Origin of the sequence: Aquimarina megaterium XH134 (genome assembly GCF_000520975.1) — a bacterium.
GTDB classification, from domain to species: Bacteria; Bacteroidota; Bacteroidia; order Flavobacteriales; family Flavobacteriaceae; genus Aquimarina; species Aquimarina megaterium.
Map to the genome: position 1 here is coordinate 230,687 of NZ_JACB01000001.1, position 115,343 is coordinate 346,029.

At 34.1% G+C, this 115,343-nt stretch carries 132 protein-coding genes and 1 pseudogene (2 of these 133 running past the window's edge); 83 read left to right on the top strand and 50 right to left on the bottom strand.

The genetic code is table 11. The features are described from left to right. Both Z053_RS0100930 and Z053_RS0100935 read left to right on the top strand, forming a co-directional pair. Positions 1-649 carry the 3' portion of a hypothetical protein gene (locus Z053_RS0100930; RefSeq protein WP_025663154.1) on the top strand. The gene continues 170 nt to the left of window position 1, outside the view, so the window shows 649 of its 819 coding nt (coding positions 171-819); the start codon falls outside the window, past its left edge; the stop codon is at positions 647-649. An 88-nt stretch (positions 650-737) separates the two neighbouring features. Further along, the gene (locus Z053_RS0100935) at positions 738-1,820 is read left to right on the top strand and encodes a glycosyltransferase family 61 protein (RefSeq protein WP_025663155.1); all 1,083 of its coding nucleotides are present in this window, start codon (positions 738-740) and stop codon (positions 1,818-1,820) included. Between the two features lie 308 nt (positions 1,821-2,128). Here Z053_RS0100935 and Z053_RS31250 read toward each other — a convergent pair whose 3' ends face one another. Both Z053_RS31250 and Z053_RS0100945 read right to left on the bottom strand, forming a co-directional pair. After that, entirely contained in the window at positions 2,129-2,287 is a 159-nt protein-coding gene (locus Z053_RS31250; RefSeq protein WP_160170033.1) for a hypothetical protein, read from the bottom strand. Positions 2,288-2,309: 22 nt separating this feature from the next. Next, entirely contained in the window at positions 2,310-2,534 is a 225-nt protein-coding gene (locus Z053_RS0100945; RefSeq protein WP_025663156.1) for a hypothetical protein, read from the bottom strand. 280 nt (positions 2,535-2,814) lie between these two features. On the opposite strand from Z053_RS0100945, the gene Z053_RS0100950 reads away from it, so the two are divergent. Together Z053_RS0100950 and Z053_RS0100955 are read left to right on the top strand one after the other, a co-directional pair. Then, positions 2,815-3,444: an RNA polymerase sigma factor gene (locus Z053_RS0100950; RefSeq protein ID WP_152538233.1), complete on the top strand. Its 630-nt coding sequence runs from the start codon at positions 2,815-2,817 to the stop codon at positions 3,442-3,444. Position 3,445: 1 nt separating this feature from the next. Beyond that, a complete protein-coding gene (locus Z053_RS0100955) occupies positions 3,446-4,186 on the top strand; it encodes a tetratricopeptide repeat protein (protein WP_025663158.1) in 741 nt (246 codons plus the stop codon). Here the strand turns inward: Z053_RS0100955 and Z053_RS0100960 are convergent. After that, positions 4,163-7,324, bottom strand: coding sequence for a CHAT domain-containing protein (locus tag Z053_RS0100960; RefSeq protein WP_025663159.1), 3,162 nt, complete (start codon positions 7,322-7,324; stop codon positions 4,163-4,165). The genes Z053_RS0100955 and Z053_RS0100960 overlap by 24 nt on opposite strands. Positions 7,325-7,450: 126 nt before the next feature. Here Z053_RS0100960 and Z053_RS32235 point away from each other — a divergent pair. Continuing rightward, positions 7,451-7,564, top strand: a pseudogene (locus Z053_RS32235) (IS982 family transposase); the annotation flags it as partial. Between the two features lie 24 nt (positions 7,565-7,588). Here the strand turns inward: Z053_RS32235 and Z053_RS0100965 are convergent. From Z053_RS0100965 to Z053_RS0100975, 3 genes are read right to left on the bottom strand one after another with little or no spacing between them, the layout of a single operon-like run. Further along, a complete protein-coding gene (locus Z053_RS0100965) occupies positions 7,589-8,032 on the bottom strand; it encodes a hypothetical protein (protein ID WP_025663160.1) in 444 nt (147 codons plus the stop codon). Beyond that, complete coding sequence (locus tag Z053_RS0100970; RefSeq protein WP_152538234.1) at positions 8,025-9,170, bottom strand: ABC transporter permease; 1,146 nt, start codon at positions 9,168-9,170, stop codon at positions 8,025-8,027. Before Z053_RS0100970 ends, Z053_RS0100965 begins: the two co-directional genes overlap by 8 nt. Before the next feature lie 53 nt (positions 9,171-9,223). Beyond that, a complete protein-coding gene (locus Z053_RS0100975) occupies positions 9,224-9,856 on the bottom strand; it encodes an ATP-binding cassette domain-containing protein (protein ID WP_025663162.1) in 633 nt (210 codons plus the stop codon). Between the two features lie 100 nt (positions 9,857-9,956). Here Z053_RS0100975 and Z053_RS30630 point away from each other — a divergent pair, with 100 nt between their 5' ends. Both Z053_RS30630 and folE read left to right on the top strand, forming a co-directional pair. Continuing rightward, positions 9,957-10,361 (top strand): MerC domain-containing protein, encoded by a 405-nt coding sequence (locus Z053_RS30630; RefSeq protein WP_241459798.1) that lies wholly within the window; start codon positions 9,957-9,959, stop codon positions 10,359-10,361. 10 nt (positions 10,362-10,371) lie between these two features. Continuing rightward, complete coding sequence (folE, locus tag Z053_RS0100985) at positions 10,372-11,034, top strand: GTP cyclohydrolase I FolE (protein ID WP_025663164.1); 663 nt, start codon at positions 10,372-10,374, stop codon at positions 11,032-11,034. A gap of 122 nt (positions 11,035-11,156) precedes the next feature. Here folE and Z053_RS0100990 read toward each other — a convergent pair whose 3' ends face one another. The 9 genes from Z053_RS0100990 to Z053_RS0101030 all read right to left on the bottom strand — a co-directional run bounded on the left by Z053_RS0100990 (position 11,157) and on the right by Z053_RS0101030 (position 25,333). Beyond that, entirely contained in the window at positions 11,157-12,419 is a 1,263-nt protein-coding gene (locus tag Z053_RS0100990; protein WP_025663165.1) for a M14 family metallopeptidase, read from the bottom strand. Between the two features lie 16 nt (positions 12,420-12,435). Next, positions 12,436-13,758 (bottom strand): fibronectin type III domain-containing protein, encoded by a 1,323-nt coding sequence (locus Z053_RS0100995; protein WP_025663166.1) that lies wholly within the window; start codon positions 13,756-13,758, stop codon positions 12,436-12,438. 8 nt (positions 13,759-13,766) lie between these two features. Continuing rightward, positions 13,767-15,311, bottom strand: a complete 1,545-nt coding sequence (locus Z053_RS0101000) for a glutamate racemase (RefSeq protein ID WP_025663167.1) — start codon at positions 15,309-15,311, stop codon at positions 13,767-13,769. Beyond that, positions 15,308-16,882, bottom strand: coding sequence for an N-acyl-D-amino-acid deacylase family protein (locus tag Z053_RS0101005; RefSeq protein ID WP_025663168.1), 1,575 nt, complete (start codon positions 16,880-16,882; stop codon positions 15,308-15,310). The genes Z053_RS0101000 and Z053_RS0101005 overlap by 4 nt, the downstream gene beginning before the upstream one ends. Beyond that, positions 16,863-18,050: a M14 family metallopeptidase gene (locus Z053_RS0101010; RefSeq protein WP_035094578.1), complete on the bottom strand. Its 1,188-nt coding sequence runs from the start codon at positions 18,048-18,050 to the stop codon at positions 16,863-16,865. The genes Z053_RS0101005 and Z053_RS0101010 overlap by 20 nt, the downstream gene beginning before the upstream one ends. Positions 18,051-18,304: 254 nt before the next feature. Then, entirely contained in the window at positions 18,305-19,708 is a 1,404-nt protein-coding gene (locus tag Z053_RS0101015; protein ID WP_025663170.1) for a SusD/RagB family nutrient-binding outer membrane lipoprotein, read from the bottom strand. Positions 19,709-19,719: 11 nt separating this feature from the next. Beyond that, on the bottom strand, positions 19,720-23,310 hold the full coding sequence (locus tag Z053_RS0101020; protein WP_025663171.1) for a SusC/RagA family TonB-linked outer membrane protein: 3,591 nt from the start codon (positions 23,308-23,310) through the stop codon (positions 19,720-19,722). 90 nt (positions 23,311-23,400) lie between these two features. Next, a complete protein-coding gene (locus Z053_RS0101025) occupies positions 23,401-24,624 on the bottom strand; it encodes a FecR family protein (RefSeq protein WP_025663172.1) in 1,224 nt (407 codons plus the stop codon). A gap of 127 nt (positions 24,625-24,751) precedes the next feature. Further along, positions 24,752-25,333: an RNA polymerase sigma factor gene (locus Z053_RS0101030; RefSeq protein WP_025663173.1), complete on the bottom strand. Its 582-nt coding sequence runs from the start codon at positions 25,331-25,333 to the stop codon at positions 24,752-24,754. A 1,051-nt stretch (positions 25,334-26,384) separates the two neighbouring features. On the opposite strand from Z053_RS0101030, the gene Z053_RS30635 reads away from it, so the two are divergent. The 9 genes from Z053_RS30635 (at position 26,385) to Z053_RS0101075 (ending at position 35,734) form a co-directional block, all read left to right on the top strand. Continuing rightward, positions 26,385-26,693, top strand: coding sequence for a type IV toxin-antitoxin system AbiEi family antitoxin (locus Z053_RS30635; protein WP_081748192.1), 309 nt, complete (start codon positions 26,385-26,387; stop codon positions 26,691-26,693). Continuing rightward, the gene (locus Z053_RS0101040) at positions 26,668-26,940 is read left to right on the top strand and encodes a hypothetical protein (protein WP_025663174.1); all 273 of its coding nucleotides are present in this window, start codon (positions 26,668-26,670) and stop codon (positions 26,938-26,940) included. The genes Z053_RS30635 and Z053_RS0101040 overlap by 26 nt, the downstream gene beginning before the upstream one ends. Positions 26,941-27,039: 99 nt before the next feature. Beyond that, entirely contained in the window at positions 27,040-27,513 is a 474-nt protein-coding gene (locus Z053_RS0101045; protein ID WP_025663175.1) for a hypothetical protein, read from the top strand. 104 nt (positions 27,514-27,617) lie between these two features. Further along, a complete protein-coding gene (locus tag Z053_RS0101050) occupies positions 27,618-28,862 on the top strand; it encodes a glycosyltransferase (protein WP_025663176.1) in 1,245 nt (414 codons plus the stop codon). A gap of 2 nt (positions 28,863-28,864) precedes the next feature. Continuing rightward, a complete protein-coding gene (locus Z053_RS0101055) occupies positions 28,865-30,619 on the top strand; it encodes a helix-turn-helix domain-containing protein (RefSeq protein WP_025663177.1) in 1,755 nt (584 codons plus the stop codon). Positions 30,620-30,847: 228 nt separating this feature from the next. After that, positions 30,848-31,936 carry a hypothetical protein gene (locus Z053_RS0101060; protein ID WP_025663178.1) on the top strand — a complete coding sequence of 363 codons (1,089 nt, stop codon included), beginning with the start codon at positions 30,848-30,850 and terminating at the stop codon, positions 31,934-31,936. Further along, the gene (locus tag Z053_RS0101065; RefSeq protein ID WP_025663179.1) at positions 31,933-34,092 is read left to right on the top strand and encodes a hypothetical protein; all 2,160 of its coding nucleotides are present in this window, start codon (positions 31,933-31,935) and stop codon (positions 34,090-34,092) included. The genes Z053_RS0101060 and Z053_RS0101065 overlap by 4 nt, the downstream gene beginning before the upstream one ends. An 11-nt stretch (positions 34,093-34,103) precedes the next feature. After that, the gene (locus Z053_RS0101070) at positions 34,104-34,433 is read left to right on the top strand and encodes a CU044_2847 family protein (RefSeq protein ID WP_035094582.1); all 330 of its coding nucleotides are present in this window, start codon (positions 34,104-34,106) and stop codon (positions 34,431-34,433) included. Between the two features lie 47 nt (positions 34,434-34,480). Further along, positions 34,481-35,734: an Mbeg1-like protein gene (locus Z053_RS0101075; protein WP_025663181.1), complete on the top strand. Its 1,254-nt coding sequence runs from the start codon at positions 34,481-34,483 to the stop codon at positions 35,732-35,734. A gap of 176 nt (positions 35,735-35,910) precedes the next feature. On the opposite strand, the gene Z053_RS31255 is transcribed toward Z053_RS0101075, so the two are convergent. Together Z053_RS31255 and Z053_RS32170 are read right to left on the bottom strand one after the other, a co-directional pair. After that, positions 35,911-36,057: a hypothetical protein gene (locus tag Z053_RS31255; RefSeq protein ID WP_160170034.1), complete on the bottom strand. Its 147-nt coding sequence runs from the start codon at positions 36,055-36,057 to the stop codon at positions 35,911-35,913. Positions 36,058-36,098: 41 nt separating this feature from the next. Then, on the bottom strand, positions 36,099-36,425 hold the full coding sequence (locus tag Z053_RS32170; protein WP_035094584.1) for a tyrosine-type recombinase/integrase: 327 nt from the start codon (positions 36,423-36,425) through the stop codon (positions 36,099-36,101). 465 nt (positions 36,426-36,890) lie between these two features. Between Z053_RS32170 and Z053_RS0101090 the strand changes: the two genes are divergently transcribed. The 9 genes from Z053_RS0101090 (at position 36,891) to Z053_RS31260 (ending at position 44,771) form a co-directional block, all read left to right on the top strand. Then, positions 36,891-37,430: a hypothetical protein gene (locus Z053_RS0101090; RefSeq protein ID WP_025663183.1), complete on the top strand. Its 540-nt coding sequence runs from the start codon at positions 36,891-36,893 to the stop codon at positions 37,428-37,430. Between the two features lie 33 nt (positions 37,431-37,463). Then, on the top strand, positions 37,464-39,269 hold the full coding sequence (locus Z053_RS0101095; RefSeq protein WP_152538236.1) for a sensor histidine kinase: 1,806 nt from the start codon (positions 37,464-37,466) through the stop codon (positions 39,267-39,269). Continuing rightward, complete coding sequence (locus Z053_RS0101100) at positions 39,266-39,898, top strand: response regulator (protein WP_025663185.1); 633 nt, start codon at positions 39,266-39,268, stop codon at positions 39,896-39,898. Before Z053_RS0101095 ends, Z053_RS0101100 begins: the two co-directional genes overlap by 4 nt. Before the next feature lie 94 nt (positions 39,899-39,992). Continuing rightward, complete coding sequence (locus Z053_RS0101105; RefSeq protein WP_025663186.1) at positions 39,993-41,096, top strand: trypsin-like serine peptidase; 1,104 nt, start codon at positions 39,993-39,995, stop codon at positions 41,094-41,096. A 26-nt stretch (positions 41,097-41,122) separates the two neighbouring features. Then, a complete protein-coding gene (locus tag Z053_RS0101110) occupies positions 41,123-41,971 on the top strand; it encodes a hypothetical protein (protein WP_025663187.1) in 849 nt (282 codons plus the stop codon). A 170-nt stretch (positions 41,972-42,141) separates the two neighbouring features. After that, positions 42,142-43,107 (top strand): CBASS oligonucleotide cyclase, encoded by a 966-nt coding sequence (locus Z053_RS0101115; RefSeq protein ID WP_025663188.1) that lies wholly within the window; start codon positions 42,142-42,144, stop codon positions 43,105-43,107. A gap of 10 nt (positions 43,108-43,117) precedes the next feature. Continuing rightward, entirely contained in the window at positions 43,118-43,627 is a 510-nt protein-coding gene (locus Z053_RS0101120; protein ID WP_025663189.1) for an HORMA-1 domain-containing protein, read from the top strand. A 2-nt stretch (positions 43,628-43,629) separates the two neighbouring features. After that, on the top strand, positions 43,630-44,577 hold the full coding sequence (locus Z053_RS0101125; protein ID WP_025663190.1) for an AAA family ATPase: 948 nt from the start codon (positions 43,630-43,632) through the stop codon (positions 44,575-44,577). 23 nt (positions 44,578-44,600) lie between these two features. Then, positions 44,601-44,771 (top strand): hypothetical protein, encoded by a 171-nt coding sequence (locus Z053_RS31260; protein WP_160170035.1) that lies wholly within the window; start codon positions 44,601-44,603, stop codon positions 44,769-44,771. 116 nt (positions 44,772-44,887) lie between these two features. Here Z053_RS31260 and Z053_RS0101135 read toward each other — a convergent pair whose 3' ends face one another. The 23 genes from Z053_RS0101135 to Z053_RS0101245 form a co-directional block, all read right to left on the bottom strand. Further along, on the bottom strand, positions 44,888-45,658 hold the full coding sequence (locus Z053_RS0101135) for a M90 family metallopeptidase (protein WP_025663191.1): 771 nt from the start codon (positions 45,656-45,658) through the stop codon (positions 44,888-44,890). A 15-nt stretch (positions 45,659-45,673) separates the two neighbouring features. Beyond that, positions 45,674-45,886 carry a heavy-metal-associated domain-containing protein gene (locus tag Z053_RS0101140; protein ID WP_025663192.1) on the bottom strand — a complete coding sequence of 71 codons (213 nt, stop codon included), beginning with the start codon at positions 45,884-45,886 and terminating at the stop codon, positions 45,674-45,676. 21 nt (positions 45,887-45,907) lie between these two features. Beyond that, complete coding sequence (locus tag Z053_RS0101145; RefSeq protein WP_025663193.1) at positions 45,908-46,249, bottom strand: hypothetical protein; 342 nt, start codon at positions 46,247-46,249, stop codon at positions 45,908-45,910. 5 nt (positions 46,250-46,254) lie between these two features. Beyond that, complete coding sequence (locus Z053_RS0101150; protein ID WP_025663194.1) at positions 46,255-48,519, bottom strand: heavy metal translocating P-type ATPase; 2,265 nt, start codon at positions 48,517-48,519, stop codon at positions 46,255-46,257. Positions 48,520-48,747: 228 nt separating this feature from the next. Continuing rightward, positions 48,748-49,497 carry a transporter gene (locus Z053_RS0101155; RefSeq protein ID WP_025663195.1) on the bottom strand — a complete coding sequence of 250 codons (750 nt, stop codon included), beginning with the start codon at positions 49,495-49,497 and terminating at the stop codon, positions 48,748-48,750. Positions 49,498-49,724: 227 nt separating this feature from the next. Next, a complete protein-coding gene (locus Z053_RS0101160) occupies positions 49,725-50,279 on the bottom strand; it encodes a hypothetical protein (RefSeq protein WP_025663196.1) in 555 nt (184 codons plus the stop codon). Positions 50,280-50,298: 19 nt separating this feature from the next. Further along, positions 50,299-52,698 carry a TonB-dependent receptor gene (locus tag Z053_RS0101165; protein ID WP_025663197.1) on the bottom strand — a complete coding sequence of 800 codons (2,400 nt, stop codon included), beginning with the start codon at positions 52,696-52,698 and terminating at the stop codon, positions 50,299-50,301. A 43-nt stretch (positions 52,699-52,741) separates the two neighbouring features. Next, positions 52,742-53,071 (bottom strand): hypothetical protein, encoded by a 330-nt coding sequence (locus Z053_RS0101170; protein WP_025663198.1) that lies wholly within the window; start codon positions 53,069-53,071, stop codon positions 52,742-52,744. An 84-nt stretch (positions 53,072-53,155) separates the two neighbouring features. After that, positions 53,156-53,722, bottom strand: a complete 567-nt coding sequence (locus tag Z053_RS0101175) for a helix-turn-helix domain-containing protein (protein WP_025663199.1) — start codon at positions 53,720-53,722, stop codon at positions 53,156-53,158. A gap of 2 nt (positions 53,723-53,724) precedes the next feature. Continuing rightward, the gene (locus Z053_RS31010) at positions 53,725-53,919 is read right to left on the bottom strand and encodes a hypothetical protein (protein WP_152538237.1); all 195 of its coding nucleotides are present in this window, start codon (positions 53,917-53,919) and stop codon (positions 53,725-53,727) included. 55 nt (positions 53,920-53,974) lie between these two features. Continuing rightward, a complete protein-coding gene (locus Z053_RS0101185; RefSeq protein WP_025663200.1) occupies positions 53,975-55,777 on the bottom strand; it encodes an efflux RND transporter periplasmic adaptor subunit in 1,803 nt (600 codons plus the stop codon). A 4-nt stretch (positions 55,778-55,781) separates the two neighbouring features. Beyond that, positions 55,782-56,492 carry a PepSY domain-containing protein gene (locus Z053_RS0101190; RefSeq protein ID WP_025663201.1) on the bottom strand — a complete coding sequence of 237 codons (711 nt, stop codon included), beginning with the start codon at positions 56,490-56,492 and terminating at the stop codon, positions 55,782-55,784. A 2-nt stretch (positions 56,493-56,494) separates the two neighbouring features. Next, a complete protein-coding gene (locus tag Z053_RS0101195) occupies positions 56,495-57,082 on the bottom strand; it encodes a DUF2911 domain-containing protein (protein ID WP_025663202.1) in 588 nt (195 codons plus the stop codon). 6 nt (positions 57,083-57,088) lie between these two features. Next, entirely contained in the window at positions 57,089-57,571 is a 483-nt protein-coding gene (locus Z053_RS0101200) for a nuclear transport factor 2 family protein (RefSeq protein ID WP_025663203.1), read from the bottom strand. A gap of 17 nt (positions 57,572-57,588) precedes the next feature. Then, a complete protein-coding gene (locus tag Z053_RS0101205; RefSeq protein WP_035094714.1) occupies positions 57,589-58,131 on the bottom strand; it encodes a potassium channel family protein in 543 nt (180 codons plus the stop codon). Between the two features lie 566 nt (positions 58,132-58,697). Continuing rightward, the gene (locus Z053_RS0101210; protein WP_025663205.1) at positions 58,698-59,243 is read right to left on the bottom strand and encodes a DUF3347 domain-containing protein; all 546 of its coding nucleotides are present in this window, start codon (positions 59,241-59,243) and stop codon (positions 58,698-58,700) included. 17 nt (positions 59,244-59,260) lie between these two features. Then, positions 59,261-59,713 (bottom strand): heme-binding domain-containing protein, encoded by a 453-nt coding sequence (locus Z053_RS0101215; RefSeq protein WP_025663206.1) that lies wholly within the window; start codon positions 59,711-59,713, stop codon positions 59,261-59,263. Further along, positions 59,714-60,325, bottom strand: a complete 612-nt coding sequence (locus Z053_RS0101220) for a DUF3347 domain-containing protein (protein ID WP_025663207.1) — start codon at positions 60,323-60,325, stop codon at positions 59,714-59,716. It abuts the gene before it with no gap. A gap of 38 nt (positions 60,326-60,363) precedes the next feature. Further along, the gene (locus Z053_RS0101225; RefSeq protein WP_025663208.1) at positions 60,364-60,750 is read right to left on the bottom strand and encodes a DUF302 domain-containing protein; all 387 of its coding nucleotides are present in this window, start codon (positions 60,748-60,750) and stop codon (positions 60,364-60,366) included. A 4-nt stretch (positions 60,751-60,754) separates the two neighbouring features. Beyond that, positions 60,755-61,972: a TolC family protein gene (locus Z053_RS0101230; protein ID WP_025663209.1), complete on the bottom strand. Its 1,218-nt coding sequence runs from the start codon at positions 61,970-61,972 to the stop codon at positions 60,755-60,757. Continuing rightward, positions 61,969-65,706 carry an efflux RND transporter permease subunit gene (locus Z053_RS0101235; RefSeq protein ID WP_025663210.1) on the bottom strand — a complete coding sequence of 1,246 codons (3,738 nt, stop codon included), beginning with the start codon at positions 65,704-65,706 and terminating at the stop codon, positions 61,969-61,971. The genes Z053_RS0101230 and Z053_RS0101235 overlap by 4 nt, the downstream gene beginning before the upstream one ends. A gap of 104 nt (positions 65,707-65,810) precedes the next feature. Beyond that, positions 65,811-66,227, bottom strand: coding sequence for an HYC_CC_PP family protein (locus Z053_RS0101240; RefSeq protein WP_025663211.1), 417 nt, complete (start codon positions 66,225-66,227; stop codon positions 65,811-65,813). A gap of 78 nt (positions 66,228-66,305) precedes the next feature. Then, entirely contained in the window at positions 66,306-66,740 is a 435-nt protein-coding gene (locus Z053_RS0101245; protein WP_025663212.1) for a hypothetical protein, read from the bottom strand. 210 nt (positions 66,741-66,950) lie between these two features. On the opposite strand from Z053_RS0101245, the gene Z053_RS0101250 reads away from it, so the two are divergent. The 44 genes from Z053_RS0101250 to Z053_RS0101455 all read left to right on the top strand — a co-directional run bounded on the left by Z053_RS0101250 (position 66,951) and on the right by Z053_RS0101455 (position 101,060). After that, entirely contained in the window at positions 66,951-67,373 is a 423-nt protein-coding gene (locus Z053_RS0101250) for an HYC_CC_PP family protein (protein WP_025663214.1), read from the top strand. Between the two features lie 181 nt (positions 67,374-67,554). Then, positions 67,555-68,136, top strand: a complete 582-nt coding sequence (locus tag Z053_RS0101255) for a helix-turn-helix domain-containing protein (protein WP_025663216.1) — start codon at positions 67,555-67,557, stop codon at positions 68,134-68,136. A 70-nt stretch (positions 68,137-68,206) separates the two neighbouring features. Beyond that, entirely contained in the window at positions 68,207-68,812 is a 606-nt protein-coding gene (locus Z053_RS0101260) for a WG repeat-containing protein (protein ID WP_025663217.1), read from the top strand. A 57-nt stretch (positions 68,813-68,869) separates the two neighbouring features. After that, on the top strand, positions 68,870-69,298 hold the full coding sequence (locus Z053_RS27690; RefSeq protein ID WP_025663218.1) for a c-type cytochrome: 429 nt from the start codon (positions 68,870-68,872) through the stop codon (positions 69,296-69,298). Positions 69,299-69,393: 95 nt separating this feature from the next. Further along, the gene (locus Z053_RS0101270) at positions 69,394-70,458 is read left to right on the top strand and encodes an OprO/OprP family phosphate-selective porin (RefSeq protein WP_241459799.1); all 1,065 of its coding nucleotides are present in this window, start codon (positions 69,394-69,396) and stop codon (positions 70,456-70,458) included. A 21-nt stretch (positions 70,459-70,479) separates the two neighbouring features. Further along, on the top strand, positions 70,480-70,800 hold the full coding sequence (locus tag Z053_RS0101275) for a hypothetical protein (RefSeq protein ID WP_025663220.1): 321 nt from the start codon (positions 70,480-70,482) through the stop codon (positions 70,798-70,800). A 74-nt stretch (positions 70,801-70,874) separates the two neighbouring features. Next, on the top strand, positions 70,875-71,021 hold the full coding sequence (locus tag Z053_RS31265; protein WP_160170036.1) for a hypothetical protein: 147 nt from the start codon (positions 70,875-70,877) through the stop codon (positions 71,019-71,021). 164 nt (positions 71,022-71,185) lie between these two features. Further along, a complete protein-coding gene (locus tag Z053_RS32055) occupies positions 71,186-71,320 on the top strand; it encodes a hypothetical protein (RefSeq protein ID WP_262482469.1) in 135 nt (44 codons plus the stop codon). A gap of 12 nt (positions 71,321-71,332) precedes the next feature. Continuing rightward, positions 71,333-71,548: a heavy-metal-associated domain-containing protein gene (locus Z053_RS0101290; RefSeq protein ID WP_025663222.1), complete on the top strand. Its 216-nt coding sequence runs from the start codon at positions 71,333-71,335 to the stop codon at positions 71,546-71,548. A 22-nt stretch (positions 71,549-71,570) separates the two neighbouring features. After that, positions 71,571-71,786 (top strand): SHOCT domain-containing protein, encoded by a 216-nt coding sequence (locus Z053_RS0101295; RefSeq protein ID WP_025663223.1) that lies wholly within the window; start codon positions 71,571-71,573, stop codon positions 71,784-71,786. 24 nt (positions 71,787-71,810) lie between these two features. Further along, positions 71,811-72,257, top strand: coding sequence for a hypothetical protein (locus tag Z053_RS0101300; RefSeq protein WP_025663224.1), 447 nt, complete (start codon positions 71,811-71,813; stop codon positions 72,255-72,257). Between the two features lie 50 nt (positions 72,258-72,307). Next, positions 72,308-72,583 (top strand): DUF5676 family membrane protein, encoded by a 276-nt coding sequence (locus Z053_RS0101305; protein ID WP_025663225.1) that lies wholly within the window; start codon positions 72,308-72,310, stop codon positions 72,581-72,583. Positions 72,584-72,586: 3 nt separating this feature from the next. Beyond that, positions 72,587-73,867, top strand: coding sequence for a multicopper oxidase family protein (locus tag Z053_RS0101310; RefSeq protein WP_025663226.1), 1,281 nt, complete (start codon positions 72,587-72,589; stop codon positions 73,865-73,867). A 16-nt stretch (positions 73,868-73,883) separates the two neighbouring features. Further along, positions 73,884-75,038, top strand: a complete 1,155-nt coding sequence (locus Z053_RS0101315; protein ID WP_025663227.1) for a hypothetical protein — start codon at positions 73,884-73,886, stop codon at positions 75,036-75,038. A 6-nt stretch (positions 75,039-75,044) separates the two neighbouring features. After that, positions 75,045-75,839: an AlbA family DNA-binding domain-containing protein gene (locus Z053_RS0101320; RefSeq protein WP_035094591.1), complete on the top strand. Its 795-nt coding sequence runs from the start codon at positions 75,045-75,047 to the stop codon at positions 75,837-75,839. Between the two features lie 4 nt (positions 75,840-75,843). Further along, positions 75,844-76,551 (top strand): lycopene cyclase domain-containing protein, encoded by a 708-nt coding sequence (locus Z053_RS0101325; RefSeq protein ID WP_025663229.1) that lies wholly within the window; start codon positions 75,844-75,846, stop codon positions 76,549-76,551. 80 nt (positions 76,552-76,631) lie between these two features. Beyond that, complete coding sequence (locus tag Z053_RS0101330) at positions 76,632-77,078, top strand: hypothetical protein (RefSeq protein ID WP_206539198.1); 447 nt, start codon at positions 76,632-76,634, stop codon at positions 77,076-77,078. 29 nt (positions 77,079-77,107) lie between these two features. Beyond that, positions 77,108-77,566 (top strand): universal stress protein, encoded by a 459-nt coding sequence (locus Z053_RS0101335; protein ID WP_025663231.1) that lies wholly within the window; start codon positions 77,108-77,110, stop codon positions 77,564-77,566. Positions 77,567-77,608: 42 nt separating this feature from the next. Then, positions 77,609-78,994: an NAD(P)/FAD-dependent oxidoreductase gene (locus tag Z053_RS0101340; RefSeq protein WP_025663232.1), complete on the top strand. Its 1,386-nt coding sequence runs from the start codon at positions 77,609-77,611 to the stop codon at positions 78,992-78,994. Then, complete coding sequence (nhaA, locus tag Z053_RS0101345) at positions 78,994-80,313, top strand: Na+/H+ antiporter NhaA (RefSeq protein ID WP_025663233.1); 1,320 nt, start codon at positions 78,994-78,996, stop codon at positions 80,311-80,313. The genes Z053_RS0101340 and nhaA overlap by 1 nt, the downstream gene beginning before the upstream one ends. 1 nt (position 80,314) lies before the next feature. Beyond that, positions 80,315-81,328, top strand: coding sequence for a type II glyceraldehyde-3-phosphate dehydrogenase (locus Z053_RS0101350; protein WP_025663234.1), 1,014 nt, complete (start codon positions 80,315-80,317; stop codon positions 81,326-81,328). Positions 81,329-81,338: 10 nt separating this feature from the next. Next, the gene (locus Z053_RS0101355; RefSeq protein ID WP_025663235.1) at positions 81,339-81,965 is read left to right on the top strand and encodes a class I SAM-dependent methyltransferase; all 627 of its coding nucleotides are present in this window, start codon (positions 81,339-81,341) and stop codon (positions 81,963-81,965) included. A 10-nt stretch (positions 81,966-81,975) separates the two neighbouring features. After that, entirely contained in the window at positions 81,976-83,037 is a 1,062-nt protein-coding gene (locus Z053_RS0101360; protein WP_025663237.1) for a class I fructose-bisphosphate aldolase, read from the top strand. 11 nt (positions 83,038-83,048) lie between these two features. Beyond that, positions 83,049-84,392, top strand: a complete 1,344-nt coding sequence (locus Z053_RS0101365; protein ID WP_025663238.1) for a dicarboxylate/amino acid:cation symporter — start codon at positions 83,049-83,051, stop codon at positions 84,390-84,392. Further along, entirely contained in the window at positions 84,389-85,303 is a 915-nt protein-coding gene (locus tag Z053_RS0101370; RefSeq protein WP_025663239.1) for an alpha/beta fold hydrolase, read from the top strand. The genes Z053_RS0101365 and Z053_RS0101370 overlap by 4 nt, the downstream gene beginning before the upstream one ends. Then, a complete protein-coding gene (locus Z053_RS0101375) occupies positions 85,296-86,270 on the top strand; it encodes an ATP-dependent 6-phosphofructokinase (protein ID WP_025663240.1) in 975 nt (324 codons plus the stop codon). The genes Z053_RS0101370 and Z053_RS0101375 overlap by 8 nt, the downstream gene beginning before the upstream one ends. A gap of 11 nt (positions 86,271-86,281) precedes the next feature. Beyond that, positions 86,282-87,277 (top strand): 2-hydroxyacid dehydrogenase, encoded by a 996-nt coding sequence (locus Z053_RS0101380; RefSeq protein WP_025663241.1) that lies wholly within the window; start codon positions 86,282-86,284, stop codon positions 87,275-87,277. A gap of 30 nt (positions 87,278-87,307) precedes the next feature. Next, positions 87,308-88,138 carry a universal stress protein gene (locus tag Z053_RS0101385; protein WP_025663242.1) on the top strand — a complete coding sequence of 277 codons (831 nt, stop codon included), beginning with the start codon at positions 87,308-87,310 and terminating at the stop codon, positions 88,136-88,138. An 11-nt stretch (positions 88,139-88,149) separates the two neighbouring features. Further along, positions 88,150-88,704 carry an ion channel gene (locus tag Z053_RS0101390; RefSeq protein WP_025663243.1) on the top strand — a complete coding sequence of 185 codons (555 nt, stop codon included), beginning with the start codon at positions 88,150-88,152 and terminating at the stop codon, positions 88,702-88,704. Further along, positions 88,697-89,539 carry an ATP cone domain-containing protein gene (locus Z053_RS0101395; protein ID WP_025663244.1) on the top strand — a complete coding sequence of 281 codons (843 nt, stop codon included), beginning with the start codon at positions 88,697-88,699 and terminating at the stop codon, positions 89,537-89,539. Before Z053_RS0101390 ends, Z053_RS0101395 begins: the two co-directional genes overlap by 8 nt. Further along, on the top strand, positions 89,540-90,916 hold the full coding sequence (locus Z053_RS0101400) for an MBL fold metallo-hydrolase RNA specificity domain-containing protein (protein WP_025663245.1): 1,377 nt from the start codon (positions 89,540-89,542) through the stop codon (positions 90,914-90,916). A gap of 21 nt (positions 90,917-90,937) precedes the next feature. Further along, entirely contained in the window at positions 90,938-92,440 is a 1,503-nt protein-coding gene (locus tag Z053_RS0101405) for a thymidine phosphorylase family protein (protein WP_025663246.1), read from the top strand. 5 nt (positions 92,441-92,445) lie between these two features. After that, positions 92,446-93,339 (top strand): ribose-phosphate pyrophosphokinase, encoded by an 894-nt coding sequence (locus Z053_RS0101410; protein WP_025663247.1) that lies wholly within the window; start codon positions 92,446-92,448, stop codon positions 93,337-93,339. Further along, on the top strand, positions 93,336-93,986 hold the full coding sequence (locus Z053_RS0101415; RefSeq protein ID WP_025663248.1) for a hypothetical protein: 651 nt from the start codon (positions 93,336-93,338) through the stop codon (positions 93,984-93,986). Before Z053_RS0101410 ends, Z053_RS0101415 begins: the two co-directional genes overlap by 4 nt. Positions 93,987-93,988: 2 nt before the next feature. After that, the gene (locus tag Z053_RS0101420; protein ID WP_025663249.1) at positions 93,989-94,282 is read left to right on the top strand and encodes a hypothetical protein; all 294 of its coding nucleotides are present in this window, start codon (positions 93,989-93,991) and stop codon (positions 94,280-94,282) included. A gap of 18 nt (positions 94,283-94,300) precedes the next feature. Next, on the top strand, positions 94,301-96,403 hold the full coding sequence (locus Z053_RS0101425) for a copper-translocating P-type ATPase (protein WP_025663250.1): 2,103 nt from the start codon (positions 94,301-94,303) through the stop codon (positions 96,401-96,403). Further along, positions 96,403-97,659 (top strand): MFS transporter, encoded by a 1,257-nt coding sequence (locus Z053_RS0101430; protein WP_025663251.1) that lies wholly within the window; start codon positions 96,403-96,405, stop codon positions 97,657-97,659. Before Z053_RS0101425 ends, Z053_RS0101430 begins: the two co-directional genes overlap by 1 nt. Positions 97,660-97,863: 204 nt before the next feature. Beyond that, positions 97,864-97,965 (top strand): hypothetical protein, encoded by a 102-nt coding sequence (locus Z053_RS32175; RefSeq protein WP_152538250.1) that lies wholly within the window; start codon positions 97,864-97,866, stop codon positions 97,963-97,965. 257 nt (positions 97,966-98,222) lie between these two features. After that, on the top strand, positions 98,223-98,597 hold the full coding sequence (locus tag Z053_RS0101435; protein ID WP_025663252.1) for an ArsR/SmtB family transcription factor: 375 nt from the start codon (positions 98,223-98,225) through the stop codon (positions 98,595-98,597). After that, positions 98,594-99,199, top strand: a complete 606-nt coding sequence (gene merTP, locus Z053_RS0101440) for a mercuric transport protein MerTP (RefSeq protein WP_025663253.1) — start codon at positions 98,594-98,596, stop codon at positions 99,197-99,199. The genes Z053_RS0101435 and merTP overlap by 4 nt, the downstream gene beginning before the upstream one ends. Beyond that, positions 99,199-99,405, top strand: coding sequence for a GDCCVxC domain-containing (seleno)protein (locus tag Z053_RS31890; RefSeq protein ID WP_035094594.1), 207 nt, complete (start codon positions 99,199-99,201; stop codon positions 99,403-99,405). The genes merTP and Z053_RS31890 overlap by 1 nt, the downstream gene beginning before the upstream one ends. A gap of 471 nt (positions 99,406-99,876) precedes the next feature. After that, on the top strand, positions 99,877-100,050 hold the full coding sequence (locus Z053_RS31270) for a hypothetical protein (protein ID WP_160170037.1): 174 nt from the start codon (positions 99,877-99,879) through the stop codon (positions 100,048-100,050). After that, positions 100,040-100,861 (top strand): hypothetical protein, encoded by an 822-nt coding sequence (locus tag Z053_RS0101450; RefSeq protein ID WP_025663254.1) that lies wholly within the window; start codon positions 100,040-100,042, stop codon positions 100,859-100,861. The genes Z053_RS31270 and Z053_RS0101450 overlap by 11 nt, the downstream gene beginning before the upstream one ends. 4 nt (positions 100,862-100,865) lie before the next feature. Then, the gene (locus tag Z053_RS0101455) at positions 100,866-101,060 is read left to right on the top strand and encodes a hypothetical protein (RefSeq protein ID WP_025663255.1); all 195 of its coding nucleotides are present in this window, start codon (positions 100,866-100,868) and stop codon (positions 101,058-101,060) included. Position 101,061: 1 nt separating this feature from the next. Here the strand turns inward: Z053_RS0101455 and Z053_RS29740 are convergent, their stop codons facing one another. Further along, positions 101,062-101,499 (bottom strand): helix-turn-helix domain-containing protein, encoded by a 438-nt coding sequence (locus Z053_RS29740; RefSeq protein ID WP_025663256.1) that lies wholly within the window; start codon positions 101,497-101,499, stop codon positions 101,062-101,064. 239 nt (positions 101,500-101,738) lie between these two features. On the opposite strand from Z053_RS29740, the gene Z053_RS0101465 reads away from it, so the two are divergent. The 14 genes from Z053_RS0101465 (at position 101,739) to Z053_RS31275 (ending at position 110,966) form a co-directional block, all read left to right on the top strand. Next, entirely contained in the window at positions 101,739-101,987 is a 249-nt protein-coding gene (locus Z053_RS0101465) for a hypothetical protein (protein WP_152538238.1), read from the top strand. A 33-nt stretch (positions 101,988-102,020) separates the two neighbouring features. Next, positions 102,021-102,608, top strand: coding sequence for a hypothetical protein (locus Z053_RS0101470; RefSeq protein WP_025663258.1), 588 nt, complete (start codon positions 102,021-102,023; stop codon positions 102,606-102,608). 448 nt (positions 102,609-103,056) lie between these two features. Continuing rightward, positions 103,057-103,257: a hypothetical protein gene (locus Z053_RS0101475; RefSeq protein WP_025663259.1), complete on the top strand. Its 201-nt coding sequence runs from the start codon at positions 103,057-103,059 to the stop codon at positions 103,255-103,257. Between the two features lie 103 nt (positions 103,258-103,360). Then, entirely contained in the window at positions 103,361-103,639 is a 279-nt protein-coding gene (locus tag Z053_RS27705) for a hypothetical protein (protein WP_025663260.1), read from the top strand. Positions 103,640-103,702: 63 nt separating this feature from the next. Next, positions 103,703-104,113 carry a hypothetical protein gene (locus Z053_RS0101485; RefSeq protein ID WP_152538239.1) on the top strand — a complete coding sequence of 137 codons (411 nt, stop codon included), beginning with the start codon at positions 103,703-103,705 and terminating at the stop codon, positions 104,111-104,113. Beyond that, a complete protein-coding gene (locus Z053_RS0101490; protein ID WP_025663262.1) occupies positions 104,110-104,694 on the top strand; it encodes an RNA polymerase sigma factor in 585 nt (194 codons plus the stop codon). The genes Z053_RS0101485 and Z053_RS0101490 overlap by 4 nt, the downstream gene beginning before the upstream one ends. Positions 104,695-104,787: 93 nt before the next feature. Continuing rightward, the gene (locus Z053_RS0101495; RefSeq protein WP_152538240.1) at positions 104,788-106,116 is read left to right on the top strand and encodes a hypothetical protein; all 1,329 of its coding nucleotides are present in this window, start codon (positions 104,788-104,790) and stop codon (positions 106,114-106,116) included. Beyond that, positions 106,109-107,191, top strand: coding sequence for a hypothetical protein (locus Z053_RS0101500; protein ID WP_025663264.1), 1,083 nt, complete (start codon positions 106,109-106,111; stop codon positions 107,189-107,191). The genes Z053_RS0101495 and Z053_RS0101500 overlap by 8 nt, the downstream gene beginning before the upstream one ends. A gap of 4 nt (positions 107,192-107,195) precedes the next feature. Beyond that, entirely contained in the window at positions 107,196-108,251 is a 1,056-nt protein-coding gene (locus Z053_RS0101505; RefSeq protein WP_025663265.1) for an RHS repeat-associated core domain-containing protein, read from the top strand. 4 nt (positions 108,252-108,255) lie between these two features. Next, positions 108,256-108,705 carry a hypothetical protein gene (locus Z053_RS0101510; protein WP_152538241.1) on the top strand — a complete coding sequence of 150 codons (450 nt, stop codon included), beginning with the start codon at positions 108,256-108,258 and terminating at the stop codon, positions 108,703-108,705. Continuing rightward, entirely contained in the window at positions 108,702-108,950 is a 249-nt protein-coding gene (locus Z053_RS0101515) for a hypothetical protein (RefSeq protein WP_025663267.1), read from the top strand. The genes Z053_RS0101510 and Z053_RS0101515 overlap by 4 nt, the downstream gene beginning before the upstream one ends. 274 nt (positions 108,951-109,224) lie before the next feature. Next, complete coding sequence (locus Z053_RS0101525; RefSeq protein WP_035094596.1) at positions 109,225-110,166, top strand: M91 family zinc metallopeptidase; 942 nt, start codon at positions 109,225-109,227, stop codon at positions 110,164-110,166. A gap of 12 nt (positions 110,167-110,178) precedes the next feature. After that, the gene (locus Z053_RS0101530) at positions 110,179-110,745 is read left to right on the top strand and encodes a hypothetical protein (protein ID WP_025663271.1); all 567 of its coding nucleotides are present in this window, start codon (positions 110,179-110,181) and stop codon (positions 110,743-110,745) included. A 74-nt stretch (positions 110,746-110,819) separates the two neighbouring features. Further along, a complete protein-coding gene (locus tag Z053_RS31275) occupies positions 110,820-110,966 on the top strand; it encodes a hypothetical protein (protein WP_160170038.1) in 147 nt (48 codons plus the stop codon). 43 nt (positions 110,967-111,009) lie between these two features. Here the strand turns inward: Z053_RS31275 and Z053_RS0101540 are convergent, their stop codons facing one another. The 9 genes in view from Z053_RS0101540 to Z053_RS0101580 are tightly spaced (at most 12 nt apart) and all read right to left on the bottom strand, a layout consistent with a single transcriptional unit that may run on beyond the window. Continuing rightward, positions 111,010-111,984, bottom strand: coding sequence for a hypothetical protein (locus tag Z053_RS0101540; protein ID WP_025663272.1), 975 nt, complete (start codon positions 111,982-111,984; stop codon positions 111,010-111,012). After that, positions 111,981-112,475, bottom strand: coding sequence for a hypothetical protein (locus tag Z053_RS0101545; protein ID WP_025663273.1), 495 nt, complete (start codon positions 112,473-112,475; stop codon positions 111,981-111,983). The genes Z053_RS0101540 and Z053_RS0101545 overlap by 4 nt, the downstream gene beginning before the upstream one ends. 12 nt (positions 112,476-112,487) lie before the next feature. Next, on the bottom strand, positions 112,488-112,982 hold the full coding sequence (locus Z053_RS0101550; protein ID WP_241459800.1) for a D-Ala-D-Ala carboxypeptidase family metallohydrolase: 495 nt from the start codon (positions 112,980-112,982) through the stop codon (positions 112,488-112,490). After that, positions 112,966-113,112 carry a hypothetical protein gene (locus Z053_RS31280; protein ID WP_160170039.1) on the bottom strand — a complete coding sequence of 49 codons (147 nt, stop codon included), beginning with the start codon at positions 113,110-113,112 and terminating at the stop codon, positions 112,966-112,968. The genes Z053_RS0101550 and Z053_RS31280 overlap by 17 nt, the downstream gene beginning before the upstream one ends. Continuing rightward, positions 113,109-113,429, bottom strand: coding sequence for a hypothetical protein (locus Z053_RS0101560; protein ID WP_025663275.1), 321 nt, complete (start codon positions 113,427-113,429; stop codon positions 113,109-113,111). The genes Z053_RS31280 and Z053_RS0101560 overlap by 4 nt, the downstream gene beginning before the upstream one ends. Before the next feature lie 7 nt (positions 113,430-113,436). Next, entirely contained in the window at positions 113,437-114,069 is a 633-nt protein-coding gene (locus tag Z053_RS0101565; RefSeq protein ID WP_025663276.1) for a glycoside hydrolase family 73 protein, read from the bottom strand. 10 nt (positions 114,070-114,079) lie between these two features. Further along, positions 114,080-114,862, bottom strand: a complete 783-nt coding sequence (locus Z053_RS0101570) for a hypothetical protein (protein ID WP_025663277.1) — start codon at positions 114,860-114,862, stop codon at positions 114,080-114,082. A gap of 6 nt (positions 114,863-114,868) precedes the next feature. Next, on the bottom strand, positions 114,869-115,255 hold the full coding sequence (locus Z053_RS31285) for a hypothetical protein (protein WP_206539199.1): 387 nt from the start codon (positions 115,253-115,255) through the stop codon (positions 114,869-114,871). Then, positions 115,200-115,343, bottom strand: the 3' portion of a protein-coding gene (locus Z053_RS0101580; protein WP_025663279.1) for a hypothetical protein. Its footprint extends 210 nt past the window's final position; the window shows 144 of its 354 coding nt (coding positions 211-354); its start codon lies off the right edge, out of view — the gene reads right to left on this strand; the stop codon is at positions 115,200-115,202. The genes Z053_RS31285 and Z053_RS0101580 overlap by 56 nt, the downstream gene beginning before the upstream one ends.

Genomic DNA, 115,343 nt, shown 5'->3' on the forward strand with positions numbered 1-115,343 from the left:
CTATACAGATGCTGCACTTACTTTGGATTTACCTGAAACCATTAAAATTTCTCAGAGAGGTGATATGGATTTTACGTTTAATTTAGAGAATTATGAATTAGGTGCTCAAACCCAGGGACCAAATTCTATAAGGTTGGCAAATTCGGGGAAAGGGCAACATATTCATTTTATTTTGGATAATCAGCCCTACTCTGCACATTACGAACCTAATTTTAAAAAAGAAATCCCTGATGGTGTACATCATTTAGTTGCTTTTTTAAGCCGTTCATATCACGAATCGGTCAAAAATACAAACTCGGTAGTAGTTAGAAAACTTATGGTTGGTGCCAATCCCCAAGATTCTCAAGGGTTAGATATGAAAGCTCCGACGCTTATCTACAGTCGACCTAAGGGTGAATATGCTGGTAAGGGTGCTGAGAGTTTATTACTTGATTTTTTTGTATTGAACACCACTCTTTCTGAAGATGGACATAAAGTTCGTGCTACTATTAATGGTGAAGAATTTATCATTACAGAATGGGCCCCGCAGGTTATTAAAGGGCTTCCGATGGGAGAAGTTAGTATTCAACTAGAATTGCTGGACGAAACCGGAACGCTGATTCCTGGTCCTTTCAATAAAGTCACCCGTACTGTACTATTAAAAGAATAATAACACGGCTTATCTATGGTAATGAAAAACGTTATCATTTATTTTTTTACAGTTACCAAAAAGTGAAACAATGTAATTAAATAATCATATGGAAAACCCAGCTCTTGAATTTCTATCTAAGCATGTTATGTCCCAATACATACAACATCAAGTGTTAACCAAGCCATTTAATGATTTAAAATATGATCAATTTGAATCGGCAATTAACACCCAAATGATAAAAGAGGCTAGTATTGAACAACGAGAATTTCTATACATTTATACAGAAAAATGCATTATAGAGCCTACTTTTGGGTGGGCTCTTTCAGAAAATTTTCGGTTGATTGCAGAATCTTACCCTTATGCTCAATTTGTGCTTGACCAGTTCAAACCAACGATTACAAAAACTCATTATTTTCGGCAAAAGAAGGTAACCCTAAACAAGGCTATTTTGTTATCAGAAAATTACACCAACTACTTTCATTTTCTGAATGATTTTGTTGGACGATTAGCACTACTTGATCGTTTAAATGTATCTCGAGATATTCCTGTTATTGTATCTGAAAAATTAAGATCAAGTATTTTTTTTCAGCAATTTAACATGTTATGTCCAAAATTCTTCGATCGTAATTGGATATTTCAGCCTACAAATGAATATTATGAAATTGAAGATGCTACTTATTTTGTTCAAAATATAAGTTGCAAACATGAAAATTTTTGCCCATTGCTTGATGAATTGCCTTACGAAGAAAACGCTGTTACTTCTCCTGATAAAATATTTATTACTCGTCGAGGAATCTATGGAAGAGGTTTAACAAACTCCTCAGAAATTGAAAACATTGCTCAAAACAATAATTTTAAAATAATCGACGCGCAAAACTTTACCATTGCAGAACAAGTTAAGTTATTTGCCAATGCTACACATATTATCGGATTACATGGTGCAGGGCTCATGAATATGATATATTCTAAAAACAAACATATTAAAATACTTGAATTATTTCCCGGGAACTTTTATAAAGCCGTTTATTATTGGCTGGCATCACAATTTTCGCACAGCTATGATTGTATCAGAGGGTTACCAACTACGGATAATGAGCAGACCATTACTTCAACATCTGTCATTTTTAAGAGTAATTTTTATATGCCACCAGATGCTTTTTTGAATAAATTAATAACATGGCTTAGGTAATAATTTTGGCTGAAAGGACTTAACTATGTCTAAAAAACAATGCTATAGATATTACAAGAGATAGATTTAATAAAGATGTAACTCTTAAGATCACTCCTATCATCAAAGGTCTTAGAGAATTAATGCATATTTTCGGGTACATCAATTTCTATATAGAAAACCTATCCAGGTAAATAATGAAACCAAAAATCGTTTTGTAGTAGATGTGATCATATTTTAAATATACAAGATCTCGCTAATTGTATATCGATCTTTAGAAAACGTAAAAAAAAACAAGAGCTCAAAATCAGAGCTCTTGTATATAAGCTTTACAGTAAGCAATTACCCATAAAACAAGGAACAGGACATCTTGGTGCGTTTGCAGGACTATTTCCTCCAGGACAATAATATCCGCCTGATTTACCATTGATTTGCTTAAGTTCTTCTCTGCTTAAAGCTTTTCCTAAATTTAACAATGATTTTTTCATACTTCAAAGTCATTAAATGTTATTAATACGGACAACACATTCCATTCTGAACGCTACCATAGCATCTTGCTCCAGGAAAACCACCGGCTCCAGTTGGCTCATATGAACACTCTATACCGTTTCCACCTTCTAAAGTATATTCTGAAGAACAACCGCAAGTTCCAAAACTTCCTCGCAATCCTCCATGGATATTTTTTTGCTCCGATTTACTAAGTGCTTTTCCTAAGTTTAACAATGATTTTTTCATAAATAATAATAATTTAAAAAAATGATTAAGTCCCCGAACATTTAATGACACTCAAGGTTTATGTCAATTCCCTTTTACACCGTATTCCATTTGTTATCCCCAGGTTTTGCAATACATTAAGCATAAAACTCAATGGCTTACATATTACTAATGCAGGAATCAAAAAACATAACAGGCATTTTTTTAATTTTTTTCAAATTCTTTTTGATTATTTTTATCCCAATTGACACAATTAAGTGATAAAAGTGGTCTATAATCAACAGGTCAAAATAGGATCAGGTTGCTTAAAAAGAAATTATCCTTTGATATGATGAATAGCAGTAAGCTGAAAAAGATTATCGAACAGGCAATACAAGGAAACGAATTGCCTTTTGATCGATTTGTTAAAGATCTTTTTGAGCAGCTAAAACCAAAACTTTTATCCTTAACCCAATCCCAACAAGAAACCGAAGATATTTTTATTGGTGCTATGCAAAAATTTTGGGAACGATTTGTAGTTCTTCAGGAAAAATTACCAGAAAATAGCATTGGTTATATTTTTGTGATGTGTAAAAACAATTGGCTTATTTCGAAACGTCACCCCTGGAATTCTGTAGTATTAAAAGAAACAATTTCGGAAGATCAAAAATTTAATGATCATAATAATAACATTAATGATTCTCTAGAAAATCTGGAAATAGAATGGCTGCAAAAAAGAGCTTTATCAGAAGCATTAGATAGCTTATCTCAAAAATGCAAAACCCTTATGCAAACAGAAATAGATTCTGATACAAAATTAAAAGATTTACAAGAACAACTAGGGTATGTTAATTATCAAGCACTAGTGCAAGCAAAATATAATTGTAAAAAGAGACTTATTAAAAAAGTCTACGAGATATTTGATCAATTAATGGCTCTCAAACAACGTTAAGATGAAGGAGATACAGGATAAAGACATCGTATTGATTACCCGTTATTTTGATCTGGATCTTTCAGAGAAGGAAATGGAATCATTTGATCAAAGGCTTCAGGACGACCCTATTTTTGCCACTAAGGCTAAAAAGTACCAACACAGTATTAATCTTATTGACAAAAACTACCCTAATGCGAATCAAAAGCAACGCACCAAAAAATGGAAGGAGCTAATTGCTGAAGGTCAGGTTTCGAATAAAAAGACCTCCTGGAGACGGATTGCGGGTATTGCTGCTATCTTTTTATTACTCATTTCTTCCTGGTATTTTATGTTTCCTATACAAGAAAGCAATCTTAATGAACTAGCCAAAAATGCCTGGAACAAGAATGTAGGTTTTAGTGATTATCAGGTAAGAAATACAAAAGAATTCAACCAAAAAAAAGTAGTGATCGATGCTTTTAAGTTGTATAAAAAGAAAGATTATTTATCAGCAATTGAAACCTTAGAAAAATACGATCCTTCTTCATTATATTATGAAGATGCCCTATTGATTCGAGCCTTATCCATTCATAAAACAGGTATGTCTAAAGAAGCTATACAGCTTCTGGATTCTTTGACCAATCATCCAACAGGAAGATTATTAAATGAAGCTCTATGGTATAAAGGATTAATTTATCTTGATCTAAACGATCTTGAATCTGCCAGAAAATACCTTAAAATACCTAACAACTTTACTTCAGAGATACGATTGAAACAATGATTTGATTGATTTTCTTTTCATATAAAAAAATACTCCCAACGTGATTAATCCAATCAATCCATAGAATATCCAGCTCATATGGATAGGTTTTTCAAACTCTATAGCATCATAATTACCAACAAGATAAAAACCTCCCCAATAAACCGGATCCTGAGTAAACACATCAGTGGTTTGTAGAAATTTTAGCTTAGCTTGTTGTAAGGCTTCTGCTTTATTCATCCCCTGACTTAGATTACTATAAAAATTCTGCATTATCTCTGGAGTGGTTTTATCTGACACCTCCCAACCAGTTAGTAAAAGGCTTTTTGTTCCTGCATATTGAAAGGCAGTACCAAGACTTAAAACACCTTCGCCTTTGGCTATTTTACCCATTCCCGTATTACAGGCGCTTAGCACAGTCAATTCTGCAGGAATATTCAAAGCATACAATTCATGGCTATATAAAATATTATCCTCTAATGAATCTTTGGTTTTGGTAAAATAAATTCTGGAATTCTCGGGGTTTTGATCATCTACTTCACCATGAAGTGCCAGATGTAAAACATTATAATCTGAAAGGTTATTTTTAAAGTTTTGTTCGATGGCCTGTGAACCAAAAAAGTATCGTCCTTTAACTATAGTGGCAATTTTTTTAATCTCTTTTCTTGTTCCTGGTAAATCCTCATGAGCATCTCTTAGGACTTCAAGATCCATTTGATTGCCTACAGATAATGAGTCTTCATTTGAAAATGAAAATGCCAAACATTCTTTACGAATCTCAGATGTTGTTATCGATTTATAAATTTCTTCATCAAACAACAAACTAGCTGAATTAGCATAACTAACAGCATATTCTTTTATTAGATATGATAACTCACTATTATTTTCTTTTTTTACATCAGAGGTCAACAAAAGATCAAAGTTAAGATGCCATAGAGATTCATCTGGAATGATTATTAACTGGTTACCAATTATTTGGTCCTTTATCGGAGCTAAAAGTTCATTAAACAATGCGTATCCTAATCGTTTATACTCTACTTTGTTTTTAAGCAAAATACTTGATCTGAAGGCTTCAATTTTTTTATCAATTTTAGAAATCGATAATTCTTTAATCCCGGCATCATTTTTTGTTATTACAAAAGCATATAATGTACTGTCTACCATAAAATATTCCAAAAGCGTAGTATTTTCTTGCAATCGTTTTTGAATTTCTTTAATGGATAGCGTGTTATTGTCATACTTTAATTGGTAATATTTAGAATATTTCTTTTCGAGTACTTCTTTTAAAGAATCCTGACGACGGGAAATATCGGTAATCTTACTTTCGATATCAGAAACTTTGGTTTGATCTGTATTTTCTTTTCCGATTGTAGCGTAAAAAGCAGATTTAGCATCTGCCAACTCTTTTCTTAAGCTTTGTTCCAGATTCAGGAGCTTTTCGGGCAATCCTGAAAACCCTTTGGCATTAGCATCATTCAACAATTCTTTAAGCAAGTTTGCCTTACTTCTTTCTGCATAATTAAAAGCTTTTTCTATCTTCTCATCCTCATTTCCTGTATCAGATAATAATTGGGTAGCAATACCCCCGTAAAAAACATTTTTTGCATCCTTAGCAAAAGTTAGCTTATCTTCTTTATTGTATTGAGTTCTCCTGATTGTTTCTACCAATCGACCAGCTTTTTCATATGTATTTATGCTTTCCTCAAGAATCTTTGGATCGTTTCCTTTTTCATATATTGATTTTAGCGTAAATGCTTTCCGCTCCAGCGATTTCAACAATCGAGTTAGACTTAAAAACATATCAAACTCTCCGTAATTTCCTATCCCACTACTTTTAAGTTGTCTATTTGCTGTAATTGCTTTTTCTAAATAATTTAATGCATTGTTAAATTCCTTTTTATCGATTTCAAAAGTTGCCATCATAATATAGGATTCTACAGTATAAAAACTATGCTCCCCAAAAACCTTTAATCGAATATCAAGTGATTTTTGAGCATATTCATTTGCTCTTTTATATCGACCGATTTCATGATATAACTCACTTAAGTATGTATGAAAATAGGCTGTTCGTACATTATCCTCTCCATAAGCTTTTCTAGCTAGAATAAGCGCTTTTTTGACATAAACAATTCCCTCTTCTCCTCTTATCACCAGTCCCTTGAGGCTATAAGGCAATGCAAGATTAGGATAGTCTTCGCCAAAAGCTTTGATCCCAATTGTTATGGTTTTATCTACATGAAACAGCGCTTTATCTTTATTTTTCTGAAAATAATATATGTTCGCAATATTATAGTGCATACGTACCTGATCAGGATGATCAACTCCTAATTGCAATTCGCTTAAATGAAGAGATTTTATGTAATACTCCAAACTTCTATTCTCTTCTTTTTTATAGCTATACATCAACCCAATATTGTTGTATAGATCTACGAAATAAAAGTTATCTGGTTTGTAAATCTTATTTGCTATGGTCAATGCTTTTTTAAGATATACTAATGTTTCGTCATATAGCCCTTGTTCAAAAAGCACATTCCCCATTTGTCTATAAATTTCGGCTATTTCGATCGGATCTTCATTCGCTTTTTTCTTCCTGATCTCAATTGCTTTGTTAAAATGATCCATAGCTTCTTCATAAAGCCCTTTGTATGTTTTGACAGTACCAAAATTATAATGAGATCTGGCAAAGTCCTCATCTTCATCTGTAAAGCTTTCGGATCTTAATTGAAATGCTTTTTCAAAATATTCTAACGAAAGATCCAGATCAGATTTACCTTTCATATAATAAGCCCCCATATTATCCCAAGCCCTGGCCTTTTGCTTTGGGTTAACATCGGTTTTTTGTTCTATAATTTGTAAGGCTTGCTCTGCGTGATGCAAAGCTTTGGGAAGATTAAATGTATACATATAATTTTCAGAAAGCTTGTTATGAGATGCTATAACCTGATTCCAATCCTGATTCCTTTCATAAATTTGTTTAGCTTCTTCATAATTTTGAATCGCTAGTTTAAAATTTCTATAATACAGTAAAGAATCTCCTTTTTTGAAAAACCTATTTGCCTCATCAATGTCGTCAGCCTTTTGAGCATAAATGGGGTGATAAAAAATTATACTTAATACTAGTAAGGCTTTAAAAAAGATGTGTGAAATGAGTTGAGACATGAGTTTGTGTTTGAAAGAAAACAAAAGTAATTAATTAAGTTAATTAAGTATTTTTCGTCAAAAACTGATTACATAATCTGTCTTTAAAAGAACGACTCAACTTATTTTATCTGAGAGGTATTGAGATTATTTGAAAGTGTCGATGATATCCTGAAAAATGGCTCTCAAATTGAGCATACAAGGTATAGAAGTTATGATAATTTCATAATCAACTTACTATCTGAGGTAATCGCTTATTGAATATTTACTTAGTTACTTATTTTTTTAATTTATCAACCTTCCTGTCGCCTCTTTTAGTATATAATTACAGTGATCTACATCATCTGTATTAAGTTCAAGAATACCGGTAACCTCTACAATTTGATCTGTTTTAAATTTTGGCTTTTGTTTAAAAATAACTTCAACAATACTTTCTGGACCCGCTGCACCACAAAAAAAACAGGAAGACCTAGGGTTTTTAGATACCATATAGAATTCATCTTCTTCAATAGAAAAATCTAAAAAGTAACCTTTAATACGAATTTGAGCACCTTTATATGACTTTATAATAGGTCCGAATCTTGGTTTTAAAAAGATATCATCATATTTTGAACTGTAAACATTATAAAATTTTACATCAGCCAAATCGTGCCAGGTTAATTTTTCTTGAGAAAATAGGTTGAATTTAGTTACTATAAAAAACAGGATTAGGAAGACTATTTTATACATCAGATATTGTTTTAGAAACATTTAATTTAAATAAAGGCAATGAGGCTAGAATCGCTGCCAGGAAGGTGGTTAGAATCACTAGTATCAATATGAGTAGTTCTTTATTAGTGGGAAAGCTAAATACAAAATGGTATCTATATATATTTTCTGTAAAAGCTGAAAAAAACCAGATACTTATTCTTCCCAAAACCCACCCTAAAATAGATCCTAATAGAGATAAAAAAAGTGCCTCTAAAAAGACTAATTTTATCAACTGAAAAGTGTTGGCCCCATAGGTACGTAACAAGGCCAACTCTTGTTTTCTTTCTCTTACCGTTTTGATTAGGTTAATAAATATACTAAGACCTGCTACCAGCAATATTGCAATAGCAATACCATTAATTGTACGAAAGCCAATTCCTAAAAGCCTCATTAATCGCTCGATTTCAAATTTGGGGAGTGCCGCTTGCATGGTCGTTTTTTCATTAATCCGTCTAGACATCTGCAAAGCCCCCAAAGGATTTCTAAATTTAACTAGTAAAGAGGTTATTTCTCTTTGTTCTTCGTGCTCTTCTTCATGATGATTGTGTTCATCGTTATGTTCATGTACCTCCCAAATACTTTGTAGATTAGTGATGATAAGGTGATCAATAATCGCCCCTGTTGGTTTTAATATTCCAGTAACCATAAAAGGTTTCTCATCATGAGTTTCTAATCCATTTTCGGCTAAACCATGTGCACTGGTAAAAGTATCTCCTATTTGTAGGTTAATTTTTTTTGCTACTTCATTTCCAATAACTACTTCAAAAGGTTTTTCATATAACTTCCCTTCTTGCAAGGTTGCATCATACTTATCCAAGTACTCATTTGACGTACCTAAAATTCTATATCCTCTATAATTATCTCCATAAGAAATAGGTATCGTCTCTTTTACCATAGGATTTTTAGTAATTTTTAAGGCTTCATCTAATGGTATATTACCAGTAGGATCATCAATGTGCAAAACAGAAGACAACACTAGTTGTAGCGGACTTCCTTTAGCACCAATAACCATATCAAATGGTTTAGTATTATTTTCTAAGTGTTGGTTAAGTTGATTTCTTACCTGCAAGACAAAAGTTGTTAGCGAAATACTTAGCAATAATAGCGAAACACTCAAAATAGTATTTAAAGGTTTAGAAATTAAGTTTTTGTAAGCCAGGTATAACAATTTTATAAACTTATATGATTATCAAAATGTGATTTCACTCTTTTATCATGAGTTACAATCACTAAATTACTTTTACAGCTTTGGGCCTCTTTTTTTAATAGAGAAATTACTTTTTCACAATTAGTATCATCCAGGTTAGATGTAGGTTCGTCTGCTAATATAACTTTAGGTTTATGTATGACTCCTAAGGCAATTGAAAGTCGCTGTTGTTGCCCTTCACTTAATTGATATACTCTTTTGTTTTGAAGATCTAAGAGTCCTAACTGCGTGATTAATTCTTCTTTTCGATAACGATCACTTTTCTTTTTGGAAAGACGCTCACGCAGCGTTAAATTCTCTAGTAAAGATAAAGATCTGATAAAATAAGCTCGTTGAAAAATTAGTCCAATATTTTGCCCTATGAAATAGTCTAATTGTTTTCTCGTAAGTGTATTCAAACAAGTATTGGCAATAAAAACATCGCCTTCTTTTGGAGGTAAAAGACCTGCCAAAAGATGTAATAATGTCGTTTTACCAACACCTGAAGGCCCCAAAACCAATATATCTTCTTTCGAGGGCAAATCAATATCTGGAAAACAAAAGGTACGATTTTTTGTATCATGATAGGTAAACTGAAGAGATTTGGTTCGTATCATAAAATGATTTTTTCAAAAATAAACAAATATTACTAAAGCAACAAAGTTGCATTTGTAAAATAATATTATCTTTGTCCAGCATAAACAAATACATTTTCTTTTGAACATATCTCACATACGTAATAACTCAGATACTTTAGGAATTATAGCAAGTAGCTTATGTTTGGCGCATTGCTTAATTACTCCTTTTCTTTTTATCGCTCATACTGGTTCAGTAATGTTACAAGATGTACATCCTACCTGGTGGAAATCTTTAGACATTATTTTTTTAGGTTTTTCTTTTATAGCGATTAACAGGTCTGTTAAAACCACTTCAAAGCCCAAAATGAAGTATGCTTTTTGGATAAGTTGGCTGCTGTTATTCGTTATTGTTCTAAATGAAAAATTTCTTTTAATTTCTTTACCAGAAGCACTCATTTTCGTAGCATCTCTATTATTAGTGGTTTTACATTTCTACAATCTAAAATACTGTCAATGCAAACAAAAATGTTGTAAAACCAATTAATCCCAGTAAAATGAATAGAAAGAAAATAGAATTGATAGGAGATGCACATATTTCTAATAGCATAGAAACTCCTTTACGAGAGGATGCCTTTGAAAAATCTGATAATGAAAAGATCAAAAATATTCAACATCACTTTTCTGAAATAATGAAAGAGTTGGGGCTCGATTTAACAGATGATAGTCTTTCGGGAACTCCATACAGAGTAGCCAAAATGTATGTAAAAGAACTTTTTTATGGTTTAGCCCCTAAAAACCGTCCAAAGATTTCAACTTTTGATAATAAGTACGGGTATCAAAAAATGTTGGTAGAACATAATATTACTATTGACTCTGCTTGTGAGCATCATTTTTTACCCATAATTGGTACTGCACATGTAGGGTATATTCCAAAAAACAAGGTAGTAGGATTGTCAAAAATTAACAGGTTAGTCGATTATTATTCACATCGCCCTCAGGTACAAGAAAGATTATGTCTGCAAATCTTAAATGACTTACAACAAACTTTAGAAACCAAAGATGTTATTGTTGTAGTTAATGCTAAACACTTATGTGTTTCTTCTAGAGGAATTAAAGATAAAAGTAGTTTTACCACCACGATTGAGTATGGAGGGCAATTTATAGAACCTTCTCTACGAAATGAGTTTTTTGGCATTATTAAAAAAAACAATGAGTAATCTTTTTCATTGGTTCATACATCCTTCGATTTCAAACGTTGCCTATAACATCGCGAAACAGCAGTATAGATTTTTTTTTGGATGTAACATCCAATATATATTCTTGTATTTAACTCTCTCGGTTACTCCACTTTAATATTTTTATTCAATAACAATTTCATCATAGCATTGGCGGATATAATTCCAATTTGTTTAATACGTTCTTTTGGTGTTTCATCTCCAATTTCATAGGTAATTCCTGTAGCTTGATGTCCATATAAAAACCATCCCTTGGAAACAGGTTTTTTACTATTATTGGATGCTTCATTTACAGTATAACCTGGTATTTCATCTTCAAGCGTTGTAAACCAATCTTCTATAAAATGCGGTAAATGTGTGTTTTCTCTTTCGGCATTGGTATAAAACACATCTTCGTAAGTTGAATGGAAATCCAGCCCTAGTACAATTTTACTTTTATGTAGTCTGGCTACTTCATTTATATATTGCACTATCTGTTTGACTTCAGGCTGCCTGTACTTTGACCAATCTCTATTCGTATCAACACCATTAGCATTATGCCTCCAATGCCCCAAATCTACTCCATCTGGGTTCACAATGGGAAAAGCTAATACTCTATACTTATCCAAAAACGCTTCGGTCACAGATGATTTTTTAACTATGGTTTCAAGAAAATGTTGAAAAGCAAAATAACCTGTTACTTCTGGTGGATGCTGACGGGTCAGCAATACAATAATATCCCTATTTTGAGGATCCCCATTGTAAATATCCAAAACAGGAATATTCCTTCCTAAAACCGATAATCCAACACTTTTTAATTGCACTGTGGTATTATTATCTACTATAGTTTTTTGATACCATTGCTCAACTTCTTTAGAAGTATGCAATTCCTGGGCAGCAATGATCTGGGGAATCTTATTTACTTTCAGTTTAAGTGTTGCTATCGTATCTCTAACTAAAAATGAAGTAGTATCAGCGTTATGCCAAATCTTACCATCAAATATTTTTGGTACATATCTATGAGCAAAACCATGAGGATATCTGAATTGGACATACCGCTGTTGAATCGTATCCGACCATATTTTAAAAGCATAATATGGACTTTTATTAATTGGTATATTCTCTGGCTCAATATCAACAACTACCGTATTATCATTTATTACTTCTACTCCATTTACACGTCCTCCATCAAAAGTATTGCTGATCCAAACACGAGTATCTTTTGAGGTATACGTTTTTTTACTCTGATATGATATTTTTCTGTTACGAGTATCTACTTTTTCTGGAAAATTCACCTTTTTAGGGCCAACACAGGAAGATATAGCCGCCGCAATAAATATTGCGATAAGTAATATTGTCTTTTGAGAATATCTATTTTCTTTTTTCATTGCTTTTCAATTTATATCAAAATACTTTATTCAATGCATTACTCATTTTTTTCCAGCCTTGTTCGTCTGCTCTAAGCCTGGTTTTTTCTTGTTCTACGTGAATAAACCTTCCTGAGGAAATGGTAGTAGATTGTTCACATGGTGTTGTACTTTGGTTAATCAATCTTCCCTGAACATTAGTAAAACCAATAAGTCTAGTCCATTCTGTATCGATATGAGCTAGTTTAAAAGTTAAAGCAGCATCTTCCTCTTGAATAGCTTCTTTTAGTTTTACTGCATAATCTATTGCGGGGGTATGTCGCGTTCCATTGCTCATAATCACATAGGGATCGGTCGATCGTTTAGAGAAACCATGTAATTGAATAAACAGTGTATTGGTATTCCATTGTAATAGTATTTCTGTTGTTTTTTGAAATACAGCCTGGGTTGCATGGGCCAGGTCAGAAATACGATACGGTTGAGTCGAACCACAGACACTTGTTGTACCAGAGCAACTGGAATTTACCATACTATTACAACGGTGTACTCCATTCAGAAACAAAGCCATAGCGCCGGTATTTTTAAAACAATATATGGCTTCTTTACCTGTATTGGTATCATACAATGCATGGGGAGCTTGTAGAATCAAATTTTCTTTTATCGGAGTAGTATGAAATACATAGGTTCCCCAATGATTATTTCCTGAACTCTTTTTTTCCAAAATATAGAATTTCTGGCTTGGAGAAAAAGCAGTATCTATAAATATTGTAACTTGATATCCAAGTGGGTTTGCAGCTACTATTGCTTTCGGAATATCTCTGGCAAGTAAGGCTTCTATTATTTCCTCCCAATCTGTGATTTGTTGCACAGTTGGTGAATTATATTGATTCTCTGATGCTCCCGGCATATCAGCTAGAATATTTCCTAAATATGACGTTATATCCCCTGAAACTTGCACAGGGATATTTGTTTGCAAGGTCTTCACTTCTATAGATACACTACCCTGAGAAACATTCCCTGTCGTATCTTTTGCCCTTACCGCAATGATGTATTTTGTATCTGCCTCCAAACCTGTAAGAGTATATACCGTATCTGTAAGGGTCGTGGTTCTTGTACCCTCTAAAAAAATATCATATTGTATACCTCCTACATTGTCTGTTGCTTCTTCCCAACTTAGGGTAATGGTTGTTGCAGAAATATGAGTTGCAACCAATCCAGTAGGAGTACTTGGAGGAGTAGTATCTACACTCTCCGACCCGGGTGAATCATTTGAAGAACATCCCTGATATATGGTTGTACTAAAGATAATCATTACCAAAACAGGTACAATTCTCCCTTTTAATATGCTAAGTTTATCCATTAGTTCCTTTATATTTTTGAATTTTGATTCAAATGAGCAGCTTTGGTATTGTTCTGATTAAAGTGCTTCATTAATTTATATACTTTTGGTATTTGTTGTTGAAAACGGGTAAGAATATCTTCCGGAATGTTGTTACGGCTAAAAGGCACTACTTTGACATATTCCTGTATTTCTCCTGCTTGTCTTCCATATTTATAGTCATAAGGAAAGCGCCCCAAACTATCGATTACGGTATTGGTATTTTGTTTGTTGGGTACACTGATATAAAATTCGCTGTTTTTTAATTGTCCATTAGGGTTAAACAGTTGATCATCTTTTAAATGATAAAAAAGTTCTTTAGCAGTATCAACAGCTGGATCTACCAAAACAATATTCTCCTCCATAAACCCCTGATATACATATTTTCCATTGCTGTCCTTGTATTGGTACAATTCGTTAAGCACCTTATTAATTTCATTCTCCATATATGGATAATGCGTACATCCTAAAATCAATGCTTTTAGTTTATGAGGTGTTTTTGATATCCTGATTTTTTCCAGTAAAGTTACCAGATGGTAGCGCACGTAATTTTCAGCATCATTGATTTGCAATACTTCACAATCGCTTTGCATTCCACTCTTACAAAGCATTCTATTATGGTCAAAATCGAAGTTATATACATCAAATAGCGTTTGATTTATTTTCACATCTCCTTCCAAACCTGGTCCTTTATATTCTTTTCTTGGAGTTCTTAGAGTTTTATCAAAATAATCCGGGTCATTATCTATGGCTTCGGCTATACCAATACCTCCTTGAGAAAACACCTCAACCATCCCGGTGTATCCCATTTCTTTTTTGTATTTGAGCAAAGTATTATGATAACCTTTGGAGGCTACAGTTCCTGCAGTTGCCAATACACCAATCACTGCATCTTCTTCTTTTTCGATATGAGCTAATGTCCCTCGTACTCCAGCATCTATGACTCCAATTACTTTGACATCTGACCCTGCCTTTTTTAGAAAATCTTCTATATACTCTTTTCCATAGGCTGTTGCAGTGTTACAAGCAACAACCAACACTTTAACAGGAAGTTTATTTGTCTCAATAGTTTGATCTTCACGATCCGTGTAGTACTTATTTCCCATTAAGAATTGTGCGTCCTTAATAATATGTTCTTTTAGCAGATCTATTTTATTTTCCTTAGCATAGTTTCCGTAAGGCATATTGGCTTGATCTCCCAAATAAATAAAAAACTCCTGAGCAAAATCTAGAAGGGAATCACTTCCTTTTGTTTTAGTACTATTATTATGCTGGTCATACTCTACAATGGCTTTTAGTACGGTAAGCCCTCCTGTACCAGAATCAAAAACTCCAATAGGCAAATTCTGTTTTTCTCGCGGGTAAGTAGTGAAATCCAGGTGATAGAAATTATCTTTATCCTCAATTATTGTGGATACAATATCTTCCTTTTGAGATACTACAACTTCTTTTTCTTCTTTTTTATATTCTTTTTTACAGCTTATAGATATACTGATTAAAAGTAATATCAGTATGCCGTTCTTTATGTTGTTCATGGGTTAATTTTGTGTTTTTTTAATACTTTTCCGTGTAATCCTTGAATGTACATTCCTTGCTTTACAGCAATTTTTCCGTTAACAATACTATACTTCAATCCTTCAGCATACTGAAAGGCATTAGCATAATCTGCGATATCCTTAAAGGTTTCTGGATCAAAAATGATAATGTCTGCATAAAAACCTTTCTTAATTGTCCCTCTCCCAGAGAGCTTTACTATGGATGCTGTTTTGGATGTACTGTTGTTTATGAATTGAGAAAGAGAAATAATTTTGTCTTGTTTTACATATTTGTGGTATTTCCTTGGAAAAGAGCCATATTTTCTTGGGTGACCTGTATTACCATCTGATCCGGTAACTACCCAAGGTTCTTTCATGAAATTTGTAATATCTCTATGGTTCATATTAAAAGAAGCTACGCGGGCATATCCAGTTTTAAGGATTTCAAATACAGTTTCTTCTGGTAGCATTTGAAGTTCTTTGGATATTTGCAACAAGTTTTTGTTTACAAATTTTTGGTCATCGGTTTTAACTATCAATAATTTATTGGCTCCTCCTCTACGTTTTATGTTTTTCCTGGTTTCCTCAAGAATCTTTTTTCTATGAGTAGGATTATTATACCTAAGAAAAAGAGAATCAAGCCCACCACTTTCTGCCCATCTCGGTACTACAGCAGATTTTAATCCTGTAGCAGAAGCATCATAAGGATATTGATTCGCAGTAATTTCAATTCCGGACATCCGAGCTTTTTGTACCATTCGGATAATTTCCTTACTCTTAGACCATACATCTACTCCCAGGCATTTTATGTGTGAAATATGAATAGGAACCTGTGCTTTTGCACCTATTTCTATAGCTTCTTCAATAGCTGGGATAAGTCCAATAGTATATGAACTTTCATCTCTCAAATGGGTGTCGTATATCCCTCGATATTCTCCAACCAATTTGGTCAAAGCAACTACTTCTTCGGTATTAGAATAACTTCCGGGAGCATAAAAAAGTCCGGTAGATATCCCAAACGCACCTGATTCCATTTCTTGCTTCAGTAACGTTTTCATTTGCTCAATATCTGCCAGAGTAGCTTTTTTATCTCCTTTTCCCATCACTTGATTTCGTAATGTACCATGGCCTACTAATTGAATCACATTAGTACCAATACCTTGTTTTTCATACAGGTCATTGTACTTAGATATTGGGTAAAAGCTTTCTCCGTCATTACCCACAACTACTGTAGTAACTCCCTGCATCAAAAAAGGGAGGTTATGGGCCTTGTCTTTTTTGACAAGATCTCGATCTGCATGGGTGTGTGGGTCAATAAAACCGGGGGATACGACCATCCCTTTGGCATCAATATTTTGTGTTGATACAATATCTACAGTATCTTCACTGCCTATAAAAACTATTTTGTCATTTTGAATACCAATGGATACATTGGATGCGATAGTATCTATTCCATTATAGACCATCCCATTACGAATCAGTAAGTCTACAGAAATTTCTTTTTTACCACAGGCATAAAAACTGAGTATGGCTATAAATAAATAGCAATATTTAATTTTGAAATGTTTCATTTTTTTGTTTCATCAATAATGTTCTCATTAAATTCTCTGCATACACTTTAGCTCTTTCTTTGATCACCTTTCTATCGGTTTCATCTCCCTCTTCATAGGTTACAGCTTCTGCTCCAAATGCGTTAAAAAAATAGTTATAAGCATAAGGTAATCCTTGAGACCGTCTTCTTTGCTCCACAATAAATTCAGAGTTTTTTTCTATATGAGTTACCCAATCAGGAATGACCTTTGCTGTTTTAGCTTCATTAATACTATCCAGTACAAGCATATACGGTCCCGAATAAGAGGTGTGAAAATCAATAGCAAACCTGATCTTTTGCCCTTGTTTTACTTTAGTTTCTATAGTTTTTTTCACTAGTTGTGTTTCCGGCTGAGTAAAATCAACCCAATCTCTATTAAGGTCTTTACCATTGGCATTATGTCTCCAGTATCCATGATCGACACCATCAGGATTGAGTAATGGAAACACGATAATATTAAACTTATCACGAAATTGAAGTGCTACTTCTCTTTCTGAAAACATAGTTTCTACAAAAATTTTGAAACCTATAGTACCTCCCGGAATTTCAGGTGGATGTTGCCTTGCTATTAATACGACTGTATCTATATTATTCCCTTTTTCTAATGTTAGCATATACAAAGGAGTTGCCATAGATGTTACTCCTACCTTCTGTTTTTTCACTTCAGGAAAATCTTGAAGAAATTGCTTTATCCAGTTGTATGTATCTAAAGAGGTTTCTATCTCCTGGGATGCTATATAGATTTTTTGAGTAGATACCTGTAACTGCAAAGTTGCTGATCCGGTTACTGTATCCAGTATGACTTGATCAGATGGTATTGATCTCCAACGTTTTTTGTCTGTACTAATCTTGGGGATATACCGATGTTTATATTTTCCGTAATGAAGGGTTAGGAAAATCTCCTTTTCATTATTGGATTGCATGCCAAAGGCATACCATGGGCTTTGGTTTACCGGCTCGTATGCAGGTAATACCCAGGCTTCATACTTATTTTCACCTATTTGCCGTACACTGTCTAATCGTGCACTGACAAATGCGGTATCAAAAATCACACTGCCTTGGTTTACATAGGGTTTTTCTGTGTTTACCTTACACGAAACCAATATCCAACACAGACAACACCAAATGATTATCTTATTGTTTTCCATACGCTTAATGGTCAAAATACTATTTTGGTTTTCGATTTATTAAAGTGAAAAGTGAGTCTGAAATCGGATGTAGTCTATAAACAAATCTGTTCATACCTCATGATTTCGTAGAGGATCTGTAAATAAAAAAGAAGGTTGCTCTCGAGGTTGTATGAATATATGAGAACTCAATTTAGAGGTATCACTCAAGACAACCCTCTTTTTAATACATTTAACTACTGATTCAAACTATTTTTTAAGATCAATTCCTTGAATTACTGATTGACATCTGTTTTTACAAAAATATCTGTCACATCAGGAACATTGGCTCCATTCGTATTTTCTTCTGAAAAAGGATATAAAAAACGTTCGGGGTGTCTATCTCCCACATTAAAGGGCACTCCTACTTGCAAAGTTACCGGGTCTTTTTTGAACCTCCTTAAATCATTAAAACTTAAGATATCTGCAAAAAAAGTGGCATATCTTTCTTCTATAATTTCTCTTAATAGTGCATCCTCTTTGGACAAAGATCCATCTATATTTTCGACCCCTCCAGCTGTAAAATCAGTTTCGACATAATCGTCGTACATGGCGTTGGTGGTTACTGAAAAATATACTCCATTACGCAAATTCGCCCTATGTTCATTGAGTTTGGACAATGCCTGATCAAAATTAGAAGCTCCCAGTCTCAAAGCTGCTTCAGCCCATATCAATAAGTTTTCTTGAAGCGAAATTTGGTTCATCGGTTCTGCAACTCCTGCTATTCCTCCATCCGAATCATTGATTTCTGTATCAGTATAATAATATGCTGATCGATCTACTTCATTGGTTTTGGTATTGTTACGACTCTCAGGACCTGATCCCAATAGGGAAATCAAATACGATCCTTCCACTGCTAAATCATCAGGAAAACTTCCATTAAAAAATTGATTCAACAAATTGGTATCTCCAGTCAATACAACTGCAGGGGGAGTATATTTCATTGTTTCTTCTTCGGATGAAATTCCGTTTTGGACCGCAGCCAATGCACTTGAGTAATCTCTTACATCCAGGTATAATCGCGCTTTTAGAGTATAAGCTGCTTTGACCCATTTATTGGCATCTCCGCCAAAAAACAAATCTTCGCTAATATTAATATCTCCTGCATTTTGTAAATCAGAGATGGCTTCATCTAACAAAGTCTGCAACCCACTATACACAGCCAATTGTTCCTCATACTCAGGAGTGGGAAAATCATCGTTTCCAGCCTGAGTAAATGGCACTTTACCAAATACGTTTACTGCCGTTCCCAGAGCGTGAGTTTCCAAAACTTTCGATACTCCGAAGAAAAAATCCTTATTACTAACTGGTATTCCACTTCTTAACTCTCGGGCTTGTTTTACCACTCCTACATAAATATTTCTCCATGGAGTGTTGGAGTTGGTATTTCCATATTGATAATTTTGGATCGGATCAAATCTTCCGCTACCTACAAAGTTACCTGTCCATACACCCGCTGCCCAGTTTAAATATCCGGATTGAGCCGTTATATCTGCTAATTGCATTCCGGTCAACAGCGATCTTCCATCTACAGCGCCAATCGTATTAGGGTCATTATCATTAATATCATCTACTACATCCTGACATCCAATAACACTAAAAAATGTAGCTATAAATAAAGTTATTCTAAAGGTTCTCATAATTCAATGTTTTAGAATGTTAAGTTTAGATTAAACAAGTACGATTTTGTAGTAGGGTTGGTATAGTAATCCAGTCCTCTTGAGTTCCCTACTCCTGCAAAATTTTTATCAGGGTCATTGCCGATCACATCAGTCCAAAGAGCCAGGTTCCTTCCAGTAAGTCCAATACTAAGCTCTGATATACGAAGTTTTTCCAGTACTTTTTCTCCAAAAGAATAAGTTAAATTAATTTCGCGTAATCTTGTCCAGGTAGCATCTTGCAGCCATAACTCACTAAAACCTCTGTTTCCGGCTCCATTACCACGATACCAATTTTGCTCCAAAAGCACCTGCCCTCCTCCAAAATCGTATAAATTACCTCTCACAATATCACCTGCTACATAGGTATTTCCGGTCACATCCCGAATCCCATCAACAGGAATAGTTACTTTGTTACCGGATTCTGCGCTAAACCCTCTCTGAGAGTTGATTTGACGGGTCATATCATAAAAATCACCTCCTTGCGAATGCTCCATTAACACATTAATCGACAGATTTTTATAACCAAAATTAAATCCTATTCCTCCTGTCCAATCAGGATTAGGGTCACCAATGACATCATATACTGGAGTTCCTTCAGGGAATCCATTAGCATCCAAAACAATACTACCATCTGTATTTCGAGGAAGTTTCCCTCCAAAAATAGCTCCCATTTGATACCCCACTGCAGCGACTGAATCTCCTGTGCCAAATCCTGTAAGTCGCTGTACTTCTGCCCCAGCTAAACTGGTTACTTCATTTTTATTAGTCCCGAAATTACCGTAAACAGAAAAAACCCAATCTTCCATTCCTTGTAATACATTAGCGTTGAATTCAAATTCAAACCCCTGATTTTTCATTGAAGCTCCATTCGTATAAAAACTAGTAAATCCACTACTTGGTGCGCGATCCAATGTTAATAGTATATCTTCTATTTTATTGGTATAATAAGTAAAGCTAGTAGAAAGCCTGTTATTAAACATCTGCAGTTCTAATCCAGTTTCGATTTCAGTCTTTATCTCAGGTTTCAGGTTACTATTACCCAATCTATTGTCTAACCTAAAACCTCCTCCGTGGTTAGTAGATGAAAGGTTTCCAAAAATTCCGTTACTATACGTAAAATCTCCTTCATAATTGGTAGAACTTCTATAGGCAACAGGTTGTATTCCTACTTTGCCCCAACTAAGGCGTACCTTTCCAAAGCTGATAAAGCTGTCCTCCGGAAAAAACCCAGCATTAGAAAATTGCCAGGCAGCACTGGCTGATGGGTAGAAAAATGGAGATTTGATAGTAGAAGCCGCTTCTATGGTACCAGAAACATCTATATACAATTGATCAAACAGTCCAAAATTAGCTGTAGCATACCCCCTATTAGAGCGAATATGACGTATAAAATTGTCTCCTTGTATAATTCTTGAATTGGTAAGAGAATATATTTCTTCATTTACGATAAAGTCACTCCCCACAACTGTTTCCCGATCAAACTTACGATCATTTATATTCCATCCCAGTACTAAGGAAGTAGAAATATCATTATTAAGATTTGCATCATATTTAGCTATGGCATCAAAATTAAGTTCGGTTTCACTAATATTATCAAAAGTCAAGTTCCCTTCTAATCTGGGCTGTGATCCAGTACGAGCTGACCCTCGGGGATAGAGATATGTTCTTTTATCATTGTATGTATCTACTCCTCCTCTAAGTTTAATATTGAAGCCATTGAATGGAAAAAGATCTAAATCTGCTGAGTAGATATGACGGTTTACAATATTAGGAGCTTTTTGAGCATTAGTAGTCCATAATGGGTTATTGTACCGTGGTCGTTCGGTTTCTCCAATTGGATTTCTATAAGATCTATGTCTTCCTCTAAATTCGGTACCTGAAGCATTAACATAAGTCCCTGTATAATCCTGAATATCAAAATCCGAAATATTTCTATAAAACCCTAAAAGCAATCCTGCTGTATTTGAGTTTTGCTGAACCCTATTAGCACTGATTCGAGAGTACTTTCCTTTGATTTTAAGACGTACCCAATCATTGAATTTGTTTAATGCACTTATGTTAACAGTATGCCTTTTATAATCATTGTTTCTAATTACCCCTTCTTGATCTGTATTTCCCAGACTAAAAAAGATATTACTTTTATCGTCTCCTGCACTAATACTCACAGATTGTTCAATTAAAACTGCCGTTCTAAAAACCTGATTAAAATTTTTCTGTAGAAAGGTTTCTTTGGAATTTTTACCTCCATGAGGATTTGTAGAAGTACCACTTGCAATAGGATAATAGATGCTTCCTGTCTGATCCCCTATAAAAAACCCATCTGTTGTAACAAAGGTATCTTGACCTCCGGTACGGGAGGAAATTTCGTCTCCCCAACCATGTAGGTATCCATATCTGTACCTTCCGCTAAGTCCTTGTCCATAATTAGATTGTAAGGGAGCTGTCTCGGTTACCTCGTCGATTGACAACGAGTTTTTAAAAGAAACTTTAAATCCTTTTCTACCAGATTTGGTAGTTATTACAATTACACCATTGGATGCACGAGATCCCCATAAGGCGGCAGCTGATGCTCCTTTCAGGACTTGAAGAGTCTCTATATCGTTCGGATTAATATCATTGAGCCTGGATTGTTGGGAAGTTCCGTTTCCGGTAGCTGAGCTTGCTCCTCCTTGAGCATTTGAATTATTTATTGGGATACCATCAACAATAATCAGAGGTTGTGTATTTCCGAAAATAGTATTTCCTCCTCTTATTCTAATATTGGTTCCTGAGCCCGGATCTCCATTGGATCTCCTGATATTTACTCCTGCCATTTTTCCTTGTATAGCATTAGCTACAGAAGTTTCTCCTGACCTAACTAATGCCTTGGCAGCAACGCTGGAAACTGCTGATCCCAATCTCTTAGTACTGGTTTCAAATCCCAACGCATTAATCACCACTTCTTCCAAAGCTTGTGCATCTGCATTCAATACTACATCAATTGTAGTTTGATTTCCTACAGTAACTTCTTGTTTAGTAAAACCTATATAACTATACACCAATACATCTCCTACTTCTATATTAATAGTGTATTCTCCATCAAAATCAGTCGTCGTTCCTCTGGAAGTGCCTTTGACTAAAATGGTCACCCCCGGAATTGGCCCATTTACATCCCGAACAGTACCTGAAACAGAAGATTGAAAGGCTACATTTAATTTGTCTTTTGAAGACTCTTCTCTTTTTTTAAGAATAACTTGCCGCTCTTTTACATAATAGGTAAGTTCGGTTTTTTCTAAATAGGTATCCAATATTTTATGAATATTTTCCCCTTTAGCGATAACATGGCGTTTTTTATTTTGAAGTATCGGTACTACCTCATCTCCATATATAAATACAAATTCACTCTGCTTCTCTATTCCATTGATCATCTCCATAAGGGTTGCATCCTTAAGGTCGAGTCTCAATTTTTTGTTCTGCGCATAAGAATTTGTGAATGAATAGAGCAAAAAAAGTAATAAAAACAATGACATATACTTCATCACTTCTTTGATTTTGTCCAATACTTCCCAAATGGGATTCTTTGGAAATCTTTTTTTTTCCATAATTTTGTAGCTTGTTATTATACAATATCTGTACACTGACTGTACAGGTTTATTAGCCAAAGGATGTTGGTAGCATCCTTTGGTTTCTTTTTATTTGGATATTACATAAGTACCCTTTCCTTGTTTTTTATAAGTGGTAGAAGTGGCTAATGCCAAATTCTCCATTGTCTTTTCTATATTATCGTTTAAATCTAGTTTTCCGGTTATAGTAAACTCACTATTGATACCTTCTCCTAAGTAAATATGAACATAGTAGTATCTTTCTATACGCTTGATAACTTTTTCTAAAGGTTCACTGTTAAATATCAGTATTCCTTGTACCCAAGAAGTATAAAAGTCGGTATCTACTCTTTGTTTTTTGACTAAGGCTTCTTTATTTATGCTCCATTCTGTAAGCTCTCCTGGTGTCATAACAATATTCTTCTTTTTCGAGAAAGAAAAGCCTTTTGCCTGTTCTTTGAGATGTACTTCTCCTTCAGTCAATACTGTAATCACCTTATTGTGATATGGATAAGCATTTACGTTAAATTTGGTACCTACTACAGCTATAGATAAATTTTCATCTTTAAATAAGCGAACATTAAATGGTTTGGAAGCATCTGATGCTACCTCAAAAAATGCTTCTCCATCCAAGTATACTTCCCTTTTGTCTCCCAGAAAATGTCTTGGAAAAAGTAGTTTTGACCCTGCATTAACATGTACTATAGTTCCGTCGGCAAGTTTTAGTTTACTTCGTTTTCCATAAGGTACAATAAGTTGATCGTAGATTAATTTGGTTTTTGTACCTGCTTTTGACACATTCACAGTATCTTTTCCATTGATGACAGGACCATAGGTATTTTGATAAACAACTTCCGATTTCTTTTTGGCAACACGAATTTGATCTCCTTCCTGAAGTACTAATTGAGTTTCTTCTATATCCTCAACAGATATTTGCTTTAAAGTTTGTAGTTGTTCTATGGGGTTATGAGCATTTGTAGACATCATTTGGAAGTACGCACCAACACCCAATAAAACTACTAATACTGCAGCATATTGTAGATATCGATTTAAGGAACGCACTTTATTGCGATTCGTCTTTTTGCTTTTTACCTTGTAATAAATTTTATCTAATAGTTCCTGTTTTTCCTCAGAGGTAAGTTTTTTATCTTTAGTATGTATCAATTCCAGATACTTTTTCAGAATCAATATGGTTTTCCTTTCATTAGGATGAGTAGACATATAACTTTCCCAATACGCATCTTTTTCTGGCGAAGGGTTCGCTATCCAATCTACAAATTTTTCATTATCCAAATAAGCATCAAAGGCATCCATAGGAGGTATTATTTATTAGATAGGGACACTTACCTCTATTCTGTGGACACTTTTTTTTAGTTTTTTTGTTAATTTTTTAAAAATAATTTACAAAAAACTACAAATCAACAAGTTGAGATTTAAAAATTTAAGAATAAAAAGTACACCAGAGAATTATGTTTTGATAGTCTTCGAAGATTTTACTTTCTCTAAGTTTTTTGATAGCCCGATAGACTTGTTTTCTAACAGAATTAGAGTCGATTTTAACCATTTCAGAAATTTCTGGATAACTCAAATCCAGAGTAAATCTGAGGTATAGGATTTCTTTTTGTTTCGGACTAAGAGTTTGTAAGGCACTTAATATCAAGTTTCGTTTGTTTTCAGATATTTCCAGATTAACATTTTTATCTTCAACACTATATTCAGGGGTAAAAGTATTTTGATAAAAATCAGATAAGTACACGTTCTTTTTTTCCTTCTTTACTTTTTTAAGTAATTTGTTTTTTAAAGCTTTAAGAACATAAAATTTAACATTTTCCGGTGTAGCCAGTTTACTTCTCTTTTCATAAAAATCTATAAATACTTCCTGGATACAATCTTTAACTCTATCCTGATTTGGATTTAATTTCATACCATAGGCATACATATCCTCCACACATAATTCATAGATAAATTGAAAGGCATCTTTGTCCCCTTCTTTAAATTGCGTCCATTTTTTTTCCAATGTCATTAAAAGACAATTTTACCTTGAAGTCCAAACAGACTTTACAACCTCCTAATTAACTAAAAAACTATTAGTCTAACCTAAGTATAGGAGTTTTCTTACTTTTCTATATTAATATCTAAAATATAAAAAAATAATAAAACCACTATACGATTAGTTTTTTTAAACTTATAAATATGTTATTAAAAAATAAATTATAATGGTTTTAGCATTACCACATCACAGTAATTCTTTCAGATACCTCACCTGACGATCACGATTTATTTAATCGAAATATACAAGTTTTTTCAAAGTTTACTCACTGCCTCAAAAAAGTGTTAACTAAATAAAAATCAGTAAATCAAAAAACACTCACAGCATAAAATACTACTCTCGATTAAAAAATGGAGAATAAAAATATAAGTTGAGAAATAAATTATTTAGAGTGTTTTCTGGAGAACTTTATGAAAACCATACTCTAATACCATGCTCCAGTATTTACAAAAAGGAGTCAATTTCTTTGTATAAACCATAATAATCACCTCAAATTGACATGCTTATCTAGTATCGGAAACAGTATCAACTTCTTCACTACACACTACACTTCGTCGTTGGATCTTAATGAAGAGTTTGCACAAAGAAAATCATAAAGAAAGAGCTTCGTGAGAATCAAGTAAACTATTTAGAAGGTAACGGAAATGTTTATATCAATCAAAATAATATATTTCTATATATAGATACAAATAAGACGATCAGAACCCAAAAAGGAAAAAGAAATAGGGCATATACTAAAACAGGTCTTAAAGTCATATTTCATTTTTTACTAAACCCTCAACTAATTAATAATACACAAAGAGAAATTGCTTAGATTACGAATGTGGTTTTGGGAAATATTCCACTAATTATAAATGGATTGCTCGACACGAACTTTATATTAAAATTAAATAAGAATGAATATATAATAAACAATTACGAAGAACTTCTCAATAAATGGATTACAGAATTTGAACAAACGTTAAAACCTACCATTTTTAAGTAACGTTTTAGGTTTCAGAATGAAAATCAGGATTGGAGAGAGATACAGCTCAACCAAAATAGAACAGTTTGGGGAGGTGAACCTGCTGGTGAAATACTAACTCGTCATTTACGTCCAGAAAAATTTATTATATACACTGAAGAAACCGTAAAAGATTTGATGCTCAACTATAGATTAATGCCAGACGATGAAGGCGATATTTGGGTGTACGACCTTTTTTGGAACAAAAAGCTAAACGAACATATAGCACCCGCTGCATTAGTTTATACAGAATTAATGATTGGTAATGACAAAAGAAATAAAGAAACTGCAAACATAATTTTCAATGAGTACATCAAACCAAACCTATAAGGAATTAGCAATACCTTATTTTAAAGAAGTTTTTGATTGTATCGATGATGTCTTGGTAAAACTAAACATACCATACTATCTCATTGGAGCCAGCGCAGTCGCTTTAGAATTATTGAAAGGAGGCATTAAACCAAGCAGAGGAACAAAAGATATTGACTTTGCGATAATGATATCCTCAATAAAAGAGTTTGAAGCTGTAGTTGAAGAACTGCTCAAACACGGGTTTAACAAAGTAGAAACGCCTTGAACTCTATATCACGACAAATTCAATATTGCCATTGACCTATTACCTTTTGGAGAAATTGAAGAAAAATTCACCATACAATTCAATGAGCGTTATACCGATTTGCACGTTTTAGGTTTTAGCGAAGTCCTACAAGAAACAGAAATTATAGAAATCGAAGAAAAGTCGTTGCAAATTCCGTCACTTCTAGGAATGGTTATTTTAAAATTAATTGCCTGGAGCGACAGACCAGAAGACCGAGATAACGACCTGTATGATATTTTGAAGATTATAGAGCATTATTTCGATTATAATTTTGATGAAATCGTTGAACACCATAATGACACCTTCCCTGAAGAAGATGATTTAGACCAACATAAAATCGCAGCAAGAGTGTTAGGCAGAAAGGCAAGTCAGTTCTTAAATATTTCTGAAGCTATAAAAGAACGTATTTTAAACACTATTAATGACAATGTAGACAATACTAAAAACTCAGCAATTGCTAAAGATTGGGTAAAAAATAAAGATTGGGATTTAGAGTATACTACGCAAATACTTAAAGAGTTTAAATATGGCTTGTTGGATAAGTTAGAATAAAACTATCTTTTTGTTTTCTTAATTTCAATGGACAATTGTCATCTTGGATTAAAAGCATTTCATTTTTTACAAAAATCTTATTTTTGCCTGTAAATGAATAGATTATGAGTCAATTCAAAGTACTAATTGTTACAATTCCAGAGCGAGGTCATATAAATCCGTTAATAGGTATTGTGCAATGTCTTCAAAAAATGAATTTGGATATCGCATTCTTTTCGCAGGGAGATATTTCAGATCAATTGAACAAAGCTAATATTAAATGCAAATGCTACACTCCAAAACAAAATTTTGATATACCCAATGACTTAATTGCACATGGTGCAGATTTCTCTAAAAAGATAAAAGATAAGGAATGGATGCAACGATGGATAAAAACTTTACTCATTGATAGTGTTCCTTTTTTGGTGAAGGAATTAGGTGACGTAGTAAATGTATTTGAGCCAGATGTCATAGTTTCTGACCCTATGGTATATGCAACAGCAATAGTAGCAGAAAAAGTAGATATTCCCTGGGCAGGTATTTCCAATTCGTTAAATCCGCTTACTCCAAAATCATGGAAAAGCGATTTAACGGAGACACTCCATAAATATAAAAATGAACGTTTAACTCTTTTTTCGTCTATTCAAAGAAATATAAAGTTTCGGGTTGCCGATCTAATTTCCCCTTGGCTAAATACCGTATTTACATCTGAAGATTACATTTCAAGAGGCCTAAGTAATAATGACTTTTCTTTCTATGCAGGTACTCCTTTTCCATTAAAAGGAAATAGAGGAGACGAGCCCCCTTTTCCATTTGATCAAATAAATACTACTAAAAAGATTGTGTACATGTCTTTAGGAAGCATGGTATTTTATCACCCTATTTTATTTACCACGATAGCAGAAGCAGTAGAGAAATTAAATGTACAATTAATCCTATCTGTTGGAGATCTGTATTATGAAGATTTTTCAGAAAAGTTTCCAAAAGACAGTATTGTTTTACCTTATGTACCTCAATTAGAAATCTTAAAAAAAGTTGATGTGATGATAAGTCATGGAGGTGCTAACTCTATTTTGGAGTGTTTATCCCATGGGGTTCCGATGGCGTTATTACCTATATGCAATGACCAATTTTTTCAAGCTAAATTTTTAGAAATAGCCAAAACAGGAATTGTACTAGACACTAATAAGCCTGATATAGATGTATACCGATCAAGTTTAATTCAATTATTACAAGAGGATAATATATATCGAAAAAATGCTGAATCCATCAGGAAATCGCTTTATCAATACGAAGGCCCTCAAAAAGTAGCTGATTTGATTCATCAACTATTAGAAAAAAGGCAACCTTTAAAACCACTTGTAGACTAAAAATGATCTACTCCGGCAAGAGTTTTTTAGAAAAAGTAGAGAAGCATATCGCAGCCAATCTAAGTAATGACCAATTTGGTGTGGATGTTCTAGCTGATAAAATGGCGATGAGCCGTTCAAACTTACATAGAAGGCTTAAAAAAACCTGTAATAAAAATAGTAGTCAATATATTCGTGAATACAGACTAGAAGAAGCTAAAAAAATGCTTCTAAATGAAGAAGTTACTGCTTCCGAAGTTTCTTATAAGGTTGGATTTGGGAGCCCTTCTTATTTTAGCAAATGTTTCACTTCCTATTTCGGTTATCCGCCTAGTAAAATTGCACTTAATGACAATATAACTCTATTTGATAAGACACTTAAAAAAGGAACATCCATCATGGTACTCCCTTTTAAAAATCACAGTCCAAATAGTGAAAACGAATATTTAGTCTATGGTTTAGCAGATTCAATGAGTAGGTATCTTTCTACCATTGATGATCTCAATGTAATATCATCTTCTTTACTTCATAATAGTACTTCGATTGATATCATTAGAGAAAAGTACAATGTTGCTAGTATTATTGAAGGAAGTATACAGCAATATAATGATGTATTACGAATAGAAGTAAAATTATTGGACACCTCAGATGGAAGTCAAATCTGGGTCAAACACTATGATAAAAAACTATCGGATATACTTAAAATTCAAAGTGATATTGGAGAGAATGTTGTCAACAATTTAAAGGCGAATATATCTAAAGAAGAAAAAATATTACTTAAAAAACGTACATCTTATCATCCGGAAGCCTATAATTATTATCTCAAAGGAGTGTATCATATGAATTTTTTCGATGATAAAAAACTAAATAAATCACTCATCTATTTCAATAAAGCAATTACAATAGATACTTCTATTGCTCCTGCATATGCAGCATTAGCTACTATTTATCAAATGAAAGCTTCTGCTTTTTCTGCTACTATTGATAGTAAAGAGGCATTTAATAAAGCAGAACACTATCTGGATACAGCCATAAAACTAGATGAAGATTGGCACTTTAATTTTACGGTAAAAGGTTTTCAATTAGCCTTTTTTCACTGGAATTTTGAAGAAGCTGAGAACTATTACAAGAAAGGATTAAAAGCAAATGAGCCTTTAAATTATATCATGTATCGTGATTTTCTTCAATTTGAAAACAGACACAAAGAAGCTCTTGAAATCTCCTTGTATATTGATAGGAACATGCCGTTTTATCCCAACTCCCCTTTAATATTATCCTATTACTACAATGGAATGTACGAAGAAGGTGAAGCATTTATCGAAGAAAGACTAGAGTCTTTTCCAACACATCCTCTAGTTTACGATAATGCTGGTTTTTTTATGTTAAACGTCGGAAATTATGATAAAGCCATTGAACTCTTTTTAAAACTCATTGAGATAAGTGGCAAACGGTTTCCTAGAATTTTAGCCTGGATGGGAGCCTCATATGCACACAAAGGAAACACTCTAAAAGCTGAAAAAAACCTTAAAGAACTGATTGAATTAAAGAAATCTACAAATATAGGAGCTCCTGCTTTTTTTGCTAGTATTATTGCTACTGCACTTGGTCGAGATGATGACGCATTAGATTTATTAGAACGCTCTATCACAGATCATGAAATGGAAGTGCCTTGGTTGGTAAGTGAGCCTCAATTATTTCCCTTACATCGCAACTCTCGTTTTGATTCCCTTGTTAAAAAAGTAGGGTTTCGAAACTTTGCATATCTTACTAATAGGTAATAATCTAGTAATCGATTTTTTTTTCTTTTTAACGGCACAGCTCTACTACTTACTACAAGGTTAAGAGTGAAATTGCACGAAAATTACAAGTTTCTGCAACATATGTGTTTAAAGGCTTATGTGACTATTTTTGAACTTTGTAAAAAATATTATTCTAAAGTTCAATTGTTTAGTTAAACAATTGATTGTATCCAAAATGATAGGTAAGTTTTATTAATTCAAAGTAATATGAATTTAGATTCCGTATTCCAATTTGTACATGTTAGACCGCCGCTCAAAGAAACCGAAACTAAGGAACGGAAAAAGAAAAAGATTCTTTCTAACAACAATGAATCCGCGCTTATCAAAAACGCGGAAATGAAAACCAAGCAACAGGGTATTCCTTTTGAAAAATCTCGATTACTTGCGGCAAAAGAATTTTACTACTCCGAAGAGTTTCAAAAATTAATCTCCTCGTTAGAAGATGAGGATATTAAATATTCTGAATTAAAGGAACTATTGCAAAACGATAGGTCAGTCGGCAATGATGAATTATTGGAAAATCTTCGTCAAACTTTGACTGGAGGCAACCAAAATGACACTTCCCCGCTTCTCTCTTCAAACCAACAGTTCTACGTAAGCATTTATAATAACCTGTGGGACAGTTTTTACACCATGAAGTTGATGGAAGGAAAGTTTTCTTTATCGTCTTTGAAAAAAATAAGTTTTTGGATAAAAATATATCACCTCCTTTTTTTTGAAAAAAACAAGAAAAAAGTCGCTAATTTGATTGAACATTTTGAAGAGTATCGCCCAATACTCAATATTTTGTTTTACACCCATCCCATGTTGAAGCAAGCCATAAAAAAAGAAGAGCTACGGCAGAAAGACCCTTTAAAAGAACGAAAAGAAAAATTAAAAGCTTTAAAAGAAAACTTGAATGGATTGACCCAAGTGAGGTCTAGATTAGATGCCATCACGAAAGGAAAAATAGACAAAATTATTGCCCCTATAACACCTGAACTTAAAATGGATGTAGATAATTCCACAGTTTTAAATCAGGAAGAATGGGACAAATTCCAAAAAGAAACGGAAGCCTACCAAAAACAATTACGAACAAGTAAGACAATAACCTCTACGGACTTTAGCAAGATTGAAAAGGAACTTATAAAGCAAAACCAACTATTGTCGGGCAATAAGACCAAAACAGAATTACACAACGAATTGACGGATAAGATAGCTACGCTAATGGGCGAAATTGGACGGCTTTCTTTAGTTGAAAGCTTTGAACTTAAAAATGGGCGTTTTGTAAAAACCATTAAAAATATTGAAGTATGATTCCTAAAGTGAAACCTATTGGCATAGGTGAGTTACGTGTTGTAAAGCAGCAATTAAAGGGTTATGAAGATGGTGAGATTGCCCATATTGAAAACATTATGGCCAATGAGTACCGTAAACGCTCACACCGAAGGTTACGCCAAATAGAGGACTTTACCTCTTTTGAAGAAGATCGAGAGCTGGAAAGTGAAAAACACTTAGAGACCACGGAACGTTTCGAATTACAGAAAGAGTCTCAAAAAACCATTAAATCAGAAACCAAGTTTGAGGCTGGAGTAGAAGTGTCTGGAGGTTTTGGCCCAGTAAAATTTAGCGCACACGTAGGTTTTTCCACCAGTAGTTCTAGCGAAGAGGTACAAAAAGAAGCTTCTAACTATGCTAAGGAAATCATCCAAAAATCAGTAGAAAAAATAAAGGAAAAGGTAGGTCAAAGCAAGACCAGTAGAATTTTAGAAGAGTTTGAAGAACGCAACGAACATGGCTTTGATAATGTAGGAAATGGTCATGTCATTGGAGAATACCGATGGTTGGATAAAACATACTACACCAAAATAAAGACCTTAAGCAAACGCTTATTTTACGAATTTGTTATTCCTCAACCTTCTATAAACTATTTGTATAAAGATGCACTTAAACAACAACATAAAGATGTTCCTGAAAAACCTGATTTCCCTCAAATACCTATTGGCGATGAAAATGGTTATTTTTTGAGAATGGAGAAATTAAGATTTCCATCTCAAATCACAAGAGAAAATTATCGGGCAATCATGCTGAATGGTTTTATTGCAGCTCCTTCGGTTAAGCCACCACCTCCAAACAAAACAATAATAACAGGACAATTTCAAAAAGATATTTCCCAAAAACAAAATGATGACTCTCATGACTATAGCCTTGTGGGAGAAGTACAGATTCCTAAAGGGTATAAAACTGTCAAAGCATTTTCGAAAATTGGTTTCTTCGGCGACGGTCTTAAAAGAGATATTTTTCAGGTAGTAGTTGGTAATATTGAAAGAAGATATTTTAACAAATATTTACCATCGGAAATAGATTTAAATTCGGTAATGGAATACTCGGTCGGGGGTATTGAAGATAAATTGCCAATTGGAATAAAGTTTAGAAGACCATTAAAACGAACAGAAAGAATAGACCCAAACGATCTATTAAAGGGTACAAAAAACATATACTTTAAAGGACATTACAGTTTGTTCATCAATATACAGGTAGAATGTAGTCTCTCAGCTGAACTCTATGAAAAATGGCAACTCGAAACCTATGATGCCGTGATGCAAGAGTATAATCGCCAACTTTTGGACTATGAAGAAAAAATGGCAGAGTTGGAGATACAAGAAGCTGTATCTATAGGGGGCAATAACCCTGTTATTAATAAGGAAATCATCAAAGATGAACTTAAACGCTCATGCATAGCCTTATGGCTGGGAGACAGTGATTTTGAAAACAATCTTTTAGATACAGATTTAGATCAAGCCAATCAAAATATAGGGCCAAGAATGCGGATTAAAGAAGCGCAAAAAAATGCTCAGTTGATTAAGTTTTTTGAAACAACTTTTGATTGGAAAAATATGACTTACCAGCTCTACTCTTCTTTTTGGAGTACAAATGAGACCCCGTATAATGTAGCTAATGCCCAATTTACCTTTTCAAAATCAGAAATTGATTCATTGACCAGTTCTGACCCTTTATTTGAAGAATTTTTAAAAGCAGGCTCAGCACGAGTATTATTACCCGTAAAATTAGAGGGTACCGCACAAATCATGTTGATGAATATTCTTGGGGTTTATGGATTGGATTTCAGAGAAATATTAAAAACCAACATCAATATTTATGACTACTTAGAATCACTGTTAAATGAAATTGATAAATATGAAACCGCATTGGAAGAGAACGATTCGATGACTCTAGATGAAAGGGAACGAGCAGAAGATTTTCTTCAAGAACTAAGAACCAACGAAAAGTATTATAAAGAACTCATGGCTGATTTTGACCGTCCAGCCAATCAAAATTTAATACCAATTCCGTTGCCTGAGAAAGATGAGGATATATCAGCAGATGAAGATCATGATTTTCTAGTACGTGTTCCTACCAATTTAATAAGACTTAAAAGAGAAGAATCAAACTCAGACCATGACACTAACTAAAATCTATAACCATGCCTGAATACAAAACCTTTAATACACCCAACGACTCCATCAATATGGAGGTAGTCAAAATAGATACAAATACGGCATCTTCAGGTATTAGTTTTAACCTTGAAAATGCCTTTGGCACCATTAAACAAGTCTCCCAAATGATGAGCAATGGCATGGGCAAACTACCAAAATCGGAAACGCCCTCTGAAGTTGAAGTCAGCTTTTACATTCAGGCTTTGGATGACGACAACATGGCTATTTCTTCCAATGGTACGGGCAACTTTCAGGTGAAGTTGAAGTGGGGCGGTGTTGGTGGTGAGTTTGGGGATGTTTTGGATTTGAATCAATAGTGATTCTATAAAGATTCTGTATAAGTCATTTGCTAAACATTTATCTAATGGGAAAATATAAATATATTGAAGGAACTTCTCTGCCTATTGAAAAAATTTGGAAACAGGACATTGCGCTAGAGGTGATGGCCCACAATCTCGTTTATCTTTCCCCTAAAGATAAAAATGATAAGAAAAAAATACAGAATATAAAAGGCGAATATGGTTTATCTAAAGTAACTTTCTTCAAAGGCAAAGAAGGATTTGAAATGGTTGGAATAAGACCGGGACCAAGTTCAGATATTAACGTCAATGTTATTGCGTTTAGAGGAACTGAACCAAGCATTTCTGATATAAAGTCAGATATCAATAAAAGGTCAGTAGGTAAAATCCAATATGATAAAAATGAAAATGAGATAAAAAAATGGGTGAAAAACCTCGGTAGTAAGGGCATAATTCTGACAGGTCACAGTTTAGGGGGCGCATTGGCACAGTTAACAGCTTCCTTGTTACCCATCGAACTATATCAAAATATTGATCAAATAGTGACTTTTCAATCTCCAGGAATTCATTTCTCTGATTTAGACCCCAAGAAAGATTATATCTCAGTCCATTATAGAATGAAAGATGCTTTAGTTGATAAAGCTGGGTACGTATTTACCTCTGGAATTGCTTATACTTTAAATTTCTTAATTATTGACCGCGAATTTGATCATGAATTCAAGTTTGTATCCCCTATGTTTGATGCAATCATTGCGCATACTTATTTCCCATTGAGTAGATTACATGCTTACGCCTCTAATAAGAGTGTAGATATTAATCAACTGGTTAACTCTAGAAATATTGACAAGTCGGAAAAAAGAACTATAGAAGAAATAAGACCTCTTATATACACAATGATCATAACCGCACTGGATTTAATAGAAGCATCACAAATAAATAATCTTAATAAGTTATTTATTTCGATGGTTAAATATTATAAGGAAATAGAGAACACAATAAAAACGATGAATAAAATTTTGAACAAAAAATCAATAAAAAACACAAGTTCCATAGAGAAAGTATTTTTATCAGAAATTCTGCTTCATTTGTTTTATTTTCTAAATGCTACTGGAAAGTATAAGTTTACCTTTCAATATCAAATTAATAGGCTATTCGTAAAAAGAAAACTTGAAACAATAATTATGTCTTTAACACATCATGAGTTTTCTTTTTTCTTTCATAAAATCAATCAAATTAATGTGTTTCCAAGTCAAAAACAAAAAAATGCACAATTGTTAGGGCCTATAGTAAGAAATGCCAAAAGAGTCCTAAAATTGTAAGGTAAAATTAATGAACTATATAAGTTTATTATGAGCAAAAGTTATCAGACAAATAACTACCAAATTAAATATAATCATGTAGTATAAAAATCACTTATTTTTAGATAGCACCGAAAAGAAAATATCACTATTCCCAAAGCCGACTTGCAATTTCTCGCTCTTCCATACCAGTATATTTAAGTAGATTTCAGTAGTTTCCAATGTGGCAGACCCAACCATTTTTTAACTAAGGTAATTGGGGCTTTACTCACCGCATAAACTGCAAAATCATGGCATAATCCTCGTGCACAACTTCTCTCCCAGTTTATGTTGGCTTTATCCATTAGTTTTTTAATCGTCTTGAAGCCGTGCGAAGTGAAAATGACTATAAGTTCTTTCCATCTTTCAAACTAGTTATATAGTCTTCAAGTTCTCTCAAAAAACAATTCGGTATTGGGATTTCAAGATATACACCTCGCTGTCGTCTCTTTAAGGCTTCAATCACGACCGTTTTGTTAGAAAAATCAATACTTTCTACTGTTAGATTGTATATTTCGCTCAATCGAGCACTTGTGTAATAAATAAGCTGACCAAAAAATTTGGTATCTCTTTGACACTCTTGGGTTAAAGTCAAAAAACGTAAACTCTCTGTGTGGTTTAGGTATTTACGCTGACCCTGCCCGTTATGCAATGACATTGTATTTCGACACATAGCATCTCCGTCTTCATTAACAATGTAGCTATCTAATTATTAGATATTTTAGAACAAATATTCTCTTTAGATTAACCAGTATTTTTACCTAAACACAACATTTAGGCATGATCCTTGATCCCTACTAATCCTCTGTTTCACAGAAAACATGAAAAAAGCCCTCACATTTCTGTGAAGGCTTGATTTTACTAGTAGCGGGAACAGGACTCGAACCTGTGACCTTCGGGTTATGAGCCATTTCGGTTGCACTAAAACCACACTGATTATCATTGTTTTAACTTTTATGAAGTACCTAAAAACTTGCAAACACCTACAAATGGGTACTTAAAATAGGTACTTTTTTATAAAGTACCTATTTGTAATTTCAAACTTCAATAAGCTCCACTCAAGATTTACCCTCACCAAGGTATGTTTTGCAAAGCTCATAAAATTTAGTTTTGAGGTATAATTTATAATCATAAGATCATGAAAGAAATGACACCTTTAAAAACCTCAGAACACAAACAAACATTTTACAGCAGAGGAACCTATTGTACTAAGAATAATGCAATTGAAATAGCTACTGAAATTCCAATCATTGATTTATCTGAATCGGAAAATGTATATAGTCTCAAACTTAGAAATTGTTATGATATTTCAAGTAAAAACATTTCTTGCATGCTTACAATCTATAAGCATGGACATCCAACAGATCGTAGAAAACTAGCTACTGAGAATTTAGATTGGGATAGAGAAACATTATCCCTAGATTCTGTTTTTAATCATACACGTTTCCCAAATAATAAAATTTTGGTAATTACAGTTCATGATGAAGATTTTGAAGATTGGCATATTCATATTTATCGTTTTTTTGTTCAACATCATGTTTCTTTTGATACTTCTTTAAAAGACTACGATTATAACCTAAAACTTCTCCAAGATTTTATAGTTGGAAAATCTGTTAATATAACTGAAGAAGAGGAAGAGCCTAGGACAGTTGGTGGAGGTGTATTGGACCCTGCATAAATAGTCGTAAATTAACACTCAAAAATTCAAATTTTGAAATACTTGCTTCTGCTATATTGCTTGTTCTTATCTAATAAAGTCTTTACTCAGGTAAATTCCATAGATTCGCTACTAGCTAGTAAAAATTATACTATTTTTAAACGTGAACTCGCACGATTACACATACCCGGTAAAGACAGTAGCCTACATTGGTATTATCAGGGAAAATTACAACTCAAACAACGCAACATAGCAAAAGCATTTATTTCTCTTAAAAAAGTAGATAGTACTCTACTTCCTCAAACTTATAAAGCGTGGTATTATTATATACTTGCGGATACCTACAGATATAATAATCAAGAAGAAAAAGCCTATGCTCTAAAGCTGAAAGCTCAAAAATTATTCAGTGCAAGCGGAAATATAAAAATGGCAAATGCTATTAATTATGATCTACACTACACTTTAGTTTCTCAAGATTTCTTAGAATATGACGGAGAGTCTTATCTAAAAACGTTTTTCGAAAATGCAAATCAGAATGACAATGCGGAACAATTACTTACTGCACATTTAGGGTTAAGCTTTTTAGGAATTTCTCCTAAAAACACTAAAAATGCTCGTTTTCATTTAAAAAAGGCTAGCCTTTATGCAAATACCATTGGAACCCCAGATGCATTGTACAAATTGCATAATTATAAGGCAGTCTTCTATCAAAGTTATACTGCTGATTTGAAGCAAGTCGGAGTTCATATAGATAGTATGCTATATTATGCCAATATCTTAGATTCTCCAGATCGGATGGAATCTTCTTTGAAAACAAAAGCGTATACATATACATTACAAGGAAATTATAATGAAGCTATCGCTGCCCTTTTAAAGGCAGAAGCCTTACCCATTAAAGAAAATATTTATAATAGAAAAAGAGGATTATATCAATATCTATCCTTGAATTATGAAAATTTAAATGAGATAGATTCAGCTTTTGTATACTATAAAAAAATGGTTGCTTACAGGGATAGTATCAATATTAGTAAACAAAATGCTATCCTAACTCTACTAGAGACTGCAGAATTATCTCAAAAAAATTTAGTATTAGACACTGAACGTATAAGACATAAAAATCGTTCATATTTGGCCATAAGTATTTTAATTGTAGTGGTTATAATAGGCACATTTCTTATAATGTATTATAGGAGTAAAAAACAACTTGCAGAAAAAGAAAAAGAATTGAAAGCAATTGACGCACGCAATGAAGAAAAAGATCGTCAACGACAAAGAATTGCAGGAGAATTGCACGATAATTTAGGAGGATTGATCATAGCAATTCACCAGAGTTTTGATAATATTAAAGCTAGTAAGGATCGTTTTCAAGAAGAAGAAGAGAGTTTAATATCCAAAACAAGAAAATTATTAGATGAAGCCTATCAAAAAGTACGAAATATGGCACATCTGGAAGATTCGGCATCTAGAAATTCTGGTTATTGGGTCGATATCATTAAAGATTTTGCCGCTATCATCAATGAAAGTAATCAATTATCTATTGAAGTACAAAGTCATGGGACTTCCAATATTATTAATATGTCCGTAGAAAACGATTTACGTAGAATGACCACGGAATTGATCACTAATGCTGTAAAACATTCGAAATCCTCAGAGGTCTCAGTAGATATTACAGCCGATGAAAATTCTATAACCATCATCGTAGAAGATAATGGAATTGGGTTGGATACAACGCAAATAAAAAAACAAAAAGGGTTAGGCTTGTATGGTATGGAGAAAAAGGTAGAGGACTTAAAAGGAAAATTATCTATTGATTCTAATCCCAATAAAGGAAGCACATTTATAATAGAGATACCGCTATGATTAACATTGTAATTGCAGAAGACCATAATAGCCTTATAGATGGCATTGATGTTTTTTTCAAATTTGAAAAAGATATTAATATTATTGGCAAAGTAAATGACGGACTTGCTTTATTAGAATTCTTAGAAGAGAGGAATAGACATGTAAATATTGTTATTATTGATATCAGAATGCCAAACGTAGATGGCATTGAAGCCACAAACCAAATCACAGCAAAATATCCGCATATCAAAGTCATTGCGTTTACAATGTTTAGAAAACGAGATTTTGTCAATAAGATGATAGCTGCGGGCGCCAAAGGATATCTACTTAAAAATGCTCGCTTACCTATACTTTTAGAAGCCATTAGAGCAGTATATGCTGGTGAAACTTATTATGATTCTGATTTACCATTAGAAGATGAAAGTTCTACGGCAGAAATAAAAAAAGAAAAACTTCTTACTAAAACGCAAAACCAGATCTTAGAGCTGATAGGTCAGCGAATGAGTAGTCAAGAGATTGCCGATAAACTATTTGTTAGTAAACATACAATATTAACTCATCGTAAAAACATTACAAAGAAATTAAACCTCAAAGGTCGAGATGCCCTATTGAGTTATGTGCTCAATAGAGGTTATGACTTTGACTAAGCACTATTACCTGACTTAGTTAAATATACCTTCACCAAGGTATTGCCATTTTTGTGCCTCTTTACGTACTTGCCATCCTACAAAAACAAGTATAATGGATACACAAAAACAAGCTTCAGAAAACGAAAATTCAGTAAAATCTCCTAAAGAAGTCTTAGCCAATTTAAAGGCATATTATAATAATAAAGAAATTATTCGAAGTATAGAACTTCATGTTGACTTTACCAATGACAAAACCTTCTTTGAAAGCCTACAAACATTTCTAAATGACCATGAGGATAAACATATAATTGATATGCTTTTCAACTCTTCCATTGACGGAATAGCTGAAGAAATAGACTTATACAAGCGTGCAGAACAAAGTATTATAAAAACAGTCGATCGTCCAGTCTTTCTGATTAATAATGATCAAATTGATATTGCGATTACAACATCTTGGGAAAAACACATAGCAGAAAATATAGATACGATTTCAAAAGTGATTCCTGCTGTTGGACGTATTGAAATTACAGGAGATGATAGAAGAAAATGGGCAGGCACAGGATGGCTACTTTATGATACGGATATTATTGTAACGAATAGACATGTAGCACAGCATTTTGCTTCACAAAAAGAAAAAGGAGTATTCCAAATAAAGGAAAGTCATAGAAGGCGTCCATTAGGAGTTAAAATTGATTTTAAAGAAGAGCATGATACTCGTGAAGAACTTGAATTTGACATCAAAGAAGTAATTCACATTACTAAAAAATCAGAATTAGATATTGCTTTGTTACGAGTACAAACTATAAATCATAATGAGCATCAACTACCTGAAGGATTAGAACTTTCTTATACGCCTCCAACATTGAAAGAAGATATTTATGTTGTAGGATATCCAGCTTGTAGTAAAAGTGAAGAATTACGAAATACCTTTTTTAATGGAGTCTCAGGAGTGAAACAGTTTGCACCGGGTGCATTTTTTAGAACATCAATTTCCAATTACATCTACAAACACGATTGTACAACTTGGGGAGGAAATTCAGGTTCACCATTATTAGATTTTAAATCAGGAAAAGTACTGGGAATTCATTATGCAGGAACTTCTGAAGAATACACTGAATTTAGAGCAAACTACGGAGTAAGTGTGGTATTTCTTGTTGAGCTTTTAGAAGAGTTAGGTATTCCATACAACCATAAGATCCATCCAGAAAAAAAATAAGATTCAATTTTTTAAATGAAAAACTAATGAAAAAAATAACATTCATCATAGCAATAAACTTTACCATGCTTTTAATGGCGGAACAAGATAGTAATCCAGTTCAGGAGACTTTATTGCAAACAAATGATTCAGAAATTCTCATTCAACAAAAAATAAATAAAGAGATCAACTCATTGAATAAGGACATTCTAGAAAATACAAAACGTACCATTACTAATGAAAATAAAATTGAACATCTATTTATTACCAAAGTAGGGATTCAGGGAGTATTGATAGCATTAATTTTAACTTTTTTAGGGATTTTTGGATTAGATAAAACGATAAAAAGAAAATTTCAAAAATCTATCAATAGTGTCAAAGAAGCAGAAATTAGAACCATACTGCACATTAAAAATTCAGAAAGAGATAATGAAGAGTTAAGAGCTCAATCCAAAATATTGTTGGTAAATGAAGTCACGACTCCAGTAAATGAAGATTTAGAACGAATTTTTATAAAAGGATCCTCAAAAGTACAATTCAACTGTACTCAAATAAATATCAAAGAGTTAACCTATAAGCAAATAAAAAATGAATTAGTTAATCAAAAAGGGCCGCATCCTACAGATTTTGAATTAGTCATCTTTGATAATTCAAGCGCTGATGGAAGAAAATGGGATAAAACTTGCTTAGATGATGATATGATACCTCTTACCAAAGAGTTTTTAAATAGAGGAATCGGAGTCTTGTATTATTCCAATGATCAATTTTTTCCTTCACATCATTTAGAATATAAAAATATACCTAATAAACATCTACTAACATATGCGAATGTAGTTCCACATTTATACAATAACGCCATGACATTATTAAAACTTCAAAATTTATATAAAGATTAGAAAATACTTAGCACTTGATACCATGAAAACTATTATCTGCCAATTTTATCTTCTTCGTCATCTCAATTCAATAAAATTTCGTGTTTCAAACTCAAATATACCTTCATCAAGGTATTGAAAACCCTTCCAAATGTGACGTTCTTGTCATCATAAAATAACAAATTTAAATTATGGGAAGAGAACACGTTTCACAAAAGGATATGGCAAATTGGGCAGTAAACACAGTTAATCTGCCCAGTGATAAAGCCAAAGAATATAGAGCACAGGCGAATCGGTTGAGAGAAAAACTTAAAAACTATTTAAATGATCATCCAGACTTTGTATTAAAAAGAATGATTATTTCTGGTAGTCTTGCAAAAAGTACTGCTCTTAGATCAATCAATGATATCGATGTTGGGTGTTACATTAAAGTTGATTCTGCACCATCTAGTATTAAAGAATTACTAGATTATTTAGCAGAAAAACTAAGAAAGGCTTTCCCTAATTTTAGCCCAGATCAAGTGGTTCCACAAACATATTCTGTTCAAGTTTCCTTTAAAGGAACTGGGTTAGATGTAGATATAGTACCAATACTTTATTATGATGACCCTGATTGGTATGGGGATCTTGTTAGTCAAGAGGATGGTTCGTTTTTAAAAACGAATATCCCATTCCATATAGAATTTATCAAAGCACGGAAATCAAAAAATAACCCTCATTTTGCTCAAGTGATAAGACTTGCAAAATACTGGGCAAGAAATTTGAAAAATGAAAATCCAAAGTTTAAGTTCAAGTCCTTTATGATTGAACTAATTTTTGCAAAACTTGCGGATAATGGTCGAGATTTTTCAGATTATCCTGAAGCTCTTCAGAGCTTTTTCACCTATGTAGCTAAAACAGATATAAGAGAGCAAATTTCATTTAATGACTATTATCCTTACAGTAGTATTGGCTCATTTTCAGAACCTGTTCAAATAATAGACCCTGTTAACGAAGAAAATAATGCTGCAAAGCTTTATACAAAAGCTCAAGCAGATTTAATTGTAGATGCTGCTATTGATGCAGGTGACGCCATAGATGCTGCATTAGCGGCTACTACAAAAGAGAAGACTGTTTATTACTGGAAAAAAGTATTTGGACCAACATTTCACATTTAAAAAATAATTCATGAGTTATAGTAATACATTTAATAAGACTTTTACAGTTACAGATGCTAAGAAATTAGCGGCTAAAGTAGCAACAGATTTAAAAAGAATACAAAGGTTTTACCATCAACCATCAGATAGTCGTATATCTGATTTTGAAGCCGAGATTGTAGAACTTCTTAAAGATGGTTATTTGGATACCGTTATATATGGATTTCAAAAAAATGGGGATTGGATTGAGCCTACAATAAAATATACAGCAAAAGATCTTGCAAATACATCAGATGTTGATGACGATCCTGGAAGAATAAGGCTTGGAGCTGATATAGATGGAGCATTTTTTTACAGCTATCTTACCTATACCTCAGCATGGTTTAATTTAAGTACTGAAGATAAAAATGAATATAAAAACAATTTACCCTTTAAAAGAACAGAGGCAGTTGAACCAGGTGTAAATGGTTATTTATCACAAGATAAAACGTATACCTCTGGGAGTAAATCACTTAATCGTTTTATAGTTAAAAAATATTAATTATGAGTACAAGACCATCAATTGACAACTTATTCGAACAAGCAATTGTATATCCTGATTTTGAGTTTCAAGAAAGACTCAACGCATTGGTTGGATTAGAGAACCATAAAAGTCGTATGACAAAAATTCTAAGCCTTCTAATAAACCCAGAAGGAATAAGATTTTGGATGAAAAAATATCATCCTAATGCAAAACGTATATCCAATATTGTGTTGAGAAGACCTCCATTGGTTATTTTAGAAGGTGATGTTGGGTCAGGTAAATCAGAATTAGCAACATGTATTGGTGACGCTGTTGCTAGACAAGAAGGAATAGATGTCACTTTACTACCGCTAAGTTTATCCGCAAGAGGACAAGGACACGTTGGCGAGATGACAAAACTAATATCAACAGCATTTGATCACACAATTGAAAAAGCTAGAAAACTAAAGAATTCTTCAGGTAAATCTAAGGGTGCAGTAATTCTTCTAGTAGATGAAGCAGATGCTTTAACTCAATCTCGAGAAAGCAACCAAATGCACCATGAAGACAAAGCTGGTGTAAATGCTTTTATACGTGGAATTGACAGAATTGCTAATAGCAAATTACCAGCAGCAGTAATAATGTGTACGAATCGCTTGAATTCTTTAGACCCAGCAATAAAGAGAAGGTCCGCAGATATCTTAAAATTCGGTAGACCAAATGAAGAACAGAGATTATCTGTGTTAAGAGAACCATTAATTGAACTTGGTTTCACTGATGCTGAAATTAAAGATATGGTAGGGATCACAGGTGAAACTGATGCGAGAGAGTATGGATTTACTTTTTCTGATTTAACGCAACGACTATTACCTTCTTTAGTTTTAGACGCGTATCCAAATGAGGGCGTTAATCCCAAAAAATCTAAGGAAATTGCTGATAAAATAAAACCTACACCTCCATTTCAAGATAATACGATTTTGCATAAGTAGATATTGACCATAAAAATAGACGTATGAAAGAGACTAAGGTTAATCTCATTGGAATTGGAGCTTTTGTAGGAGATCTATTTAGATTATTAGTTAGTACTATACATAAATCAAAAATTAAAGAAGAAGAAGATCCTAATAGAAGTTTTGATTTTCAGCTCTCAGGTATAAAAACTGTAAAAATAGGTACTTTATAAAAAAGTACCTATTTAATATTTTTCATTAAAAATTACTATTTCCTTTGTACTAGTATTTATAAAAAAATCATGGTATTTATTACATAAGTATGGCCTTCAAATTCTTTATAAAAATATTATGCTATTTGTTGATTAAAGCACTTAACCAACATCTCATAAAGTTCCGGATGTTTTCTTTTGAGTAAATCGGGTCGCTCAAAAAAATACTCTGACGCAACCGCAAAGAATTCTGCTTGGTTTGTGCTGCCATATTTACGAATATCGGAATGGTTATCGTTAATCGCTTCCATTTCATTATGGATAAGATTTAACCACGGTATGGCATATTGATGCTGTAATAATCGTTCTGGCACACCATCCGCCCTATCATCAAGCTTATCTATTAGGTGAACAAATTCGTGGATACCGGTGTTGCTTTTATCACTTTTATTATTGAAACCGTGATATAATGCTTTTTTGGACAGAATCATTTGCTTTTCAAATCGTCCGTTACCGACAATTCCACCAATGTTGCGTGATTTATCCCTATTGCCAAATTGCATATCCTCATTAAAATTGTCCGGGTACAAAAGTATTCCACTTAAATTGGTGTAATGCCATTCTTTAAAGCCAAATACGGGTATTACCGAACTGGCTGCGATTAAAATTTTATCGAGCTCTTCCAATTCCAATTTCACACCATCAATATAGACTTCGCTCAAAAACTGCATCATTCGCTGCTGAAAAACCACCTGCTTTTCCCCTGAAAGATTACGATAATAGAGTACGTTCTCTAACAACAACCCGTGCCAATGTTCTGGGAAAGGTTTAACCTTTCGTCGCTTTGCTTTTCTATAGAAATGAACGGCAAAAAAAATGATGACACCTAAGAGAATTACATAAACCATACTTCTTCAAAAGTGTTAATCTATGGATTCCGCTTTGAACCCTACTTTTTGCAAAGTAGCCTTAACCTCTTCTTCGGTGGCGCTTTCGCTTTCAACCGTGAGAATTTTATCAAGATTGTTCGTGTCTACTACCCAACTTTCAACACCTTTTTGCTTGTTTAAAAAAGGCGTTACTTTTGATACGCAACCACCACAATTGATATTTGTTTTAAATTTTAAAGTTTTCATTTAATTTTAATTTGGTTTATATTAATGTGCTGTTCCCTGTATTCTATGAACATTGGTGTGAATTTCATTCAGTTGTTTGAATAATTCTTGATATAAAGGCTCTCTTTTTTCTGTACAGCAGGAGACATAGAGTTTTCCTATTAAGCTTCCGCATTCCTCAATATGAACGATGCAATTTGAAATTGTATCTTTATTTCCAACTCTTAATTGATTATTCAAATTATTTAGACAGTTAAAAGTGTCTTGTATTTTTTCACTTCTAATAGGCATACAACAAGTAGAAGATATTTTTTCTAGCGTTATTTCACATACTTGAATTTTCTCTAATGATATTTTTATAAAATTATTCTGAATTGTATCCATATTTTTTATTTAATTAATTGAATATTCTTTAATCTTAAACTATTGGCTACTACCGATACGCTACTAAATGCCATTGCCATTCCTGCAATCATTGGATCCAACAAAAAGCCATTTATAGGATATAGCACACCTGCTGCTATTGGAATTCCAATGATATTATAAATAAAGGCCCAAAACAGGTTTTGACGGATCCCCAATACAGTTCTTTTTGAGAGTTCCAACGCTTTGGGAATGGATAGCAAATCTGAAGTTATCAAGGTCATCTTTGCAACGTCCATCGCAATGTCAGAACCTCTCCCCATTGCAATACTCACATTGGCCTCTGCCAAGGCGTGGGAATCGTTGATGCCATCACCCACCATTGCCACTATTTTTCCATCAGCTTGCAATTTTTCCACAAAAGCTGCTTTATCCGAAGGCATTACCTCCCCTTGATAATGGGTTATTCCCACTTGTTGCGCTACTGCTGATGCGGTTTTGTTATTATCACCTGTAAGCATATACACTTCTATTCCTTTGTTTTGTAACGTTGTAATAGCCTTTTTGGATGTTTCTTTAATCTTATCTGCAATGGCAAGTATTGCCAATACTTGTTCGCTATTACTAAAGAATATGACCGTTTTTGCTTGTTCTTCAAGATTTTCGGATGCTTTGATTAAGGCGGCATCGATTTGAATATCATTCTTGACCATTAATTTATGGTTGCCTACAAAGTATTTTGTGCCATTTTCCGATTCTGCCTCAACACCCATTCCCGTTATACTTTCAAAAGAAGTGATTTCAGTGGGTTGAACATTTTGTTCCTTAAAATGGTTGACTACTGCTTCAGCCAATGGATGTTCAGACTGTGCCTCAATCGCCGAAAGAATTTGTTTGTATTTCTTTTTATCATTAAGTTTTTCAGTCCAAATTATATCCGTTACTAGGGGTTTTCCTTCGGTAATCGTGCCTGTTTTATCGAGGACTACGGTATTAACTTTATGCCCAAGCTCCAGACTTTCGGCATCTTTTATGAGAATATTGTTCTCCGCTCCTTTTCCTATTCCCACCATAATCGCTGTTGGTGTTGCTAATCCCAACGCACAAGGGCAGGCAATGACCAACACTGCTACGGAAGTCAATAAAGCGTGCGAAAATGCATTATCACCACCAACAAACATCCAAATAATGAAGGTAATGATAGATATACCCAATACGATAGGAACAAAAATTCCCGCAATCTTATCGACCAATTTTTGTACAGGTGCTTTGCTTCCCTGTGCTTCCTGAACCATTTTTATGATTTGTGAAAGCAGGGTTTCCCCTCCTACTTTTTCCGCAGTCAATTGAAAACTTCCTTTTTGATTAACGGTACCGGCAAATACTTTTCCGTCTTTGGATTTTTGAACTGGAACCGGTTCGCCCGAAATCATACTTTCATCTACATAAGAATTCCCTTTTGACACCTCACCATCTACAGGGATTTTCTCTCCAGGACGCACGAGGATAGTTTGACCTACTTGAACTTCAGAAATGGGGATTTCCTTTTCTTCACCGTTTTCTATTACCTTCAACGTTTTAGGCTGTAATCCCATCAATTTTTTGATAGCCGAAGAAGTGTTCGATTTTGCTTTTTCCTCCAATAATTTTCCAAGAGAAATAAAGGTAATGATAACAGTTGCTGCTTCATAATAGACGTGAGGTTCCATACCACGACTTAGCCAAAATTGAGGAAACAGCGTATTGAATACACTAAATAGAAAGGCGATTCCTGTACTTAATGCTACCAACGTATCCATATTGGCCTTTCCATACTTTGCTTGTTTGAAGGCATTAATAAAAAAGTTACGCCCAAACCAAAATAAAACAGGAACGGTCAAGACCAACGATATCCATTTTCCAGATTCCCATTCCATAAAGAACATTCCCAGAATAAAAATGGGCAGCGTTAAAATAGCTGACCAAATGGTACGGTTTTTTATGTCTTGATAGTGCTTTCGCTGAAATTCTTGTTGTACTTCTACGGGGTCTTCTACATCAATAATAATGTCATAACCTACTTCACGCAGGACACGCTGTAATTTTTTTTCTGAGATGCTTTCATCATAATCGATTAACACAGAGTTACTAGCAAAATTTACTGTGGCCTTGTTAACGCCATCTGTATGGAAAAGAATAGACTCTACACTACTGGCGCAAGCAGCACAAGTCATACCTGTTACTGGGAATGATTTTTTTATTCCTTGTTTAGATTCTTTAGATTTTGTTTCAAATATTTTAACCGTCTCCATAACTCTATTCTTAATTGATGTTACAAATTTCAGAATTAAAGAAGATAAATCTATTACATAATATGCTTAACCATTTGTAAAATTTACCGATACAATAGATTCTTTATATCAGTTCTGAGGCAAGTAAAGTTTAAACAAATTATCACCAAAAGACATCTCATCCAAATGCCTCTTTTACAATAGAATTTTATCATTAGTTATTTAGATTGTTCATAATGAAGCCAATAGTTAGTTTTTATTTTTATTAATCAACAAGCTAAAACCAATGGAAATGTAATTCATTCTTTTATTAATTCCTGTTCCAAATGAAAAGTCAAACTGTAAATTTTTATTCGCTAAATAGGTTAGACCAGCATCAAAATTTGGAATATATTCTTCTAAATCTATTAATTCACCATATGGTTCAATATATATTCCAACCCTATTATTTATTCCAATTCCTAATGCAAGAGAATATGTTAGATCTCCTTTACCCTGCCCAAAATAATTGTAACCTAAATTATATCCAATTCCCACTCTTTCATTTATTTCGTGAGAAATAGAAATTTTATTGATTGTTCCTAAATTATCATTGGTCAACTCTTTTGTTCCGGTTGGGACAATTATATGAGAAAGGAAAGCAATTTCTGTATTCTTACTTTCATCTTTGAGTAATTGTACTTTTGTTCCAATTTCAATATCGCTAATTCCTTCTACAGATACGTTATCATTTCTTAATGATTCATATTGGCTAAGGAATCTGACTTCAATGCTTTTGGACACCCCATATCTGAATAAATTTGTTGGTGCTAAAATTTGTCTATTTGAACTTTGATTATCTCCTTCAAAACCAATCAGGAAGCCAGTTTCAATTTGTAGATTTCCATTCCCAACAGTTGACGAGCTTTCTGTTTGGTCTGGTCTATCTGTGATAATTTGAGCATTTAATTGCATTGAAATTAACACACTCAGTCCTAGGATTATTTTTTTTATTTCCATATTTTTTTAATTGATTACAACTAGTCATAAAAAAGCAGTTCCTTAATTCGTTCAATTTTTTGGTTGACAATATATTGTTCTTATACGACGTAACTCACTGGCTTAATTCGGTTTTGATTAGTTTTTAGTCTTGGCTTTTTCACAAAAAATCTAAATTAAATGCCCTTTACAAAAAAATCATAAAAGGCATTCATTTTGTGATAAAGAAAAGTGCAACAAATTCAAATCTACTCTATCGTTACATTAAAGGGTGCTGCAATGTCTGTATTGCCACCTGCATCATCAAGACCCGTATTTGGTTTAGTAGGTAGGTGTCGCAATGTAAAGTTCAACACTCCTGAACTTGCTGCACCAGCAGTAAGCGTGAATTTTGTGCCTAACGGATTCTCATCTCCATCAAAATTAGAGTAGGTAGTTGAAATATCAAGACCGCCAGCAGTGGTATAGAAAAACTGATGGTCTTCGGCTTCGGCTTCTACTTCATCGGTTACCACTTCTGGGGGACTTACTGTTTCGTTAAGAATCACAACTGTACCGTTGTAGGTAACTCCAGCACTTAGATTGCCCGAAACGGTAACGACTGGCGGCTCTGGGCCATCGTCATCCAAATCGCGAGTCTGCATAATAATGGGTGTCCCACCTCCATTGGGTTCAAGTGTTACCGTTAAAGTGGTTAGTGGTTCTTCTTCATTTACTTGTTCTGGCGCATCGTCGTCATTTGAACACGACACGAACAAAACTGCTGCAAAAATTATAGTCGATAAAAATTTCACGTTTTTCATTTGTTTTTGATTTTAAAAATTAATAATTGAGTTTGAGATTTAATAAAAAGTTCCTGCCCAAATCATCTGCGTAAAAGCGCTGGCGGTTCAGATAATTTCTATAGCTTGTATTAAATAAGTTTGTAATGCCAAAACCTACCGTGAGTGTTGATTTTTTATTGGCTTTAAAATCAATACTTGAATTGAAATTAAGTAAATGGTACGCCTCTGGCGGTGTACTCACGTCAACAACTTCCATCGTTTGGGTCACTGGTAAGAACACCTCAAAATTGTTATCTGGAAATTCGTTTTGACGAAATACATACTCGCTTTGCAGTGCCAACCTAATATTCTTAAAGTCTGGATTTTGATATACAATTTCGTTTTTTGTATTTACGGATGGTATATTTATTAAAGGCTCATCCCTATTATTATCATATCCCTTTACAAAAGAAAATTGATGGTTAAAGCGAAAAATTTGGGTAAAGGCATAAGAGGCATTAAAATCTACTCCCAAAAGCTGGGCATCTGTCTGCCTGTATTCCCAAACTTGAAAGCTACCTCTTATGGTTTGCTGAATTTCTACAGGTTCGAGAACCATAAAATCTTTGATGATATTTATAAAAGGATTTACCGAAAAACTGAACTTTTCGTTTTCCCGTTGAAAAGTCAATGCGATTTTATTTCCGATTTCTGAATTGAAACTTAAATCGCCCAACTCGATGCGAGAGGCAGATTGATGCAAACCCTCGCTAAAAAGTTCAGAAGGGTTAGGTGCGCGAGATGCTAGTGAATAGTTGAAAAACAATTTATATTCATCGCTAAAAGAGTAGGTGGCACCCATGGTTGCCGAAGCGTTATAAAAATTAAGTTGTGGATTGGCCAAAATCTGATTGGTCAATTCTTCGACTACAATTTCAGGGAAGAACTGGCCGTAATTACGTGATTCCCAAAAGGACGTTCTGTAAAATTTAAAAGCGTCCATATAGGTGTAATCAAAACGTCCACCAGCTTCTAAAAGAAACCTGTCGTTCAACCTATAATCTGCTATGGCATATATCCCAAAATCATATTTGTCGTAATCGGGTATCAACCTACGCACTCCTGTATCAGGGTCTGCAAAGTTGTTCTGATACCTTGCCATTACACCAGTTTTTAGGTTTACTGCATCGGTTAAGTGAGAATCTAAATCGAGCATCAATGTATGGGTCTCCAATTGCAAATCCAATGAAGCCTTGTCTTTACCAGCACCACGCCTAATATCAAATTCCAAACGGTTATTACGCTGAAAATCATATTGTAGGTTCACTTTTCCAAAGCCATCAAACCTTTTAAACCCCTTTATTCGCGCCAAATGGTGCGTGACATCTTGGTTTGGTGCAGCAATATTGTAGGTAAAGTCATTTATTATTAAAGGCCTGTCACTATTTAATGCCATTACTAAGTCTTCAATGCCACCCAGATTAGATGCTCTTAAAATGCCAATTTCATTTTTAAAGAGTGAATAATACGCCTCGACGCCATAATCAAATTGATTTAAACCTACCTTAAAAGACAGGTTACGCTCAAAAGTTCCCGTGTTACTCAACACATAGTCAGGTGCGTCAAAATCACCAAAACGTTTTAATGTTCCTTGCAAGGTTGCGTGCCATCCGCTTTGATAGCTTTTGGTCAATTGCGAGGTAAAAGAAGCACCACGACCGTTACTTGCTCCAGCTAGTAAGGTCTTACCGTAAATACTATCCTTAACGGGAACTTTTGAAGCTTCGGCAACTATTACACCTCCCACGGCATCTCCACTATATTGTAAAGCTCCTGCCCCTTTAATCAAGGTTAGGTTTCCTGCGGAATTAATGTCCACATTTGGGGCGTGCTCAGCTCCCCATTCTTGATCTTCCATCCGAACACCATTGTTGATGATGACAACACGACTACTGTGAAGTCCATTAATCAAAGGTTTTACAACTGTATTTCCTGTGTTGAGGGAAGAGACACCGCTTAAACTGTTTAGTGCATCACCGAGTGTACCGCTACTAAAACGTTCCAACTCATCTTTTGAGATTGTGTTTTCCTGTATTGTTTTGGTCTTATTACCGTAAGCTTTTCCCTCCACGGTAACTTGGTTCAGTTCTTCCAAATGATGCTCCAATTTAAAGCTTTTGGTCGTGTTGTCAAATACCTTAATGGTAAACCCTTTGGTCAAGCAATAGGGATGCGACACTTGTATATTATAAGTATCATTGCATAGGTTTCGAATTGTAAATTTTCCGTCGAGGTCTGTAACAACAGCTTTTTCAGAACCTGCAACAATAAGTGTTGCGCCCACAAGCAAAGACCCATCGTGAAGATCTGTTATCGTGCCAGAAAGTGTGTTGTCACAATTTTGTGAAAAAGATGTAATACTGCTCAATAGCAGTATTAATAGTGCATACTTGCGCATATAAATTCTTAATTAAAATAAAACGTATCAGTTAGTTTATCTATTAAGAAAAAAATGGAGGTGCGCGTAGCTGTTTATTGGTTATTTTAAAGGAATGGAACTGTAACGACGTGAAGGTTTCATCAACCTTTTCAAAAATTCTAGGTAATAATAAATCTGGATATTTGGCTATATTGTAGTTAAAAGATGCAAGAAGGAAACTACATATCTCACATTTTGCAATGGATTTATGAATATGTGTAGCCTTTTCTGTACAAGTGATATGTTCACGACCTTCAAGCATATGAAAAAACTGAATGGCGGAAGGTGCCATTAATGCTACAGTGAGCAATAATGCAACTATATTTTTACCAATCTGTTTTTTGTGATTCATCGTTCTTTATAACTGTTACAATGTAAAAGTTGTATATTATTACAGAAGCTGACCATATATCTTATTCTTTCACAAAAGAGTTTATTAAACATCATCCAAGGATTTCCTATTTTTGACCACGCTTTTCCTAAACTGCGTTGGTGTCATCCCTGTTACTTTTTTAAATTGATTGCTCAAATAGGCAACACTACTATAATTAAGTTGATAGGCAATTTCAGTTAATGTTAACTCATCATAAACAAGCAGTTCTTTAATTCGTTCAATTTTTTGGTTTATTACATATTGCTCAAAAGTGATGCTCTCAAACGAGGAAAAAAGCGAGCTTAAATATTTGAAATCTAACTTTAGTTCATTATTTATTAGGTCTGCCCAAATAATATCTTTTCCTTCGTTAGAATGATGAACGGTATCAATTACCAAATTCTTCATTTTTTCAATGAGTTGTCCTTTTCGGTCATTAATTAGGCTAAATCCTGCTTGTTTAAGTTTATTTGATAAGGCTTCTTTTTTCTCTTTGCTAAGCTGCGAAACCAATTCTACCTCACCTAACCTTATAGTATTGTACGGAATATCCAACTCACTTAAAATATGGGATACAGCTGCTATACACCTAGGGCATACCATATTTTTTATGTGAATAATTGAACTCATTTTTAAAACAATTTTAATCCAGCTTTTGAGAGCGAAACATAATATGCGACAATGGCAGCAATAATAAATATGGCAATAATGGCCAATACACCAATAATTTTATCTCTTCTAGAGATATCGTTTTTAGATTGGCGCTTATTTCTTTCAGTTTTTCTCCTATTTCTTCTACTTTCACTCATCATCGTTCTTCTTACCATTGCCTAAATTTCTTTATGAGTCTATATAAATAATATATTTAATCTGTTGCAATACTTATTCTATGGTTGCTCTAACTTCACCACATTTTAACATTGATTGCCCGTAGTAAGGGTTTTGTATTTCTTTCTCTAAACTTAACCAGTACGCTCCTTTGTTATCATTCGCCATAGGGCAAAACTCGCTATATACTTTTTGGTTAATCCCAAAGAGTTTTATACTACTGGTTAGATGAGCAGAAAGATGTTTAAAATGTCCTCTTTGTGCTGCTATATCTGATTTTTTTTCAATAGCATTTGCAGAGATCTTCAATTCTTTTTGAATCGTCATCCAATGGTTATGTGCTTCCTTGTCGGATAATAACGTCATATCTACCTTTGCTAAATTCTGGCTTACTTTTTTTGAAGCTATTTGTGCTTCTTTAACATTGTCATTAACAAGAGCATTTTTCAAAAGAATATAACCATCAAAAACCTCTTTTAATTGGTTTTGAAATTTGTTGGAAACTTCTAGTCTTTTGTTCATCTCTGAATGGTTCGTTTTGTCCATTTTATCTTCGGAACCTTCATCTTGCATTCCTAGGTGCCCTTCGTGTCCTGTCATTGTTTTACCTCCTTCAGCATTCATCATTGATTTTTTTCCTTGCAATTGCGCTGCAGCATCAACTGTAAATGTTCCGTTAGTCACTACTTCATTTCCGTTTTCGAGACCTTCTAAAATGGTATAATTGTCACCATTGGCATTACCCAACAGAACTTCTCTCATTTCAAAAACAGGCTCATTTGGTTTTGTTTTAATATAAACCACAGAGCGTTTTCCTGTCCACATAACAGCTGTAGCAGGTACGGTTACTGTGCTTTTAGAATCTGATTGGATACCTTCAATCTTACCCTCAACAAACATCCCTGGTTTAAACTTATCGTTCTTATTATTAAGCACTGCTCTTACCACGATAGTTCTGGTTGCAGAATTTAATAAAGGGTCTATAAATGAAATCTTTGCATCAAAAACTTCATTACGGTAGGCATTTGAAGTAACCTTAATAGTTTGTCCTTCTTTTAATAAAGCTATTTGATTTTCATAAGCATCAAATTCTGCCCAAACAGTATTAAAATTCGCTATTTTATATAAAGGCTGCCCTTGTTTTACATAGTCACCTTCTTCTACCATTTTATGGGTTACCGTACCTGAAACTGTAGCAAATACTGGAAAATTTTCTTGTACCTTTCCAGCAGATTCAATCGCATTAATTTGTTTTTCTGAAAGTTTCCAGAGCTTCAGTTTATTTCTTACGGCCTTGTAAAGTTCTGGTTGTGATTCTTTAAGAGACGAAGCTGTTAGTAGTTCTTGCTGTGCGGCAACCAATTCTGGTGAGTAAATGGTAGCCAATCGTTGCCCTCTTCCTACGCGTTCTCCAGTAGAATTAACATAGAGCTTTTCTATTCGTCCTGCAAAATAGGTGACTTGTACCGCATTAGATTCTTCGTTAGTCATAACCTTACCCGATAACTTTAAAGAGTTATCACCCATTTGTCCTTGGCCTACAACAGAGGTTTGGATATTAGCCAAAGCCATCGCATTTTCGGTCATTTTAATTTCATTAGCATTGAGACCATCTGCGCCAGTTTCCGCTGGTATTAAATCCATTCCACATATTGGACAATCACCAGGTTCGGGTTTCATTATTTGTGGATGCATCGAACAGGTCCACATTTGGTTAGAAGCAATTTCTTCCGAATGATTGTGGTCGTCCATAATCTTATTTGTTACAGTATCAGCAGAATCTCCGCCGAATATTAGAAAGCCGCCTAACAGGCCAACAATAAGCGCAACACTTATGTAAATGATGTTTTTATTCATAATATTATTTTTTTGTTTTCTTATTTATTTTCCTAATCGTGGGTGATGATGTATACCATAGTAAAAAACCACTTAATACGGTTATTAATCCTAACAACGAGAATGCTCTTAAAACGATGGTGTTAAAATTATCTCGCCCTTCATAGTCCATTGTATGTGTCATCCACAAAAAATCGAACCAACGCCAGCTGCGATGCCTAACAGTTTGGAATTTCCCATCATTTACCGATACATATGCTTTCAAGCCTTCATCATTTGCATAGGATATCACATAAGCAGGCAATAACCTTTCACGATACTCATGCTGTTTGTCCACTTCTGTTATACGCTCCACATTAACAATTTCCAATTCCTTATTCATATACCGTTTTGCCACATAAGTTGCTTCTTCTTTAGTTATTTCTGACTTTAACTTTCCGCTTAAAGCATTGTAAAGCTGTTGTTTATTTATCCAGTAATAAGGTGTGGTATTTATATCTCTTAGTTCTATTGTTCGTATGCCTTCAGACACATTTAGTTGAGCAGGACTTATAAGGTTTTGAAACGCTTTTGGTTGGTATTGTAAATTCTTAAATTGATCACCGTGTATGTCATCAATATCAGTCCAACTAAAATATAAACCACTGATAGTCCACATTAGGAATTGAATGCCAATGAAAAGACCTAAATACCGATGTGTCTTTCTAATTTTAACTGCTGTTTTTCTACCTACCATTATTATTGGTTTACTTTAAATTTGAAGGAAATAGATACCTTTTCCCAAGCCAAAGAAATAACTCCCTTGTCGCTTTCAACTTTGTTAATTTTATACTCTAAATGCTCCGTTATCTCTTCCGAAATATTAGGTTTCACCCTAAAACGCAATACATCATCTTTTTCATCATAGTCATCCTTTCCGTGTTGATTCCAGTTTGAATTAAAAATAACGATCCATTCCTTTTTTGAAGGAATTGTAAAAAACCCATATTTTCCGGAAGGTAAGATCTTGCCGTCAATGGTTAAATCTTTATTTGTTTCTATCCAAGTTGCATTATGCGCACCTGCTTGCCAAATCATATCATACGCCAATAATCCGCCAAATATGATTCTATTTCTAACCCCAGGTGATGAATAGTCAATATGAATGTGTGCTTCATCAATCATAGCCATCGTAGATGTATGTGGGCTCAACGGTTTTTTTATTTGCTTTGGGGCCGCTTCTGTTTTTGAGTTTTCCAAAACGGATTTGGTTTCTTTTTTTTCTTGTTTACAAGACATAAAAAGAAGCATACATAACGAAAGGCTAAAAAGAATATATGGTCTCATTAAATTTTATTTTTTATTTCTCGATGATGAATGCGTTTTAATAATTTTCCATTCTCCACTTATTTTCTTTAAAATAGATGTTGCTACTCCTTTTTTCTTTATGGTTCGAGAATTACCTTTATCGTCTGGATTTAAAACTATAGTATAGATGTAGGTTTCCGTCGTAAACGCATATGAAGTATCTACTTGCACATCAATCTTATAATCTGAAAATGTAAAACTTTTAAAGTGTCCTAATTCTGGACCTAAATGATGTTCTATATAGTGACTATAAGTTCCTTCGACACCTCCAGATTCAAATACTTCAGAGTCTTTTGTAAACAACTCGAATGTACCTTCCGTAGTAAGGCTTTGCAGTGCGTCTTTGTATAATTTCATTACTGAGATGACGGCTTCTTTATCTGTTTGATTTTTTACATTCTGCCCATTCGTTACGTTTACAGTTGTAAAGCATAGTATTAGGAGCGCTATTAATTTTAGTGTTTTCATAATCGTTGTTTATAGGGTTATTTATTGACGTGTATTCTATTAATGTTGGCAATACCAAAAACCAGTACCAAAAAACTCAAGAAAACTTCCATAATGACTAAGAGTTTACCAGAAATTGTTAATGGTACTATATCACCAAAGCTGACAGATGAAAAAGTGATCAGACTGAAATATATAAACTCAAAGAATTGCAGAAAAAATGAGCCATTAAGTAATGTGGCTAACTTAAAATTTTCTGAATTTAAAACATACAATGCCAGATAATCTGCTGAAAACGATAGCACTATCAATACTGCGAATAATGTAAGAACGTGCGTAAGTTGATGACTTTCACCTATTATTTTACTTAATTGTATAAAAGTGAGCCTATCGATAAAAACCGTTTTAATTAAGGCCAAACCAACGAATAAAAGAGGTAGAAGCGAGCTATCAAGGTTTCCTTTAGCCCATAATACATAACTTACTAACAAAGCTGTTACTACACTAGCGGTGAGCAATACTTTTTTAAAAAGCTGTTCGTAAAAGCTTGTGTTTTTTGATGTTATTGTTATGTCCTTCATACTCTTTTTAGTTAAATCTCCTAACCAAATAATTGAAGTGCCAACGCACCACCAATTATAAATATTAGTATTGCATATATTATATAATTGAACCACCTTTTAACTACAGATTTTTCTGTTTTGTTATGGCAACCGTCTTTGCAACAATCTTTCATTACTTTAGTTAAATCAAATTATAATTTTACTTAGTTATTATTTCATCTCAAATAGCACCTGAAAGTGAGAGTTAGACACTATCCATCAATCAAAAAACAGGTTCTCCTCTCAAAATCAAGTGCGTTTAATAAACTTCTCTTTTTCAAAAGTTTGTATTTTGCCTGGCAAAGGAAGAGAGATACTAGTACTTTGGGGGGATTTATTCTCTCTACCTTATGCAGGCTGTTATTAACCAAATCAACTTTTCTTTTTCAATTATCTTGTGCCTGACACGGGAAGGAACTAACACTAATCATCAACATTGTTTTCCTTCCCACGACAGGGCTTTTTAACTATCCTGAGAATCTAGCATCTTCTATCTACTGTTAACTAATAAACCAGAATGATAGATTGCTTGAGAAACAGATTATCTATTGAATAGTCTTTTGGACTTTTCCACATTTGAGCATTCGGCTTCCGTAGTATGGGTTTCTCACTTCTTCTTTTGTACTTAACCAAGCGCTACCCTTATCGTACATTGGACAAAACTGTTCGTACAGCTTATTCTTTGTACCTGTAATAGCTACCATATCGGTTATATCCTTAGTTAATGTCTTAAAATGTTCTCTTTGATGACCTATACCACTCTTTACTATATGTTCTGCGTGCTCCGTAGCATCTTCAATAATATCAGTCAATTCTTTTTGCTCTTCTGCTGTATAATTTGATTTATCAAACGCTTTTAGTGAAGCCGCCAATTTAGTACCTGCCTCAGCTGCTTTTTTAGAATCATCTGTCACCAAGGCATCTTTTAAGTTGAAATAATCACTTAAAATCGCTTCGGATTTTGCATCACTTTTCATATTCATCATTTTATCGTGATTATGATTGTGATTCATTTTTTCTTTTTCCTGTGCATTGGTAAAAGAAACTGTTAACAATAGCATTGCTGCTATACTCATTTTTAGATTTTTCATTTTATCTTTTTTTTTAATTATAAACTGTCTTTTAAATTTTCCATATACTTAACAACCTGCTGGATTTCTTCTTCTGAAAAAGCTGCCTTTTTATGAATCAAAGTATAAGAATCCAAAGGCATTTCGCTATTTTCAATTTGCTTAATAATAGATCTCAACTTACTTGCTTTTCTTCGACTTGATAGAGAATCCCACATATTGAAATTTAGCTCTGCTTTTCCTTCTTTGATATGTCCTTCTAGAAACCAAGCTACAGGTTGCACCTTGTTGTACCAGGGATATTGTGTATTGTTACTATGGCAATCATAACAAGAGGCCTGCAACTTGTCCTTGACATCACTTGGGACATCATTCACCAACATAAAGTCAGTTTTTGGAACACTATCGCTTTGATTGCGGTCTACGGGCATAAACTGTATACCCACAAAGGCAATCAATAAGATTATTGCTATGATTTTAACTACCTTCATTTAATTGATTTCTTGTTGAACTTTTCCGCAGGTTAGCATTTTACTACCATAATATGGGTTTTTAATATCCTCACTCATACTCAACCAAGCACTACCACCATCATACATTGGGCAGAATTGTTGATATAGTGTATTCTCTGTTCCTGTAATCGCAACCAGATCAGTCATATCCTTACTCAATATTTTGAAATGCTCGCGTTGGTGTGCGATATCGCTTTCCGAAATATGCTCTGCGTGCTCAACTGCATCTTTAACAATATCTTTTAAATCAGCCTTTTGACTATCTGAATAATTTGATGAAACATCAAGACTTCCTAGAGTTTTTGCCAAGGCTGAACCAAGTTTTTTCGCTTTTGTATTATCATCAGCTACCAAAGCATCTTTAAGACTGAAATAATCTTTTAATACGGCTTGTGAAGTGCCATTCCCACTCATTGACATTTCCTTTTTGTCAACATCGTGATTCATTTTTGAATGGTCCTCATTCGAATCCATCTCTTTGTGATGGTCTCCTGAGTTATTTTTCTCTGTTTTTGCATCTTTACAAGACACCGCTGTTAAGCTTATAAATGCTATTGCAACTACTCCTGATACTAATTTTAATTTGCTCATTTTGTTTTGATTTAAGTTTGTGCTTATTGTTTAGTGTTTTACAATTTTTCAATTACGTTTTCCAATTTTGCTGTAATCTCATCCGCAATTTTTTCTAATTTTTCATTCTCTACTGCCTGCATTGATGCCATTGGGTTTACCGCAGCAACCTCAACAACTCCTGCTTCTATTTCTTGTACTATAACATTACAAGGCAACATTGTTCCAATTTTATCCTCAGCTTGTAAGGCTTCGTGCGCATAGGGTGGATTACAAGCTCCAAGTATCCTATACTTTTTAAAGTCTACATCTAGTTTTTTCTTCAGAGTTTCTGTTACATCAATTTCTGTGAGTATCCCGAAACCTTCTTCTTTCAATTCCTTTGTAACTTTATCGATAACATTTTCGAAAGTTCCATTGACTATTTTATTAAAATAATATTTCATCTTTTTAATTACTTAAATAATTAATTACTGCTGATTGTATGTAATAACCTTTGATGGATTCAATAAGATTTATTTGAAATTTCAGCTGTAATTCCTGAACATCTAATACGTCATTAAAGTCGATGGTACCCGTTTCATAATTTTTAATCAAGATATCTTCTGCATCATTAGCTTGTTTTAAATTATCTGATTGAATATTGAACTTGATTCTCGCTGTCTCTCGGTTATATTTTGCATCCGCTAATAGTGTTTCCAGTTTATTTAATCTATCCTCTTTTTGGGATTGTATTTGCAACTGCTTTAATTCATTCTGTTTTGTTACAGACTTATACTTGTTATTAAAAATTGGAATTGAAATAGATACCATTGGCATTACAATGTCTTTTCCGTTATCACTAAAACTCAAATCAGGACGCTCAGAAACTGGCACGTAATCCAAGCCAAAACCTATATTGGGAGCACTCTCTTTTTGGTTTAATAACTCTGATTGCTCAACAGACTCATATAGCTTATCGTATTTGATAAGTTCAGGATTTAACTGAAGGTTCTCCGTTAAGATTAATGCGTCTTCATCTGGAATAAACATTTCCTCAACCACTGTTACAGCAATAGTCTCATCACGATTTAATAGATTGTTGAAGGTTACTTGTTCTGCAAGGTAATCTTGCTCTAATACTTCTTTTTGCTGTACAAGTTCATTTTGTCTTATTTGAAGGCGAAGTACATCTACTGCAGATGCTTTATCAACTTCTACCGATGTTAAGGCCAAACGTTCATAGGTTTCCAAAAGCTCAATGTTTTCATCAAGAACCAATTGTTTTGCTCTAATGGCGTATAACTTGTAGTAGGATTGAGAAACTGATAAAGCGAGTTTTCTTTTTGCTACTACAATATCTATATATTGAGTTTCCGCTATTGAGCTTGCATAGTTCTCTCTCGCTGAAATTGTTCCGAACCAAGGCAACATTTGAGATATTGAAAAACGTGCTCGTTGTGCACCTGTCCTGGTTTCTGGTTCGCTCACAAAATAGCCTGCACTTACCGTTGTATTTGGCAACGTATTGACCTCGTTCACCTTTTCTTCAGCGATGTTATAGCGCAATTCAAAAGCTTGTATCTCGGGATTATTCTTCTCGGCTTCCTGAATGTAAGAAGCTAACTGTTGTGCATTAGTTTTTGCGAAAGCGAAAAAAACAATTCCTATTAAAATTATATATCTCATTTTGTGACTCTTTTTAATTGAAATTCTTGTTTCCAGCTAAATAAAACTGGGACGACAAATAGGGTTACTAATGCAATGAGCATCCCTCCAAAAGATGGAATCGCCATTGGTATCATTATGTCACTACCGCGTCCTGTTGATGTGAGTACTGGTAGTAAAGCAAGAATGGTTGTTGCCGTTGTCATTAAACAAGGTCGAATACGTTTCTCTCCTGCCTCAACTACGGATGCTCTTATTCCTTTTCTGTCTTTAGGCTTGTTTTTGTCAAAGGTTTGTGTTAGATATGTAGCCATTACAACGCCATCATCTGTAGCAATACCAAACAGCGCAATGAACCCTACCCAAACCGCAACACTTAAGTTTATGGTATGCATTTGGAAAAGGTCTCTAAGATTTTCACCAAAGAAGTTAAAATTTAAAAACCAGTCTTGACCATAGAACCAAATCATTAAAAACCCACCAGCAAAAGCGACCGCAATACCAGTAAAAACCATCAGTGATGTACCAACAGAACGGAACTGGAAATAAAGAATAAGAAATATAATTGCTAATGCTAATGGAACTACTACTGCCAACGTTTTTTCGGCGCGTAGTTGATTCTCATACGTTCCCGTAAATAGATAGTTAATTCCCTTTGGAACAACTAGCTCTCCACTATCAATTTTTTCTTGAATAAGCGCTTGTGCATTTTCAACCACATCCACTTCAGCATATCCGTCTAATTTGTCGAATAGTACATACCCTACCAAGAAAGTATCTTCACTCTTAATAATCTGTGGTCCTTGTTCATAACGAATTGTAACAAGTTCACTTAGCGGTACTGGACTTCCTTTCTCTACGGGCACATAGATATCCTTTAAGTCACTTGGATTTGCGCGTAACTCTCTTGGATAGCGTACACGGATACCGTACCGTTCTCTACCCTCAACTGTTTGGGTGAGTATCATTCCCCCAACAGATACTTGAATGACTTGCTGTACTTGTTCTATAGAAATTCCGTAACGTGCCAGCCTTTCTCTATCAATATCCAAAAGCAGGTAAGGTTTTCCTACAATACGGTCTGCAAAGACAGCTTCATCCTTAACACCATCCGCCTGTTTTAGAATGTCTTCCAACTGCACTCCAAACGCTTCTATCTCGTTTAAATCTTGGCCTTTTACTTTAATTCCCATTGGTGCTCGCATACCTGTTTGTAGCATCACCAAGCGGGTTTCTATGGGTTGTAGTTTAGGTGCTGAAGTAACCCCAGGAAGCTTTGTAACCTCGACGATTTCTTTCCATATATCGTCCGGAGAGTCTATTTCTGGTCGCCAGTTTCTAAAGTACTCACCATCATCATCTGGTATTAATTGTGAACGAATTACCGAAAACGGGTCTTTGATTTTAGAAGCATCATAGTCTGCCTTTTCATCTACGTCATTGTTAGGATTTACAACCAGGCTTCCATCTTTGAGGATAAATAAGCCATCCTCATTTACTTTAAAACGTTGTCTAACTCTTTTATCATTTAAAATATATTCTGATTTATATTGAATAACATTCTCATACATTGATAACGGTGCAGGGTCTAACGCCGACTCTGTACGCCCAGATTTACCCACCACAGTTTCAATTTCTGGAATGCTGGCTACAGCCATATCTAATTGCTGTAAGACACGTTTATTTTCTTCAACACCTGCGTGAGGCATTGAAGTAGGCATCAAAAGAAAAGACCCTTCATTGAGCGATGGCATAAATTCCTTACCTGTATTATTCATAATCATAACTCCAAAAATTATGATGGCAGTAGGCACAGAAAGGAACAACAGCTTGTTTCGTAGTGCCCAATTTAAGATACGTACATAGTACTTTCTGAAAAGTGTAAACACTCCTAGAAGACCAAAACAGATAAGACCTACAAAAAACAAATTAATGAGTATACTACGATCTACTCCCAGTGGCCTCCAATATTCGGCCAACAAAAATATAATGGCAAAAGCGGATACAAATATGTTGATGATATTGGCACGTTTCGTTGTGATTTTCTCTTTTAGCGAAAGAAGGCCAACGATACCAAATGCAACCAATACCAACCCTAGAGGATATCCAAAAATAAGGGCTAAAATACCGAAAACAACCAATGCTCCATTTAGTATATAACTAAACGATTTTTTTATGCTACGTTTTTTAAAGAAATAAGCGGCAAATGGTGGTATTAAAAATAAAGCTACAATAAGAGACGCTGTTAGTGCAGACGTTTTAGTGAAGGCTAATGGTCTAAATAATTTTCCTTCGGCACCAATCATTGTAAACACAGGAATGAAACTAATGATAGTGGTCATTACCGCCGTCAATATCGCACCAGAAACTTCTGCTGTTGCATTATATACTACCGTATTAATAGGAAGGTTTTTGTTGTTTTCGTCGATATGCCGCAGCACATTTTCTGATAGAATAACACCTACATCGACCATTGTACCAATAGCAATAGCAATACCAGATAAAGCCACGATGTTAGCATCTACATTAAATAGCTTCATTGATATAAACACCATCAATACAGCTACTGGTAATAATCCTGAAATTAATACAGAAGCCCTTAAATTGAATACCATTATGATGATGACAAAAATGGTAATCAAAATCTCTAACGTGAGTGCCTCATCAAGTGTACCCAACGTTTCTTGAATAAGCTCGGTTCTATCATAAAAGGGAACAATGGTTAATTGTGATGTTCTACCATCACTCAATGTTTTTGACGGTAAACCAGAACTTAGCTCATTTATTTTCTCCTTAACATTATTAATGACTTCCATCGGGTTGGCACCATAGCGAGCTACAACCACACCACCTACAACTTCCGCACCCTCTTTATCTAAAAGCCCTCGTCTAGTGGCAGGTCCGTGAGATACTTTAGCAATGTCTTTAATTCTAATTGAAGTAAAATCTTGAGAGGTAACTACTGCATTTTCTAAATCTGAAAGTGTTTTTATATAACCTAAACCTCGAATAAGGTATTCTGCTTGATTGATTTCTAAAGTCTGGGCACCAACATCCTTATTACTTTGCTTTACTGCTTTTACAACTTCATTTAAACCAATTTTATATTGTTTCATCAATTCAGGATTAACATCCACTTGATACTCCAATACATACCCACCGATAGAAGCTACTTCCGAAACACCACTTGCTGAGGATAGCGCATACTTCACATAAAAATCTTGTATACTTCTTAATTCCTGTAAATCCCATCCACCAGTTACATTTCCGTTTTCATCACGACCTTCTAATGTATACCAGTAAATCTGCCCAAGACCTGTAGCATCAGGACCTAGAGCAGGATTAACACCATCAGGAAGCAATCCTGCTGGCAATGAATTTAATTTTTCGAGAATACGACTTCGACTCCAGTAGAATTCTATATCTTCTTCAAAAATGATATAGATACTAGAAAAACCGAACATCGAAGAGCTACGTATGGTTTTAACTCCTGGAATTCCCAGAAGTGATGTGGTTAGTGGATAGGTAATTTGATCCTCGATATCTTGTGGGGAACGCCCATCCCATTTTGTAAATACAATTTGTTGGTTTTCGCCAATGTCGGGTATGGCATCCACGGCTACAGGATTACGTGGTAGAGAACCAGTATTCCATTCAAAAGGTGCATTTACAACACCCCAAGCCACGAATAAGGCTAGCAACAAAACAGCTACTAGTTTATTTTCTATTAAAAATTTGATGCTTTTATTTAGCATAGAAATGAGTTTTAAGTAATTATAATTTTTGTTTTTAAAAACAAAAAACAAGCAGTTTAGTCCATACAATTTAATGCTGAACTACAGTACTAATTACTTAAAAATCAAATAAGGAAAGTTTGGTCTAAAACTTGAACATCCCTAACCAAGAGAGGGGGAGAATAATCTACAAAAGAAGTATTTTCTGTTTGTTGTTCTGTAAACAGATTTATGTATGAATAGATAAAAGTAGCAACCAATAACTGTTGCTCTTTATCTAATTTATGAAAAGATGTTTTTAAATTATCTTGTCCATCAAGCACCAACTGTTCATCACTACAGCAATCTTTCTTAGTAATATTACATTCTGACGAAGTTGACTTTTTTTGAACCTCCATACCACAAGATTCAACAGAACCAAACATTGAGGTATCCACTAATACGTCACCACAATAATGGCTTTCAATAGTGAAAGACAACGTTGAGATGAACACTAAAAGTGCCATACAGAATGATACTATTTTATAAAAAATCTTTTTCATTAATATTGCAAAAGTAAAAAAAATTTAACAATTTAAAATCATTTAACATAATTTTAAATTGCTTATTCAAGTAAAACACTAACTCTTTTCAATTGATTCACTTAACGTTATAACATATTCTACAAGATTCTTAATCTCTAAGGGTGGGTTACCGTGATCAAAGTGTGACGATTCATATGAATTGCCATTTATAAAGACTTTCAATTTTGCATATGCAGCGCCATCAAGTTCCCGTTTCTCTGATGAGGCTTTAAAAGTGGAAAGTTTTTCAAGTTTTATTTTGTCGGTCAAATCTACTAATTCCTTCCATTCTTTATTTTTCATTTTAATTGTAATGTCTTTCTTTCCATCCCTATCTTTTCGAAAAACAAGTGTCTCTTTATTTACAGTAATTTTTTTATAAAAACCACGAGAAACAGCTTCGTATTCCAAAGAAGGTTCATTCACTCCCTGCTGAGAAAATAATGACTGTGCAATTGTAATTGCTAAGATTGTTATTAGTAGTCTTTTCATAATTGACACTAAATTATATTTTTACATTTTACAAACTTATTAATCTGTACTTTATTGAAATATGACAAAAATCATCTTTCTGTTTAATCTTTAGATTTATATTTGTACCAATACAAAATTATTTAAAACCCATAAGACATTAATTATAAATACATTAAGAGTGTAATTATATTTTTCCAGATGTTAAACAAAATTTCTTAACTTTACAAGGTGAAAACATTTTTTACTAAAATATTGTCTTTCTTTTTGGCGGCATTCATATTGTTGTCAGCCTCTTCCTTTACGGTGAATATGCATTTTTGTGGTGACGTATTAGTGGATATGGCATTTTTCAGCAAAGCTGAAGCTTGTAAGGATAAGCTTCAAAAAGAAGATAATCCTTTTAAAAAATGTACTTCTTTACAAGAAAAGGATTGTTGCAACAACCAGACTATTCTAAAAGAAGCTAGTGATACTTTTAAAAAATCAACTACGGTTATAGGAGTTGATACTTTAGTTTTCTTAAATACATTTATTTACTCTTACATTAACCTTTTTGAAGGACTAGAGAAAAAAATAGTACCTTTTGAAATCTATAGGCCGCCCTTGTTGTCCAAGGACATCCATATTCTACACGAGACTTATTTAATTTGATTTTCTACATCGCGGTAAAAGCCTTTTTACTGCACAATTAGTCATAGCCAAAGCATAGCCATTGGCTAAAAGCTGTTGTATCCAATTCCCTACAATATTATTTAGCACACAATTCTGTAAAACAAATACTTATATAGATTAGACTATTGAGCAAAAGCCCAATAACAATACCTTATTAATTATGACACAACCAAAAGAATTTTGGGTTAAAAATATGGTGTGTAGTCGTTGTTTAAAAGTAATTAAGCAAGAGCTACAAGAACTAGGAATAGCCGTCCTTTCGCTGGAACTAGGAAAGCTTTTAGTAGAAGCACCAGGTATATCCGATGCACAAATTAACCAAGACGTTACTAAAGTACTTCACGCAAATGACTTTGAAATTGTAAAAAGTGAAGAAGAGATGCTTGTTGAAAGAATAAAAATTATTCTAATCGAACAACTTGTTGAACTGCCATTGACTTTAAAGGTCAAGACTTCAGAACATTTATCATCTGCCCTTCACCGAGATTATAAGTCATTAAGTAAACTATTCTCTTCTAAAGAAAAGACCACCATTGAAAAGTACTTTATAAAGTTAAAAATTGAAAAAGTAAAGGAACTCATTCAGCTTAAACAACATTCCTTTTCTGATATAGGATACTTGCTGGATTACAGTAGTGTTAACCATTTGTCCAGACAGTTTAAGGATGTGGTAGGTATGAGTATGACCGATTATAAAAACACAGAAAACTGGAAGCGGAATTATTATGATGAAATTATATAGATAAGAACGAAAGTTATGCAGATGAAGGCTTAAGGCATTCGCTAATTTCATCGAACTAAAATTAATCAAAATGAAAACAATCTTCCTCACATTATTAATGATCCCAATACTTGGATTTGGGCAAACTTTAGAAAATATTGACTTTATTTCCCCTTTTCACAACGGTCTTGCCGCTGTGAAAAAAGCAAACGAATGGGCATTTATTGACCAAAATGGGACTGTTACTGTTGACTTTAGAGATGACTTAGTACTCATTGAAACAGAAGAGGGCAACTATCCTATGTTCAGTAATGGAAAATGCATTATAGCTCATAAAAAAGACGGTGTATTCTATTACGGATACATCGGCAAAAAGGGTGAGATAATTATCAAACCACAGTTTCTTAATGCTTTAAACTACCAAGGCGATAAGGCTTTAGCATTAACAGTTTATAAAGAGACTATAGGCTACAATGATATTTTTAAAAAAGATGTGGTTAACTACCATTATTTTGAAGTGGTCATTGATGAAAATGGAAATGTAACAGACCATTTAACTCAATTAGCTAAACATATTTCTCCAAAATACACTAAAAGCAAAAATCCACCTGTCATCACATCTAAGATTATTTCTGACAATCTAATAGCAGTAAAAGGCAATGACAAGAAATGGATTGTAAAAAAAATATCGCATTGAATTTCATAATGAAGCAATCCAATTAAACACCTAATTAAAAAAATAAATTCTAATCATATGAAAGCAAAAAAAGTTTTTTTCAGTATACCCCTTCTAGGGTTGATATATTTCATAACGGTGAGCTTTACCAATTCCCCTAAAAAAGAATACGCTCCTATAGAACAAGATAAATGGGTCGCACCGGCAAGTGCGGATAAAATAAAGAATCCATTAAAAGGTGATGCAAAAGCAGCTGCATCGGGCAAAAAGATATACAAAATGCTATGTTTTGTATGCCACGGCCCTAAAGGAAAAGGAGATGGTATGGGTGGCACAGGGCTTAAACCAAAACCAGCAGACCTAACAAGTACAGCTTTTCAATCGCAATCAGATGGGGCTATTTTCTGGAAACTAGAACAAGGACGTTCCCCTATGCCCTCCTACAAAACTTCAATCCCAGAAAAAAAACGCTGGGAGATTATTAACTATTTAAGAACTCTGAAATAATGAAAAAGCTAATCTTAACACTTTTCGTGTTCGCTTTTGGCTATCAAGTTTATGGTCAAACATACAACACTTTTGAACCGAGCAAAACTCAATTTATGCTCAGAGGTTACGGACATACCGGTTTTGAATATATGGATACCGGTGATGAAGAAGAATCCACATTTTTAGGTGCTGCCTTTGCCCCTATCTTTTTATACAAACACTCAGACAGGCTTATGTTCGAGGCAGAGTTAGAGTTTGTACTAGAAGGCAATGAATTAGAGGTAGGGTTGGAATATGCAGATGTGATGTACGTGCTCAATAAGAATATGACGGTTAGAGCCGGTAAGTTTCTTCTTCCTTTTGGAACATTTATGGAACGATTACATCCTGCTTGGATAAATAGACTCCCTACAAGGCCTTTAGGTTTTGGTCACGATGGTATTGCGCCTTCTTCTGGCATAGGGGTCGAATTAAGAGGGGCATTTGACCTTGGTGGGCCAAAACTTAATTATTCAGTCTATTCTACAAATGGTCCAAGACTAAAAGATGGTAGTGAAGAACCTGAAGAAGCTGGTATTCTAAAATTTCAAAACTATGAGGACAACAACCTGGCTAAAGCTTATGGAGGTCGTATAGGGGTTTTACCTTTTTCTGATTCTTCAGCAGAATTAGGATTCTCAGCCTACTCAACTAGTGGAACTGGTAAGGAAGATTCTCAATATGAAGATGTTGGTGCCTTTCTATTTGCGCTAGACTTTTCATATGTAAAGCCTATATCGCCATTAAAAGGAATTGTAGATATCAAAGCCCAATACAATAACTCTAATGTAGATACGGCAACATTTATAGAAGTACACGAAGATGGAGATGCTGAAGAATATTCATTTGATAATCAAAGTAATTCATTTTACGCCCAAATAAGCTACAGGCCAACAATGGCAGGAAGTGATTTTATGAAGAAATTAGAATTCGTGGGGCGTTATTCTGATTTTAATGCTCCAGAGGGTGCGGAATGGGAAGAAACATCAGTTCAATATGCCTTTGGGCTTAACTATTGGTTAAGCTGGCGCTCAGTAGTGAAATTTAGTTACCAAACTACCGAAACAGAAGGTGGACACGACGGAGATGGTATTACCAATACTGATGGACTATTTCTCCATTGGGCGATTGGATTTTAATTGAATCATAAAACAAGAGATATGAAAAAAGCATATAAAATATCAGTAGCAATAACATCGATTCTTATTGCTCTAATTACGATAGTCGCTTGTTCGTCTACTAAAGAGGTCTACACACCTGTTCCTGATACAGAAGTAGCAAGTAGTGAAGAAGAATTTAAGATAGAGAAATCAGGAGCTCAACTTTGGGGCGAGGTCTGTAACAGATGTCATATTGCCCCTTCTCCTGCAGACTATAACGATACAGATTGGGAAACTATTAGTCTTCATATGCGAGTAAGAGCAAATCTTACAGAAAAGGAAAGCAAGAAGATAGAGGAGTTTTTAAAATCTGCTAATTAATAGCTGATAACCCATTCCTCTAGTAGTACAAATAGATTACAGAGAATGGGTTTACAAAACAAACAATAACATTAATGCTAAAAATGATAAACGGAGGAAAGATGGTGGGCAGTATGATGACAATGATACACGAAAAAGGAATGATGAGCAATAAAGGAATGGATATGAAGAGAATGAACAAAATGGATTCTTCGGAAAAAGATGACCATAAACATCACTAATAAAATCTTAAAACTAAACAATTATGAAAAATAACCACTGGATACGGATAATTATAGGTTGTGGCTTACCAATACTATTCATTTTTTTAGCACCCTCTTTTGGCATAGGTGGGGGCTCTTCTCTTTTCATCTTTATATTATTTATGTTCGCTATCCATCTATTTATGCCACACGGGTCTCACGGCCACGGAAGGCACAAACATAATAATGGAAACCATAATGGTCACGACCATAATCAAAAGCAGTCGAATGATGATTCAGAAGAGAAAAGAAAAGAACATCAACATCAACATCATTAAAATTTAAACACAATGAAACAAAAATTTCAAATAAACGGAATCAGTTGTGGCGGATGTGTTTCAAGGGTCAAGAAGACATTGGAAGAACATCCGAATATCGAAAAAGCAGAGATTTTTTTAGCACCAAAAGGTGCCACAATTATTACTATGAATGAAACTCTTTCGGTTCCAGAAATACAAAAGCAACTTGATGTACTCAATGGATATACAATTACAGAAATAAATTAATAACAACTTAAAACTAAAAATTATGCATTTATACGATGGACATTTTGGAGGAATGCACCTTATATGGTGGATTATTTGGCTCATTTTTATCGTTTGGATTTTCTTAATCCCAACAGATATACCCTATCAAAAAACAAAGAAGGACAGCCCGCTAGATATTCTCAAGAAGCGTTTCGCAAAAGGGGAGATATCAAAGGAAGAATTTGAAGAATCAAAAAAGGCTCTGAAGTCAGAATAAGGATAATAATTAAATGAATAAATTATGAAATCAATATTGAAAAATGCTGGAGTGATTTTGCTGATGACTCTCATGTTTTCAGCCTGTTCACAGAAAGAAGAAAGTTCTTTAGTCGAAATGGTCAAGGAACCAAAACAACAAGAAGAAGTATTGGCTTTAATGGCAGAAAACCATGATTTGGGCAAAAAATACATCGATAAGATGATGGGCAATGACCACGCCACAGGTATGATGGTGGATGAGTTGGTCAAGGCAGCTGCAAATGATACTATTCTAGCAGGGAAATTAAGTAGTATGATTACTAAATATCCCGACTTGATGCTACTAACTACACATCATTTCATGCCAGTAATTGCAACAGACGAACATATGAGCGATGCCTTTTGTGAACATGCATTGGAGAACGAAAGTATTGCAGAATCCATGTGTCAGAAAATGAAGAGTGATAAAGATATGAAACCTTGTCATTAATTATCAATTAGATAAATTAATTTATTACAATAATTCAAAATCATAAAAATATGTACCGATTAAACATAAAAAAACTTGGGTTTGCCTTTGGTCTTACTGGTGCCTTGATTTATCTAGGCTGTATGATCGTTATGGCTACTGCAGGACAAGAAGGCACAATTGTTTTCTTCAATAGCCTCTTACACGGTTTGGACACTACCAATATTATAAGGATGGATGTTCCCTTATTGGAAGCATTTTTTGGAATTATACAAACCTTCATTCTCGGATGGCTTATTGGTGCTTGTATAGGAGGTTTTTACAACGCTCAAATCAAAACCAAATAATATATGGACAGAAGAGATTTTTTAGCAACGGGAGCTATGTCTACTGCAGGAATGCTGTTTATCCCAGGGGATTTACTTGCAAACGAAGCCAAAATGGAGAATAAGCAAAGACTAGTTAAGCCTCTACCTTATAAAAGGGATGGGGAATGGAAAGAATTTGAACTTTACATAGATCTTCATATTCACGAACCTGCACCAGGATATAAATATCACACATTAGCCTTTAATGATATGATTCCTGGACCAGAGATTAGGGTAAATGCTGGCGATAAAGTACGGGTAAAATTCATCAATAAAACAGACCTAAATCATACGATTCATTGGCACGGTATTTTTGTGCCGTGGCGTATGGATGGTGTGCCATTTGTTACACAGCTTCCCGTTATGCCAAAAAACGAATTTATTTATGAATTCGTGGCAGAGCCAGAAGGCACCCACTTTTACCACTGCCATTGGGGAACCCTAATGCATATGCAGGCAGGTATGTTTGGTAGTTTAATAGTGGAAAATCCAAAAGACCCAATCAAGGAAAAATTCCCTTACGAAAGAGAGTATACTCTAGTCTATTCTGCTCACGATACCAATTATATCCGCGAAGAAATGAACGGAATGTTAGAACGAATGAAACAGCGAAGTTTTTTAATGAAAAATGGCCGTTTCAATAGTGAACAGTGGGGTGTCTTTGATAATAAAGAACAATTTCTTGCCAGTATGGAAAATGGCTATCAGCCACCATATGTCACAAATCGCAGATCCAATGCAGAATTACCTCAGGCTAATTGGTTTACAGTAAATGGGAAATCATACCCATCAACACCATACTTGTTTATTAAGTCAGGTGAAAATATTCGAGTGAGGCTAATCAATGCAGGTGCAGAAACACATCATCTGCATTTACACGGACACGATTTTTGGATGGTAGCGGATGATGGTGTGCCACTAGAAAATCCTTGGAAGAGAAATACCGTACCGCTTACACCGGGAAAAACTTTCGATATCATCATTGAGGGAAAAAATAGAGGTATTTGGACATTCCACGACCATGATACGCGTAAAGTAACAAACAATGGTTTATACCCTGGAGGTAACTTACTGGCCTTAGTCTATGAAGATTTACCAGCCGATGAGTTGATTATTTCAAAACATTCTGGAAACCCGATGTACAATTCAAGTACCGATATGGGTATGAAAGGAATGAATTCTATGAAAAATGAAAATACGGGTGATATGAATAAAATGATGTTTGGAGATGACAAATTACCAAAAATAGCATTAGATGAATAATTAATATCAAAAACAAATGAATAAACTCATATACATATTTCTAATAATATCAAGTCTATCTTATGGACAAATTACCCCAGAATTTGAAGTCGGTGCCAAAGGTGTTTTCTCAGGAAACTTAAATTTCAATTCAGACGAATCTAGCGCAGTATCTGATTTTTCAGATACTCAGTTGCTTTTAGGATTGAGCCAGAAGTTATATAATAATTGGCGTGCACAATTTGTATTAGGTCTTCAATTTCCTGATGCCAACTCTAATCTAGGTGAAGTTTTCTACAATAATATTTTTATACGGCTGGAGGACAAAACCAATATTTTTAAAGTAGGACGAACTCTTGCACAGACCAATTTAAACGAATTTCCAACATTACGTGATGATGACGCACAACAATTTGTCTATGCGCTTAACCCTTTTTCTGATGGTGTAAACACAGAACGTGACCAATATGCTAATGTATTAGAATACACACATGTATTCAAACAACGATTTTTTGTCTCAATACACGGTGAAAACTTCTATGACAGTTTAGAGCCTGACGATTTTAGATTAAACTCTATGGGGCTCTCGTTAGTCTACAAAGTACCTGAAAGCCAAAGGTGGAATAGGAATATTGTACAGCAAATCGGGTTGAGTTATAACAACTATTTTACCGATAGATCTGGCTATTCTAATGATTTTGACTCTTCGGTCAAAAATCTACTCTTTAGTACGGTGCTGAATTTAAAGCCAGACCCAATAAACTTTGTGGATTTTAAGTTTCAAGCTATTCAAAATTTTGGATGGGATGAAATAACGCAACTCAATGATTATTTTGATTACACCAGAACGCAGTCAACATCTCTTTTTGGCACTTTCAGGTATTTGAAGCAAAAATTAGAACGTCCACATTATCAAATTTCTGTTGGTGGTGGTTATAAATCCTTAGACAATTTAACAACTGATTCTAATCAGTTAATGTTTATAACAAATGGGTTTTATCGCTTGGGCGAAAACTTTGATATAGGTCTTCAATATCGCTACACAGAAAATTCAGGATTTACTCAAAGTTTATTCGGAAAGAATGAGCATCGCATTCAATTAGCTATTGTGTATTCATTCAGTCAAATATTCAATAAGCAATTTGGTAACCGTGAAGACCTATTAAACTTAGAACATAATTATATCAAATAACAGCAAGTGAGTTATACTGCACAAAATATTAAAACAATAATTGTCCAAATAGTGATTTGGGCTGGTGTTTTTTATTTCTTGGTACACCCTTTTACAATGGTGCTCTATTGGTTTGAATACAGTAACACAACATTTTCATTTGCCTTGTTCCAAGATGTTTTAAAAACTCGTTTTTTAGATTCTTTCACATTCGATATGAGGGGAATGGGTGGCATACTCACACTTTTAGGAAGCTTTCTGGGTATAATTTCTGGACTATTTTTTAGAACTATTAAACGAAAGAATAGGCTTATCGGTGCACAACAGCGATTACTTGTTCGTGATATTGAAGAGTTAATCGAATCTGGCGAAAATGAACGAGTAGAATTTAAGTCTTCCATACGCTATGACTATTATCGTAAGGCAACCAATCGCGATTTAGAAAGGGTCATTGCTAAAACCATTACGGGTTTTATGAATGCAAAGGGTGGAAAATTAATTATTGGCGTTGATGATGACGGAAATGTTTTAGGATTGGAAAAAGATTTTAAAACTCTTAAACACAAAAACAGAGATGGTTATGAACGAGAATTGTTCAGAATTATTTCTACACAATTAGGTCACGAGGCTTGTTTCAGCAATCACATTTCATTTTACAAATTAAATGGTGAGGATGTATGCGTAATAGATATTGAACCTTCTGAAAAACCCATTTATGTCAGCGATACCGAAAACACAACCTTTTATGTTAGGACTGGTAACGCCACTTACCCCTTGACGGTTAAAGAAGCAGTTAATTATTTAGAAACTAGAAAACTATAAGATTATGCAATACGTCTGGTTTATATGGTCACTTATCATTTTGGCACTTTGGTTTGTTATTTACTTGGCAAAGAAAGGTTTTAGAAAAAAAATGCTAAAAATGAGCCTCATTACTATGCCTTTTGGTCTTACAGAGCCATTGTTTGTACCAGAATATTGGATGCCACCATCACTTTTCAATTTAGCAGAAAAAACAAGTTTTGATATTGAAAGCCTCATTTTTTCTTTTGCCATAGGTGGTATTGGCGTAGTACTTTACAATCTTATTTTTAAACAAACCCTTGAAAAAATAACACATACAGAGCGTAGTCATAAAAGGCATCACTTGCATAAATACATCTTATTTGTACCAGCTATTGTCTTCCTTATTCTAGCATTTTTTACATCACTCAATCATATTTATTGTGGCATTATAGCCTTATTTATTGGTGGTTTGTCTACGCTGTATTGCCGTCCAGATTTAAAGGCAAAGATATGGGTTGGGGGCATCTTGTTTACAATACTATACTTTATCTATTTTGGAAGTATCCTTCCTTTTTACCCCCTATATGTTGATTTGTATTGGAACCTTGACAACCTTTCCCATATTCTTGTTTTAGGTATTCCTATTGAAGAATTACTTTTTGCATTCACCTTTGGAATGTATTGGTCTGGCTTATATGAACATTTGTATTGGCAGAAACTTATAAGCTCTAATAAAACTCATAATTAATTTAAAACTTTAAAAAAATGAAACAAATATCTTCAGCTCAAAAGGACATCAGCGTTCAGGCTATTTCGATTGAAAAACCAATGAGAAAATCATATCAATTAGCCGTTAGTGTGCTAATGCTATTACTACTTTCAATAGCACTTGTATCCTGTAATGACAAGAAAAAAGAAGTTGACAAACCCATTTCACAGGAAACTGTGCAAGCATCTAATAGTAAAAATATAGACTCAACCGAGAACTATGAAATTGTTCCAAACGAAAAAGTCTGTATGGTCAATGATAGGTTTATGGGTGTTTCCCAAATAGCCATTGACGTTAAGGGTATTACGTATTATGGTTGCTGCGAAAATTGCGTAGAAAAACTTCAGAAAAACATAGATAATGTCCGTTTTGGAACAAATCCAATTAATGATACAAAGGTAGATAAAGCTTCGGCAATAATTGTACAAGATAAAAGTAATGGAAGTGTTTTTTACTTCGCTTCACAACAAGACGCCCAAACCTTTATAAACAATAATAAAGCGTAAGATATTTCTATTGATAAACCATTAAAATTATGAAAATAGTATTAGCTATAGACAGTTCAGATTTCAGCAAAGCAGCTGTTGAGCAACTTAACAGAATGACGTTACCACCAAGCACTGAAGTTTGCATTATAAATGTTTACGAATTTCCCACAGCACTTGGCCCAGAATTGATAACCACCGGTGGTAGCTTGAACAATTATTTTGAAGAATTCATAAGTGGTGCTCAAAAATTAGGTAACAAAATTGTTTCAGAAGCTAGTGATGCCCTAAAAAGTATAAATAAAACACTTACCATCACCACAAGTGTTGTTAGTGGATTGCCTAAAAGTGCTATCCTAGAAAAGGCTGAAGACTGGGATGCTGATTTAATCGTAGTTGGCTCTCAAGGTCAGGGTGCGCTCTCACGCCTATTATTAGGTTCAGTTTCTCAATATTTAGCTACCCACGCTAAATGTTCAGTAATGATAGCAAGAGATAAGAACGATTAGTAAAATACACCTTGTAAATGACTGTAGAACCTTTAATGAAATATGAAAGATAAAGATATACATAACAACATATTAAAATCGTCTTGTAAGATCGCAAACGATATATGCCTTCCCGATACAGAATGGCCAAGAGTGGTTATTATTGGTGGCGGTTTTGCAGGTTTGGCATTGGTTGAAAAATTAAAGCACAAGGCGATACAGGTAGTATTATTTGACAAGAATAACTTTCATCAATTTCAACCGCTCTTATATCAAGTAGCAACAAGTGCTTTAGAACCAGATAGTATAGTATTCCCTTTCAGAAAACAAATTAGTGGCTATAAAAATGTATTGTTTCGATTGGCAGAAGTACAGGAAATTCAACCTTCTTCAAACACCATAATGACCAATAAGGGAAGTGTTTCTTATGATTATTTGATATTGGCGACAGGCACCGCCACCAATTTCTTTGGTATGGATACCGTAGCTGAGAACGGCTTGGGGATGAAGGATATTCGGGATTCACTCAACATTCGCCATATGATGTTACAAAACCTAGAGCAAGCAGCTATTACTTGTGATGATGAAGAACGTGATGCTCTGACTAATTTTGTTATAGTAGGCGGTGGTCCCGCAGGAGTAGAAATGGCAGGAGCTTTAGCAGAATTCTGCAAATACATTCTTCCAAAAGATTATCCAGAGTATCCCTCGTCAATAATGAATATTTATTTGATAGAAGCGAATAAAGAGTTGTTAAGTACGATGTCTGATAAAGCTAGCATAAATACATTGAAATATTTAAAGAACCTTAATGTAAAGGTACTTTTTAATGAAGTGGTTAGTGATTATGATAGTACAATAGTTTCCACCAAAAGTGGGAAAACCATATTAGCAAAAAACCTAATATGGACGGCTGGTGTAAAAGGCCAGTTTCCAAAGGGTATTGATAAAAAATATGTGGTTAAAGGTAACCGAATAAAAACCGACCCGTTTCTAAAAGTAGAAGGTCACAAAAACATTTTTGCCATTGGCGATATTGCAGCACTCATTTCCGAAAAAACACCGAAAGGACATCCACAAGTAGCACAGACAGCTATTCAACAAGGGAAATATTTGGGCAATTCAATCCTAAATATCATACAGGACAAACCTATTAAACCTTTCAAGTACAAAGATAAAGGAGCATTGGCAACTGTAGGGAAACGTAAAGCAGTAGCAGATTTAGGCAAACTTGAGTTTGTAGGTTATTTTGCTTGGTTATTATGGTCTATCGTGCACCTGATGTCAATAAGCGGTTTTAGAAATAGATTGATGGTTGGTTTTAATTGGGCGGTAAGCTATTTCACTTATGAGAAGAGCAACCGCCTGATTATTAGAAATTTTAATAAAAAAGAAATTTCAAAATCCACTACTAATTCGCAAACCACAGTTAAAAACTCATCGCACTAATGAAAAAAAGAACAGCATACAGTAGTGTCTGGAATATACTAAACACCAATAAAGTGTTGAGTAATACAGGTATTGTGCTGTTAATAACAGTAATAATAGCTATGCTTTGGGCTAATTCACCTTGGCAAGGCATCTACCAAAATATTCTAAAAACTACTATTTCAATTAGTATAGGCAATTTTCAATTAACTGAACCACTCTTACTTTGGATTAACGATGGTTTAATGGCACTGTTCTTTCTTCAGGTAGGTCTAGAATTGAAAAGAGAAATACTAGGAGGAAAACTATCAACACCACAAAATGCTATACTGCCTATAGGAGCAGCTATAGGTGGAATGGTATTTCCTGCCCTCATATATTATATCTTTAATACTTCTGGTGAGGCATCCCAGGGTTGGGGAATACCTATGGCCACAGATATTGCCTTCTCTTTGGGAGTATTAGCTCTTTTTGGGAAACGCTTGCCCACAGCATTACGTGTATTCTTAGTATCGCTTGCCGTGGTAGATGATTTAGGTGGCGTGCTAGTAATTGCACTTTTCTATACTTCTGGTATTTCTACAATGGATTTATTCCACGCCTTTCTTTTCTTTGGATTACTAATTATTGGTAATTACGCTGGAATAAGAAAAACTTGGTTCTATGCTATTATAGGTATTGGCGGTGTATGGCTAGCTTTCTTTTTCTCTGGAGTACACCCTACCATTGCTGGAATACTAACAGCTATAGCTATACCTGGTCGTGTAAAAATTAACGAGGCTATATTTCTACAACGTCTTGCAGCATTGCACACAAAGTTCGATGAAGAAAAATCAGTTAAAGGTTCTCTAATTTCTAATTCGCAACTAAAAATACTCAAAGAAATAAAAGTTACAAGTTCAGAAGCTGAAACACCTCTTCAGAAACTTGAAAATGCTTTAGATCCATTCGTGAGTTTTATTGTATTGCCATTATTCGCTTTTGCAAATGCTGGCATTCATCTTCACGGAAAAGTATTTGAAGTACTTACCCATCCTATAAGTTTAGGAATTGGTTTTGGCCTCGTATTCGGAAAATTTATTGGTATCGTTTTATTTTCCAGAATTTTAGTGTTTTTAAAGTTAGCAAAACTTCCTAAAAACATTAATTGGTATCAAATTTATGGAGTTGCCTTTTTAGCAGGTATCGGATTCACGATGTCAATTTTCATAAACGAATTGGCCTTTGCCAATGAAGAATTTATCTATACCGCAAAAGTTAGCATTTTATTTTCTTCACTAATTGCAGGCATTATCGGTTCCATCATCTTAATAAAAAATCAAAAACTTAAAACAGTATAAAATGAAAAAAATAGCAGTAATAGGATACGGAGTTATCGGAAAGAGAGTGGCAGATGCCATCAACTTACAAAACGATATGAACCTCTCAGGAGTATGTGATGTCATTAGCGATTGGCGCATTCAAAATGCCGTAAGAAAGGAATATGACATTTATGCAGCAACTCAAGACGCTGCTGATAAAATGGAATCTGAAGGAATATCGGTAAAAGGCGATATGCTAGACCTTTTAAAGAATTCAGACCTCGTTGTGGATTGTACCCCCAAAAAGATTGCCGCAAAAAATGTGGAAATCTATAAAGAACAGAACATCAAATTTATATTGCACGGTGGAGAGAAACACGAAACTACGGGACATTCCTTTAGTGCCGAAAATAATTATGAATCTGCTCTAAACAGGGATGCAACCAGAGTAGTCTCTTGCAATACAACTTCTATACTGAGAACGTTAACAGCGTTAAAAAGAGCTGACTTACTTGATTATGCAAGAGGAACACTTTTAAGAAGAGCTACTGACCCTTGGGAAAGCCACCTAGGTGGTATTATGAATACGATGGTGCCGGAAAAAGATATCCCGAGCCATCAAGGTCCGGATGCTAAAAGCGTTGACCCAGAATTGGATGTGATTACTTCGGCGGTGAAAGTACCTGAAACCTTAAGTCATATGCACTATTGGAATGTGAAATTAAAAAAGCAAGCAACCAAGGAAGAGGTATTGAACGCATTTAAAACTTCTAGCCGAATCAAACTAATTCGTTATGACCAGGGGTTGGTTTCAAACAATACTATTAAAGAAATGTTCTTGGATATGGGACGGCCTTGGGGCGATATGTACGAAGTAGCACTTTGGGAAGATATGCTAAAGGTACAGGGTGATGAGCTTTTTTATGCCTACATCGTCGATAACCAAGCTATTGTTATACCTGAAACTATCGATGCTATTAGAGCGCTCACAGGAATAGAAAAAGATGGTTCAAAATCTATTTTAAAAACAAATCAGAGCTTATCTATTTTATAAAGAAAAGCGAATGAATACCAATGAAAAAATAAAAAAACGCTATAACAGGATTGCAAGTTACTTTGACCTTTTGCAAAAGCCAATGGGTACAAGTGGATTTGATAAATGGAGGAAAAAATTAATTGAACAAGTAAATGGAAAAACTCTTGAAGTAGGAGTCGGCACAGGTAAAAATTTAAGGTTTTACAACCGTGATATAGATTTAACCGCTATTGATTTTAGTAAGAATATGCTTGAAAAGGCAAAAGCAAAATACAGAAAAGAACTACCAATGGCGAACTTCATGGAAATGGATGTAGAAAATCTGGATTTTGAGGATAACACCTTTGATACAGTAGTCACTAGTTGTGTGTTCTGTTCTGTTCCAAATCCTATAAAAGGTTTACAAGAAATTAAGAGGGTGTTAAAACCAAATGGGCAGCTAATTATGCTTGAACACGTTAGAAGTAACGGCAAGATTTTAGGCGCTCTTATGGATTGGTTCAATTTTATACCATTAAACATAATAGGCGATAATATTAATCGTAAAACAGGCGAAAACTTAAGAAAAGCAGGATTTACCGATATAGAAGAAGTAAAACTTTGGAAGGATGTTGTAAAATTCTTCAACGTAAAAAATGATTTTTTAAAACCATAAACTACAAGCTATGAGTACATACGAAAACATAACTCAAAACCTAGGCGATAAGGCTGATTTCTACTTAAATCACGTTTGTGAAAAAATAACAAAAGACGAATTACAGACACCAAGTGATAAAAGTCTTGATAAGGTTTTTACTAGCAGTAATCGAAATCCACAGGTACTGAGAAGTCTTACTCAATTATATAGTCACGGAAACCTAGGAGGTACAGGATATTTAAGTATTCTTCCTGTAGATCAAGGTATTGAGCATAGTGCTGCTTTCTCATTCTATAAAAACCCGGATTATTTTGACCCAGAGAATATTATAAAACTGGCTATAGAAGCTGGTTGTAATGGGGTGGCATCAACCTTTGGGGTATTGAGTTTAAATTCAAGGAAGTATGCCCACAAAATACCATTCATTGTAAAAATTAATCATAATGAACTACTAACCTACCCCAACAAATATGACCAAACTTTATTTGGTAAAGTAAAGGACGCTTGGAATATGGGGGCAATTGCCATTGGTGCAACTATCTATTTTGGTTCAAAAGAAAGCAATAGACAGCTTAAAGAAATTTCAGAAGCTTTTGAAGAAGCCCATAATTTGGGAATGGCAACCATCTTGTGGTGCTACACCCGAAACGAAGCTTTCAAAACAGAGAAAGAAGATTTTCACGCTGCTGCCGATGTAACCGGACAGGCAAATCATATAGGCGTCACCATACAAGCTGATATCATTAAACAAAAATTACCAACGAATAATTTTGGCTTTAAAAATATCGATTTCAGTAAATATAATGACGAAATGTATGAAACGCTCACCACGAATCACCCCATTGATTTATGCAGGTTGCAAGTGGCAAATTGCTATATGGGTAAAATAGGATTGATTAATTCGGGTGGTGGTTCTAAGGGACAAACAGATGTAACCGAAGCCGTAACCACAGCTGTCATAAATAAAAGAGCTGGCGGCTCTGGATTGATAATGGGAAGAAAGGCCTTTCAGAAACCTTTTGGTGAAGGTGTCGAACTATTGAAGTTGGTTCAAAGCGTTTATTTGAATTCAAAAATTAGCATTGCATAACAACACAGAAAATGTTTGATACAGAGATAAAATCACTTAAATCACTAAACGACTATCTGGTAAAACTGGTAGAAAACCGCCTATGGCTCAAAGTAATCATCGCCTTGTTTCTAGGTGTTGGGTTTGGTTTGCTCTTAAGCCCTCAAAATGGATTGATATCTAAAGAAACTGCTGATGTGGCAGGGAATTGGCTTGCACTTCCTGGTGTACTGTTTCTCAAGCTCGTACAGATGATTATGATTCCGTTAATTGTAGCATCCATCATCACAGGTATCGCAAGTAATGATAAGGAGAACCTTAAAAAACTTGGTGGTGGTGTGTTGCTTTATTTTCTGGGTACAACTATCGTTTCAGTAAGTATAGGCACTATTATCTCTCAACTCTTCAATCCAGGACGCTTTTTGCACCAACAGGCGTTATCTGAGCACAACGATATAACCTCCGCCAATTCAGAAGACACCGAACTATCATTTGGACTTGAAAATATACCAGATGCTATATCAAATTTGCTTCCTGAAAACCCTTTGGCGTCAATGGTAAGTGGTGAAATGTTAAGTATTGTGATTTTCACAATCATTATTGGTGTAGCTGTGCTATCACTTGAAAATACTTTACTGCGCCCAGTAAAGCTTCTTTTAAGTGCCATACAGGAAGTCTGTATGACGGTAGTAAAATGGTCAATGCTTCTAGTACCTATTGCCGTTTTTGGTCTTATGGCTCAGCTTACCTCTAGTGTTGGACTAAGTTCTTTATCTGGTCTAACATACTATGTTGGAGTCGTACTTTTTGGTCTTCTGCTACTAGTGATTTTTTATTTATGCTTAGTTGCCCTGCTTGGAAAGTCAAATCCGTTTCAATTCCTTAAAAAAATAAAGGATGTCCAATTATTGGCCTTCTCAACCACGAGTTCTGCGGCAGTAATGCCATTATCATTACAAACTGCTGAAGAAGAACTTGAAGTGGATAAGACCATCAGCAATTTTATCATTCCTATTGGTGCAACCGTTAATATGGATGGTACTGCACTCTATCAAACTATAACGACCCTTTTTATTGCTCAAGCCTATGGCTTAGAGATGAGTTTGCTAAACATCATTGTGGTCATCGTAACCATTGTGGCGGCATCCATTGGCACACCTGCTATACCAGGTGGCGGTGTAGTTATTCTAGCTTCAGTACTGAGTAGCGTTGGTATACCCTCAGAAGGCATTATTATCATTATAGGCGTAGAAAGACTGTTAGGAATGTTTAGGACAGCTGTTAACGTAACGGGGGATTTAACCGCTTGTGTAGTCTTCAATAGGTTTTATGGTATTACAGAGAAAACGAATATTAAATTGAGTTCAAAGCAATGACATTTCTAATCATATCCATATTGTTCATTTTTCCTGTGGTAGCCATAGCTAGCTATCAGCATTATAAGATTAGTCAGCAACCAGCCTACGATGCCAACAAAACACTCTTGAACTACGAAGTAGTAGGTTCTGGCGAAAACAAACTTGTTTTACTACACGGTTTAACAGGTTCTTTAAATTATTGGAAACGTGAATTAGACCACATTACCAAAACACATTCATTACTTCTTATTGACCTTCTTGGTTTTGGTGATTCGCCAAAACCAAAAAGCGATTATTCTCTTTCAAGTCAACTGCAAGCTATAGAATTGGTTCTAAATAAGGAAGGGTTCAATGATGGAAAAACGACCATTGCTGGACATTCTATGGGAGCTATAATTTCATTAGCCCTACTGGAAAAACAGCCAACTTGGTTCAAGGCAGGAATATTAATAGGTATTCCTGTTTATAAAGATGCCGATGAATTTAAGAAAATTATGTCCACACATTCTTTTGTAGATAGGATTTCAGCAAGCAAGTTTTCAAAATATGTTTGTATGGTTCATCCTATTTTTATGACACATGCTTTCAAGCCAGATAATCTAACAGATGATGTTTATAAGGATGCAAAAAAACATCATTGGATGAGTTATTACTATTCACTTACTGAAGTGATTTTAAAGACCAATTTACATAAGATAGCCAAAAACACCAGCGATAAAAAAGTGCTTTTTATCCATGGGAAAAAAGACACTACCGCACCATTTGAAAATGCCGTAAGATTATCAGAAGTATATAAAAACTCAAAAGTAGTTCCCTCTTCTGATGGTGACCATCAATTTTTTCTAAAAGAAGCAGAATTTGTATGGAACACAATCCAAGACTTTTCTGTTTCTGATAACACATTAATGAAAACTATAACCAATGAGTAATAATAAAATTGAACATATAGGTGTATTTACCTCAGGAGGTGATAGTCAGGGAATGAATGCTGCCTTATATGCCATTACCAAAGCAGCCGAAACTCATAATATCCAAGTAAGTGGTATTAAGAAAGGGTATGAAGGATTGATTGATAATGACCTCACAAAATTGAAGTCGCGCGATTTACAGAAAATAACACATAGAGGCGGCACCATCTTAAAAACCGCACGAAGTGAGCGTTTTATGACTTTAGAAGGTCGTAAAAAAGCATTACAGACCCTAAAGACAAACCAAATAGATGCTTTGATAGCTATTGGTGGCGACGGCACTTTTAAAGGTTTACTTGCTTTTTCAGAAATATGTGACATCCCATTTATTGGTATTCCAGGAACCATTGATAATGATCTTGCAGGAACAGATTACACCCTTGGCTTTGATTCTGCTGTAAATACTGCTATTGAAAATATTGATAAAATACGAGATACGGCCGAATCCCATAACCGCGTATTCATTGTAGAAGTAATGGGAAGGGATTCTGGCTATATAGGTATCCATTCGGGATTAGTTGTTGGCGCCAATGGGATTCTTATTCCTGAAAGCACACAGGACTTAACGTACTTGTTAGAAAAAGTTAAAAATTACGATAGTGAAGATGCATTCTTAATCGTAGTATCTGAAGGTGATGAAATAGGTACAGACTTAGTTGCATCCAAAATAAAGGAAGTCAACCCAGATGTCGATTTACGAATTACAAGATTAGGACACGTTCAACGTGGAGGAAACCCATCAGCTTTTGACAGAATGTTAGGAATAAGACTTGGCGCTGCATCTGTAGAAGTGCTTTTGCGAGGTTCTAAAAATGTAATGGTAGGACTCTATAACAATATGATTTGCACAACACCTTTTCAAGGTGTTGTAAAACAGCATCATATAGATGAAGAGTTACGGGATCTATTAGAGCTTTTTAGTTCATAAATTATTAAGATATGAAAACAACAATATTCAGTACACACAAATTTGATAAGCCTTCCCTTGTTAAAGCAAACAACGGAAAGCACGAGTTGAATTTTCTGGAATACAGGCTTACCAAAGAAACAGCGAGATTAGCAAGAGGTTCTCAAGCCATAGCGCTATTCTCAAACGACGATGCCTCAGCTGAAGTTTTAGATGAGTTGTACCAACAAGGGATTGAATATATCGTATTGCGTTCAGCAGGTTTCAATCACGTTGACCTTACAAAAGCTGATGAACTAGGGGTGAAAGTAGCTCGGGTTCCAGCCTATTCACCATATGCTATTGCAGAACATACCCTGACACTCATTTTAACCCTAAACAGAAAGATAATAAGAGCACACAATAGAATTCGAGAACAGAATTTCTCACTTAACGGACTAACAGGATTTGACCTAAATGGTAAAACAGTTGGTGTCATCGGAACAGGAAAAATAGGTGCAGTACTCATAAAAATACTTCACGGCTTGGGCTGTAAAATATTGGCTCACGATGTTGCTGAAGACAAGAACCTGATAGATTCATATGATGTCATTTATACCAACTGTACTACTATCTGCAAGCAAGCAGATATAATTAGCTTGCACGTTCCATTAACACCGTCAACAAAGCACTTAATAAACACAGAACACATAGCATTAATGAAAGAAGGAGTGATGCTCATTAACACCAGTCGAGGTGGTCTAGTTGACACCAAGGCGGTTATTGAAGGGTTAAAGTCTAGCAAGATTAGGTATTTCGGGATGGATGTGTATGAAGAGGAAGAGGGTCTGTTTTTTGAAGATCACTCAGATAACATCTTACAAGATGATGTCATTGCAAGATTGATGACCTTCAACAATGTTCTCATCACCAGCCATCAAGCTTTTTTAACCGAAACCGCATTAAAAAATATCGCGGATACAACCATATACAACTTAAATTGTTTTGAAGACAAAGTAATTTCTGGAAATGAAGTTACCATATATTAAAAAAAATATAAACCTATAAACCATCTAAAAATGAAAAACATATTAGTGCCCACAAACTTTTCAGAAAACTGCAATAAAGCAGCGGAACTAGGCATTGAAATGGCCAAGTTATATACTTCTGAAATTCACTTTTTACACCTTATGAAAACCCCTGTAGATTGGGTAAAACTGGATAAAGAAAAAGAAAAACGATATCCTGAAACTTTAAAGCAAATAGGTAAAGTAAAATCGGCTTTACGAGAATTGGAAAAAACAGCTGAGCGTGAAGGATTAAAGTGTCGCAATTTTTTACAATTTGATGCAGGTCAGGGTGATATTTTAGACCATTCAGGTCATTATCATCACGACTTTATCATTACAGGAAGTAGCGGAACCAAAGGTGTTATTAGAGAAATAACCGGAAGTAATGTTGAGCAAATAGTACGAAAAGCCAACGCCCCAGTAATTGTTGTAAAAGATGAAGAAGTCAACTTTCCTTTTAAGAATATCGCATTTGTTTCAAATTTTGAAGAAGACATAACTGATACTCTTAAACAGGTTATTTCCATTGCCAATAAATGTGAAGCTCGTATCCACTTGTTACGTATTAATACAGAGACAGATTTCAATAATATTAAACTTGGTCTAGACCCTATTGAAAAAATGTTGCGAAACTTTCCAGAGTTGAAAAACTATTCAATGGCTGTGTATAATGAACCCTCTGTTGAAAAAGGTATCAATACGTTTCTAAAACAACACCCCACAGATTTAATAGCAATGGTTACACACGGCAAAACAGGGTTTTTAAGTTTGTTTTCAAAAAGTATTGCTGAAGGAGTTACCAATCATTCTACTCTTCCTGTAATGACCATGCACATATAAAACACATTAACATGCCTGATAGCTTAAAACATATTCAAGAAAAACCTTTTTATCAATTGCTCTTTGGAAAAACGGCTTTGCCTATAATTACAATTTTAGGAATATCCTTATTATATGTCATTTTAATGTCAATAATCGACCATAGCACTTTACCGTTTCATATCATAATTGCCGTCGCTGCATTAGGAAAAACTATAGTGATTACTGTAACTACCTTGAAGCAACTTTCAAAGCTTATGAAAATTTGTCACTCATTAGAGCGATTGTTATGGGTCTTTGGATTAATACTAATTATCAGTATTTTTTCTTTTGCAACCGATTTCACTTGTCTTTTCCAGTTCAGCAATACAGCATTTGATGGCGTTCCTGACTATTCAAATTCTTACATATACAATCTATACCATTTCTTTTATTTTAGTGTAATTACCTTTTCAACAGTTGGATATGGTGACATTACACCTGTTTCTGAAATCGCCAAATTCGTTGTTATGCTCGAAATATTTTTAAGTTTTTTCCTAATCGTATTTGCCTTAGCTAATATCAAAAAAATACATATCAATGAATAAAATACATATAATAAAAGCAAATGGAGATAAAGCAGTTTTTCAAATTGAAAAATTGATATACTCATTAGAGAAAGCTGGTGCTAATAAAAAGGTAGTTGATGATATAGCTGAAAACATTGAAAGAATTATTTACGATGGCATGACGACTAAAAAAATATATCAAATAGCTTTTAAAATGCTCAAAGGTAAATCAAGAGTAAGTGCATCAAAATACAAACTCAAAAAAGCTATTATGGAATTGGGTCCTTCTGGTTTTCCATTTGAAAAATTAATAGGTAAAATAATGGAACACGAAGATTTTGATACAGAGGTTGGTGTGATAGTTCAAGGAAATTGCGTGAAACACGAAATAGATGTAATTGCCCAAAAAGACGATAAACATTATATGATTGAATGTAAATATCATAGTGACCAAGGACGAGTTTGTAATGTAAAAATTCCATTATATATCCAATCAAGATTTATTGATGTTGAAAAACAATGGGAACGCCAAAAAGGTCACGAAACAAAATTTCATCAAGGTGGGGTGTACACTAACACCCGCTTTACAACTGATGCTATACAATATGGAAAATGTGTAGGATTGCTTTTAACCAGTTGGGATTACCCAAGAGGGAATGGTCTTAAAGATAGAATAGACCAATCTGGTCTGCATCCACTCACCGCACTAACAACAATTACAAAACGAGAGAAAACAATGTTACTCGATACTGGGATTGTGCTCTGTAAAGAAGTACATCATAATCCAGATTTATTAAATCAAGTAGGAATTGAAAAATCAAGACATAAAAAGATTTTGGAAGATTCTGAAGAACTATGTAAAATAACAAGATAAATGAACAACACTAAAATAAATATCCACTTTTTAGGTGCTGCGGGAACCGTAACTGGCTCTAAGTACCTTGTGGACACTGGCGATAGAAAAATATTAATAGACTGTGGTCTATTTCAAGGACTAAAGGAGTTACGTCTCAAAAACTGGGAGTATCCACCAGTTGAAGTTTCAGAAATCAATGCGGTACTTCTTACCCACGGTCATATGGACCATACAGGATATTTACCGAGATTGGTTAAACAAGGTTTCAAAGGTCCCATCTTTGGTACCAATCCTACGTTGGATATTGCAAAAATCATCCTAAACGATAGCGCAAAGATACAGGAACAGGAAGCCGAACGTGCGAATAAAGAAGGCTATTCCAAGCACAATCCTGCTGAACCACTCTATAATTTAAAGGATGTAGAAAAAACCATCCCTCATTTCAAAGCGGTGCCGCCTTCACAATGGCTACCGATTCTCAAAGACGTGAAAGTGCGGTTTCAATACAACGGACACATTCTTGGCGCCACATACATTGAACTCGATGTACGTGGTAAACGCTTTGTTTTTTCAGGTGATATAGGGAGAACCGACGACTTGCTGCTCTATCCGCCTTTAAGACCGAAGAAGGTTGATGTATTATTCATAGAATCCACTTATGGGGGAAGATTTCATCCTGACGAAGTAGAGGCTATTCCAAAAATAGAAAAATTAGTAAACGATACTATACAAAGGGGTGGTAGCCTGTTTATCCCAAGTTTTTCGGTAGAACGTGCCCAACTGATGATGCTCATTTTTTGGAGGTTATTAAAAGAAAATAAAATTCCAAGAGTGCAAATGATAATGGACAGTCCAATGGGTGCTAATGTGTTGGAATTGTTCCATCGCACCAGAGATTGGCATAGACTAGATGAAAATGAATGTGATCAGATGTGTTCAAATTTCACGGTAGTTAGCAGCTATCGCGAAACTATGGAACTACGGATCGACAATGCACCTAAAATCGTGATTGCAGGAAGCGGAATGCTAACGGGAGGTCGAATGCTGAACTATCTTGAAACACAGGCTCAAAATCCAAATAACACCTTGCTTTTTGTAGGGTATCAAGCTGAAGGAACTCGTGGTAGAAAATTGTTGGAAGGCGACAAGAAACTCAAAGTTTATGGAAAATGGGTGCCATTTCATATGGAAGTCGCCGAAATTGAAGGGCTCTCAGCACACGCAGACCATAAAGAACTTATGGATTGGATGAGTATGATAGAAAACAAGCCCGAACGAATTTTTATTGTTCATGGTGAAAAAGAAAGCGCGGAAGCATTACAAAAGGGTATAACAGACACGTATGGTTGGAATGCTCAAATTCCACAATTATATAGCATCGAAGAAATAGAATAAACCGCAACACTGCAATAAATTATGGAACAACATTCAAATATCCTAAAATACAAACATCTTGGCATTTATACTCAGAATGAAAACGTGGTCTATATGCGTGAGGACTGCCATGTCTGTATATCAGAAGGGTTTGAGGCATTGACCAGAATTAGAGTTTCGACCGCAACCGCCTCAATCATTGCAAGCCTCAACGTTTTAAATTCTGATATTCTACTACCCAATGAAATTGGACTGTCCGATGCTGCTGCAAAAAAACTGAAGGTGTTCGAAAACGATACGCTTTACGTTTCGCATTTAGAGCCTATCGAGTCGTTAAGTCACGTTCGGGCAAAAATTTATAATCAAAAGCTCAATTACGATGCCTATAATCAAATTATAACAGACATCGTAGAAGGCGACTATTCTAACATCCATCTTTCAGCATTTATTACTGCTTGTGCAGGTGATCGAATGGACATTGATGAAATATCCAACCTCACCAAAGCTATGATTGCTTCAGGTAAGCAACTAAACTGGAACAAAAAAATAGTAGTAGATAAACATTGTATAGGCGGATTACCCGGAAACCGAACCACACCATTGGTAGTGGCCATAGTTGCTGCTTATGGACTTACGATGCCTAAAACATCGTCCCGAGCCATTACTTCCCCCGCAGGTACAGCAGACACAATGGAAGTACTTACCAACGTTACACTTTCCGCTGATGAGATAGAGACCGTAGTAAAACAGGAAAGCGGGTGTTTTGTTTGGGGTGGTACTGCACAACTAAGTCCTGCGGATGATGTACTTATAAAAATTGAAAAAGCATTGGATATCGATAGCGAAGGCCAACTCATAGCCTCGGTATTGTCTAAAAAGGCCGCTGCAGGTTCCACACACGTCGTTATTGATATTCCTGTGGGTGAAACAGCCAAGGTGAGAAGTATGGAAATGGCTGAAAAATTACAAAACCATATGGAAACCGTTGGTGATGCCGTAGGTCTCAATGTAAAAGTGATAATTACGGATGGCTCACAGCCCGTGGGTTATGGTATTGGTCCAACTTTAGAAGCCATAGACATATTAAACGTTCTGAAAAATGAAGAAAACGCACCCAAAGACCTAAAAGAACGCGTTGTGTTGTTGGCAGGTGAACTACTTGAGCTTTCAGGTAAGGTGACATTGGATACTGGTCGCCAAACTGCTTTACAATTATTGGATTCTGGAAAGGCTTATGAAAAATTCCTTGCCATTTGTAAAGCCCAGGGACGTTTTACGCAGCCTGTTTTAGCACCTTATAAAATAGAAATCAGAGCAGATTCTTCAGGGGTTTTGCAGCGTATTGACAATCGAAAGATAGCGAAGCTTGCAAAACTCTCAGGTGCACCTCAATCCAAGTCTGCAGGAATTTTATTGAATGTCCATTTAAACGAAAAAATTAATAAAGACCAATTGCTGTACACTCTTTTTGCAGAATCACAGGGCGAATTAAATTATGCATTGGAATATAAAAACAGCCATAACGATATAATAACCATAAAATAATTACAATGAAAACAATACTATTCAGTCTTCCAGGAAATGAAGACCTCACAGAACTTCTGGCAACAAAAATGGATGCCGAAATGGGAAAGACCACCTTACGAAAGTTCCCAGATGGGGAATCCTATACGCGCATATTATCTGATGTAAAGGATAAATGTGTGGTCTTGGTCTGCACGCTACACGAACCCGATGAAAAATTATTACCACTATACTTTTTAAGCCACACCGCAAAATCGCTGGGCGCAATGTGTACCTGTTTGGTAGCACCTTATTTAGCGTATATGCGACAAGACAAAGTATTTAATGAGGGTGAAGGAGTTACTTCTTCGTATTTCGGAAAACTGATTTCTGGATTCGCAGATAGTATTACTACCATAGACCCCCATTTGCACAGAATAAGTTCTTTGGGCGAAGTATATCAAATTCTAAATAAAGTGATTCACGCTGCCGATGATATTTCAAAATGGATACAAGAAAATATTGAAAATCCAGTATTGATTGGTCCCGATTCCGAAAGTGAGCAATGGGTTTCAGAAGTTGCAAAAAATGCAGGCGCACCATTTACCGTATTACAGAAAGTGCGCCACGGTGATAGAGATGTAGAAGTTTCGGTGCCAGATGTAGATAAATATAAAAATGCCACACCCATTTTAGTTGATGATATCATATCAACAGCCCGTACAATGATTGAAACTGTAGGTCATCTTAAAAAAGCTGGAATGAAACCACCAATATGTGTTGGCATTCACGCTGTATTCTCGGGCAATGCCTATCAGGACTTGGTAGATTCGGGCGTGGAAAAAATAGTTACCTGTAATACCATTCCACACCCCTCAAATGCAATAGACCTGAGTGATGTTATGGCGAAAGAGGTTAAGAAATTGATGCATCATATATGATAAAACCAAGCTACATACTATTTTTTATCCTTTTCAACTTCTCGATAAATGGGCAAACTGAAATGCTCATTGGGCAAATTTCAGGCAGGACAGTAGCACGCGAAAATTTTGATGAAGATAATTTGTTGCTTAACAAGCAGACTTTTGAGGCAGGAAAAATAATAGAGAAAAATGGATATTATCAAATTGAAGTCGTAACGGAATTGTTCGATAAAGAAAAAAAACCTACAGAAAAATACACAACGACCTATAGCTGTAAACCTGATGAAACAAGGATTATGGTAATGGCTTTTCCGTTTGCAAAACCAAATTCTAAAGAAACCGAAATCAATAGTTCAACCACAAACTTTACTGAACTATATGACTTAGATAATCTAAAAGACATTGAACTTGAAATGAGTTTTGATTCTGGCTTACTAAACTTTTTTGGTTCTAAAAGCCTCATTAAAATATATGAGCGCCAATTGAAAACCGACAAAGAAAATACACAAATCATATCAAAAATAAACATTAAGGCCTATGCATTGGGTATCCGCATCAAGCAACTCAACTATTCGGTTATTGAGCAATTAAACAATGATGGTCTTTTGACATTTCAGAAGTTTACCGAGGCCGATGGCAGTTATTTTACAATGACTTATAAATAAAAATGAAAAATTACGATACGCTTTCCGAAGCAATAAACGATTTAAAACAAAGAGGTTATAGTTACGATTTTAATCTAAAGCCTACCTGTTTGGAATGTGCCTCACTTAAAATAGAAATTAAACCTGAAGATTTTAAAGTCGATGAAACCCATCGTTTTGAGGGAATGAGCAGTACCGATGACAATAGTGTACTGTATGCCATATCATCAAAAGATGGTATTAAGGGTACATTGGTCGATGCCTACGGAGTTTATGCAGATAATATATCAGAGGCTATGAGGAAAAAATTACGATAACACTAAAAGAACAATACAATGGAAAATCACGAACATCACAATCACGAAGCAATGGATCATTCTAAAATGGACCATTCAAAAATGAAACAAAAAAAAGAAGATCATTCTAAAATGAATCACGGAAGTGGTGACCATTCTGGTCATAATCCTGGTCACGGACAAATGGGACACGATCATCATAAAATGATGATTGCAGATTTCCGGAAACGATTTTGGGTCACTCTAATCCTTACCATTCCAATATTGTTCTTATCACCAATGATTCAAGATTTTTTTGGCTACGAATTTCTGCTTCCTGGAAACCCGTACATCCTATTTGCGCTTTCAACTGTAGTATATTTCTATGGTGGATGGCCATTTTTAAAAGGGTTTTGGTCTGAAGTCAAAAAAGGTTCGCCAGGAATGATGACCCTAATTTCTATGGCTATTAGTGTCGCATATTTTTACAGTACTGCAACAGTTTTTGGGTTAAAGGGTGAGGATTTTTTCTGGGAATTGGCAACGTTAATTGCCATAATGTTAGTAGGCCATTGGATAGAAATGAAAAGTGTATTAGGGGCCTCAAAGGCCTTACAACTTTTAGTAAGTATGATGCCTGCAGAAGCCCATAGGGTAAAGGGTGACAATATTGAAGACATCCCTTTGGAAGATTTGTTAAAAGATGATGTCATCTTAGTAAAACCAGGTGAAAAGGTGCCTGCTGATGGAATTATAGTAGATGGTTCCAGTTATTTAAACGAATCAATGCTCACAGGTGAATCCAAACCTGTCAAGAAAGATGAAAATGATAAAGTAATTGGTGGTTCCGTAAATGGTAATAGCACCTTAAAGGTTAAGGTTGAGCATACAGGGAAAGATAGCTATCTCAACAAAGTAATCACTATGGTTGAAGAGGCTCAGAAAACAAAATCTAAAATGCAAAACCTTTCTGATAGAGCTGCAAAATGGTTGACTTATATTGCATTGGCTATTGGTTTTGGAACATTAGCTGTTTGGCTCATATTGGGCTTTCCATTTGTTTATGCATTGGAAAGAATGGTAACGGTTATGGTTATTGCCTGTCCACACGCACTTGGTCTTGCCATTCCATTAGTAGTTGCTATATCGACTGCAGTATCTGCTCAAAATGGATTATTGATTAGAAATAGAACAGCTTTTGAGGAATCCCGAAAAATATCAGCTTTATTGTTTGATAAAACAGGAACATTGACAAAAGGTGATTTTGGTGTCACAAGAGTTGAATCGGTTAACCAAGAATATTCACCCAAAGAAATTTTGAGACTTTCAAGTGCATTGGAACAGAGTTCTGAACATCCAATAGCTGTTGGGATTATCAAAAAAGTAAAAGAAGATAACATTACCATTCCCAATCCAGAAAATTTCAATGCCATTACTGGTAAAGGTGTAGAGGCCAATGTTGAAGGTAAACAGGTTAAGGTGGTTAGTCCTGGTTATTTAAGAGATGAAAAAATAGACATCCCAAAAGATGCCTATAGTGATGCTGCTGAGACAGTAGTTTTTATATTGATAGACGGGAAATTAGCAGGATACATTGCTCTTTCCGATGAAATAAGACCAGAATCTGCTGATGCAATTAAGGTGTTTAAGAAGAATAACATCAAAGTCTTAATGGCTACAGGTGATAATGAAAAGACAGCCAAAGCTGTGAGTGAAAAGCTTGGTTTAGATGGCTATTACGCTGAAGTTTTACCACATCAAAAAGTAGAAATAATAGAAGAACTACAAATAAAAGGTGAGTTTGTAGCAATGACTGGTGATGGTGTAAATGATGCGCCAGCGTTAGCAAAAGCAAATGTAGGTATTGCTGTTGGTTCAGGTACTGATGTAGCAGCTGAGACAGCAGATATTATTTTGGTAAACAGTAACCCTCAAGATATTGCCAATCTAATTCTATTTGGAAAAGCAACCTATAACAAAATGATTCAGAATCTAATCTGGGCTACGGGATATAATGTAGTTGCCATTCCGTTAGCTGCTGGTGTACTTTATTCATCCGGATTTGTTTTAGGGCCAGCTGTAGGAGCTGTTTTTATGAGTCTTAGTACCATCATTGTGGCTATTAATGCTCAGTTATTGAAACGAAAAATTGGGGGAAAATAATGGAGAAGAAAGAGAAACTCAATAGGATATTTTTAATGCTATTGAGTTTATTCGTAGTAATGCTTGGGTATGGTATTCTATTACCTACCCTTCCTTACTACACCGAAAGATTGGCTCTAAAAGCTAATCTAGATACCGATTTGATCAATTTTCATGTTGGTCTATTAACAAGTATATATCCGCTATTCCAGTTGATATTTGTTGTGGTTTGGGGAAAACTCTCAGACAGGTACGGTCGTAAGCCCATTATTATAATTGGTCTTTTAGGCTTTGTTGTGATGCAATTACTTACTGGTTTGGCTACTTCTCTTACAATGCTTTATATAGCCCGTATTTTTGGAGGTGTTTTCACTTCTTCCGTTATTCCTGTAAGCAATGCTTATTTAAGTGATATAACGTCCAAAAAACGTAGAACAAAGATTATGGCTTGGTCTGGTGTAGCCGTAAGTTCTGGTGTTATTTTTGGACCTGTAATTGGTGGGTTTCTTTCTCAAACCAATTTGCATTTAGAATACGCAATAGGGCAGTTGCACTTAGATCGTTTTTCGGTTCCATTTCTGTTTGCAGCCTTGTTAGGGTTTATCGTTTTTCTTGTAGTATTAAAGCGACTTAAAAACACAACCAGAGTCAGCAAGTTTACAACTCAGAAAATCAAATTTAGTATTACTCTTAGCAAATATTTTGTGGCACTCTTACTGCTCTCTTTCGTAATGCAATTTGTAGTAACACTTTTTGAAACGGTATTTTCTATTTACGGCAAAGATGAATTGGCATTTAACAGCAGTCAGGTAGGTATAGGATTTATGCTATGTGGTTTGGTAATGGCAGTTCTGCAACCCATTTTTGCTAGTTATGGCGAAAAGTTATTGTCCACCAAAAAACAGATTGCATTGGGGCTGATTATATCTGGAATAGCCCTAATCATTTTTCCTTTTTTCACAAATGAATTGATAGTATATAGCCTCATTGTCATTTTTGCCGCTGGTGGTGCTATGATTACACCTAACTTACTATCAGCCGTTTCCTTAATTTCAAAAGAGAATACCGGCAGGAATATATCCATACAAAGTTCGACAAATAGCATTGGTCAAATTTTAGGTCCGGTGTTGGGAACTTGGCTAGTCGCAGGCGGTTTTTATTATCCATTTATAATTGCTGGAAGTATTGTTCTAGGCGCCTTAGGGATTCTGGTCTTCCTCAAACCTACAAATAAACACGAAGAAGATCTTACCCATACATCGGTAATGAAGAACTAAACCACAAACTTTAAAACCTTAAATATTTTGCATAAATTAATTGATCAAATTTTAAATGACTACAAGGAAGAAATCCAGACAATAGGAGAGTCCAACCTTAACGATTTCAGTAATATTGAGAAAGGGATTTCCATTTCTAGAATGTACCTGCAAAAATTACGAATATGTGTAAGGAAAAATGAATTCAAGAATTAGCAAGAAGATATTGATCCATACAACTGGCTTAAAGACATACTGCATAGAATACAAGAGTATAAGACGAATCGATTATATGAGCTGCTGCTTAACAATTGGGAGCAGTATTAAATAACTAGCTAACTATATAGCCTTGCAATTTTTACTAGTAAATACCCTTCCTTTATATCTGGTAAACCAATTTCATGACGAATATATATTTAAGTTGCTATAAATTATTATAACTAGTCAAGAATTCTAAAGGTTTTAGATGAATAGTCGCTGTTTTAATAGACTGTCTCTAGCGTTCTGGAATAAATTGTTTCAGCTAATATTATTAATCTTATTTAAGTATTTGCTTAAATAATAAATAACTGTAACTTTGTCATATGAAAAATAATTCTTGCATACGACAACGAGCAGATATCCAACAAATAAATCGGTGTAAAGAAACCGTAGCTTTATTAGATGAAACATTTGATTACCTATCCAATGGGCTTTCCTTAGTTGGGAACAACACTAGATTAAAAATTCTTTACCTTTTTTTTGATCAAAAAAGACTGTGTGTTTGTGATTTGAGTGATATTCTTGAAATGAATATATCCGCTATCTCACAACATTTGAGAAAAATGAAAGACCGAAATCTCATTGAAACGGAAAGAGAAGCCCAAACAATTTTTTACTCATTAACGGTAGAATATGAAAAATTTCTGTATCCCTTCTTTGAAATACTCGATAAGGATAAAATTTTAGAAACAACATGAAAAGCGAAAACAAATTAATTGGAGCAGGTTTATTAACTGCAATTGCAGCTTCTTTATGCTGCATAACACCGGTTCTAGCTCTTATTGCAGGTACAAGTGGAATTGTCTCAACTTTTTCTTGGATAGAGCCTTTTAGACCTTATCTAATTGGACTTACGGTTTTGGTTCTTGCCTTTGCATGGTATCAAAAATTAAAGTTAAAAAAAGAAATTGATTGTGATTGTGATTGTGAAATAAATGAAAAACCAAAATTTGTACAATCGAAAACTTTTTTAGGAATTATAACTCTATTTGCACTCATTATGTTAGTTTTTCCTTACTATTCAGGAATTTTCTATTCAAACCAAAAAAAACAGGTAATCGTAGTTGAGAGATCAGACATAAAAACTACTGAATTTAAAATTAGTGGTATGACATGTATAGGTTGCGAAGAACATGTAAATAGCGAAGTGAATAAATTGAATGGAATTATTAGCTCAAATGCATCATATAAAAACAAAAATGCAATAGTGGAATTTGACCAAACTAAGACTAATGTAATGGAGATAGAAAAAGCCATCAATTCAACTGGTTACAAAGTAATTGATAAGAAACAGCAATAATGGAAGTCATATTAAAATCAGAAATCAAGTGTCCGCATTGTGGTTATAAAAAAGAAGAAGAAATGCCAACGAATGCTTGTCAATTCTTTTACGAATGTGAAAATTGCAAAAAAGTTCTAAAACCGAACGAAGGAGATTGTTGTGTTTATTGTTCATATGGAACAGTTCCCTGTCCTCCAATTCAAGAAAATAAAAGTTGTTGCTGAAAAATTAGACTTAATGTAACCATTCAGTGAACCGCACAAGATGTAGTTTGCCGAACGGTTACTTTAAAAAAAGCCATTTCCTAAGCTAAAGATTTAAATCTCATTTGAGAACTCATCAACATAATTAATCAACTCTATGATACAAACATTTCAATCTCTAAGCTAAATAAATATTACGAGATTCCGCAAACCTATTTACGGTAAAACAATAATCAAAATAAGGTTAAAATGGAATTGTAATTTACTTCAAATCAATTGTTTACATAAAAAAAATGTTGCTTTCAGATTAAATCTGATTTTTTCACCCTTTTTTAAATGAAAAACACGGGTATTATCCCCCATTTTACCCTAAAATTTCCGCGAAATTACAATTAAATTAGTTGAAAATTAGTAGTGTTTTTTCTGATATATAAGGCTATTTTTACTTGTAAATCAAATACTTAATTAATAATCCCTAATAAATTATAATATATGAAAACTACTAAAAACCAGTCGAAATTTTTAAAACAGTTTTTTGTTTGCATTCTTTTACTAAATTTAGCGTTATCCGTGGGAGCATGTTCAGATGACTCCTTGGAAGAAAATGAAGAAGTGAACTTATTAGCTTCGGATAAAGATGAAGAACCAGATCCAGATGACAGATAGTAAAAGAATATTTTTATCAGTTTTTATTATGATAGGTGCAGTGATTATTTTTACTGCACCTTTATTACATATACGCTTTCCGAAGAAACCAGCTTACCAACAAAAATTTGAGAATAAAATAAAAAAATATCATGTCGACAAAGACAACGAGCTTTGTGATTTAAAAGAAGCCTTATCACAAAATAAAATTTCTCCTCTTGATTACATACAACAATTAGAGGAATTTCAAATTAATAAAGCAGTTAAAACTGATATATTAGATTATCAATTGAACAACTTAATTGATGAGAATAGAATTGCTGGTTTTAGAAGTATGAGAATATTTTTAATCGGTTTTGGAATAAGATTGCCTTATATTCTATTTTCATTTATAATTCTCTTTTTCTGTCTCTATTCAAAGGAGAAACTAAAAACTAATGTTTATTTACATCGGGCCGTTATAGTTTTATACACAATATCATTTTTTATTTCTTTCTATCTGACTATCTGGTTTTTATTACCTAGAGATTTACCAATTACTGCGTACCATCTATTAATTGGGTGTTTATCAATACTAAGCACAACTTTGTCAATTTACTTTATTAAGTATTACTATAATAGAGGTTCTAATTTCCTTTTAAAATTCAAAGTAAAAGAATTAGTTCGTTTCATTAATAAAAGTCGTTCTTATACCTTAGATTTTGCATTAAAAGCATCCCAAGCCAATCCAGATCTAAAAAAAGATATTAAAAATAAAATAGGAAAATATGACGAAGAATTAGAAGAAACAATGCTGAAAGTAGCTAACAAAAAAGAATCAGAAATTAGCTAAAAAAATGGGTGTCAAAAAAGGCGAGCTATATAAAAATATTTTTAAACAAGGGTTAATACACAAATCAGATGTAGATGACCTCAGCAAATCACTCATGAATTTATTCGAAGAAGAAATATTAAAAAAAGAAAATCAATTAAATGAACTTAGCCAAAAAAAAGAAAAATTAAAAAATGATATTTCATCTCCAGATGAATAAATTAAGTACTCCCTATTTTCTTAATATTATTCTTCATTACTTCTTCTAATCTTTCAATAATCAATTCTTCATCCGTTATTCTACCATCAAGAATTTTTAACTTTATATACATCCATAATAAGGCACTTTCAGAAAACTCTCTATCCCTGATATACATACTTTCAATGATTTCAGCAACAGAATAATTTTTAAGTCCTTTATCATTTGTGTTATTTCTTGGTTTCAAACTATTATTGGATAAATCAGTATTAATAAAATCGTCCAAAGATATTTTGTAAATCGCACATATTTTCTGCAATGTATCAATCTTTGGCTGCGCCTTCTGATCAATATAAGATCCAATATTACCTCTATTAAGACCCACGGTTTCGCCAAAAGCATCTTTTCCAAGACCCGTTTTATGTAGTAAATAGTTTAAATTTTTAGATATATAATTCATTTTATGTGTGCATTTATCATATTTTATGTGAATTATTCATATAAAATATGTAAATTTGCTTGAGGTGAAAAGGTAAATTTATAAAAAAACAAACGAAAACGATAAAATATTATTCTCTCTAAATAAGAGATAGTTTTTCCCCTTCAGTAATTAGAATGAAAAATGATCTTAATTAAATGATCTTTTCATACGGATCGTTAACAATAACACCTAACAATCAACAAGTAAAGAATGTTTTTATGAAAAAAAATCGGAGGTTCATTGTAGAAAGTTGGCTAATCGAATACCAAGATATTTTCAATAAGAATGGGCTTGATAGGTTTTTTAAAATTCCTCCGGGAACTATACAAAAATTCCTTACACATGATAGAAAACTTAATGACAAAAGGATTAAAAGAGCATATCGCTCAATAAAAAAACTAATATCGGACTTTGAATCGCCAGAGCAAAATAAAGGAAGTGATCAAAAAGAAAGCAATTTGCGATAGAGTTAAGTTAATAAAACCCAAAATAATACAAATATGGACAATCTTGAATTAACTAACCTAAAAAATAGGTTTATAGCTTCAATACTAAAATATCTCAAAGAGAACATCGATCAATTTCATACCAATCTAACTAAAGGTGAAAATTATGAAACTACCCTCTATGAATGGTCAATAAGCCTATTTAACGAAGGAAAATCGATTGATGAAGCTGTAGAGGAAATAAATAAAAGAAGAATGCTTGTTATGCTCAGTAGTACAAGAGAAGTTAACATCATAAAAAGTCTATCGACACAACGAAAACTCGAAAAAGTAATGCTTAATCTGGAACAAGAATCTTGCTATTCAAAACTTAAAGCCCCCCAAAAAACAATTGTAAACGAAAGGATAGAGGCATTGGCAAATACCGATTTATGGAATCATCCAGATATCCTTGAGTTTGCTCTTACAATCATTAAAAAGAATTTTCAATCTGATGATTCTATTAGTGAAGAAATTGAATCCGCAAAAAACAAAAAGAATCCAGATAAAAAGAATGGAAAATTTCTATCAGAGTTTAGAAATTATTTACAACCTAAAACTATAATCAATGACAGAAGATTTAGATCCCCACAATTAAATTGAGTTTGTGGTTAATTACCCCAACCCCAAGTATAGATGTTGGGTGCTTTATAAACCAAATCAGTACTTTTAAAACCTCTATTGTAAATCTCCAAACTTTCAATAGCAATATTCTTTCATAATAACCACGTTTTAAAGGTATTCCCCAAGGAATAAAGCACCCTCATCTATCCTAAGAATTAAATTTAATAAGGCATACGGGAGCAAAGAACATCATAATATCAGTATAAGTTGAGTTTGTGTTAAATACCCATTTATGATTGCGCTCCTGTATCCTTTTAAACTACCTTAAAAACAAATGAATATAGACAAGATTAAAACTACTACCAAAATACTGTACTTCCTATTTGGGGCGATAATAGGGGCAATAACACTGCACATAATAGGAACATACCCTCCGTGCTAATAAAAAGAATTTATCAACGTCGAACTATACCTAAACACAAGACTTATGGAACAAATTAAATCAGTACAATTTTTATATGATGTACTACAATTAATGGAAATTGATATAAACCTTTTTATGGATGATCTACATTCCAAAGTTCCCGATACTCTATTAGTTCACGAATCAATTGCTAAGATATACTATTATGATAAAGCTTGTGATTCCATTGAAACACTAAGCAATAGTGAAGTTTGGATTAATTAATAAATAAAAAGAGTAACACAATTGGAATCTTCCCAAATCTAGTTCCTACCCTAATTGAACACCTACTTATGCCTATGTTTTAACTTTTAAAATATCAATTAATATGATTGCATTAAAACAGTTAGAAATGATAGACAGAATTGATCAATTAATTCGTCTGAAAAACACTGGCACTCCTGACGAACTATCTTCAAGACTAAAAATATCAAAGACTAAGTTATATCGATTTATTCGATTAATGAAAAACCTAAATGCTCCAATTATCTATGATATTTACCATAGAAGTTTTGTATATGAAAAAGAGGTCAGTTTTAAGTTTGGTTTTTATACCAACAATCCCATTAGAAAAGAGAAAAATCCTCATAAACTAATTGCCAAATAAAACCTCCATTGTTCCTCCTTTTTGAGGTACGTATTAATGTATTTAAAACTTAAAATAATCAAAATGAAAATTAAAACAGTATTGACCATATTCTTTTTATTAATTCTCATACCTACCTTGGCTCAAGCACAAGCATCCAAGGATCAAAAATCAAGAAAATTAATAGCAGTTTTTCGCTTCAACGGAATTACCTATGAAGGAGATAGGGTTTTTGGAATACATCTAAACAAAGAAAAAATCATTGAAATTGCTTTGAATGAGTTGATGAGAGATAACAAACATAATTTTGAATCTGACCTAAAAGAAATGAAAATTTGTATTGATTCAATTGAAAAGAAAAAAGCTAAACACTTTTTTAAAGAATTCAAAAAAATATGCCCGAATGGATATCAAGCAATATCAAACGAAGAATATAATAATCTTACTGATATTCAAAAAAGAGGACTGTTAGGAAATAGTTCACTAAAATTATGAATAGCCTAAAAATGATAAGCCATAAGGATCATAAAATAATAAAAGGAATTATTACTGGAGATTCCTTCATCATCGACACTTTTTATCAAGAAAACTTTCAATACGTTGGTAATTATATCTTAGAAAATTCTGGAAATGAAGAAGACATAAAGGATATATTTCAGGATGCAATGATTATTATCTACAATAAACTAATCTTTAATCAACTCAATATTAAAGGTTCTTTACGAAGTTATTTCTACGGAATTTGTAAAAACCTATGGAGAAATCAATACCGTAAGGAAAGTAACATTATTTACAGTAATTCCCTCCTTAAACACCTCCAAAAACAGCATATATATACCTCTCAAAATATGGAAATAAAGGAACGACAAGATATCTACCAGAGGTACTATATGAAATTGAGTAGAGAGCAACAAAAATTGCTAAACCTTTCCTTTGAAGGAAAGAGTTCAAAGGAAATTTCAAAAATAATGAAGTACACAGAGGGTTACGTGAGAAAAAAGAAACACTATTCAAAAAACCGTTTGCAAAAAATGATAGAAAAAGACCCTTCTTACAAAGAACTTGTAAATTGTTAATCTAGAACATTGTATATAAGAAAATTACCTAGTGTATTGTTGTCATTTTTAATATTAAAAACTATGTTTACTAAACTTAAAACCGACCTAAAATTGAACACAATATTCCCTATTTTACTACTTGGGGTATTCCCTTTATTGAATGCCCAGGTACTTCCCGATTTGACGCCAAAAACACCAAGTACAAATCAGTTCACTAATTATTCCAAGAATAATTACGGAAGCCCTGTCAATTCCGCATTACACACTACTAATCAAAAGGTAAGGAATCAACTTTTAATTGCAGAAGTTGAAAGAAATATGCAGGAACAGAAGTTGAGAGAAAAACAAGCACAAACATTAATTAATGATGCCCTAGATTCTTTCTCTAAAAACTATAGTCTACCTTCTTATGGCAACAAAGTAGGAGCTAGTTACTACAGGAGAGCGTTTGAAAAACTTCAAAACATGTCAAGCTCTGACTTTTCCATAAAAAAAGCAATATTCACTATTGAAAATGCATTTTATGAGGAAACAAACAGTTATGATGAATTTGATACTACTATTAAACAAACAGGAGATTTTCTTAGAGAAAAAATGACCGAACTTGGGTATGATTCTCAAAGTAATTTGGCAAAGATTTTTTTGCTTTTTCAATTTTTCTCAGATACCCTCCAGATAAGATCCAAGAACGTAAAACATCTTCCTTTGACCTATGATTTTAATGATTATATGGGCAAAGATGATTGGAGTAAAATGTTTGTAAAAAAACTACTCGAAACTGGCAAAGGGCAATGTAATTCACTACCACAATTATATTTAATACTGGCAGAAGAAATTGGCGCAGAAGCTAACTTAGCTCTTTCTCCAAATCACTCATATATTAAATTTCAAGATGATCAAAAATGGAAGTGGTATAATGTTGAACTTACTAATGGGATGCTAACAACAGATGCATTTATACTTCAATCAGGATATGTAAAAGCCGAAGCTTTACAGAATAAAATTTATATGCACCCACTTTCTAAAAAACAACTACAATCACACCTTACTATGAATTTGGCTTTAGGCTATATTCAAAAATTTGGATATGATGAGTTTGTTAATGAAATGATTTCAAATGCATTAACGCTCGACCCATCAAATGCTCAAGCATATCAGGTAAAATCTAACTACGCCACTATCAAGGTCAAATATGCTTTGGATAAACTTGGTATAGGTAAAGAAAATTTTGATGAAATCAAAAAACACCCTATGGCAATTCAACTGTACAAAAATATGATCGCTCAATATAAAATAGTTGATAAGTTAGGGCATCAAGAAATGCCACCTGATGAATATCAAAGATGGTTAGCTTCTGTAAAAGAAGAAAGTAACAAACAACAAAACATTGAACTTAAAACTAAACTCAACACCAAAATACTGTTAAACAATAATGATTAAAAAAAAACTATTTATACTGGTATTATTTCTAAGTATATCGCTTTGGTCGCAAGATCAAAATAAGCTATACAAAGACACTTTAGAGCAATTAAATTGTATGCTCAAAGATTCTTGTCAGTTAAGCTTTAAAAAGGCTGTTATAAGTGTTGAAAATGCTTATTACAATAATAGATTAGATACTATTGGTTTCAATTTTGAAATAAATAGACTCTCTTCTTTTACTAAATCTATGGTCGACCACATCAAATTAAAATATCAGGGGCGTGATAGTCTAAAAGTTAAAAAATATGCTGCTTTATTTTCTGTAGTAATAGATACAATACCTATAGCTGACAAAGATGGAGTTATGTATGAATACATCCCTTATACTTATGATTTCGAAGACATTTGGGGATTAAAAAATTGGGATTTTATGTTTGTCTCCAAATTACTAGAAACTGGTAAAGGGAACTGCCATTCTTTACCATATTTATATAAAATTCTTGCAGAAGAAATAGGTGCAGATGCTCATTTAGCAATAGCTCCTAATCATATCTATGTTAAACACCAAAATGAAATAGATGGTTGGTATAATACCGAGTTAACATCTGGTATTTTTCCCAATGACGCTTGGTTGATGGCTTCTGGATATATCCATCTGGATGCCATAACAAACAAAATGTATATGGAAGCTTTAACTGACAAACAAAGTGTTTCTATGTGCATAATTGATTTAGCTCAGGGATATAATAAAATATTTCCCGACAATAATGGAGAGTTCGTAATGAGAGCTTGTCAAATAGCCTTGCAATATTATCCCCATTATATAAATGGTAGAATTCTACAAGCAGAAACAAAAAAGAAGATTTTTGAAAAGGAAGTAAAAAAGGATTTCGATGTTTTTACAAAAGAAGTATCTGAGGATGATTATTTGAGATTACAATTCCTAGAGATTCAACATGAATATGTTTCAATTCACGAATCAGGTTATCGTAGAATGCCAGAAAAAATGTACCTAGATTGGCTTACTTCTTTAAAAAAAGAACGAAAAAAATATGAAAATAAAAAAATAACTAACCCTGAAAAATCCAATTAGTAAAATGAAAAAAAGTTATATTATATTGCTAGTACTTATGTGTACAAGTATACTAGCAGCTCAAAATCCTTTTGAAAAATTTGGGTATACTCCAAAGATAGGAACACTAACCAAAGGTAAATTTATTGAGCATTTCGATAATGATAGTATTGTACAAATTGGAACGGTATTACTTAATGTTCATTCCAAATCTATTGTTGGATTTGAAATGAGAACAGTAACATTGTCAGAAGCAACTTTAGAACCTTCAATTTCTAGTCGTTGGATGAACCCTGACCCTTTAGCAGAAGGTATGCGGAGGTTTTCACCATATAATTATGCTTGGGACAATCCTATAAATGTTATTGATCCAGACGGAGCGTGGGGAATTTTTGTGAATGAAGCAGGTCGGCAAATTGGGGATGACGGCATAGATGACGACAAGGTTTATGTTGTTAAAACGTCGAAAAGTAGCGTTGATGGAAATAATAATATGGCAGGTATTTCAAAAAAAGAAGCTAAAGCAACAGAAAAATTCATAAAAGAAAATAGTGGAAACACGGCAGCTTTCCAAGAAAACAATATTGCATATGTCAATAGTGTAGAAATCGAAGGAAATGAAGGTATAAGACAAACAATGGTTGATATTGTCAACCAAGATAGCGGATCAGGAGGAACTTCGGACGCAAATAATAGAGAATATGGAGGTACAATTTCACATGATGGAGTTGTCACAGAATCTCCTCCTGGCGCTGTTTCTGACCCGACGGTAGAAGGTGGATATGCATCAATAGTTCATGAAATTTCGAATGCAATTAAGTCTACTTTTCACAGCCATCCTAGCGGTACAGCACAGACTGGTTCGGGTGTGCAATCTAGATCAACAACAAGTTCTGTAGGATCAGTTGGAGGTAGTGTAAAAACTAGCAGATTTCATCAAGGTCCTTCTAACCCTGATATAGAAGATTCTAATAGAACAAACTACACCTTTGGTAGAGGTGATAAAAGAGTATATATTTATAATGGCAGTGGGGTAATAGCAACACTTCCACAGAAAAGATTTGTTAGACCAAAAAGATAAAAAAATGAAGAATTTTGTATTAATATTAACCTTATTATTTAGCTTCTCTTGTTTTTCCCAAAAAGAGGATTATATTGACTTAAAAGCATTTTATTCTACCGCTATAAAAAACAAAATTGACTATACAAAAAAGAAAGACCACTATTATTTTTTTACGGATGATTCAATGAATAACTACTTACCTGAAAACATCGACGGGCATAAAGTTAATTATATCAATATCTACCATAAAAAAAACAAGAAACTACTAAAAAAAGGCATCTTTGTTTTTAAAATTTCACCTATCCGAATAAAAGGAAATCGGATATTGATATATATAACTGATTTTGGAATATCCCGAAGAAACAAAAAACATTACGACTTTGCTAATGCAGGAGGAAGTATAACAACTTTTGAGTATTCGTGTACCACGAATAAATGGGAGTTTATAGGAACAAAACATCATGGCATATGAAAAATATAACCTCTATGGGAGTATTAATTCTCTTTACAGTAAGTTGTAAAACTTCAAAAATAGGTAATAGTATTCCGTATTTAATTCCTGACAAAGTAGAAAATATGCTTTACGACCAGATAAAAGATGAATCCGACTATGATTACTCCTTCTACCTAATCCACAAAGATAAAGACACTTACAGAATAATAATTTTAAGCGATAACAAAAAAACAATACATCAACTGATAGTTTCGACTATATAAAGAAATCAAATAGAAAGGTATATATCAATGATAAGTTCTACCCCTTGGTATTTGAGTCTGATTATGTTTTTGGTACGGATCTGAGAAAAACTAAATTAGAAACACTTTCTAAAAGAAATGAAAAGTTAAATAAGTATCAAACAGACCGAACATTTAATGAAAATGATCTGTTCAGTGTTAGTAGAATATGGATGATAGCCGAAGGATACTCAGTCACTTTTGATAAGAAAGGGAACATAATTAAAGAATGAATTAAAAAACTAAATCCATCACAATGAAAAAAAAATATCTTTACTTCATATTTCTTATGTATTTTGGAATTATAAATGCCCAAAATCCTTTTGAAAAATTTGGGTATGAGCCAAAAATAGGAACGCTAAGTAAAGGGAAGTACATCGAGCATTTTGATAATGACAGTATTGTTCAAATTGGGACTATTTTGTTGAATACAAGATCAAAACAAATTGTCGGTTTTGTTGAAGAAACTGTAACCTACTCCGAATCAACTTTAGAGCCTTCAATATCTAGTCGTTGGATGAATCCTGATCCGCTTTCGGATGAATTTCCAGATAAAAGCCCATATAATTTTGTGAATAACAATCCGATTCGTTACATCGATCCTTTAGGGCTATCACCCTTTGATGTTATCATCGAGGGAGAACAAGCATTTCGGGATGAAGCCTTTGCTAATTTACAATCCCTAACGGATAGTCAATTAAGTATGGACGAAAATGGTAAAGTGACCATTGTTGAGTCAGGTTGCAATAGTGGCTGTGAGGAAGGACAGAATTTGGTTGATGGATTAATCGAAAATGATGCTGTAGTGACAATAACAAAATCTGCCGACGGGCAAAATAGAACAGAAGAACAGGAAAATGGTAATTCTAAAATTGAAATTAATTTAGATAAAACTACAGGTGGTGTTGATATTGATGGGAATAAAAATAGACCATCTGAAATAGGATTAGCTCACGAGCTTGGTCATTCTAAAATTTTTGCTAATAGAACAGATGATTTATCAGAATCAAATTATGTAAACCCATACGAGGACAACCCAAATGATGGTGTTTGGTATGCTCCCAATACTTATGCTCCATTGGATAAAACAGAAGCTAGAGTAAGGTCTAAAATTGAAAATCCTATAAGGAGAGAGAGGGGTTTTAAACCAAGAAAAATGGTACGAAAAAGTAAGTTTGATTACAAAAAGAAATTTTAAAATAATCGAGATATGAAAAACATAATTATTTTGGCAACTATACTATCTATTGTTAGTTGCGGTAAAACTAAAACAAACTATTCCTTTCATATCGAAGAATTAATTTCTTCAATTATCGTAAAAGATAATGAGTGCAATGCAACTTTGACGAAAAATCATCCTATCGATCCAAACGATATTAGAACTTATAACTTTTTAGATGGTATTTCATATAGGATTGCTAATGAGCTTACATTAGAAAAGGGCTATGAAAGAGCAATCCTAATAAGAACTTATGAATCTGGTGAAACGATTCATATAAACTCATATAGTATTCTAATTTTTGCAAATGGTGATACTTTAATTTCAAAACATATCATTGGTAAACCCCTAACGGAGACTAGCAGAACTATTAAAGGGTTTAAAGTAAAGAAATTTTATGAGTTTTTAAATAAAGAAGGATTACCTAACAAAAAAGATAGAAACTATATTACCGTAATCGATTTTAATAAAAGGGAATCTTGTAACTGTAGTACTTATGGAAAAGTATCATATCGAAATTTTGAAAAATTTACAGGTTTTAATTCTCTCGAAATGTAAACCAAAAAGAAAACAATATTTTTTCACATCAATTGGAGAAATAATATTTATTAGTCGTTATAAATTTTAATAAAATGAGAAAAATAAAATTAGTGATTATGGTTATCATCACAAGTTGTTTATTAGCAATAATGATTGCGAGTGTAACTACTCCTCCTAACAAGGATGACAATCTACCAATAGGAGCTACAAATGTAGATTATGATGAAGATTACGATTAAAAACTAATCTCTATTCTTAAAGCATTAGTAAGTAATTGAATAATCACCCTATTTTAAAAGCACTTAAAAACATTTCAGGATTACCTACCGCTGACCAGTAAGGCATCAAAACAGGATCATTTGCAGGACAATTAGAAATCCATTGATGAACGAATTGGACTTGCATATCAAAATTATCCGCACGAACCTCAATTATAGTAATACGTGTTCCGTTAATACCGGATCTATGAAATTCAACTTTATAGAACTTACCTTTTTGAAATGTAATTGATTTACCTATATTTTGATTCCAATTACTCTCTTTTCCTCCACCATAAAATTGACTACAAGCTCCATTAACATAGAATAATTGTATTTCTCCACTGTAAATGCCATTATCTAAATCATTGACATCAATGTTTGATCCACCAATTCCCAACAAACTTAAACCAGATGTTCCTGTTGTAGTAAATATAAATGAGAACCTAAGTTCATCATTGCGTAACCAGGTATTTCTCTTAAACTTTATTCCCCTATCGAATGGATTACCATCAGTGTTGACTATAGTTGACAAACCTTTATTCCTATCCTGTTTTAATGTAATACCTTTGGTTACTTCAATATTCAAAGTACTAATGGGTGTTTTCCTTAAATCTACCCATTCTGGATCTAGTATTCTAATAACTGTTATTGGAGAAGTTGAACCCAAACCATTATTATTCACGGATATAGGAAACTTCCCTTGTGTGCTTCCAGAAGTGATTACCACATCAAGCCTTGTTGGGTTAATAAATCTTACTTGCCTTATTCTAAAATCTTCTCCTAGTAAAACCACTTTAGATCGTGGGTCAAAATGATATCCCTTTAACGTAACAGTATGTGTCGTATTGGTCGCAAATTGACCTCTTAGTACTTCTTCTACAAATGGAGATAAATGTAACCCTACTTCATCGGATGGGTCTGGATTCACTATTATTGTAGTCTCAGTATGAGCAGAACTACTACTCCTTACGAATCGTTGTGTTCTAATTGTTCTCATATTCTTCCTCTTTGGATGTTTTGAGCAGTTGAGTAATATTGTATTCGCAATACTTGAATATTATTGCGAACTATGCCTATAACCAAAAATTTCAACAAGTTTTCAGTTCCCACCAATTCAAAAATATCATTGTTCCCTAACCCAAAACCTGAGTTCAAAGTAGGGGCAGTCCCATTTTCTTTAAATCGAATCACTAAGGATGCCATCGTTGTTGTACCTTCTGCTTTAGAAGTTCTAGTTACCGTTGGATTTGTAATCGATGCATCTCCTTCTATCATAATGGTTGCGGATACAGCTTCTCTAGGAACATTAAGAGATGTAGGTCTATTATATCCAACCTCTAAATCCTGATACCCTCCTCTTTCTTCAGAAATAGGAACTAACCCTACTTCTTTTGCATTGATCAACACTAGTTCTTCTAAATAATTCAGGATTGATGCTGTATTATTTCTATGAGGATATACCTGTTTTTGTATTCTATCTCTAAACATATTTCTCAACTATTATACAAATGGGTTTATAGGGGGCTTTGTTCCTGAAGGATATCCCCACGCTACATATTGTTTTTTGGACTTGTCATTATCAAGGTGTACAAATGTTTTACCAACACCTATACGTTTGAAGCCAACTAATTTTGCTGCAATTACTATTTTATTCCTAATAGACTTTGTAGGGGTTTTAATATCAGCAGCTTGGCATTTAGGTATTTTATGGGATGAGTTAGAAACTCCACCTACTTTTCTATTCCAATAAGCTGATCTAGCACCAGAATTAATCATATTAAAAATAGGCAGGTTTGTTACTTTGGTTAACTTCTGTAGCATTTTGATAAATTCCTTATCCATACATCTACCAGATCCCTGAATGTCCGGACTATCAAATTTAGATAGATCAACTTTAGGTTTTGATTTTAATCGCATTACAGTAATAGCCCCTATAATTACTATAGAAGCTGCCCCTAAACCAAACCATATATGTGTCTTATCCTTTGCCACCACAATTACAATGTTTTTTCCCTTTTACTTTTTGATTCCTATCATAAATTGCCATTCCAATTCTTACCATATTAACAATTAGAAAAGCTCCAAAAATGACATTCATATAAGTATTTCCTTTATCTGCTCTCATTTCTTCGTGTTTTGATATTTCCTTAATTTATGCTCCAATTGTTCCGTATAGACTTCAAGATCATTAATCCGTTCACGTTGTTTAACAATAATCTCTTTCATCTCCTTATTATCTTTCTCCAATTCGTCTATTCGTTCCTCCATCTTATCCGACCATTGAATCCAGTTCCCAATTACTTTATCATCAGCTTCCGCATTTAGGTTTCGTATTTCAGCTTTCTTTAATTTCTTTTTAACTCCATATTGTAACAAGGCTTCTATTACTTTCCAAAATGCGCTTGCTCCAATAACAATACCTGCTAATTTTAAATATTCCATACGCTTACTATTTTGTATTACTCTTTACCACTGCAATTATTATTGTTATGACGCTTATCCCCATAATTGCCATTGGTAGTATGATATTCTTTTGTCTTTTATCTAATTTCTTTAGGACGATCACTTGCTCAATCTCCTTCATTATCTTTTTGATCTTACTAGCATAGTTAGGATCTGTAGCGTACCCTGCCTTCGCTACTTCTTCAGCAAAACGATATGGATCTTTTCTATGCTGCATTGCATATCTATATCGCCTATTTTTAAAAAGCAATCCTGCCCAATCTAAAAAGGAGAAGAAAGGACTTGGATATGCTCTAAAAACATCTTTAATTCTATATTTCCATCTACCACTTGAGGTTTGAATTGGGTATCCTGGATAAATAAATGGAAAGCTTCGGTTTGGGCTGGAACTATACTCGGTAGTAGTAATTAGTTGACTGTCGCCCTTTGACCAACCACCATAATTTTTACCAGATCCTTTCTTAATACCAAACATCATATTTCCTTTTGCCGAGCGTCCCCAACCAGATTCTAAAGCGCTTTGTGCTAACCCAAATAAAATAGGCACTCCTGATTTCTCGGAAGCCTTCTTTGCATAGGGGTAATAGCGTATTACAAACTGTTCTTTTCTAGTGGACATATAAAGTTTCTTATGGGGTATTAAATACGGGAATTGTTGCAAACTCTAGTGGTATTTTCGCAACATAGGAAGGAAAATGAATGGATACTTCATCTAAATCTGAAGTAAATTCACCTGTGATTACTAAAATACCAAATCCACTTAACTGGCAAAAAAATGAGTTTCCTTCAGAAGATTGAACCGTCCATGCAATCACTCCTCCAACATCTGCAGGTGTTGGCATTTTTAAAACCGTACCACCACTTGCAGTACCTCCTAGTTGTCCTGCACCACCGACTCTACGTAATCGGATATTTTGAGGAATGACTAGATTCCCGTTAATCACTGCGTATTTATTCCGATTACTTATATAGAAAACATCATCAGAATTGATGTTTTCATCCAGAATAGAAAAGACTACTTGACTATTTTGACTAATACCTGTTTCCAATGGAATTCCAGTAAGTACTTGAAAACAATTGCCGTCAAATACTAGTTTATATATAAGTGCGGTTTTTAAATCTCCTGCTATGATAGGTATTAATGACACTCCATTAAATTTCTTTAAGGGAATAGCTCCTTGATTGTCTATATTCAAGGTAGCATTATCAGTATTACTGTTATGAAAAACCACCTCTACTGACAAGCCCGCTTTATACGATTTCGTCAATTTTGGGTTTAAGCTTAATTCATACACATTTTCATTTGCTCCTGTGGTATTTCCAAAACCTCCTAGATTATTTTCTTGCGGTAAATTACTATCTCCGCTTACATTGTCTAATGTTAAATCACTTTGATATCCTGCTATTTCCATATCGCTTTAATTACTGATTACTAATGTTCCCAAGGCTACTAAACTGATCCCTAACAGAATCTTATGTAACTTCCCTCTCTTAACTTTTTTCTTTTCTCGTGCTAATCTTTCTTCTAATAGTAAAATGGTTTTATCATTGTTCTGTTCGACCATCGAATAATTCTTCAACTTATCTGACTGAAAAGAAATAATGCTATCCTTCTTTTGGGTGAGTAATTGAAATCTTTGATTTGTTAAAGACAAATTATGAACTAGAGAATCATTGTATTTCCCTAATTCCAATAACTTGGCAATCTCACGTGATTGTGCAATTGTAAAACAATAGTGTTTCTTATTTTCAATCTGTTGTACCTTTGGTACTAAATCTTGTGAAATACTGATATAACTCATCATCAGTAAAATCATCAATGGCACTAACTTTTTCATTTTTTCTAACTATTAGTTTCTCTATTACTTGCTGATCTTTAATTACGAGTGCAAT

Bases quoted from the DNA above. Each gene is read 5' to 3' on its own strand.
- Z053_RS0101530 (WP_025663271.1), top strand. From the start codon at position 110,179: ATGAAAAACATAATTATTTTGGCAACTATACTATCTATTGTTAGTTGC.
- Z053_RS0101165 (WP_025663197.1), bottom strand. From the start codon at position 52,698: ATGCGCAAGTATGCACTATTAATACTGCTATTGAGCAGTATTACATCT.
- Z053_RS0101350 (WP_025663234.1), top strand. From the start codon at position 80,315: ATGAAAAAAATAGCAGTAATAGGATACGGAGTTATCGGAAAGAGAGTG.
- Z053_RS0101025 (WP_025663172.1), bottom strand. From the start codon at position 24,624: ATGGATGCCTTTGATGCTTATTTGGATAATGAAAAATTTGTAGATTGG.
- Z053_RS0100990 (WP_025663165.1), bottom strand. From the start codon at position 12,419: ATGAAAAAAGAAAATAGATATTCTCAAAAGACAATATTACTTATCGCA.
- Z053_RS0101465 (WP_152538238.1), top strand. From the start codon at position 101,739: ATGAAAAAAAATCGGAGGTTCATTGTAGAAAGTTGGCTAATCGAATAC.
- Z053_RS0101410 (WP_025663247.1), top strand. From the start codon at position 92,446: ATGAAAACAATACTATTCAGTCTTCCAGGAAATGAAGACCTCACAGAA.
- Z053_RS0101405 (WP_025663246.1), top strand. From the start codon at position 90,938: ATGGAACAACATTCAAATATCCTAAAATACAAACATCTTGGCATTTAT.
- Z053_RS31890 (WP_035094594.1), top strand. From the start codon at position 99,199: ATGGAAGTCATATTAAAATCAGAAATCAAGTGTCCGCATTGTGGTTAT.
- Z053_RS0101140 (WP_025663192.1), bottom strand. From the start codon at position 45,886: ATGAAAACTTTAAAATTTAAAACAAATATCAATTGTGGTGGTTGCGTA.
- Z053_RS0101420 (WP_025663249.1), top strand. From the start codon at position 93,989: ATGAAAAATTACGATACGCTTTCCGAAGCAATAAACGATTTAAAACAA.
- Z053_RS0101380 (WP_025663241.1), top strand. From the start codon at position 86,282: ATGAAAACAACAATATTCAGTACACACAAATTTGATAAGCCTTCCCTT.
- Z053_RS0101305 (WP_025663225.1), top strand. From the start codon at position 72,308: ATGTACCGATTAAACATAAAAAAACTTGGGTTTGCCTTTGGTCTTACT.
- Z053_RS0101030 (WP_025663173.1), bottom strand. From the start codon at position 25,333: ATGACATTGGAAAAAAAATGGACGCAATTTAAAGAAGGGGACAAAGAT.
- Z053_RS0101090 (WP_025663183.1), top strand. From the start codon at position 36,891: ATGAAAGAAATGACACCTTTAAAAACCTCAGAACACAAACAAACATTT.
- Z053_RS0101270 (WP_241459799.1), top strand. From the start codon at position 69,394: ATGCTCAGAGGTTACGGACATACCGGTTTTGAATATATGGATACCGGT.
- Z053_RS0101510 (WP_152538241.1), top strand. From the start codon at position 108,256: ATGAAGAATTTTGTATTAATATTAACCTTATTATTTAGCTTCTCTTGT.
- Z053_RS0101125 (WP_025663190.1), top strand. From the start codon at position 43,630: ATGAGTACAAGACCATCAATTGACAACTTATTCGAACAAGCAATTGTA.
- Z053_RS0101150 (WP_025663194.1), bottom strand. From the start codon at position 48,519: ATGGAGACGGTTAAAATATTTGAAACAAAATCTAAAGAATCTAAACAA.
- Z053_RS0101325 (WP_025663229.1), top strand. From the start codon at position 75,844: ATGCAATACGTCTGGTTTATATGGTCACTTATCATTTTGGCACTTTGG.
- Z053_RS0101240 (WP_025663211.1), bottom strand. From the start codon at position 66,227: ATGAAAAAGATTTTTTATAAAATAGTATCATTCTGTATGGCACTTTTA.
- Z053_RS0101120 (WP_025663189.1), top strand. From the start codon at position 43,118: ATGAGTTATAGTAATACATTTAATAAGACTTTTACAGTTACAGATGCT.
- Z053_RS0100995 (WP_025663166.1), bottom strand. From the start codon at position 13,758: ATGGATAAACTTAGCATATTAAAAGGGAGAATTGTACCTGTTTTGGTA.
- Z053_RS0101105 (WP_025663186.1), top strand. From the start codon at position 39,993: ATGGATACACAAAAACAAGCTTCAGAAAACGAAAATTCAGTAAAATCT.
- Z053_RS0101040 (WP_025663174.1), top strand. From the start codon at position 26,668: ATGAGTACATCAAACCAAACCTATAAGGAATTAGCAATACCTTATTTT.
- Z053_RS0101360 (WP_025663237.1), top strand. From the start codon at position 81,976: ATGAGTACATACGAAAACATAACTCAAAACCTAGGCGATAAGGCTGAT.
- Z053_RS0101015 (WP_025663170.1), bottom strand. From the start codon at position 19,708: ATGAGAACCTTTAGAATAACTTTATTTATAGCTACATTTTTTAGTGTT.
- Z053_RS0101210 (WP_025663205.1), bottom strand. From the start codon at position 59,243: ATGAAAAATCTAAAAATGAGTATAGCAGCAATGCTATTGTTAACAGTT.
- Z053_RS0101065 (WP_025663179.1), top strand. From the start codon at position 31,933: ATGATTCCTAAAGTGAAACCTATTGGCATAGGTGAGTTACGTGTTGTA.
- Z053_RS0101060 (WP_025663178.1), top strand. From the start codon at position 30,848: ATGAATTTAGATTCCGTATTCCAATTTGTACATGTTAGACCGCCGCTC.
- Z053_RS0101435 (WP_025663252.1), top strand. From the start codon at position 98,223: ATGAAAAATAATTCTTGCATACGACAACGAGCAGATATCCAACAAATA.
- Z053_RS0101365 (WP_025663238.1), top strand. From the start codon at position 83,049: ATGTTTGATACAGAGATAAAATCACTTAAATCACTAAACGACTATCTG.
- Z053_RS0101570 (WP_025663277.1), bottom strand. From the start codon at position 114,862: ATGGAAATAGCAGGATATCAAAGTGATTTAACATTAGACAATGTAAGC.
- Z053_RS0101525 (WP_035094596.1), top strand. From the start codon at position 109,225: ATGAAAAAAAAATATCTTTACTTCATATTTCTTATGTATTTTGGAATT.
- Z053_RS0101155 (WP_025663195.1), bottom strand. From the start codon at position 49,497: ATGGAAATAAAAAAAATAATCCTAGGACTGAGTGTGTTAATTTCAATG.
- Z053_RS0101275 (WP_025663220.1), top strand. From the start codon at position 70,480: ATGAAAAAAGCATATAAAATATCAGTAGCAATAACATCGATTCTTATT.
- Z053_RS0101540 (WP_025663272.1), bottom strand. From the start codon at position 111,984: ATGAGAACAATTAGAACACAACGATTCGTAAGGAGTAGTAGTTCTGCT.
- Z053_RS31260 (WP_160170035.1), top strand. From the start codon at position 44,601: ATGAAAGAGACTAAGGTTAATCTCATTGGAATTGGAGCTTTTGTAGGA.
- Z053_RS0101235 (WP_025663210.1), bottom strand. From the start codon at position 65,706: ATGCTAAATAAAAGCATCAAATTTTTAATAGAAAATAAACTAGTAGCT.
- Z053_RS0101000 (WP_025663167.1), bottom strand. From the start codon at position 15,311: ATGAACAACATAAAGAACGGCATACTGATATTACTTTTAATCAGTATA.
- Z053_RS0101225 (WP_025663208.1), bottom strand. From the start codon at position 60,750: ATGAAATATTATTTTAATAAAATAGTCAATGGAACTTTCGAAAATGTT.
- Z053_RS0101245 (WP_025663212.1), bottom strand. From the start codon at position 66,740: ATGAAAAGACTACTAATAACAATCTTAGCAATTACAATTGCACAGTCA.
- Z053_RS0101500 (WP_025663264.1), top strand. From the start codon at position 106,109: ATGATTAAAAAAAAACTATTTATACTGGTATTATTTCTAAGTATATCG.
- nhaA (WP_025663233.1), top strand. From the start codon at position 78,994: ATGAAAAAAAGAACAGCATACAGTAGTGTCTGGAATATACTAAACACC.
- Z053_RS0101205 (WP_035094714.1), bottom strand. From the start codon at position 58,131: ATGAAGGACATAACAATAACATCAAAAAACACAAGCTTTTACGAACAG.
- Z053_RS0101485 (WP_152538239.1), top strand. From the start codon at position 103,703: ATGAAAATTAAAACAGTATTGACCATATTCTTTTTATTAATTCTCATA.
- Z053_RS0101020 (WP_025663171.1), bottom strand. From the start codon at position 23,310: ATGGAAAAAAAAAGATTTCCAAAGAATCCCATTTGGGAAGTATTGGAC.
- Z053_RS0101135 (WP_025663191.1), bottom strand. From the start codon at position 45,658: ATGGTTTATGTAATTCTCTTAGGTGTCATCATTTTTTTTGCCGTTCAT.
- Z053_RS27690 (WP_025663218.1), top strand. From the start codon at position 68,870: ATGAAAGCAAAAAAAGTTTTTTTCAGTATACCCCTTCTAGGGTTGATA.
- Z053_RS0101330 (WP_206539198.1), top strand. From the start codon at position 76,632: ATGAGAAAATCATATCAATTAGCCGTTAGTGTGCTAATGCTATTACTA.
- Z053_RS0101430 (WP_025663251.1), top strand. From the start codon at position 96,403: ATGGAGAAGAAAGAGAAACTCAATAGGATATTTTTAATGCTATTGAGT.
- Z053_RS0101115 (WP_025663188.1), top strand. From the start codon at position 42,142: ATGGGAAGAGAACACGTTTCACAAAAGGATATGGCAAATTGGGCAGTA.
- Z053_RS0101185 (WP_025663200.1), bottom strand. From the start codon at position 55,777: ATGAATAAAAACATCATTTACATAAGTGTTGCGCTTATTGTTGGCCTG.
- Z053_RS0101195 (WP_025663202.1), bottom strand. From the start codon at position 57,082: ATGAGACCATATATTCTTTTTAGCCTTTCGTTATGTATGCTTCTTTTT.
- Z053_RS0101390 (WP_025663243.1), top strand. From the start codon at position 88,150: ATGCCTGATAGCTTAAAACATATTCAAGAAAAACCTTTTTATCAATTG.
- Z053_RS0100955 (WP_025663158.1), top strand. From the start codon at position 3,446: ATGAAGGAGATACAGGATAAAGACATCGTATTGATTACCCGTTATTTT.
- Z053_RS31280 (WP_160170039.1), bottom strand. From the start codon at position 113,112: ATGAGAGCAGATAAAGGAAATACTTATATGAATGTCATTTTTGGAGCT.
- Z053_RS0101545 (WP_025663273.1), bottom strand. From the start codon at position 112,475: ATGTTTAGAGATAGAATACAAAAACAGGTATATCCTCATAGAAATAAT.
- Z053_RS29740 (WP_025663256.1), bottom strand. From the start codon at position 101,499: ATGAATTATATATCTAAAAATTTAAACTATTTACTACATAAAACGGGT.
- Z053_RS0101300 (WP_025663224.1), top strand. From the start codon at position 71,811: ATGAAATCAATATTGAAAAATGCTGGAGTGATTTTGCTGATGACTCTC.
- Z053_RS0101355 (WP_025663235.1), top strand. From the start codon at position 81,339: ATGAATACCAATGAAAAAATAAAAAAACGCTATAACAGGATTGCAAGT.
- folE (WP_025663164.1), top strand. From the start codon at position 10,372: ATGAATAGAAAGAAAATAGAATTGATAGGAGATGCACATATTTCTAAT.
- Z053_RS0100945 (WP_025663156.1), bottom strand. From the start codon at position 2,534: ATGAAAAAATCATTGTTAAACTTAGGAAAAGCACTTAGTAAATCGGAG.
- Z053_RS0101055 (WP_025663177.1), top strand. From the start codon at position 28,865: ATGATCTACTCCGGCAAGAGTTTTTTAGAAAAAGTAGAGAAGCATATC.
- Z053_RS0101470 (WP_025663258.1), top strand. From the start codon at position 102,021: ATGGACAATCTTGAATTAACTAACCTAAAAAATAGGTTTATAGCTTCA.
- Z053_RS0100965 (WP_025663160.1), bottom strand. From the start codon at position 8,032: ATGTATAAAATAGTCTTCCTAATCCTGTTTTTTATAGTAACTAAATTC.
- Z053_RS0101050 (WP_025663176.1), top strand. From the start codon at position 27,618: ATGAGTCAATTCAAAGTACTAATTGTTACAATTCCAGAGCGAGGTCAT.
- Z053_RS0101475 (WP_025663259.1), top strand. From the start codon at position 103,057: ATGGAACAAATTAAATCAGTACAATTTTTATATGATGTACTACAATTA.
- Z053_RS0101175 (WP_025663199.1), bottom strand. From the start codon at position 53,722: ATGAGTTCAATTATTCACATAAAAAATATGGTATGCCCTAGGTGTATA.
- Z053_RS0101400 (WP_025663245.1), top strand. From the start codon at position 89,540: ATGAACAACACTAAAATAAATATCCACTTTTTAGGTGCTGCGGGAACC.
- Z053_RS0101385 (WP_025663242.1), top strand. From the start codon at position 87,308: ATGAAAAACATATTAGTGCCCACAAACTTTTCAGAAAACTGCAATAAA.
- Z053_RS0101110 (WP_025663187.1), top strand. From the start codon at position 41,123: ATGAAAAAAATAACATTCATCATAGCAATAAACTTTACCATGCTTTTA.
- Z053_RS0101160 (WP_025663196.1), bottom strand. From the start codon at position 50,279: ATGAAAAACGTGAAATTTTTATCGACTATAATTTTTGCAGCAGTTTTG.
- Z053_RS31270 (WP_160170037.1), top strand. From the start codon at position 99,877: ATGAAAACTACTAAAAACCAGTCGAAATTTTTAAAACAGTTTTTTGTT.
- Z053_RS0101335 (WP_025663231.1), top strand. From the start codon at position 77,108: ATGAAAATAGTATTAGCTATAGACAGTTCAGATTTCAGCAAAGCAGCT.
- Z053_RS0101450 (WP_025663254.1), top strand. From the start codon at position 100,040: ATGACAGATAGTAAAAGAATATTTTTATCAGTTTTTATTATGATAGGT.
- Z053_RS31265 (WP_160170036.1), top strand. From the start codon at position 70,875: ATGCTAAAAATGATAAACGGAGGAAAGATGGTGGGCAGTATGATGACA.
- Z053_RS0101100 (WP_025663185.1), top strand. From the start codon at position 39,266: ATGATTAACATTGTAATTGCAGAAGACCATAATAGCCTTATAGATGGC.
- Z053_RS31010 (WP_152538237.1), bottom strand. From the start codon at position 53,919: ATGGTAAGAAGAACGATGATGAGTGAAAGTAGAAGAAATAGGAGAAAA.
- Z053_RS0101560 (WP_025663275.1), bottom strand. From the start codon at position 113,429: ATGGAATATTTAAAATTAGCAGGTATTGTTATTGGAGCAAGCGCATTT.
- Z053_RS0101010 (WP_035094578.1), bottom strand. From the start codon at position 18,050: ATGGAAAACAATAAGATAATCATTTGGTGTTGTCTGTGTTGGATATTG.
- Z053_RS0100935 (WP_025663155.1), top strand. From the start codon at position 738: ATGGAAAACCCAGCTCTTGAATTTCTATCTAAGCATGTTATGTCCCAA.
- Z053_RS0101200 (WP_025663203.1), bottom strand. From the start codon at position 57,571: ATGAAAACACTAAAATTAATAGCGCTCCTAATACTATGCTTTACAACT.
- Z053_RS0101190 (WP_025663201.1), bottom strand. From the start codon at position 56,492: ATGGTAGGTAGAAAAACAGCAGTTAAAATTAGAAAGACACATCGGTAT.
- Z053_RS0101145 (WP_025663193.1), bottom strand. From the start codon at position 46,249: ATGGATACAATTCAGAATAATTTTATAAAAATATCATTAGAGAAAATT.
- Z053_RS0101290 (WP_025663222.1), top strand. From the start codon at position 71,333: ATGAAACAAAAATTTCAAATAAACGGAATCAGTTGTGGCGGATGTGTT.
- Z053_RS0101375 (WP_025663240.1), top strand. From the start codon at position 85,296: ATGAGTAATAATAAAATTGAACATATAGGTGTATTTACCTCAGGAGGT.
- Z053_RS27705 (WP_025663260.1), top strand. From the start codon at position 103,361: ATGATTGCATTAAAACAGTTAGAAATGATAGACAGAATTGATCAATTA.
- Z053_RS0101395 (WP_025663244.1), top strand. From the start codon at position 88,697: ATGAATAAAATACATATAATAAAAGCAAATGGAGATAAAGCAGTTTTT.
- Z053_RS0101315 (WP_025663227.1), top strand. From the start codon at position 73,884: ATGAATAAACTCATATACATATTTCTAATAATATCAAGTCTATCTTAT.
- Z053_RS0100975 (WP_025663162.1), bottom strand. From the start codon at position 9,856: ATGATACGAACCAAATCTCTTCAGTTTACCTATCATGATACAAAAAAT.
- Z053_RS0101565 (WP_025663276.1), bottom strand. From the start codon at position 114,069: ATGTCCACTAGAAAAGAACAGTTTGTAATACGCTATTACCCCTATGCA.
- Z053_RS31275 (WP_160170038.1), top strand. From the start codon at position 110,820: ATGAGAAAAATAAAATTAGTGATTATGGTTATCATCACAAGTTGTTTA.
- Z053_RS0101515 (WP_025663267.1), top strand. From the start codon at position 108,702: ATGAAAAATATAACCTCTATGGGAGTATTAATTCTCTTTACAGTAAGT.
- Z053_RS0100960 (WP_025663159.1), bottom strand. From the start codon at position 7,324: ATGTCTCAACTCATTTCACACATCTTTTTTAAAGCCTTACTAGTATTA.
- Z053_RS0101310 (WP_025663226.1), top strand. From the start codon at position 72,587: ATGGACAGAAGAGATTTTTTAGCAACGGGAGCTATGTCTACTGCAGGA.
- Z053_RS31285 (WP_206539199.1), bottom strand. From the start codon at position 115,255: ATGATGAGTTATATCAGTATTTCACAAGATTTAGTACCAAAGGTACAA.
- Z053_RS0101260 (WP_025663217.1), top strand. From the start codon at position 68,207: ATGAAAACAATCTTCCTCACATTATTAATGATCCCAATACTTGGATTT.
- Z053_RS0101415 (WP_025663248.1), top strand. From the start codon at position 93,336: ATGATAAAACCAAGCTACATACTATTTTTTATCCTTTTCAACTTCTCG.
- Z053_RS0101340 (WP_025663232.1), top strand. From the start codon at position 77,609: ATGAAAGATAAAGATATACATAACAACATATTAAAATCGTCTTGTAAG.
- Z053_RS0101370 (WP_025663239.1), top strand. From the start codon at position 84,389: ATGACATTTCTAATCATATCCATATTGTTCATTTTTCCTGTGGTAGCC.
- Z053_RS0101220 (WP_025663207.1), bottom strand. From the start codon at position 60,325: ATGAGCAAATTAAAATTAGTATCAGGAGTAGTTGCAATAGCATTTATA.
- Z053_RS0101455 (WP_025663255.1), top strand. From the start codon at position 100,866: ATGGGTGTCAAAAAAGGCGAGCTATATAAAAATATTTTTAAACAAGGG.
- Z053_RS0101505 (WP_025663265.1), top strand. From the start codon at position 107,196: ATGAAAAAAAGTTATATTATATTGCTAGTACTTATGTGTACAAGTATA.
- Z053_RS0101490 (WP_025663262.1), top strand. From the start codon at position 104,110: ATGAATAGCCTAAAAATGATAAGCCATAAGGATCATAAAATAATAAAA.
- Z053_RS32055 (WP_262482469.1), top strand. From the start codon at position 71,186: ATGCCACACGGGTCTCACGGCCACGGAAGGCACAAACATAATAATGGA.
- Z053_RS0101170 (WP_025663198.1), bottom strand. From the start codon at position 53,071: ATGAATCACAAAAAACAGATTGGTAAAAATATAGTTGCATTATTGCTC.
- Z053_RS0101255 (WP_025663216.1), top strand. From the start codon at position 67,555: ATGACACAACCAAAAGAATTTTGGGTTAAAAATATGGTGTGTAGTCGT.
- Z053_RS0101295 (WP_025663223.1), top strand. From the start codon at position 71,571: ATGCATTTATACGATGGACATTTTGGAGGAATGCACCTTATATGGTGG.
- Z053_RS0101070 (WP_035094582.1), top strand. From the start codon at position 34,104: ATGCCTGAATACAAAACCTTTAATACACCCAACGACTCCATCAATATG.
- merTP (WP_025663253.1), top strand. From the start codon at position 98,594: ATGAAAAGCGAAAACAAATTAATTGGAGCAGGTTTATTAACTGCAATT.
- Z053_RS0101215 (WP_025663206.1), bottom strand. From the start codon at position 59,713: ATGAAGGTAGTTAAAATCATAGCAATAATCTTATTGATTGCCTTTGTG.
- Z053_RS31255 (WP_160170034.1), bottom strand. From the start codon at position 36,057: ATGGATAAAGCCAACATAAACTGGGAGAGAAGTTGTGCACGAGGATTA.
- Z053_RS31250 (WP_160170033.1), bottom strand. From the start codon at position 2,287: ATGAAAAAATCATTGTTAAATTTAGGAAAAGCTTTAAGCAGAGAAGAA.
- Z053_RS0101075 (WP_025663181.1), top strand. From the start codon at position 34,481: ATGGGAAAATATAAATATATTGAAGGAACTTCTCTGCCTATTGAAAAA.
- Z053_RS0101425 (WP_025663250.1), top strand. From the start codon at position 94,301: ATGGAAAATCACGAACATCACAATCACGAAGCAATGGATCATTCTAAA.
- Z053_RS32170 (WP_035094584.1), bottom strand. From the start codon at position 36,425: ATGTGTCGAAATACAATGTCATTGCATAACGGGCAGGGTCAGCGTAAA.
- Z053_RS0101005 (WP_025663168.1), bottom strand. From the start codon at position 16,882: ATGAAACATTTCAAAATTAAATATTGCTATTTATTTATAGCCATACTC.
- Z053_RS0101230 (WP_025663209.1), bottom strand. From the start codon at position 61,972: ATGAGATATATAATTTTAATAGGAATTGTTTTTTTCGCTTTCGCAAAA.